We start from the raw sequence: 111894 nt of genomic DNA on the forward strand, positions 1-111894 counted from the left end.
GGTGACCCGCACCGGTGCGTCGGTCGCGGGCCCGGTGCCGCTGCCCACTGAGAAGAACGTGTACTGCGTCATCAAGTCGCCGCACAAGTACAAGGACTCGCGCGAGCACTTCGAGATGCGCACGCACAAGCGCCTGATCGACATCCTCGACCCCACCCCCAAGACCGTTGACTCTCTGATGCGACTCGACCTCCCGGCCGGTGTCGACATCGAGATCAAGCTCTGAGGGTCGGTGAGCTGAGAATGGCTAAGCAGATCAAGGGCATCCTGGGCGAGAAGCTCGGCATGACGCAGGTGTGGGACGAGAACAACCGTGTTGTTCCGGTCACCGTCGTCAAGGCCGGCCCCAACGTCGTCACCCAGGTCCGTACGAACGATGTCGACGGCTACGAGTCCGTCCAGATCGCTTTCGGCGAGATCGACCCGCGCAAGGTGAACAAGCCCCTCAAGGGCCACTTCGCCAAGGCCGACGTCACTCCCCGCCGCCACCTCGTCGAGATCCGTACCGCTGACGCCAGCGAGTACACCCTCGGCCAGGAGATCACCGCCGAGGTGTTCGAGGCCGGCATCAAGGTCGACGTGACCGGCAAGAGCAAGGGCAAGGGCTTCGCCGGTGTCATGAAGCGTCACAACTTCAAGGGCCTCGGCGCCGGACACGGCACCCAGCGCAAGCACCGCTCGCCCGGTTCCATCGGTGGCTGCGCCACCCCGGGCCGCGTGTTCAAGGGCCTCCGCATGGCGGGTCGCATGGGCAACGAGCGGGTCACCACCCAGAACCTGACCGTCCACGCCGTTGACGCGGAGAAGGGTCTGCTGCTCATCAAGGGCGCGGTTCCCGGTCCGAACGGCGGCCTCGTCCTGGTCCGCACCGCGGCCAAGGGGGCCTGAGGTAACCGATGAGCACTGTTGACATCCTTTCGCCTGCCGGCGAGAAGGCCGGTTCCGTCGAGCTCCCCGCGGAGATCTTCGACGTGGAGAAGATCAGCATCCCGCTGATCCACCAGGTCGTCGTCGCGCAGCTGGCCGCGGCCCGTCAGGGCACGCACAAGACCAAGACCCGTGGCGAAGTCCGTGGTGGTGGCAAGAAGCCGTACCGCCAGAAGGGCACCGGCCGCGCCCGTCAGGGCTCGACCCGCGCGCCGCAGTTCGCCGGTGGTGGCGTCGTGCACGGTCCCGTGCCGCGTGACTACTCGCAGCGCACCCCGAAGAAGATGAAGGCCGCGGCCCTGCGCCACGCCCTCACCGACCGGGCGCGTCACAACCGCATCCACGTCGTCTCCGGCGTGGTCGAGGGCGCGAACCCCAGCACCAAGGCCGCCAAGAGCCTGTTCGGCAAGATCAGCGAGCGCAAGAACCTGCTCCTGGTCGTCGACCGTGCCGACGAGGCCGCGTGGCTGTCCGCCCGCAACCTGCCCCAGGTCCACATCCTGGAGCCGGGCCAGCTGAACACGTACGACGTTCTCGTCTCGGACGACGTGGTCTTCACCCAGGCCGCTTTCGAGTCCTTCGTGTCTGGCCCCAAGGCCGCTGACACCGAAGGGAGCGAGGCCTGATGGCTACGCGTCACCCGAGCATTGCCTCGAAGGCCGCCAAGGCCGCCAAGGCCGCGCGCGTCGCCAAGGCGCGTCGCCACGCCACCGAGGGCAAGAACACCGTCGAGACCCCGCTGAGCAAGTCGTACACGGACCCCCGTGACGTCCTGCTGAAGCCGGTCGTCTCCGAGAAGAGCTACGCGCTCCTCGACGAGAACAAGTACACGTTCATCGTCGACCCGAACGCCAACAAGACCCAGATCAAGCAGGCCGTCCAGGCGGTCTTCTCGGTCAAGGTCACCGGGGTCAACACGATCAACCGCCAGGGCAAGCGCAAGCGCACGAAGACCGGCTTCGGTCAGCGTGCGGGCAGCAAGCGCGCGATCGTGACCCTCGCCGAGGGCGACCGTATCGACATCTTCGGCGGTCCGACCGCCTAAGGGCGGTCCGGATCGTCCGATATCGGACGAGGACTGAGAAATGGGAATCCGCAAGTACAAGCCGACTACGCCGGGCCGTCGTGGCGCCAGCGTCGCCGACTTCGTCGAGGTCACGCGGTCCACGCCGGAGAAGTCGCTGGTCCGTCCCCTGCACAGCAAGGGCGGCCGTAACAACGCCGGTCGTGTGACCGTTCGCCACCAGGGTGGCGGACACAAGCGCGCCTACCGTGTGATCGACTTCCGTCGTCACGACAAGGACGGCGTGCCGGCGAAGGTCGCGCACATCGAGTACGACCCCAACCGCACCGCGCGCATCGCGCTGCTGCACTACGCCGACGGCGAGAAGCGCTACATCCTCGCCCCGCGCAACCTGCAGCAGGGTGACCGCGTCGAGAACGGTCCCGGGGCCGACATCAAGCCGGGCAACAACCTGGCCCTCCGCAACATCCCGGTCGGTACCACGATCCACGCGATCGAGCTCCGTCCCGGTGGCGGTGCCAAGTTCGCCCGTTCCGCCGGTGCCTCCGTGCAGCTGCTCGCGAAGGAGGGCGCCTACGCCCACCTGCGCATGCCGTCCGGCGAGATCCGCCTGGTCGACGTCCGCTGCCGCGCCACCGTCGGTGAGGTCGGCAACGCCGAGCAGAGCAACATCAACTGGGGTAAGGCCGGCCGTAAGCGGTGGCTGGGCGTTCGCCCGACCGTCCGTGGTGTCGTGATGAACCCGGTCGACCACCCGCACGGTGGTGGTGAGGGCCGGACCTCCGGTGGTCGCCACCCTGTGTCCCCGTGGGGCAAGAAGGAAGGCCGTACTCGTTCGCCCAAGAAGGCGTCGAACAAGTACATCGTCCGCCGCCGCAAGACGAACAAGAAGCGCTAAGGACGGGTTGAGATGCCTCGTAGCTTGAAGAAGGGGCCCTTCGTCGACGACCACCTGATCAAGAAGGTGGACACGCAGAACGAAGCCGGCACCAAGAACGTCATCAAGACCTGGTCCCGTCGCTCGATGATCGTCCCGGCCATGCTCGGTCACACGATCGCGGTGCACAACGGCAAGACCCACATCCCGGTGTTCGTCACCGAGTCGATGGTCGGCCACAAGCTCGGCGAGTTCTCGCCGACCCGCACCTTCCGGGGCCACGTCAAGGACGACCGGAAGTCGAAGCGCCGCTAGTAGCGGATCGCATTCAGACACGTAAGTAACTGAGAGGGACAACCATGGAAGCCAGGGCCCAGGCGCGGTACATCCGCGTTACGCCCATGAAGGCCCGCCGCGTGGTGGACCTTATCCGTGGCATGGATGCCACGGAGGCTCAGGCTGTTCTGCGATTCGCTCCGCAGGCAGCCTCCGTGCCGGTCGGCAAGGTGCTCGACAGCGCCATTGCCAACGCCGCGCACAACTACGACCACACCGACGCCGACAGCCTCTACATCTCCGAGGCGTACGTCGACGAGGGCCCGACCCTGAAGCGGTTCCGGCCGCGCGCCCAGGGCCGTGCCTACCGGATCCGCAAGCGGACCAGCCACATCACCGTGGTCGTCAGCTCCAAGGAAGGAACCCGGTAATGGGCCAGAAGGTAAACCCGCACGGGTTCCGGCTCGGTGTCACGACCGACTTCAAGTCGCGTTGGTACGCCGACAAGCTGTACAAGGACTACGTCAAGGAAGACGTCGCCATCCGTCGGATGATGACGTCCGGCATGGAGCGCGCCGGCATCTCGAAGGTTGAGATCGAGCGCACCCGTGACCGCGTGCGGGTGGACATCCACACCGCTCGTCCGGGCATCGTCATCGGCCGCCGTGGCGCCGAGGCCGACCGCATCCGCGGTGACCTCGAGAAGCTCACGGGCAAGCAGGTCCAGCTGAACATCCTCGAGGTCAAGAACCCCGAGACCGACGCTCAGCTGGTTGCCCAGGCCGTTGCCGAGCAGCTCTCCTCCCGCGTCTCCTTCCGCCGCGCCATGCGTAAGAGCATGCAGTCGGCGATGAAGGCCGGCGCCAAGGGCATCAAGATCCAGTGCGGTGGCCGCCTCGGCGGCGCCGAGATGTCCCGCTCGGAGTTCTACCGCGAGGGCCGCGTGCCCCTGCACACGCTCCGTGCGAACGTGGACTACGGCTTCTTCGAGGCCAAGACGACCTTCGGCCGCATCGGCGTGAAGGTCTGGATCTACAAGGGCGACGTCAAGAACATCGCCGAGGTCCGCGCCGAGAACGCTGCGGCCCGTGCGGGTAACCGCCCGGCCCGTGGTGGTGCCGACCGCCCGGCCCGTGGTGGCCGTGGTGGCGAGCGGCGCGGTCGCAAGCCGCAGCAGGCTGCTGGCGCCGAGGCCCCCAAGGCCGAGGCTCCCGCGTCCGCTCCGGCTGAGAGCACCGGAACGGAGGCCTGACCGAAATGCTGATCCCCCGTAGGGTCAAGCACCGCAAGCAGCACCACCCGAAGCGCAACGGTATGTCCAAGGGTGGAACGCAGGTTGCGTTCGGCGAGTACGGCATCCAGGCGCTGACCCCGGCCTACGTCACGAACCGCCAGATCGAGGCGGCTCGTATCGCGATGACCCGTCACATCAAGCGTGGCGGCAAGGTCTGGATCAACATCTACCCGGACCGTCCCCTCACCAAGAAGCCGGCCGAGACCCGCATGGGTTCCGGTAAGGGTTCTCCGGAGTGGTGGATCGCCAACGTCAAGCCCGGACGTGTGATGTTCGAGCTGTCGTACCCCAACGAGAAGATCGCCCGTGAGGCGCTGACTCGTGCGGCCCACAAGCTGCCGATGAAGTGCCGGATCGTCAAGCGCGAGGCAGGTGAAGCGTGATGTCGGCCGGTACCAAGGCGTCCGAGCTGCGCGAGCTGGGCAACGAGGAGCTTCTGGCGAAGCTCCGCGAGGCCAAGGAAGAGCTGTTCAACCTCCGCTTCCAGGCGGCGACGGGCCAGCTCGAGAACCACGGCCGTCTGAAGGCGGTCCGCAAGGACATCGCCCGGATCTACACCCTCATGCGTGAGCGTGAGCTCGGCATCGAGACGGTGGAGAACGCCTGATGAGCGAGAAGAACGTGACTGAGAACACTGAGGCGCGCGGTTTCCGCAAGACCCGTGAGGGCCTCGTCGTCAGCGACAAGATGGACAAGACCGTCGTCGTCGCCGTCGAGGACCGCGTCAAGCACGCGCTGTACGGCAAGGTCATCCGCCGTACGAACAAGCTCAAGGCGCACGACGAGCAGAACGCCGCGGGTGTCGGCGACCGCGTCCTCCTCATGGAGACCCGGCCGCTGTCCGCGACGAAGCGCTGGCGCGTCGTCGAGATCCTCGAGAAGGCCAAGTAATTTCCTGCGGGGCTAACCCCGCAGGTCAGTTCCGCCAGGCTCGGCAGGGGCCCGCTACGTGAGGCCCCTGCCGGGAACCGGCAGACGATCAGGAGATAGACGTGATCCAGCAGGAGTCGCGACTGCGCGTCGCCGACAACACTGGTGCGAAGGAAATCCTTTGCATCCGTGTGCTCGGTGGCTCCGGTCGCCGCTACGCGGGCATCGGTGACGTCATCGTCGCCACCGTCAAGGACGCGATCCCCGGTGGCAACGTGAAGAAGGGTGACGTCGTCAAGGCGGTCATCGTTCGCACCGTCAAGGAGCGCCGTCGTCCGGACGGCTCGTACATCCGCTTCGACGAGAACGCCGCCGTCATTCTGAAGAACGACGGCGACCCTCGCGGCACCCGTATCTTCGGCCCGGTCGGCCGTGAGCTGCGCGAGAAGAAGTTCATGAAGATCATCTCGCTCGCGCCGGAGGTGCTGTAAGCATGAAGATCAAGAAGGGCGACCTGGTCCAGGTCATCACCGGCAAGGACAAGGGCAAGCAGGGCAAGGTCATTGCCGCTTACCCGCGCGAGGAGCGCGTCCTGGTCGAGGGTGTCAACCGGGTCAAGAAGCACACCAAGGCCGGCCCGACCGCCAGCGGTTCGCAGGCGGGCGGCATCGTCACGACCGAGGCGCCGATCCACGTCTCCAACGTCCAGCTGGTCGTTGAGAAGGATGGCAACAAGGTCGTCACGCGTGTCGGTTACCGCTTCGACGACGAAGGCAACAAGATCCGCGTTGCCAAGCGGACGGGTGAGGACATCTGATGGCTACCACCACCACTCCGCGTCTGAAGCAGAAGTACCGCGAGGAGATCGCGGGCAAGCTGCGTGACGAGTTCAAGTACGAGAACGTCATGCAGATCCCCGGCCTCGTCAAGATCGTGGTCAACATGGGTGTGGGCGACGCCGCCCGCGACTCCAAGCTGATCGAGGGCGCCATCCGCGACCTCACCACGATCACCGGCCAGAAGCCGCAGGTCACCAAGGCCCGCAAGTCCATCGCGCAGTTCAAGCTGCGTGAGGGCCAGCCGATCGGTGCCCACGTCACGCTCCGTGGCGACCGCATGTGGGAGTTCCTGGACCGCACCCTGTCGCTCGCGCTGCCGCGCATCCGCGACTTCCGCGGCCTGTCCCCCAAGCAGTTCGACGGCCGTGGCAACTACACCTTCGGTCTCACGGAGCAGGTCATGTTCCACGAGATCGACCAGGACAAGATCGACCGTACCCGGGGCATGGACATCACCGTGGTCACCACGGCGACCAACGACGCTGAGGGCCGCGCGCTCCTTCGTCACCTCGGCTTCCCGTTCAAGGAGGCGTGAGCGAGATGGCGAAGAAGGCTCTGATTGCCAAGGCTGCTCGCAAGCCCAAGTTCGGTGTGCGTGGCTACACGCGCTGCCAGCGCTGCGGCCGTCCGCACTCCGTGTACCGCAAGTTCGGCCTCTGCCGCGTGTGCCTTCGTGAGATGGCTCACCGTGGCGAGCTGCCGGGCGTGACCAAGAGCTCCTGGTAGTCCCCGTAATCAGGGATTTCCGGAGCTCTCGGTAAGCATCTGGGTCGGCAGGGGCCCTTCTCCACATGCCGTAGGCTTGTGGGGTTGGGCGCCTGCCGCGCCCGTACGACTTACTACGCCGTAGGTCCACCGCGCCGCACCCGTCCCGTCTCGGATCGGGGAGAGGGATGGCGCACCAGGAAACCCCGGCGAGAGAGGCCGAAGGCCAATTCATGACCATGACTGATCCGATCGCAGACATGCTTACGCGTCTGCGGAACGCGAACTCGGCATACCACGACTCCGTGACGATGCCGGCATCGAAGATCAAGTCGCACATCGCGGAGATCCTCCAGCAGGAGGGCTTCATCACGGGCTGGAAGGTCGAGGACGCCGAGGTCGGCAAGAACCTCGTTCTCGAGCTGAAGTTCGGCCCGAACCGTGAGCGCTCCATCGCGGGCATCAAGCGGATCTCCAAGCCCGGTCTCCGGGTGTACGCGAAGTCCACCAACCTGCCGAAGGTGCTGGGCGGCCTCGGCGTGGCGATCATCTCCACGTCGCACGGGCTCCTCACCGACAAGCAGGCCGGCAAGAAGGGCGTGGGTGGGGAAGTCCTCGCCTACGTCTGGTAACGGAAGGGAACGGAGGAAACAGCTATGTCGCGTATTGGCAAGCTCCCCATCACGGTTCCCGCCGGCGTGGACGTCACCATCGACGGCCGTACGGTCTCGGTCAAGGGCCCCAAGGGCTCGCTGACCCACACCGTTGTCGCGCCGATCGACATCGTCAAGGGTGAGGACGGCGTGCTCAACGTCACCCGTCCGAACGACGAGCGTCAGAACAAGGCCCTCCACGGCCTGTCCCGCACGCTGGTGGCGAACATGATCACCGGCGTGACCCAGGGTTACGTGAAGAAGCTCGAGATCAGCGGTGTCGGTTACCGCGTGACGGCCAAGGGCTCGAACCTCGAGTTCGCGCTCGGCTACAGCCACCCGATCGTCGTCGAGGCGCCCGAGGGCATCACCTTCAAGGTGGAGACCCCGACCCGCTTCCAGGTCGAGGGCATCGACAAGCAGAAGGTCGGCGAGGTTGCGGCCAACATCCGCAAGCTGCGCAAGCCCGACCCGTACAAGGCCAAGGGCGTCAAGTACGAGGGCGAAGTCATCCGCCGCAAGGTCGGAAAGGCGGGTAAGTAAGCCATGGCATACGGACAGAAGATCCTCAAGGGCGACGCCTACAAGCGCGCCGCGATCAAGCGCCGTCACATCCGGATTCGCAAGAACCTTTCCGGTACGGCGGAGCGTCCCCGTCTGGTCGTTACCCGCTCCAACCGCCACATCGTGGCGCAGGTGATCGACGACCTCAAGGGCCACACCCTGGCGTCCGCGTCCACCCTGGACGCGTCCGTCCGCGGTGGCGAGGGCGACAAGTCCTCGCAGGCCAAGCAGGTCGGCGCCCTGGTCGCCGAGCGTGCCAAGGCTGCCGGTGTCGAGGCTGTCGTGTTCGACCGTGGTGGCAACCAGTACGCCGGGCGCATCGCCGCCCTGGCGGACGCCGCCCGCGAAGCCGGGCTCAAGTTCTGAGCCTGCCGTAGCTAGCGGAAACAGAGAGAGGTAATTCCAATGGCTGGACCCCAGCGCCGCGGTGGCGGTGCCGGTGGCGGCGAGCGGCGGGACCGGAAGGGCCGTGACGGCGGCGCTGCTGCCGCCGAGAAGACCGCGTACGTCGAGCGCGTCGTCGCGATCAATCGTGTCGCCAAGGTTGTGAAGGGTGGTCGTCGCTTCAGCTTCACCGCGCTGGTCGTGGTGGGCGACGGTGACGGCACCGTGGGTGTCGGTTACGGCAAGGCCAAGGAGGTGCCGGCCGCCATCGCCAAGGGTGTTGAGGAGGCCAAGAAGCACTTCTTCAAGGTCCCCCGTATCCAGGGCACCATCCCGCACCCCATCCAGGGTGAGAAGGCTGCCGGCGTCGTCCTGCTCAAGCCCGCGTCCCCCGGTACCGGTGTTATCGCCGGTGGCCCGGTGCGTGCCGTGCTCGAGTGCGCCGGTATCCACGACGTGCTGTCGAAGTCGCTCGGCTCCGACAACGCGATCAACATCGTGCACGCGACCGTGGAGGCCCTGAAGGGTCTGCAGCGTCCCGAGGAGATCGCGGCCCGCCGTGGTCTGCCGCTCGAGGACGTCGCCCCCGCGGCCCTGCTGCGTGCGCGTGCCGGGGCGGGTGCGTAATCATGGCGCAGCTCAAGATCACGCAGGTCAAGTCCTACATCGGCAGCAAGCAGAACCACCGCGACACTCTGCGTTCCCTTGGTCTCAAGGGCATCAACACGCAGGTCGTCAAGGAGGACCGCCCCGAGTTCCGCGGCATGGTGCACACCGTCCGCCACCTCGTGACGGTCGAGGAGGTCGACTGATCATGGCGGAGCAGAACCCGCTCAAGATCCACAACCTCCGTCCCGCCCCGGGCGCCAAGACCGCCAAGACCCGTGTGGGTCGTGGTGAGGCGTCGAAGGGTAAGACGGCCGGTCGTGGTACCAAGGGCACGAAGGCCCGTTACCAGGTTCCGGAGCGCTTCGAGGGTGGCCAGATGCCGCTCCACATGCGCCTCCCGAAGCTGAAGGGCTTCAAGAACCCGTTCAAGACCGAGTTCCAGGTCGTGAACCTCGACAAGCTGGCCGCGCTCTACCCCGAGGGTGGCGAGGTCACGGTCGAGGGTCTGGTGGCCAAGGGTGCCGTTCGCAAGAACAGCCTCGTCAAGGTCCTCGGCCAGGGCGAGATCTCCGTGGCGCTGCAGGTGACGGTCGACGCCGTCTCCGGCTCCGCCAAGGAGAAGATCACCGCTGCCGGCGGTACGGTCACCGAGCTCGTCTGAGACGGTTCGTAGTCGCAAGCAGAGCCGCCCCCGCGATACCGCGGGGGCGGCTCTGCTTGTTCGCTCTCGGCACCGTCGGAATTCACGGCCGCGGTGCGGGATTCCGTCCAATGTCCCGTGCCGAGTACACGGAGCCAGACGGCTCCACTCATTTGGTCAAGGGGTACTTCCGGCCGTTCGACGTGTCACGCCCGCACCTGGAAACTCCTGTCGGGCAGCCGGCCGGCGCTGCGGTGAGGGCGAGAGTGCCCATGCCACACCGAGCGGAATTCCCCATTCCGTCTCTGGCCGGTCGCCTCCGGTGACCCTCGCCGAGGTCCGCCGCCCCCCGGCCGGGAAGCGCCTGAAGTGCCCTCGAAGGGGCGCGGGTGATTCTTAGACATGTGTACGAAAGCGCCCCGAGGCGCGGGAGAACCGGCGGCTCGCCTCCGACGGGCCGTCGATCAGCGTTCCGGCGGAGCCCTGATATAGGTAGGCTGTGGCGACTGGCATCCAGCGCTGTCTTGGCATGCCGTAACCTCGTTCCACAGGTAATCAACCCGAAATTAGTCGTCACCTCACGCGCATACGCGGGGGTCGCAGGAGGCACCGTGCTCACCGCGTTCGCCCGGGCGTTCAGGACGCCCGACCTGCGCAAGAAGCTGCTGTTCACGCTGGGCATCATCGTGGTGTACCGGGTCGGCACGCACATCCCGATCCCGGGCGTCAACTACAGGAACGTCCAGCAGTGTGTCCGCGAGGCCTCCGGTAACCAGGGTCTCTTCGGGCTCGTCAACATGTTCAGCGGTGGTGCGCTGCTGCAGATTACGATCTTCGCGCTCGGGATCATGCCGTACATCACGGCGAGCATCATCCTGCAGCTGCTGACGGTCGTGATCCCGCGCCTGGAAGCACTCAAGAAGGAAGGTCAGGCCGGCACTGCGAAGATCACGCAGTACACCCGCTACCTGACCGTGGCGCTGGCCATCCTTCAGGGCACCGGCCTGGTGGCCACCGCCCGCAGTGGTGCTCTGTTCGGTACCTGCTCGGTGGCGAACCAGATCGTTCCCGACCAGGCGATCTTCACCACCATCACCATGGTCATCTGCATGACCGCGGGTACGGCCGTCGTGATGTGGCTCGGTGAGCTGATCACCGACCGCGGTATCGGCAACGGCATGTCGATCCTGATGTTCATCTCGATCGCCGCGACCTTCCCGTCCGCGCTGTGGGCCATCAAGAAGCAGGGCACCCTGGCCGGCGGCTGGATCGAGTTCGGCACCGTCATCGCCGTGGGCCTGGTCATGGTCGCGCTCGTCGTCTTCGTCGAGCAGGCCCAGCGCCGTGTCCCGGTGCAGTACGCGAAGCGCATGATCGGTCGCCGGTCCTACGGCGGTACGTCCACGTACATCCCGCTGAAGGTGAACCAGGCGGGTGTGATTCCCGTCATCTTCGCCTCTTCGCTGCTCTACATTCCGGCACTCGTGGCGCAGTTCTCGGGGGGCAAGTCGGGCTGGAAGACCTGGGTCGAGCAGAACCTCACCAAGGGCGACCACCCGATTTACATCACTTCGTACTTCTTGCTCATCGTTTTCTTCGCGTTCTTCTACGTCGCTATCTCCTTCAACCCCGAGGAAGTAGCCGACAACATGAAGAAGTATGGTGGCTTCATCCCGGGCATCCGGGCTGGCCGACCGACCGCTGAGTACCTCAGCTACGTGCTCAACCGGATCACCTGGCCGGGTTCGCTGTATCTGGGTCTGATCGCTCTCGTACCGACAATGGCGTTGGTGGGCTTCGGGGCAAGCCAGAACTTCCCGTTCGGCGGGACCAGCATCCTCATCATCGTGGGTGTCGGTCTCGAGACGGTGAAGCAGATCGAGAGCCAGCTCCAGCAGCGCAATTACGAAGGGTTCCTCCGCTGATGCGTATCGTCCTCGTCGGGCCGCCCGGTGCCGGTAAGGGAACGCAGGCCGTCCGGCTCGCAGAGAAGCTGGCGATTCCGCACATCTCCACGGGCGACCTGTTCCGCGCCAACATCAGCCAGCAGACCGAGCTGGGCAAGCTCGCGAAGTCCTACATGGACGCCGGCAACCTCGTCCCGGACGAGGTGACCATCGCGATGGCCAAGGACCGCATGGAGCAGGCGGACGCGCAGAACGGCTTCCTGCTGGACGGCTTCCCGCGGAACGTCTCGCAGGCCGAGGCCCTGGACCAGCTGCTCCAGACCGAGGGCATCACGCTGGACGCCGTCCTCGACCTGGAGGTCCCCGAGGACGAGGTCGTCAAGCGCATCGCCGGTCGGCGCATCTGCCGCAACGACTCCTCGCACGTCTTCCACGTGTCGTACAACGCGCCGAAGAAGGAGGGCGTCTGCGACGTCTGCGGCGGCGAGCTGTACCAGCGTGACGACGACCGCGAGGAGACCGTCCGCACGCGGCTGGAGGTCTACCACACGCAGACCGAGCCGATCATCGACTACTACAAGGCGCAGGGCCTGGTCGTGACGATCTCCGCGCTGGGCCCGGTGGCCGAGATCACCGAGCGGGCGCTGGAAGCCCTCAAGCGCGAGAAGGCCGAGCAGTAGATCCCGGCCCTTCCGGCCGCGGTGCCCTCCCACGGATTCCGTCCGCGGGACCCCCAGGGCGCCGCGGCCGTACTGTTGTGTACGTATCCCAGTCGACGCGAGTGACGGAGAGCGCAGGCCCCTCATGGTGCAGATCAAGACCCCCGAGCAGATCGCGAAGATGCGGGCGGCGGGCCTGGTCGTAGCGGCCATCCACGCGGCCACGCGCGAAGCGGCCGTCCCCGGCGCGACCACCAAGGACCTGGACGAGGTGGCCCGCAAGGTCCTCGCCGAGCACGGCGCGAAGTCGAACTTCCTGGGCTACGGCGGCTTCCCGGCCACCATCTGCACGTCCGTGAACGACGTCGTCGTCCACGGCATCCCCTCCGACGACGTCGTCCTCAAGGACGGCGACATCATCTCCATCGACTGCGGCGCGATCGTCGACGGCTGGCACGGCGACGCCGCGTACACGGCCTTCGTGGGCTCGGGTCACGCTCCGGAGCTGGTCGAGCTCTCCCGGGTGACCGAGGAGTCGATGTGGGCCGGCATCGCGGCCATGAAGCCGGGCAACCGCCTGGTGGACGTCTCGCGGGCGATCGAGACGTACATCCGCCGTCAGCCGAAGCCGGGCGGCGGCAAGTACGGGATCGTCGAGGACTACGGCGGCCACGGCATCGGCACCGAGATGCACATGGACCCGCATCTGCTGAACTACGTCGACCGCCGCCGCGGCAAGGGCCCCAAGCTGGTCCCCGGCTTCTGCCTCGCCATCGAGCCCATGGTCTCCCTCGGCACCCCGCGCACCGAGGTCCTGGAAGACGACTGGACCGTCATCACCACGGACGGCACCTGGTCCTCCCACTGGGAGCACTCGGTCGCCCTGACCGAGCAGGGCCCTCTGGTCCTGACGGCTCCCGACGGCGGCAAGGCCAAGCTCGCCGAGTACGGCATCACGGCCGCTCCCGACCCGCTTGCATAGGGATCACCCCGATGGGGCAGACTCTCTCGATTCGCCTTTCCGGGTGCGCCGACGTAGACTGACTCGTCGGCTCTCGTGCACCCGCATGTCTGCATGCTCCCGCAAGGGAATCCCAGGGACTGCCTGAGAGTCGATCAAGGTAGTCGATTCGAAGGGCGAAGCGTGGCCAAGAAGCAAGGTGCCATCGAGATCGAGGGCACTGTCGTCGAGTCTCTGCCGAACGCCATGTTCAAGGTCGAGCTCCAGAACGGCCACCAGGTCCTGGCACACATCAGCGGCAAGATGCGGATGCACTACATCCGTATCCTCCCTGACGACCGGGTCGTGGTGGAGCTGTCTCCGTACGACCTGACGCGTGGCCGGATCGTCTACCGCTACAAGTAGATCTTGCCCGCGCCCCGGGCCCGCCCGGAGCGATGGCACTGACCCGGAGAACCTCACCCCATGAAGGTCAAGCCGAGCGTCAAGAAGATCTGCGACAAGTGCAGGGTGATCCGCCGTCACGGCCGGGTCATGGTCATCTGCGAGAACCCGCGCCACAAGCAGCGCCAGGGCTGACGCACGACCATCTCCCTCTGCACCTCTATCGCAGAGTTTCGCGCGACGCGAGCTGAATATGTTCATACGCAGAGCCCGAGCCCAACAGCTCGACACCCCCGGTCCGGAGGCCGGGGACCCGGTTCGTACCTAGTACGGCGGCCGGGAGCCGGTTCTGCGGAAGACCTCCGAAGATTCACCAGGAGCCATTGAATGGCACGCGTTTCCGGTGTTGACATCCCGCGCGACAAGCGCGTGGAGGTCGCCCTCACCTACGTGTTCGGCATCGGCCGGACCCTCTCGCAGGAGACGCTGGCTGCGACCGGCGTCGACCCGAACACCCGCGTTCGCGACCTCTCCGAGGAGCAGCTCGTCGCGATTCGTGAGTACGTCGACAACAACATCAAGACCGAGGGTGACCTCCGTCGCGAGATCCAGGCCGACATCCGCCGCAAGGTCGAGATCGGTTGCTACCAGGGTCTCCGTCACCGTCGCGGTCTGCCCGTCCGCGGTCAGCGCACCAGCACCAACGCCCGCACCCGCAAGGGCCCGCGTCGCGCCATCGCCGGCAAGAAGAAGCCGGGCAAGAAGTAGTCCGCAGCGGACACCTGTCCACGGTCTTCGCTGTAGGACCGACCACCTCCCGTAGGAGTTAGTAGATGCCCCCCAAGGGACGTCAGGGCGCTGCCAAGAAGGTGCGCCGCAAGGAAAAGAAGAACGTCGCTCACGGCCACGCGCACATCAAGAGCACGTTCAACAACACGATCGTCTCGATCACGGACCCGTCCGGCAACGTGATCTCCTGGGCCTCCGCCGGCCACGTCGGCTTCAAGGGCTCCCGGAAGTCCACGCCGTTCGCCGCGCAGATGGCCGCCGAGTCGGCTGCCCGCCGCGCCCAGGAGCACGGCATGCGCAAGGTCGACGTGTTCGTCAAGGGCCCGGGCTCCGGTCGTGAGACCGCGATCCGCTCCCTGCAGGCCACGGGCCTCGAGGTCGGCTCCATCCAGGACGTCACCCCGACCCCGCACAACGGCTGCCGTCCGCCGAAGCGCCGCCGCGTCTGACGCGTCGCGCTCCGCGCACTGTGGTTCCGGGCGGTACGGCTCTTTCGGGCCGTGCCGCCCGTACCCTTGCAGTACCCGCACTTCTCACGGGTGCGGTTTCCGTCGGGCGTCAAATAGCGGGCGTCCACGAAAGAAGGATCTGATCCACACATGCTGATCGCTCAGCGTCCCTCGTTGACCGAAGAGGTCGTCGACGAGTTCCGCTCCCGGTTCGTGATCGAGCCGCTGGAGCCGGGCTTCGGCTACACCCTCGGCAACTCCCTCCGCCGTACCCTCCTCTCCTCGATCCCCGGTGCCGCTGTCACCAGCATCCGGATCGACGGCGTGCTGCACGAGTTCACCACCGTGCCGGGCGTCAAGGAGGACGTCACCGACCTGATCCTCAACATCAAGCAGCTGGTCGTCTCCTCGGAGCACGACGAGCCGGTCGTGATGTACCTGCGCAAGCAGGGCCCGGGTCTGGTCACCGCCGCCGACATCGCGCCCCCGGCCGGTGTCGAGGTGCACAATCCCGACCTCGTCCTCGCCACGCTCAACGGCAAGGGCAAGCTGGAGATGGAGCTGACCGTCGAGCGCGGTCGCGGTTACGTCTCCGCCGTGCAGAACAAGCAGGTGGGCCAGGAGATCGGCCGTATCCCGGTCGACTCCATCTACTCGCCGGTTCTCAAGGTCACGTACAAGGTCGAGGCCACGCGTGTCGAGCAGCGCACCGACTTCGACAAGCTGATCGTCGACGTCGAGACCAAGCAGGCGATGCGTCCCCGTGACGCCATGGCCTCCGCCGGTAAGACGCTGGTCGAGCTGTTCGGTCTCGCCCGCGAGCTGAACATCGACGCCGAGGGCATCGACATGGGCCCGTCCCCGACGGACGCCGCCCTGGCCGCCGACCTCGCGCTGCCGATCGAGGAGCTGGAGCTCACCGTCCGCTCCTACAACTGCCTCAAGCGTGAGGGCATCCACTCCGTGGGTGAGCTCGTCGCCCGCTCCGAGGCCGACCTGCTGGACATCCGCAACTTCGGTGCGAAGTCCATCGACGAGGTCAAGGCGAAGCTGGCCGGCATGGGCCTGGCGCTCAAGGACAGCCCGCCCGGATTCGACCCGACCGCCGCCGCGGACGCCTTCGGCGCCGACGACGACGCGGACGCGGGCTTCGTCGAGACCGAGCAGTACTAAGAGCTCGGGCCATCCGGTCCGTACTCGGGCGCGGGTGCGCTGTGGCTTGTCGCGCCCACGCGACGGAGTCGCACATCGACACCGCCCCGCGCCCCTTCCGGGAGCGCCCTTCGGGGCTGCTCCCGGATCTCCGACAGGCGACCGCCTGCTCGGATACTGACCCCGGTACCTGATACGGCCGGGGCAGACACACAGGAGAAGAACAATGCCGAAGCCCACCAAGGGTGCCCGTCTGGGCGGCAGCGCCGCGCACGAGAAGCTCCTCCTCGCGAACCTCGCGAAGAGCCTCTTCGAGCACGGCCGCATCACCACCACCGAGGCGAAGGCCCGCCGCCTGCGCCCGTACGCCGAGCGTCTGGTCACCAAGGCGAAGAAGGGCGACCTTCACAACCGCCGTCAGGTGCTCCAGGTCATCACGGACAAGAGCGTCGTCCACACGCTCTTCACCGAGATCGGCCCGCGCTACGAGAACCGTCCGGGTGGCTACACCCGCATCACCAAGATCGGTAACCGCCGTGGCGACAACGCGCCCATGGCTGTCATCGAGCTGGTCGAGGCGCTGACGGTCGCGCAGCAGGCCACCGGTGAGGCCGAGGCCGCCACCAAGCGTGCGGTCAAGGAAGCCGACGAGGCCAAGGCCGCGGAGACCACCGAGGCTCCGGCCGCGGAGGCCACCGAGGCCGGCGCCGAGGAGTCGAAGGACGCGTAAGCGTTCTGCCGGGGGACTGCCGGCCGGCGGCGACGCCGTCGTGGCAGGTCGCGCAGTTCCCCGCGCCCCCTGTGGGCGTGGGCGGGTCCGTTCCTTTCCAAGGGCGGACCCGCTTTTTTGTGCACCTGAGAGGATCTCTGTGTGAGCGACGAAGTACATCCCGGGCACGTCCGTATCCGTCTCGACCTCTCCTACGACGGCACCGACTTCCATGGCTGGGCCAAGCAGGCCGGAGGGAGGCGGACCGTGCAGGGCGAGATCGAGGACGCCCTGCGCACGGTGACGCGGTCCAAGGAGACGTACGAGCTGACCGTGGCCGGCCGGACCGATGCCGGGGTGCACGCGCGTGGGCAGGTGGCCCATGTCGATCTGCCCGTCGAGCTGTGGGCGGAGCACCGCGAGAAGCTGCTCAAGCGGCTCGCCGGGCGGCTGCCGAAGGATGTGCGGGTGTGGCGGCTCACCGAGGCACCGGCCGGCTTCAACGCCCGGTTCTCAGCGATCTGGCGGCGCTACGCGTACCGGATCACCGACAACCCCGGCGGAGTCGACCCGCTGCTGCGCGGCCATGTGCTCTGGCACGACTGGCCGCTGGACGTGGACGCCATGAACGAGGCCGCCCGGGCGCTGCTCGGCGAGCACGACTTCGCCGCCTACTGCAAGAGGCGCGAGGGGGCGACCACGATCCGCACGCTGCAGGAGCTGAGCCTGGTCCGGGACGGCGACGGGGTCATCACCGCCACCGTCCGCGCCGACGCCTTCTGCCACAACATGGTGCGGTCGCTGATCGGCGCGCTGCTGTTCGTCGGAGACGGGCACCGGGGCCCGGAGTGGCCCGGGAAGGTGCTGGCCGCGCGGGTGCGGGACTCCGCCGTGCATGTCGTACGGCCGCACGGGCTGACCCTGGAGGAGGTCGGCTACCCCGCCGACGAACTGCTGGCGGCCCGGAACAAGGAGGCGCGGAACAAGCGCTCGCTCCCCCTGGCGTCGGGCTGCGCGACCTGTTAGCGGTGCCGCCTCTCCGTCACTGGGACGCCGCCTGGGCCTGGGCCTGGCCGCGGCGGTAGATCTGGTTGACGGTGAACTGGGCGAGGTCGTTGCCCACGTCGAAGACCTTGGTGTCCTTCTTGGTGACGTCCTTGCCGTTGGTGAAGCCGGCGACCGTGAAGTAGGCGTAGCGGCCGTAGGCGTTGCGCGTCGAGCGGCAGAAGGCCCCGTCGCAGAAGTTCTTGACGCCCTTGCCGAACAGGGAGCGCACGATGCTCCTGTCGTCGGTCTGGGCCTTGGCCTTGGTCGCCTGGGCCGCGGTGTCGAAGACGGCGACGCCGACGGTGACCGCGATGTCACCCTTGGTGTAGGTGGCGCGCATCATGCGGGTGCAGCCGTTGGCGGTGAGCACCTTGGGCAGAGTGCCGCCGGCGACGGTGGCACAGCTCGGGGTGTCGGCCGTCGGGCCCTTCTTGTACACCGCGTCGCCCACGGTCAGCTGCTTGCCCGGGAACAGGGTGTCCGGGCCGAGCGGGGCGGTGTCCTTCTGGGCGCTGGAGATGAAGTCCTTGGGATCCAGCGGCGGCGGGGCGCTGGTGGGCGCGAAGGACGGCGTCGCGGTGCCGGAGCCGGGCAGCGAGGCGCTGGCCGGGAGGTTGCTGGGGCCGGCCTGCGGATCACCGCCGTTCGCGGAGACGACGGCCATCGCGACCGCGGTGCCTATCGCGGCCGTGGCCAGCGCGCCGCCGGCTATGAACAGCACCTTGCGGCGTTTGTTGCGCGACTCCGAGGCCTCGGCGAGCGCGGCCCAGTCCGGAGTGCCGTCATCGGCCCCGCTGCTCCACGGTTGCTGGGAATTCGGTTTCCAGGGATCCCACTGAGACTGGGGTCCCCCCTGCCCGTAACTCATGGGGCGCATCTTAGACGTGGGTTCCGGGGTGCAGGAGTGCATCGGTCGTCATGCCGCGTTTGTCCGGCGACATGAGGGGGAAGGGCCTCGTTTTGACCCGTCCGGGCCCGTGCAGGTAACCTGCTTCTTCGTTGTGTATTGGCTTGCTCATTCTCACGGGACGGGCCCTTACACCGGTCCACCGGGCCGATGACCAGCGACCAGCACGCGGTTTGCGTCAACCGTGGTGCGGTCAGGGCTGTCGTGATCGTTTCGGTGACCTGTTCAGGACCATTCACTCGAAGCGAAGGCTACGAACCGTGCGTACGTACAGCCCCAAGCCCGGCGATGTGACGCGCCAGTGGCACGTCATCGACGCTCAGGACGTCGTCCTGGGTCGTCTCGCCACGACCGCCGCGTCCCTCCTGCGGGGCAAGCACAAGCCGATTTACGCCCCCCACGTCGACACCGGTGACTTCGTCATCATCATCAACGCCGACAAGGTGCACCTGTCCGGCAACAAGCGGACGCAGAAGATGGCGTACCGCCACTCCGGCTACCCGGGTGGTCTGCGCTCCGTCCGCTACGACGAGCTGCTCGACAAGAACCCCGAGAAGGCCATCGAGAAGGCCGTCAAGGGCATGCTCCCCAAGAACACGCTGGGCCGTCAGATGCTCTCGAAGCTGAAGGTCTACAAGGGTGACGTGCACCCGCACGCTGCGCAGCAGCCGGTGCCGTTCGAGATCACCCAGGTCGCGCAGTAAGTCCGGCCACCCCCTAAGACTGAAGAGAATCTGAGGAGAATCGTGGCCGAGACCACTGCCGAGCAGCCGCTCGAAGAGCTTGACATCGACAGCTACACCACCGAGTCCGAGGTCCCCGTCGAGGGTGAGTACACCTCGGAGTCCATGGCCTCCCGCTTCGGTGAGCCCCAGCCGGCCGCCGGCCTGGGCCGCCGCAAGAACGCCATCGCCCGTGTCCGGATCGTTCCGGGCACCGGCAAGTGGAAGATCAACGGCCGCACCCTCGAGGACTACTTCCCGAACAAGGTGCACCAGCAGGAAGTCAACGAGCCCTTCAAGGTGCTCGAGCTCGAGGGCCGTTACGACGTCATCGCCCGCATCGCGGGTGGCGGTGTCTCCGGTCAGGCCGGTGCCCTCCGTCTCGGTGTGGCCCGTGCGCTGAACGAGGCCGACGTCGACAACAACCGTGGCCCGCTGAAGAAGGCCGGCTTCCTCAAGCGCGACGACCGTGCGGTCGAGCGCAAGAAGGCCGGTCTGAAGAAGGCCCGCAAGGCTCCGCAGTACAGCAAGCGCTAAGCTTCGCTGCCTGCTCGTACGTATCACGGGCTTCGGCCCACACGTACTCCGAACGCCCCGGCGGCACGCCACATGTGCCTCCGGGGCGTTCGTTTATCCCAGCCAAGGGCGTATAACGACACAAGACGCTCAGAGGCTTGTGTGATCGGATGCCGGGGCGCCTGCCACCCGACGCGGCGCCTGTCCGCTTCCGACATCGATGCTTCCTCAGGAGGACAAGTGGGACGACTCTTCGGCACGGACGGCGTGCGCGGTGTCGCCAACGCGGATCTGACGGCCGAGATGGCGCTCGGCCTCTCCGTGGCCGCGGCGCACGTGCTGGCCGAGGCGGGCACCTTCGAGGGGCACAGGCCGACAGCGGTGGTCGGGCGGGACCCGCGCGCGTCCGGGGAGTTCCTGGAGGCGGCGGTGGTGGCCGGCCTCGCCAGCGCGGGCGTGGACGTCAGAAGCGTCGGCGTGCTGCCGACGCCCGCGGTGGCCCACCTGACCGGCGCGCTCGGCGCCGACCTCGGTGTGATGCTCTCCGCGAGCCACAACGCCATGCCGGACAACGGCATCAAGTTCTTCGCCCGCGGCGGTCACAAACTCGCCGACGAGCTGGAGGACAAGATCGAGGCGGTGTACGAGTCGCACCGGCACGGCGAGCCGTGGGAGCGGCCGACGGGCGCCGGGGTCGGGCGTGTCCGCTCGTACGACGAGGGCTTCGAGGCGTACGTCACCCATCTGCTGTCGGTGCTGCCCAACCGGCTCGACGGCCTGAAGATCGTGCTGGACGAAGCGCACGGCGCGGCCTCGGGGGTCTCGCCGGAGGCGTTCACCCGCGCGGGCGCCGAGATCGTCACGATCGGTGCCGAGCCGGACGGGCTCAACATCAACGACGGCTGCGGCTCGACGCACCTCGACAAGCTGAAGGCCGCGGTCGTCGAGCACGGCGCGGACCTCGGTATCGCGCACGACGGCGACGCCGACCGCTGCCTGGCCGTGGACCACACCGGCGAGGAGGTCGACGGCGACCAGATCCTCTCCGTGCTCGCGCTGGCGATGCGGGAGCACTCCATGCTGCGGTCCGACACGGTCGTCGCCACGGTGATGTCCAACCTGGGCTTCAAGCTGGCGATGGAGAAGGCCGGGATCCGGCTGGTGCAGACGGCCGTCGGTGACCGCTACGTGCTCGAGGAGATGAAGGAGCACGGGTACGCCCTCGGCGGCGAGCAGTCCGGGCACGTCATCATCCTCGACCACGCGACCACCGGTGACGGCACGCTGACCGGCCTGCTGCTGGCGGCGCGGGTCGCCGAGACCGGCCGCTCGCTCCGGGACCTGGCCTCCGTGATGGAGCGGCTGCCGCAGGTGCTGATCAACGTCCCGGACGTGGACAGGTCGCGCGTGCGCACGTCGGCCGATCTCGCCGCCGCCGTCGCCGAGGCGGAGCGGGAGCTGGGGGAGACCGGCCGGGTGCTGCTGCGGCCGTCGGGCACCGAGCCCCTGGTGCGGGTCATGGTCGAGGCCGCGGACATCGAGCAGGCACGCTCCGTCGCGGGGCGGCTGGCCGATGCCGTCAAGTCCGCCCTGGGATAGCCGCGCGTTCCCCGCGCCCCTGTCAGGGGCGCGGGGGAGAACCGGTCCGGGGTGCCGGCCGAGCCGGCGGCGACGGCCCGGTGCCCGGCGGCGGACCTACAGCTTGCGCAGGCGCAGGCGCTGGACCTTGTGGTCCGGGCCCTTGCGGACGATGAGGCCGGCCCGGCCCCGGGTGGGGGCGATGTTCTCGACCAGGTTCGGCTTGTTGATCGTCCGCCAGAGCGTGCGCGCGTAGTCCAGGGCCTCCTCCTCGGAGACCTGGGTGTACTTGCGGAAGTACGAGTCGGGGTCCTGGAAGGCCGTCTGGCGCAGCTTCTTGAAGCGGCTCAGGTACCAGCGCTCGATGTCCTCGGCGCTCGCGTCGACGTACACGCTGAAGTCGAAGTAGTCGGCGAGGCCGACCCGGGTGCGGCCGTCCTTGCCGGGCAGGGCGGGCTGGAGGACGTTCAGGCCCTCCACGATCAGGATGTCCGGGCGGCGCACGGTGAGCTTCTCGTCCGGCACGATGTCGTAGATGAGGTGGGAGTAGACGGGCGCCGACACCTCGTTCTTGCCGGCCTTGATGTCGGCGACGAATCGGGTGAGGGCCCGGCGGTCGTAGGACTCGGGGAAGCCCTTCCGCGACATCAGGCCGCGCTCCTCCAGCTCCCGGGTCGGCAGCAGGAAGCCGTCCGTCGTCACCAGCTCCACGCGCGGGTGTTCCGGCCAGCGGGAGAGCAGCGCCTGGAGCAGCCGGGCCACGGTCGACTTGCCGACGGCGACGGAGCCGGCGACTCCTATGACGAACGGGGTGCCGGACTGGGAGCCCTTCTCACCGAGGAAGGTGTTCAGAGCCCCTCTCAGCCCGTCCGTGGCGCCGACGTAGAGGTTGAGGAGCCGGGAGAGCGGGAGGTAGATGTCCCGCACCTCGTCCAGGTCGATGACGTCGCCGAGACCGCGGAGCTTCTCCACCTCCTCGGCGGTGAGCGGCAGCGGTGTCTTGTTGCGCAGCGCGCTCCACTCGGCGCGGGTGAGATCGACGTAGGGAGTCGCCTCCGGCCTGTGCCGGTGGGCGCTCCGGGGCATCGAGGAGACCTGAGAGATCACAGTCCATTGTTAACGGAGTTTGAACGGGGCAGTGGGGTGGGGTGCGTCACGTGGGGGCGGGAGCGGAGCCCTGTGTGCGCGCTAGTGGGCGCCGGCTGCGGGTGGCGTCCGCTCCACCACGCGGCGGGGCGTCGGGCGTACGGGACGCCGGCGCCACTCACAGGGGACGGACGTGCGGTGACACCTGGTCGATGTAGGCGTCGACGAGCCCGAGACGTGCTCCGATCTCGCGGTAGCGGTCGTACTGTGTCCTGCTGATCGTGACCTCGTACCTGTCGACGAGGTGCAGCAGGAGCCGGAAGCCGAGGTCCGGGCCGGCGGACGTCACCGTGTCCCGGAGGAGGGTGGTGACGGCGGGGCCGGGTGCGCCGGGAGCCTGCCGGGCCACGGCCTGGTCGAGTGCCGGACCGATGTCGCGGACCTCGTGCAGGACCGATTCCCTCAGGTCGTCGTGGTGAGCGGGCGGGCCGGGCACGTAGGAGGGCGCGACACCGGCCAGCCACGCCGTGCACACCTCGGCGATCTCCCGGAGCCAGGCCCTGCCGTCCGCGTCGAACGTCTCGTCCGCGCCGCTGCGCCTGGCGGCGATGCGCCACAGTGCCGTGACCGCGTCGTCGGACAGGGCCGAGCCCGACAGGAGCCGTACGTCCTGGAGGAGGACGGCGGCCTGGGTGCCGGGAGCGATGCCGCGGTCGCCGTGAGCGAGTCTGCCGATGTGCTCATGGGGGGTGCCCGAGCCTTCGTACCGCCAGGCGTCCCATTCGCCGTCGAACATCGCCGAGAGGAAGGGCAGGCCGGCACGGGGGCCGAGGTCCCGGCGGTTCGCGTCCAGCGGGCGCCACCGCACGGTCAGGTCCTCGAAGACCGCCGCGTGGGGGTATGCCAGCCGGTCCCCGATGCCCAGCAGCCGTTCGTACTGGTCCTCGCCCACCGAAGCCGCGTTGGCCTTGAGCACGCGCAGGAAGAGCCGGAAGCCGAGATCGGCGTCGGCCTCGTCGACGATCCGCCGCAGCATGTCCGCCACATCGGGCAGTGGCACACGACCGGCCAGCGCCGGTGCGGCCGCCCCGATCTCGGCCCGCACGGATTCGCGGAGTTCCTCCTCCGGCACGGCGGGCCCCGGCTCCGCGGTGTCCATACGCTCCGCATGGGCCTGGTCCGGGGTGCCCGCGGGACACACCTGGGCGATCATGCGCAGCCAGTCGCGCGCGCCGAGGCCGTGAGCACCCGGGTCGAACCGTCCGCCCGTCAGCGCCGACCAGAGGCCGCCGACGACGGCTTCCGGCACCGGTGACTCCAGCAGCAGCCGCACGTCACGGCCGAGTTGCCCGTCCTCCTCGGCCCGGGCCGTCTCGGCCGCCATCGCCAGCACGGCCGGGGGGTCGGCGAGCGGAATCCCACCGGGGCCCAGCCGGCCGCCGAAACCGCTCAGGCCGAAGTCCTCCTCGTATGCGAGGTAGTACACCTCACGGTGCCTGGTCACGCTTCTCCTCACGCGCGCATGGGCGCCCCGCACCGCGGGACGCCCGTGCTGTCCTGAGGCGGCCTCAGGAGGGCACTCGGCTGTAGGCGTTGACGTGCGCGGACGTCCGGCGCGCAGCCATGACGGTGTGACCCCTCCCCGTGTGCGACGCCGTTCCCCCGGTCGCCGGGCGTCGCGCGTGATGACGCAGAGGTCGGGCTGCGTCCACGCGCGGCGTCACTTTAGGCATGTACACGCTCTATCGAACAAGGGGCCGGTTCTGTGGCGAGGGTGTCTGGCCGAAAGGCATGCGATCCCCGGCCCCCGTGCGAACCGGACGAAGTTGCTCACCGTCCCTGCTCAAACATGTGCTTTCTGTGTGCCTCTTGTGTGCGGGAGGGGGGCGGGGGCGGGGTGGCCGGTCGAAGTTGGCTGAATGCCGCCCCCTCCGGTCACTGCGAAGGAGAGTATCGAGACTCTCGATATACCCCGGATAATTTCCGATTCCGGGCACGCGGCGCCCGTTTCCGGCGGCTCCCGGCCCGTAGGCTGCGCCACATGTGCGGAATCGTGGGATACGTAGGGTCACAGTCGGCGCTCGACGTGGTCATGGCCGGGCTGAAGCGACTGGAGTACCGGGGGTACGACTCGGGCGGTGTCGCCGTGCTGGCGGACGGCGGGCTGGCCGCCGCCAAGAAGGCCGGCAAGCTGGTCAACCTGGAGAAGGAACTGGTCGACCGGCCGCTTCCGACGGGCTCGACCGGTATCGGCCACACGCGCTGGGCCACGCACGGCGGCCCCACGGACGGCAACGCGCACCCGCACCTGGACAACGCGGGCCGGGTCGCGGTGGTCCACAACGGCATCATCGAGAACTTCGCCGTGCTGCGCGCCGAACTGGCCGAGCGGGGACACGAGCTGACCTCCGAGACGGACACCGAGGTGGTCGCCCACCTGCTGGCCGAGGAGTTCTCCTCCTGCGCGGACCTCGCCGAGGCGATGCGGCTGGTGTGCCGCCGGCTGGAGGGCGCGTTCACGCTCGTCGCCGTGCACGCCGACGCGCCGGACGTGGTGGTCGGCGCCCGCCGCAACTCGCCGCTGGTGGTGGGTGTCGGCGAGGGCGAGGCGTTCCTGGCCTCCGACGTCGCCGCGTTCATCGCCCACACGCGCTCCGCGATCGAGCTGGGCCAGGACCAGGTGGTGGAGCTGCGCCGCGACGGCGTCACGGTGACGGGCTTCGACGGCAGCCCGGCCGAGGTCCACTCGTACCACGTGGACTGGGACGCCTCGGCCGCCGAGAAGGGCGGCTACGACTACTTCATGCTCAAGGAGATCGCCGAACAGCCCAAGGCGGTCGCCGACACCCTGCTCGGCCGCATCGATCCGTCCGGCTCGCTGACCCTGGACGAGGTGCGGATCAGCCCCTCGGAGCTGCGGGAGATCGAGAAGGTCGTCATCGTCGCCTGCGGTACGGCCTTCCACGCCGGCCTGATCGCCAAGTACGCCATCGAGCACTGGACGCGCATCCCGTGCGAGGTGGAGCTGGCGAGCGAGTTCCGGTACCGGGACCCGATCCTGGACGGCCGCTCCCTGGTGATCGCCATCTCCCAGTCCGGCGAGACCATGGACACCCTGATGGCGCTCCGGCACGCCCGCGAACAGGGCTCCAAGGTGCTGGCGATCTGCAACACCAACGGTTCGACGATCCCGCGCGAGTCGGACGCGGTGCTGTACACGCACGCCGGCCCCGAGGTCGCCGTCGCCTCGACCAAGGCGTTCCTCACCCAGCTGGTCGCCTGCTACCTGGTCGCCCTGTACCTGGGCCAGGTGCGGGGCACCAAGTGGGGCGACGAGATCCAGGCGGTCATCAAGGACCTGTCCCGCATCTCGGAGGAGGTCGAGCGGGTCCTGGAGACCATGGAGCCGGTACGGGCGCTGGCGCGGACGCTGGCGACGAAGAACACGGTGCTGTTCCTCGGCCGGCACGTGGGCTACCCGGTGGCCCTGGAGGGCGCGCTCAAGCTGAAGGAACTGGCGTACATGCACGCCGAGGGCTTCGCCGCGGGCGAGCTGAAGCACGGCCCGATCGCGCTGATCGAGGAGGACCTGCCGGTGGTGGTGGTCGTACCGTCGCCGCGTGGCCGGTCCGTCCTGCACGACAAGATCGTGTCCAACATCCAGGAGATCCGGGCCCGGGGCGCGCGCACGATCGTGATCGCCGAGGAGGGCGACGAGGCGGTCGTCCCGTACGCCGACCACCTGATCCGGATCCCGGCCACGCCGACGCTCCTCCAGCCACTGGTGGCCACCGTGCCGCTGCAGGTCTTCGCCTGCGAGCTGGCGACGGCCCGCGGCAACGAGGTGGACCAGCCCCGGAACCTGGCGAAGTCGGTGACGGTGGAATGAGACGAAGGGGCGGACGGCCGTGTGCCGTCCGCCCCTCGATCGCCGGTCAGGCGGTCACCAGTTGATGCAGGTCTTCGGGACCCAGCCGTCCTTCTTGTCGCCGCCGTAGTACCACAGGTTGCTCTTCTTGCCGCAGGCCTTGTACGAGCCGCCCTTGTAGGCCTTGCCGTCGTTGCAGATCCCGCCCTTCTTGCCCTTGCCCCAGATGCCGACGGCCGTGGCGGTCGTCTTCGGCGAGGTGCGGACGTTGACGGTCTCCTTGGCCTTGACGTTGACGATCGCCCTGCTGCAGTCGTGCGGCAGGGTCGCCGCGGACGCGCTGCCGGCGGTGGCGACGGCGCCGGTGAACGCCGTACCGATGAGGGCCGCGGTGGTGAGCGCGGTGCCCAGAGACTTCAACTTCAAGGCTGTGTCCTCCCGTTGTGTGCGATGGCGTCCGCCGGGAAGCGGATCACCGGTCGCCGGGCAGCCTACGCGGCGCGGGGACCGGCCATGATCCCCGGGGTTGCCGGTCAGTGGACGGAGAAGCCGCCGTCCACGTGGACCGACTGGCCCGTGACGTAGGCGGAGGCGCGGCTCGCCAGGAACACCGCCGCGCCCGCGAAGTCCTCGGCGAGGCCGTTGCGGCCGGTCATCGTGCGCGCGGCCAGGGCCGCCACCCGCTCGGGGTCGGACGACAGCCGCGCGTTGAGCGGAGTCATCACGAAGCCCGGCACCAGGGTGTTGCAGGTGACGCCGTACGGCGACCAGGCCTCGGCCTGCGAGCGGGCCAGGGACTCCAGCGCCCCCTTGGAGACGCCGTAGGCGCCGCTCTGCACGAAGGCGCGGTGCGCCTGCTGGGAGGTGATGTGGATGATCCGCCCGAAGCCCCGCTCGGCCATGCCGGGGCCGAACCGCTGCCCCAGCAGGAAGGGTGCCTCCAGGTTCACCGCCATGGTGGTGTCCCAGACGTCCTCGCCCAGCTCGCCCATCGGCGGCCTGAGGTTGATCCCGGCGGAGTTGACGAGGATGTCGGGCTCCCCGAAGACGGCCGCGGCCTCCTCGGCCGCCGCGCGCACTCCCGTACGGGTGCTCAGATCCCCGCTCGCCCAGGCGGCCGCGCACCCGTCGGCCGTCAACTCCTCGGCGGCCGCGGCCAGCTCCGCCCGCTTGCGCGCCACGAGCACGGTCTTCGCGCCGGCCCGCGCCAGCGCCCCCGCGACGGCCCGCCCGATGCCGGAACTCCCTCCGGTCACCACGGCGACCCGGCCGTCCAGCGAGAAGAGGTCGGAGAGATAGGCACGGGACGAGGTCATGCCGGAAGCCTAGGTGACGTGTGTCGCCCGGACCTGGCCGCCCGGGGTCGTAGGGTGCTCGGCATGAGCATCATCGGGGTGGGCATCGATGTCGCCGAGATCGACCGGTTCCGGGCGTCCTTGGAGCGGACGCCGGGACTGGCCGACCGCCTGTTCGTGGAGCGGGAGTTGCTGGCGCCCAGCGGGGAACGCCGCGGGTACGCCTCGCTGGCGGCCCGGTTCGCCGCCAAGGAGGCGCTGGCGAAGGCGCTGGGCGCGCCGCCCGGGCTGCACTGGACCGACGCCGAGGTGTACGTGGAGGACACCGGGCAGCCACGGCTGCGGGTGAGCGGGACCGTGGCCGCGCGGGCCGCGGAGCTGGGCGTGCGGTCCTGGCACGTGTCGCTCAGTCATGATGCGGGCGTGGCCTCGGCCGTGGTGGTCGCCGAGGGCTGACCGGTCGGCGGTCCGGGTGTGGGCGGTGGGGGTTCCGGGGCAGACTCGGTGCCATGCGTACTGCGTACAGCGTGGAGACGGTAAGGGCGGCCGAACGGGCGCTGATGGCGCGGCTGCCGGAGGGCGCGCTGATGCAGCGGGCCGCCGCCGGGCTGGCCGCCGCCTGTGCCGACCTGCTCGGACGGGTGTACGGCAGCCGGGTGGTGCTGCTCGTCGGCAGCGGGGACAACGGCGGGGACGCCCTGTACGCGGGGGCCCGGCTGGCCCGGCGCGGCGCCGGGGTGACGGCCGTGCCGCTGGCGCCCGAACGGGCGCACGGCGGAGGACTGGGAGCCCTGCGGCGGGCGGGCGGCACGGTCGTCGCCCCGGATGCCGCCGAGGAGCTGGTCGCGCGGGCCGACCTGGTGGTGGACGGGATCACCGGGATCGGGGGCAAGGGCGGGTTGCGGCCGGACGCCGAGCGGCTCGCCGGCGTGGTGGCGCGGTCCGGCGCCGCCGTCGTCGCGGTGGACCTGCCGAGCGGGGTCGACGCGGACACCGGGGAGGTGCGGGGTGCCGCGCTGCGGGCCGACCTGACCGTCACCTTCGGCGCGTACAAGCCAGGACTGCTGGTGGATCCGGCGCGGGAGTACGCCGGGGTGGTGCGGTTCGTCGACATCGGGCTGGAACCGCCGGCCGCCGACGCCGAGCTGGAGGCCCTGCAGCACGCCGACGTGGCCCGGCTGTTGCCGGTGCCGGCGGCGGAGAGCGACAAGTACCGGCGGGGGGTCGTCGGCATCGCCGCGGGGTCGGCGCGGTATCCGGGGGCCGCCGTGCTGGCCGTGTCCGGGGCGCTGCGCGGCGGGGCCGGGGCCGTCCGGTACGTCGGGCCGGCCGGGGACGCGGTCCTCGCGCGCTTCCCGGAGACCCTGGTGTCCGACACCGGACCCGCCAAGGCCGGACGGGTGCAGGCGTGGGTGGTCGGACCAGGGGCCGGGGACGACGCGGCGACCGTGGCCGAGGTGCTGGAGGCGGACGTGCCGGTGCTGCTCGACGCGGACGGGCTGCGGCTGGCCGAGCGGGACGCGGTGCGGCGGCGGACGGCGCCGACGCTGATGACGCCGCACGCGGGGGAGGCCGCCGCGCTGCTGGGGGTGCGGCGGGAGGAGGTCGAGGCCGCCCGGCTGGCCGCGGCGCGGGAACTGGCGGCGGTGTACCGGGCGACCGTGCTGCTGAAGGGCTCGACGACGCTGGTCGCCGGCACCGGGAGCGGGCCCGTGCGGGTGAACGCCACGGGGACGCCGTGGCTGGCCACGGCGGGGAGCGGGGACGTGCTGTCCGGGCTGGCCGGGTCCCTGCTGGCGGCGGGGCTGGGGGCGGTGGACGCGGGGAGTGCGGCGGCGTATCTGCACGGGCTGGCGGGCCGGTTCGCGGCCGACGGCGCGCCGGCGGGCGCACATGACGTGGCCTCACTGATCCCGGAGGCATGGCGGGACGTGCGCGACTGAGTCCCCCGCCGCCGACGGCCACGGGTGCGCGGGAACCACGCGGGCGGTCGGGCCGGTGCCGCGGCCGGGAGTTGACCGTGGCGTACGCGGTGGGGCCGGGCCGCCTTGCGCCGGCGCGGGGCCGGTCCGCCTTGCCTCGGCGTGGGGCCGGTCCGCCTCGTGTCGGCGTGGGGTGAGGGGCTGATGGGGGGTGGGGGAAGGGTGCGGGTGGTCGGGGTGGTGCGTCGGCCGGGAGTTGGCCCTGGCTGCTCGGCGGGACCGGTTGGCCTCGTTCGTCCGCGGGGGTGACCGGTCGGCCGGGGCGTGGGGAACCGCGCGGGCGGTCGGGGGTGTGCCCTGGTCCGAGGGGGGGCGATCCGCGTGGCGGGACCGATCCACCCCCGGTAGCCGGGGGCTGCCCGGGGCCTCTGAGAGACTGGGGGCGCGATGAGTGAGACAGCAGCTGTGCCGACCACCGCCCTGCGCGCCCGCGCCGAGATCGATCTGGGCGCCCTGCGCGCCAATGTGCGGGCCCTGCGCGCCCGGGCGAAGGGCGCCGCCGTGATGGCCGTCGTCAAGTCCGACGCGTACGGCCACGGCGCGATCCCGTGTGCCCGCGCGGCACTCGAGGCCGGCGCGAGCTGGCTCGGCACGGCCACCGCCGAGGAGGCCCTCGCCCTGCGCGCGGCCGGGCTGACCGGGCCCGTGCTGTGCTGGCTGTGGGTGCCGGGCGGTCCCTGGCGGCAGGCGATCGAGGCCGACATCGACGTGTCGCTGAGCGGGATGTGGGCCCTGCGCGAGGTGACCGCCGCCGCCCGGGCGGCCGGCCGGGTCGCCCGCGTGCAGCTCAAGGCCGACACCGGGCTGGGCCGCAACGGCTGTCAGCCGGCGGACTGGGCCGAGCTGGTCGCCGCGGCGCTGCGCGCGGAGGACGAGGGGCTGGTCCGGGTCACCGGGCTGTGGTCGCACTTCGCGTGTGCCGACGAGCCGGGGCACCCGTCCATCACCGCCCAGCTCGACCGGTTCCGGGAGATGACGGCGTACGCCGAGGAGCGGGGCGTACGGCCCGAGGTGCGGCACATCGCCAACTCGCCGGCCACCCTCACCCTGCCCGAGACCCACTTCGACCTCGTCCGCCCGGGCATCGCCATGTACGGCGTCTCGCCCAGCCCCGAGATCGGCACCCCGGCCGACTTCGGCCTGCGCCCGGTGATGACGCTCAGCGCCTCGCTGGCCCTCGTCAAGCGCGTCCCGGCCGGTCACGGGGTCAGCTACAGCCACCACTACGTCACCCCGGGCGAGACCACGCTCGGCCTCGTCCCCGTCGGCTACGGCGACGGCATCCCGCGGCACGCCTCGGGCGCCGGCCCGGTGCTGCTCGACGGCAAGTGGCGGACGGTCGCCGGACGGGTCGCCATGGACCAGTTCGTGGTGGACCTCGGCGGCGACGAGCCCCCCGTGGGCACCGAGGCGGTGCTGTTCGGCCCGGGCGACCGGGGGGAGCCCACCGCCGAGGACTGGGCGCAGGCCTGCGGCACGATCGCGTACGAGATCGTCACACGCATCGGAACGCGCGTCCCGCGCGTCTATGTGAACGCGTCCATGTGAACGGGCAAGAAGCCGGGTAACCCGGCGCGGACCGGCTACCCGGAACACCCGTAACACCGGTCACAGGGCAGCACCAGCAGCACAGCAGCACCATCCGTTTCATCACCCAGGGCGAACTGCAGTACGGCGAAGAGGAGCGGTACGTGAGCGAGAGCAGCGCGGAGGCCGTGGCGGACCTCGTCGCCTCGGCGGCCGTCGCCTCCGCCGCGGAGGCGACGGCCGGGAGCTGGCGCAAGGCGACCGGCATCGCCGGTGCCGCGATAGGCGTGCTCGCCGCGGGCGCGGCGGCGGGCGTCGCCATCGAGCGGATGACGGTCGGCCGCGGGGTGCGCCGCAAGGCGCGGCTGGCGCTGGACTCGGCGGGACCGTACGGCACCCTGCGCGGCACCCCCGGCAAGGCGTACGCCGACGACGGCACCGAGCTGTACTACGAGGTCGACGAGGCCGAGCCCGACCCGGGCCCGAACGTCTCGCCCCGCCGGCGCCGGCTCTTCGGCCGCAAGGCGCCCGCGCCGGTCACGGTCGTCTTCTGCCACGGCTACTGCCTCAGCCAGGACTCCTGGCACTTCCAGCGGGCGGCCCTGCGCGGCGTCGTGCGGACCGTGCACTGGGACCAGCGCAGCCACGGGCGGTCCGGGCGGGGCGTGGCCCAGACCCGGGACCGGGCGCCGGTCACGATCGACCAGCTCGGCCGCGATCTGAAGGCCGTGCTCGACGCCGCCGCCCCGGACGGGCCGCTGGTGCTGGTGGGCCACTCGATGGGCGGGATGACGGTGATGGCCCTCGCCGCCCTGTACCCCGAGCTGATCCGGGACCGGGTCGTCGCCACCGCCCTCGTCGGCACGTCGTCCGGGCGGCTCGGCGAGGTCAACTTCGGGCTCCCGCTGGCCGGCGTCAACGCGGTGCGCCGGATCCTCCCCGGTGTGCTGAAGGCGCTCGGGCAGCAGGCGGAGCTGGTGGAGAAGGGGCGCCGGGCCACCGCCGAGCTGTTCGCCGGGATCATCAAGCGGTACTCGTTCGCGGGGCGGGACGTCGACCCGGCGGTGGAGCGGTTCGCGGAGCGGATGATCGAGTCCACGCCGATCGACGTGGTCGCCGAGTTCTACCCGGCCTTCACCGACCACGACAAGACCGAGGCGCTCGGCTGTTTCCAGGACATGCCGGTGCTGGTGCTGGCCGGCGTGCGGGACCTGGTGACGCCCAGCGAGCACAGCGAGGCCATCGCCGACCTGCTGCCCGACGCCGAGCTGGTGCTCGTGCCGGACGCCGGGCACCTGGTGATGCTGGAGCACCCGGAGGTGGTCACCGACCGCCTCGCCGACCTGCTCACCCGCGCGGGTGCGGTGCCCGCAGGGGCTACCGTAAGTGGCTATGGAACGACCAGCAGCACCAGCAGTGCACGAGGCCGCTGAGATCCGGCTGACGATCACCTCGCCCGAGCAGATGCGGGAGCTGGGCCGCCGGCTGGCCAAGCTGCTGCGCGCGGGCGACCTGGTGATGCTCAGCGGGGAGCTCGGCGCGGGCAAGACCACCCTGACCCGCGGGCTCGGCGAGGGGCTCGGCGTGCGCGGCGCGGTCACCTCACCGACGTTCGTCATCGCCCGGGTGCACCCCTCCCTCGGCGACGGCCCGCCCCTCGTCCACGTGGACGCCTACCGGCTCGGCGGCGGCCTGGACGAGATGGAGGACCTGGATCTCGACGTCTCGCTGCCCGACTCGGTGATCGTCGTGGAGTGGGGCGAGGGCAAGGTCGAGGAACTGACCGACGACCGGCTCCAGGTCGGCATCCACCGCGCCGTGGGGGACACGACCGACGAGGTGCGGCAGGTGACCCTGGCCGGGCTGGGGGAGCGCTGGGCCGAAGCCGGCCTGGAGACGCTGACCGGCTGAGACCTCGTACCGACAAGGCGTCGGCAACATATTGCGCAGGACGTACCGGGCGTGGTGACATGGTAGCCAGCCCGTAGTGAGGTGTGCCTGACTTCGCCCGCCCCCGCACGTCAGGAGGCGTCCATGACCGCAGGCCGGCCCCAGGAGCAGCCCCGGCCCGCCGTGCCCGCCGGGGTGTCCATGCACGATCTGCTGGCGTCGTGCGCGGCGGCGGAAGCGGTCTCCCGGCCACCGCGGACCCCGGAGCCGGAGGCCTGCGAACCGGTGGAGGACCGCCCCCGGGCGGCGTGAGCGCCTCCCGGGGCCGCGCGCTCCTCCCGCGGAGCGCTCAGCGGATCACGACCACCGGTACGCCGATCGTCGCGAACTGCCACATCGCGTCGCCGTCCGTGCGCGCCTCACGGATGCCGCCCGTCTTCACGCTCGGGTCGGCCATCGCGCCCGAGCCGTTGCCCACCACGGCGCTGAACCCGATCACCACCTCGTTCACGCTGGTGAACCGCACGACGTGCTCGACGGGAAGCCCGTCGGTGCCGGTCGCCGTGTTCGAGCGGGAGGTGACCCAGTAGATGCCCGGCGGCGGGTCCACGCTGCCCGGGCGTACCTCGAAGGTGTGCCGCACCCTGTTCCCGGGGGTGACCAGCCAGACCCGGTCGTCGTCCACCGAGTACACGACCCGTTCACCCGTTCCGGAGTTCCCCGGCAGCGCCGTCGGGTTGTGCCGGTCCCGGGGGGCCTTCCGCGCGGCCGCCGCGGACGCGCTCGCCGCCGGATCGCCGCGCAGGCTCGCCGGAACGGTCGCCTGGGCCTGGAGGGCAAGGAATCCGACCGTTCCCAGAGCCGCCGCGGCAAGGCCGGCCACGATCCCCGAGCTGGTCCCTGCCACCTGCGCCCACCTCTGTTTCGCGCCATATGTCGTACTTCGTACAGACCGTAGCAGCCGGTGACCCTCCGTCCGGGTCGGCCGTGCGCGAGCCGCGGGCGCCGTAGGCTGTTCGCGTGCTCTTGCTCGCTCTGGATACCGCCACACCCGCCGTCACCGTCGCGCTGCACGACGGCACGGACGTCATCGCCTCGTCCAGCCAGGTGGACGCGCGCCGGCACGGGGAGCTGCTGCTGCCGGCCGTCGACCGGGTCCTCACCGAGGCCGGGCTGAAGCTGGAGGCCGTCACCGGGATCGTCGTCGGCACCGGCCCCGGCCCCTACACCGGCCTGCGCGTCGGCCTCATGACCGCCGACACCTTCGGCCTCGCGCTCGGCGTCCCGGTGTACGGCGTGTGCACCCTGGACGGCCTCGCCTACGCCGCCGACATCGAGAAGGGCCCCTTCGTCGTGGCGACCGACGCCCGGCGCAAGGAGGTCTACTGGGCGACGTACGCCGACTCCAGCACCCGGCTCACCGACCCGGCCGTCGACCGCCCGGCCGACATCGCCGAGCGGGTCGCGGGGCTCCCGGCGGTCGGCGCGGGCGCCCTGCTCTACCCGGACACGTTCCCGAGCGCCTACGAGCCCGAGCACGTGTCCGCCGCCGCCCTCGCCTCGCTCGCCGCCGGGAAGCTGGCCGCGGGCGAGGAGCTCCCGGCGCCCCGGCCGCTGTACCTGCGCCGGCCGGACGCCCAGGTCCCCAAGAACTACAAGGTGGTCACCCCCAAGTGACGGCACCGGAAACCCCCCGACTGCGCGAGATGCGCTGGTGGGACATCGACCCGGTCCTGGAGCTGGAGAAGGACCTGTTCCCCGAGGACGCCTGGTCACGGGGCATGTTCTGGTCCGAGCTGGCCCACTCCCGGGGCCCCGAGGCCAACCGCCGCTATCTCGTGGCCGAGTCCGCCGGCCGCATCGTCGGCTACGCCGGCCTCGTCGCCTCCGGCGACCAGGCCGACATCCAGACGATCGCCGTGGCCCGCGACCACCAGGGCACCGGCCTCGGCGCCCGCCTGCTGGTCGAGCTGCTGCGCGCGGCGACCGCGTTCGAGTGCCACGAGGTGATGCTCGAGTGCCGGGTCGACAACGTCCGCGCCCAGAAGCTCTACGAGCGCTTCGGCTTCGTCCCCATCGGCTTCCGGCGCGGCTACTACCAGCCCGGCAACGTGGACGCCCTGGTGATGCGCCTGACCACAGGACCCGACAGCGGCCCGGCGGCCTCCGACGGCGGCCCCGCCGCGGGTTCTCCCTCCGTGCAAGGAACCGACAACAATGACTGACGAACCCCTCGTCCTCGGCATCGAGACCTCCTGCGACGAGACCGGCGTCGGCATCGTCCGCGGCACCACCCTGCTGGCGGACGCCATCGCGTCCAGCGTCGACGAGCACGCCCGCTTCGGCGGTGTCGTCCCGGAGGTGGCGTCCCGGGCACATCTGGAGGCGATGGTCCCCACCATCGACCGCGCGCTGAAGGAGGCGGGGGTCAGCGCCAAGGACCTGGACGGCATCGCGGTCACCGCCGGTCCCGGCCTCGCGGGCGCCCTGCTCGTCGGCGTCTCCGCCGCCAAGGCCTACGCCTACGCCCTCGGCAAGCCCCTGTACGGCGTCAACCACCTCGCCTCGCACATCTGCGTGGACCAGCTGGAGCACGGCCCGCTGCCCGAGCCGACGATGGCCCTGCTGGTGTCCGGCGGTCACTCCTCCCTGCTGCTGTCCGAGGACATCACCTCCGACGTCCGTCCGATGGGCGCGACCATCGACGACGCGGCCGGCGAGGCCTTCGACAAGATCGCCCGCGTGCTGAACCTGGGCTTCCCGGGCGGCCCGGTCATCGACCGGTACGCGAAGGAGGGCGACCCCGGGGCGATCGCCTTCCCGCGCGGTCTGACCGGCCCGCGCGACCCGGCGTACGACTTCTCCTTCTCCGGCCTGAAGACCGCCGTGGCCCGCTGGATCGAGGCCCGGCGCGCGGCCGGCGAGGAGGTCCCGGTCCGTGACGTCGCCGCCTCCTTCCAGGAGGCCGTGGTCGACGTGCTCACCCGCAAGGCCGTCCGCGCCTGCAAGGACGAGGGCGTGGACCATCTGATGATCGGCGGCGGTGTGGCGGCCAACTCCCGGCTGCGCGCCCTCGCCCAGGAGCGCTGCGAGGCGGCCGGCATCCGGCTGCGGGTGCCGCGCCCCAAGCTGTGCACGGACAACGGCGCGATGGTGGCCGCGCTGGGCGCCGAGATGGTCGCCCGCAACCGCGCCGCGTCCAGCTGGGACCTGTCGGCCGACTCCTCCCTGCCGGTGACGGATCCTCATGTCCCCGGCCACGACCATGTGCACGAGGTCAGCAAGGAGAACCTCTACTCGTGACCGTCGCCCTGATGTGGGAGGCCCGGGCCGTCGAGGGCCGCGGCGGGGAGCTGCTGGCCTGGGTGCGGGAGCAGCGGCTCGCCGCCGAGCCGCTGCGCCGCGAGACCCTGCGGGCGCCGCAGGACCGGGTGCTGGTCATCACCTGGTGGGACGCGCCGTACGACGCCGAGCTGCCCGAACTGCCCGAGCCGGACGGCACGCTGGTGACGCGGGCCGTGCACCGCTGGCGGTTCGAACCGGTGGCCGACGGCTGAGGTTGAAGCATCCGGCCGGACTGCGCTATGATCATCACACAGCGAACGGCCGGAACACCGGCCCGGACGCAGTGCGTTGGTGGTCCAAGGAAAGACGCCCCGCTTCCTGCGGGGAAATGCAGGTGCAAGGCCTGCCCGGCGCTCCACTCGAACATCCCGCCTCCGGGTTTCCGGAGGCGGGATGTTCGCGTTGCCGCCCCGCCGTCAGGGCAGCACGTCGCAGCGCAGCCGTCGTTCGGCCCCGACCACCCGTACCGGTCCCGTCAGCCGCAGCCGTGCCCGGTGCCGGACCTCGCCGCTCGACGGGCCCAGCCGCAGTTCCAGCTCGCCGGGTTCCACCACCCTGGCCCCCGTACAGTCCGTGAAGGACGACAGGTCGGCGTGGAAGCGGAAGGTCAGCCGGCGGGCGGCGCCCGGGGACAGGTCGAGCCGCCGGTAGCCGATCAGGCGGACGTCCGGGCGGGTCACCGAGGCCACCGGGTCGTGCAGATAGAGCTGGACGACCTCGGTGCCCGCCCGGTCGCCGGTGTTGCGGACGGTGAGGGAGAGGTCGTACGAGCCGTCGGTCGGGATGCCCGCCGCGGAACCCTCGAAGTCCTCCCAGGCGAACTCCGTGTACGTGCGGCCGTGGCCGAACGGGTACAGCGGGGTCGGGTCCAGGCTGCTGACCTCCCCGGCCAGCCCCAGCGGCGGCTGGAGATAGGTCCAGGGCTGCCCGCCGGGCTCCCGCGGCACGCTCACCGGGAGCCGGCCGGAGGGGCCGACCCGGCCGGACAGCACCCCGGCCACCGCCGGGCCGCCCTCCTCGCCCGGGAAGAACGCCTGCACCACCGCGCCGAGCCGGCCGTGCCAGCGCCCCAGGGCGTAGGGGCGGCCGGTGAGCAGCACGAGGACCACCGGCACGCCCGTCGCCACGAGCGCGTCCAGCAGCTCCGCCTGCACCCCGGGCAGCCGCAGGTCGGACACGTCACAGCCCTCGCCGGAGGTGCCGCGCCCGAACAGGCCCGCGCGGTCGCCCAGCACCGCCACGCACACGTCCGCCTCCGCCGCCCGGGCCACGGCCTCCGCGAAGCCGGCGGTGTCCGGGTCGGACACCCCGCAGCCCTCCGCCGACGTCACCTTGGCGTCCGGGAACTCCGCGCGCAGCGAGTCCAGCACGGTCGGGACGTCGATGCCGAGCGGTACCCCGGGGTGGTCGGCGAGGACATGCGAGGGGAAGGAGTAACAGCCCAGCATGGCGAGCGGGTCCGCCGCGCGGGGGCCGACGACCGCGATCCGGGTGCCGGGGGCCAGCGGCAGCAGGCCGCCGGGGTTGTCCAGCAGCACCACCGACTCCTCCGCCAGCCGCCGGGCGAGGGCCCGGTTGCGCGCCGGGTCCAGGTCGAGGGGGCCATCCGGCTCCGGGCGCCAGTCCTCGTCCAGCAGACCCAGCTCGCACTTCTGGAGCAGGACGCGCCGGGCCGCGCGGTCCACCAGGGCCTCCGGGACCCGGCCCTCGCGTACGGCGGCGACGAGCGGGGGGCCGTAGCAATCCGGGGCCGGCAGTTCGACGTCGACGCCCGCGGCCAGGGCCAGACGCGCCGCCTCCGCCTCGTCCGCCGCGACCCGATGCAGGGTCCGCAGGAAGCCGATGCCGAAGTAGTCGGCCACCACCGTGCCGGTGAACCCCCACTCCTGGCGCAGCAGCCCGGTCAGCAGCCGCGGGTCGGCGGAGGCGGGCACGCCGTCGGTCTCGGTGTAGGCCGCCATCACCGAGCGGGCCCCGCCCTCGCGCAGCGCCATCTCGAACGGCGGCAGGGTGACGTCCGCGAGCTCCCGTACGCCCGCCCGCACCGGGGCCAGGTTCCGGGCACCCGCCGAGGCCGCGTACCCGGCGAAGTGCTTGAGGGTGGCGACGACACCGGCCGACTCCAGGCCGCGTACGTAGGCCGTGCCCACGGTGCCGACCAGGTACGGGTCCTCGCCGATCGTCTCCTCGACCCGTCCCCAGCGCGGGTCTCGGACCACGTCCAGCACCGGCGCCAGGCCCTGGTGGACCCCGGCCGCGCGCAGGCCCCGGCCGATGCGGCGGCCCATCTCCTCCACCAGCTCCGGGTCGAAGGAGGCGCCCCAGGCGAGCGGGACCGGATAGGCGGTCGCCCGCCAGGCGGTGAAGCCGGCCAGGCACTCCTCGTGGGCGACGGCCGGGATGCCGAAGCGGTTCGCGGCGGCGATCCGGCGCTGCGCCCGGGCCAGGGATCGCGCCCCGGCGTCGGGCTCGACGGGGGCGGTGCCGAAGGACCGGGTCAGCTGGCCGAGGCCGTGGGCGATCAGCTCGTCCCAGTCGTGACCGGAGGCCATCTCCCGCTGGAGTGGGGCGACTCCGTCGCCGTCCGCGGCGGCGCCCACCCAGGCGCCGTACAGCTGGGCCGTCTTCTCCTCCAGGGTCATCCGTGACAGCAGGTCGGTCACCCGGGCGTCGGCGGGCAGGGCGGGGTCGCGCCAAGGAGCGGTGGTCATGGAACTCCCGTCGATGGTCCGGGATCGGACGCTGCTGGCCGAATGTTTCGAATGTCACCTCGAATGTTCCGGGAACCTAGGGCGCACGTGGGCCTTCGTCAAGAGGTGGGGCGGGGATACGATCGCGGGCATGAAGCCTCCGAAGCCCGCAGAGACGCAGACGGCGACCCTCGCCGAGATCGCCCGGGAGGCCGGGGTCTCCGCTCCGACTGTTTCGAAGGTCCTCAACGGCCGTGCCGACGTCGCCCCCGCGACCCGCGCCCGGGTCGAGGAACTGCTGCGCGCCTACGGCTACCGGCGCCGGCGCGCCGAGGCCTCCCGCTCACCACTGATCGACCTGGTCTTCCACGAGCTGGAGAGCGCCTGGGCGCTGGAGGTCATCCGGGGCGTGGAGAACGTGGCCCGGGACGCCGGGCTGAGCGTCGTCCTGTCCGAGTCGGCCGGCCGGCTCACCCCCGGCCGGACCTGGGCCGACCAGGTCGCGGCCCGCCGCCCGCACGGCGTGGTGCTGGTGCTGTCCGGGCTCGACGGGTCCCAGCGGGCGCTGCTGACCAGCAGATCCATCCCGTTCGTGGTGATGGACCCGGCCGGCGACCCGGGGCCGGACGTGCCGTCCATCGGCGCCACCAACTGGCAGGGCGGCCTCGCCGCCACCCGCCACCTGGTGGAACTCGGGCACACCCGGATCGGCGCGATCAGCGGACCGTCCCGGATGATGTGCAGCCGGGCCCGGGTCGACGGCTACCGCGCGGCCCTGGAGACGGCCGGGCTGCCCGCCGACCCCTCGCTCGTCGTGACCGGGGACTTCCACCACGACGCCGGCTACCGCCTGGGTCTGGAGCTGCTGCGCCGCCCGGACCGGCCCACCGCCGTCTTCGCGGGCAACGACCTGCAGGCGCTCGGGCTGTACGAGGCCGCCCGCGAACTCGGTCTGCGCATCCCGGGGGACGTCAGTGTCGTCGGCTTCGACGATCTGCCGGTGGCCCGCTGGGTGGGCCCGCCGCTGACGACCGTACGGCAGCCGCTGACCGAGATGGCCGAGGCTGCGGCCCGGCTGGTGCTGGAGCTGGGGCGGGCACGGCAGGAGCGGGCCGCGACCCGGGTGGAGCTGGCGACGAGCCTGGTGGTGCGGTCCAGCACGGCGGCGCCCGCCGTGGCCGGAAGGTGACGTATTGACGGGTGGGGGGTGTGCCCCCACACTCCTCCGAAGTCAATCGGTTGCACGACCGAAACTTTCGGAGGCGCCCGCCCTGAGACCTCCCGAACGTTCCCGCGGGCCGCCCTGGCCGCGGTGGCGACCGCCGTGGGCCTGTTCACCGCCCCCCCGGCACCGTCCATGCCGCCGGCACCCCGCTGCGCGACCATCACCCAGGCGTGGAACGCCACCTGCGCCCAGTCGGGCTCGGCCGTCTCCTGCGCCGACGCCTCGTACAACGGGTCGGTACCGGACGGAGGTTCGGTGACCTTCGGGTTCAACGCCTCCTGGAGCGGCGGCAATCCGGTACCGGCGGTGACGCCGGGATGAGCCGCGGGGCGGGCTGGTGCAGGAGAATCTCCCGGGAAAACCGGCTCGTGCCGCTTCCGCTAACAGTTTCCTCATCATTCGGACTTACGTTCCTGACGTGACGCGACACGAGGAGCAGGGCGGCACGGGCGGACGGGTGGGCCGGCGGCCGAAGGCGCTGAGGATCGCCGGCCTCACTCTGGCGGGCACCCTGGTGCTGGGCGCGGCGGCCGCCGGCTGGGTGTACTGGCACCTGAACGCCAACATCACCAGCGTCGACATCAACGGCGCGCTCGGCGACGACCGGCCCGCCCGGGCGGTGACCGGCCCGGCCGCGACCGCCCCGGCCGACGCCTCGCCCCTGCCCACCGGCTCCCTGAACATCCTGGTCCTCGGCTCGGACTCGCGCGACGGCACCGCCAACGCGGAACTGGGCGGTGGCGACGACACCTCCGGGGCCCGGTCCGACACCGCGATGGTCGTGCACGTCGACGCGGGCCGGACCACGGCCACCGTGGTCAGCATCCCGCGCGACACGCTCGTCACCCGCCCGTCCTGCCCGCTCGCCTCCGGCGGCACCGCGGCGCCGGCGCACGGCGCCATGTTCAACAGCGCCTACTCGGTGGGGGGTCCGGTGTGCGCGGTGAAGACCGCCGAGTCGCTCACCGGCGTCCGCATGGACCACTACCTGGAAATCGACTTCTCCGGCTTCGCGAGGCTCGTCGACGCGCTCGGCGGGGTCGACGTCACCACCGGCCAGGACATCGACGACGACAAGAGCCACCTCCACCTGGAGGCCGGCACCCACCATCTCGACGGCAAGCGGGCCCTGGCCCTCGCCCGCACCCGGCACGGCATAGGCGACGGCAGCGACCTGGGCCGCATAGGGCTGCAGCAGACGCTGGTCAAGGCCCTGCTGGAGCGGATCGGGGACGCCGGCCTGCTCACCGACCCGGCCAGGCTGTACCAGGCCGCCGACGCCGTCACCGCCGGCCTCACCACCGACACCGGCCTGGACTCCCTCGGCGAGCTGATCGGCCTCGGCCGGAGCCTGAGGGGCCTGACCGCCGACCGGATGAGGACGGTGACCATGCCGGTCGTCACGGCACCCTCCGACCCCAACCGGGTGATTCCCGAGCAGCCCGGGGCGGACCGGCTCTGGACTTCATTGCGCTGAGCGCCGGAAGAGGGCGGCCGGCGGGAGGGCACGGAGGGGCGGCGCACCGGGCGGCGGGCGGGGCGGCGAGCAGGGGCGGAAAAAAGTCCCGGAGATTTTCTCGCGAGCGTGTCGATCCGGGTGTCTCCCGTTCGACGCCTGGGTGAGCGGTGGGGAACGGCCCCGCCGCCCGGCCGAAGGAGCCACCATGCCCCGCTACCTGTCGCTCATCCGCATCGACGAGTCCGCCGCCCCCGCCGAGGGCCCCAGCGAGGAGCTCATGCGCCGGATGGGCGAGCTGATCGAGGAGGTCACCAAGGCGGGCGTCATGCTCGACACCGCCGGGCTCACCCCGTCCGCCCAGGGCACCCGGGTGCACTGGGAGGGCGGGAAGATCTCCGTCACCGACGGGCCGTTCACCGAGTCCAAGGAGGTCATCGGGGGGTACGCGCTCATGCAGTGCAAGGACCGGGCCGAGGCCCTGGAGTGGACCAAGCGGTTCCTTCAGGTCCACGAGGAGTTCTGGACCATCACCTGCGAGGTCCGGGAGATCGCGGAGGGCTGATCCTGGCCCTCGGCCGCCCGGGGGTGTTGCATGGTGGGCTGTGGAAGCACAGCCCACCGCGGCACACACGATCGAGACCGTCTTCCGGCTGGAGTCCCCGCGGGTCGTCGCCGCCGTCGCCCGCATCGTGCGGGACATCGGCATCGCCGAGGAACTGGCACAGGACGCCCTGGTCGCCGCCCTGGAGCGGTGGCCCCGGGAAGGGGTGCCCGACAACCCCGGCGCCTGGCTCACGGCCACGGCCCGGCACCGGGCCGTCGACCTGGTCCGGCGCCGCGAGACCTACGCCCGCAAACTCGCCGAGATCGGCCGGGACCTGGAGACCACCGCCCCGCCGGAGGAACCGGCCGACCCGGACGACATCGACGACGACCTGCTCCGGCTGGTCTTCACCACCTGCCACCCGGTGCTGTCCCCGCAGGCCCGCACCGCGCTCACCCTGCGCCTGCTCGGCGGCCTGACCACGGCCGAGATCGCCCGCTCCCACCTGGTCCCCGAGCCGACGATCGCCCAGCGGATCGTCCGCGCCAAACGCACGCTCGCCGCGAAGAACGTCGCCTTCGAGGTGCCGTACGGGCCCGACCGCGAGGCCCGCCTCGGCTCCGTCCTGGACGTCATCTACCTGATCTTCAACGAGGGCTACGCGGCCACCGCCGGCGACGACTGGCTGCGCCCCGGCCTGTGCGAGGACGCGCTGCGGCTGGCCCGCGTCCTGTCCGCGCTGATGCCCAAGGAGCCGGAGGTGCACGGCCTGACCGCGCTGCTGGAGTTCCAGGCGTCCCGCACCGCCGCCCGCACCGGCCCGGACGGCGAGCCGGTGCTGCTGAGGGACCAGAACCGCCGCCGCTGGAACCGCATGCTCATCGGGCGCGGGGTCCGCGCCCTGGAGCGCGCCGAGGCCACCGCCGACGGACCCCCGGGCCCGTACGCCCTGCAGGCGGCCATCGCCGCCTGCCACGCGCACGCGTACACCTACGAGGAGACCGACTGGCGTGCCATCGCCACCCTGTACGGCCTGCTGGCCGCTCGCGCGCCGTCCCCGGTGGTCGAGCTGAACCGGGCGGTCGCCGTGTCGATGGCCGACGGCCCGGCCGAGGGCCTGCGGCTGGTGGACGCCCTGGCCGCCGTCCCCGCGCTGCGCGACTACCACCTGCTGCCCAGCGTCCGCGGCGACCTGCTGGCCCGGCTCGGCCGTACCGCCGAGGCCCGCGAGGAGTTCACCCGGGCGGCGGGGCTGGCCCGCAACGAGAAGGAGCGGGACCTGCTGCTCAGCCGGGCGCGGACGCTCGGTCCCCCGCCCGCACCGGCGCCCCGATCAGCATCGTCGGCGCCCCCGCCACCCGGGTGAGGAAGACCGTGGCCGCGTTCGGGCCCTGTGGCCTGACCTTGCGGCGCAGTTCCTCCGGCTCGACCGCCGAGCCGCGCTTCTTCACGGTCAGCGTGCCGACCTCGCGCTCCCGCAGCAGGGCCTTCAGCTTCTTGACGTTGAACGGCATCCGGTCGGTGATCTCGTAGGCGGTGGCGTACGGAGTGGGCCGCGGCTCGTCGGCGGTGACGTACGCGATGGTCGCGTCGAGGAGGCCGCCGCCGACCTCCTCGGCCACCTCCGCGACCAGGTGCGCGCGGATCACGGCGCCGTCCGGCTCGTAGAGGTACCGCCCGACCGGCCGGACCGCGGGGTCGGGCAGTCCGCGGCCGAGCAGCGTGCGCGGGCCCGGCAGCAGTGTGGCCCGCACGGCGCCCGGCGCGCCGGTGCCGAACCACAGCACCGCCTCCTTCACGTCGCCGCCGTCGGAGATCCACTCCGCCTCGGCCGCGGCCGGGACCACCTCGTGCGGGATGCCGGGGGCGATCTTCAGGGCGGCGTGCGGCGCCCGGGCGGCGGTCTCGACGGCCCAGGACAGCGGCGGTGAGTACGCCTCCGGGTCGAACACCCTCCCGCGCCCGCCCCGGCGCGCCGGGTCCACGAACACCGCGTCGTACCCGGCGGTGTCCACCTCCGTGACGTCGGCCTCCCGCACCTCGATCAGCCCGGCCAGCCCCAGTGCCTCGGCGTTCGCCCGGGCCACGGCCGCCGTCAGCGGGTCCCGGTCCACGGCCAGCACCCGGATCCCGGCCCGGGCCAGCGCGACGGCGTCCCCGCCGATGCCGCAGCACAGGTCGGCGACGCAGGTCACGCCCAGTTCCTTCAGCCGCCGGGCCCGGTACGTCGCCACGCTGGTCCGTGTCGACTGCTCGACCCCGTTCGGGGTGAAGAACATCCGCCCGGCGTCCTCGGCCCCGAACTTCGCCACCGCCCGCTGCCGCAGCCGGGCCTGACCGAGCGCGGCCGAGACCAGCTCGGCCGGGTGGTCACGGCGCAGCCGGGTGGCCACGGCCAGCTCCTGCGCGGGCTCGGTGTCGCGCACCTCGTCGAGGAGGGCGCGGCCTTCGGGGGTGAGGAGCAGAGCGAGGTCGTTCACCGGGTCATTGTGGGCCAGTCGGTGGATGGTGCGCCTCCGGCGGCGGTGTCGGCCCGGGGCGCGGGCCGGGGCCTGGGAGGATCCGGGGCCATGCGAGCAGTAGTACAAAATGACAAAAGTCGGACGCGTCTCCGGCGGCTGGCCCTGGGCGGCGGAGCCGCCGCGCTCGCCACCGCCGCCCTGCTCTCCGGCTGCGCCGGACCCGACGCCGTGCGCTCGGCGCCCGTCAGGCGCGACCCCGCGCAGGCCCTGGGGCCCGAGGCCCGCCAGGCCGCCGAACACGCCCGGCTGGTCGCCGCCGCCCGGCGCTGGGGACTGGACCAGGCTCCGCTGGCGCCCCCGCCGCCGCCCGCGAGGAAGCCGAGGATCACCGCCCGCGACGGGTTCGAGGTGGACCACCAGGAGGACTGGGACCTGCCCCCCGTCTTCACCACCGTGCCCACCGACCGGAAGGTCGTCTTCCTCACGATCGACGACGGGGCCGAGAAGGACCCGCGGTTCCTCGCCATGATGCGGGAGCTGAACGTCCCGTACACCGCCTTCCTCAGCGACTACCTGGTGAAGGACGACTACGCGTACTTCCGCAGGATGCGCGCCGACGGCAACACGCTCAACAACCACACCCTGCACCACCCCTATCTGCCCGGCCTGTCCTACGAGGAGCAGCGGGACGAGATCTGCGGCATGCAGGACGTGATGAAGAAGCAGTTCGGCAAGGCGCCCACGGTCTTCCGCCCGCCCTACGGCAACTACAACCAGGACACCCTGGTCGCCGCCAAGTCCTGCGGCATCAAGTACGCGCCGATCTGGAACGAGGAGGTCTTCGTCGACCACTGGGAGTACCGCGAGGACGACCAGCGGATGCGCCGGGGCGACATCGTGCTCACCCACTTCCGCGGCCGGGACGACTGGAACGGCACGATGGTCGACGACATGCGCCGGTTCCTGAACAAGGTCACGCGCGAGGGCTTCGCCGTGGCCCGCCTGGAGGACTACCTGTGAGGCGCGTGCGGGGCCCCGCCGCGGTCCTCGCCTCGGCCCTGCTCCTCACGGGCTGCGCCCAGTCCGTGGACCCCATCGAACGCCTCGGCAAGAAGGCCGCCGAAGGGGTGCGTCCGCACCGCACCGCCGCCGACCTCGGCTACCGGCACTGGGGCCTCGCCCGGCCGCTCGCCCGCTCCCCGGTGCACCCGGCCCGGCCGCTCGCCGATCACCCGGGGACGCACGAGCTGCCCCCGGTGGCCGACCGCGTCCCCACCCGCGACCCGGTCGTCTTCCTCACCTACGACGACGGCGCCGAGCGGGACCCCCGGTTCGTCGACATGGTCCGCGAACTCCGGCTCCCCGTCACCCTCTTCCTCACCGACGGTCTCGCCGCCCCGGGCCACGGCCACTCCGCCCGCCTGCGCGACCTCGGCGCCGGCATCCAGAACCACACCGTCGGCCACCGCGCCCCGGCCGGGCTGCCCTACGCCGAGCAGCGCGCCGAGATCTGCGGGCAGCAGGACCGCCTCCGCACCCGCCTCGGCGTCCGTCCCCGCCTCTTCCGACCGTCCCACGGCTCCTACGACCCCGTCACCCTGCGCGCCGCGGCCGACTGCGGGATCTCCGCGCTCGTCCTGTGGCGCGTCACGCTCACCCCGGCCGGCCTCACCTGCACCCACGGCCCCCGCCGGCTCCGCCCCGGCGACATCGTCCTGGTCGCCCCCGACGGGCCGACGGACCTCTCCCTGCGCGAGCGCACGGTACGGGTACTGAGAGCGGCACAGCAGGAGGGCCTGACGGTGGGGCGCCTGGAGGACTACCTGTAGAGCCATTGGGAGCACGGCCCGACCGCGGAAATCCCGCCCGTCCGGCGTTCGAGGACGAGGGCCGCCGGGCCCGACAGCGGGGGTCCGGGGGCGGCAGCCCCCGGGAACGGCGGCCGGCGACACCCGCTCCAGGACACCCCGCCCCACACGGTTTCCGCCCGACGCGCCGCACGGCAATTGGCACTCCGCTTGACCGAGTGCTAACCCCGGTCATAGTCTCGGCTCTGGCACTCCGCAGGTGAGAGTGCCAACAAACGCGACGGGCAGGTCCGGCACCCGCGACGACGGATCGACCTGGTCGCCACCTCAGACAGTTAACCCCGTGAGATCTCCGAAGGGGGAGGTCGGATCGTGACGACCGCCAGCTCCAAGGTTGCCATCAAGCCGCTCGAGGACCGCATCGTGGTCCAGCCGCTGGACGCCGAGCAGACCACGGCCTCTGGCCTGGTCATCCCGGACACTGCGAAGGAGAAGCCCCAGGAGGGCGCCGTCCTCGCCGTGGGCCCGGGCCGGTTCGAGAACGGCGAGCGCCTGCCGCTCGACGTCAAGGTCGGCGACGTCGTCCTCTACAGCAAGTACGGCGGCACCGAGGTGAAGTACAACGGCGACGAGTACCTCGTCCTCTCGGCTCGCGACGTCCTCGCGATCATCGAGAAGTAGTCACCTCAAGCGACTCTCTGCTTGAAGCCGCGCCCCTGGCCCCCCGCGATCGATAAGAAGCCGGGCGCCCGGGGCGCGGCGTTTTTCACCCACAGATTTCCGAGAGGGCTCCCGCTGCCATGGCGAAGATCCTGAAGTTCGACGAGGACGCCCGTCGCGCCCTTGAGCGCGGCGTCAACAAGCTTGCCGACACCGTCAAGGTGACGATCGGCCCCAGGGGCCGCAACGTCGTCATCGACAAGAAGTTCGGTGCCCCCACCATCACCAACGACGGTGTCACGATCGCCCGCGAGGTCGAGATCGAGGACCCGTACGAGAACCTCGGTGCGCAGCTGGTGAAGGAGGTGGCGACCAAGACCAACGACATCGCGGGTGACGGCACCACCACCGCCACCGTGCTCGCCCAGGCGCTGGTGCGCGAGGGCCTGAAGAACGTCGCCGCCGGCGCCTCCCCGGCCGCCCTGAAGAAGGGCATCGACGCCGCCGTCAAGGCCGTCTCCGAGGACCTGCTCGCGTCGGCCCGCCCGATCGACGAGAAGTCCGACATCGCCGCCGTCGCCGCGCTGTCCGCCCAGGACCAGCAGGTCGGCGAGCTGATCGCCGAGGCGATGGACAAGGTCGGCAAGGACGGTGTCATCACCGTCGAGGAGTCCAACACCTTCGGTCTGGAGCTGGACTTCACCGAGGGCATGGCCTTCGACAAGGGCTACCTGTCGCCGTACTTCGTGACGGACCAGGAGCGCATGGAGGCCGTCCTCGAGGACCCGTACATCCTCATCAACCAGGGCAAGATCTCCTCCATCCAGGACCTGCTGCCGCTGCTGGAGAAGGTCATCCAGGCCGGCTCCTCCAAGCCGCTGCTGATCATCGCCGAGGACCTCGAGGGCGAGGCCCTGTCGACCCTGGTCGTCAACAAGATCCGCGGCACCTTCAACGCCGTCGCGGTGAAGGCCCCCGGCTTCGGCGACCGCCGCAAGGCGATGCTCCAGGACATGGCCGTCCTCACCGGCGCCACCGTCATCTCCGAGGAGGTCGGCCTCAAGCTCGACCAGGTCGGCGTCGACGTGCTCGGCTCCGCCCGCCGCGTCACCGTCACCAAGGACGACACCACGATCGTCGAGGGTGGCGGCAAGCAGGAGGACCTGACGGGCCGCGTCGCCCAGATCAAGGCCGAGATCGAGAACACCGACTCCGACTGGGACCGCGAGAAGCTCCAGGAGCGCCTCGCGAAGCTGGCCGGCGGCGTGTGCGTGATCAAGGTCGGCGCCGCCACCGAGGTGGAGCTGAAGGAGAAGAAGCACCGTCTGGAGGACGCCATCTCCGCGACCCGCGCCGCGGTCGAGGAGGGCATCGTCTCCGGTGGTGGCTCCGCCCTGGTCCACGCCTCCAAGGTGCTGGAGGGCAACCTCGACAAGACCGGCGACGAGGCCACCGGTGTCGCCGTGGTCCGCAACGCCGTGGTCGAGCCGCTGCGCTGGATCGGCGAGAACGCCGGCCAGGAGGGCTACGTCATCGTGTCCAAGGTCAAGGACCTGGACAAGGGCCAGGGCTACAACGCCGCCACCGGCGAGTACGGCGACCTGGTCAAGGCCGGCGTCATCGACCCGGTCAAGGTGACCCGCTCCGCCCTGGAGAACGCCGCCTCCATCGCCTCCCTGCTGCTCACGACCGAGACCCTGGTCGTCGAGAAGAAGGAAGAGGAGCCGGAGGCCGCCGGCCACGGCCACGGCCACGGCCACGCCCACTGAGGCGAACCGCCCGTGAGTGAAGGCCCGGTACCCCGCCGAGGGGGCCGGGCCTTCGCCCTGTCCGCCCGCCCGGTCTACTGCTCCAACTCGTCGAGGGCGCCCAGCTGCTGCATCAGGCCCAGCTGGTCGTGCTGCCACCACAGCTCGGCGATCTTGCCGTCGGCGCCGAACCGGAACAGCGTCATCCCGGTCATGCCGACCCGTCTGCCGGTCGGCGCGATCCCCAGGAAGTCACCGCGGTGCGTGGCCCGCCAGGTCCACCGCGCGCAGGCCCGGTCGCCCTGGGCGAACACGTCCTCGATCGTGAACGCGAAGTCGAAGGCGCCGCGCCACATCCGGAACTCGGCGCGGGTGTTGTCCAGACCGATGGTGTCCAGCGGGTTCATCGGGTCGTGGCTGTGGATGTCCTCGTCGAGCAGGTCGTTCAGCGGAGGCAGCTCGCCCGCCGCGCAGAGCGCCTCGAAGAACCCGCGCACGACGTGCTCGGACAGGCGTTCGTCCCGGACGACGTCCAGGTCGGTGAACGTCGGCATCTCGTCGCACAGCGCGACCAGCCCCCGGAAGATCCGGTCGGTCTCCGGGAGGTTCGAGTTCCGCATCGCCTCCTCGTACGAGGGGAACTCCACCACTTCGACGACGTGCGACGCGTCCGAGCGGTCCGTGCCGACCACCGCGTGCGTCGCCGTCCGCGTCCCCTTGGTCCGCTGGACCCAGTCGTCCATGAGCCGGTTCATCTCGTCCAGCCGGCTCGTCCTGCACTCGATGAGCTGTACGAAGGTCATGACGCCGCCTTAGGCCCCCCTTGGCCCGGTAACCGTCCCGCCCATCTTCCCACCGGGACGGCGGCGCCACCCGTCCGCTACTGCGGCCCGTACTTGCGCCCCGTGCGGGTGCTGATCCCGCCCAGCAGCCCACGCGGCGTCACCTTCACCAGACCCATCAGCGCCTTGTACCGCGGATCCGGGACGGACAGCGACTTGCCGCGCGCGAGGTCGGCCAGGGCCGCCGCGACCAGCTTGTCGGCGTCCAGCCACATCCAGCCGGGGATGTTGTCCGTGCCCATGCCGGCCCGCTGGTGGAACTCGGTGCGCACGAACCCCGGGCACAGCGCCATCAGCCGCACCCCGCTCCCGGCCAGGTCCTTCGCCGCGCCCTGGGTGAACTGCACGACCCACGCCTTGGACGCGCCGTACGTGCCGCGCGGGACGAAGGCGGCCACCGAGGCGACGTTCACCACCCCGCCCCGGCCGCGCTCGCGCATCGCCCCGGCCGCCGCGGACGTCAGCCGGAGCACCGCCTCGCAGTGCACCTTCAGCATCCTCAGCTCGTCCGCCATCGACACGTCCAGATAGCGGCCCTTGTTGCCGAAGCCGGCGTTGTTCACCAGCAGGTCGACCGGGTTCTTCCGGTCGCCGAGCCGGTCGGCCACCGTCTCGATCCCCTTGTCCTGCGCCAGGTCGGCGGTGAGCACCTCCACCTCGACGCCGTGCCGGTCGTGCAGTTCCGTCGCCTGTTCCCGCAGCCGTTTGGTGTCCCGCGCCACCAGGACGAGGTCATGGCCGTCAGCCGCGAGCCGCCGCGCGAACGCGGCACCGATTCCCGCGGTCGATCCCGTAATCAGAGCCGTTGTCATGGCCCAAGGGTAGTGACCCGGACCGACAGCCTCCGCTGCCCGCGCGCGGCACGCCCCGCACCGCCCTGACGGCCGGTCAGCCCCTGTGCTCCGCCGCGTACTTCCGGGCCTTCTCCAGGGCCTCCGGGTGCAGCGCGTCGCCCGCCGCGAGCAGCCGGGGCAGAAGTTCCCGCTCGGTGGTGACCGCGCGGAACTGCAGCGCCGCCGTCACACCGTGGTCCGGCCGGTGCACGATCTCGACCGGATCCCCCGCCCGGATCTCGCCCGGCTCGATCACCCGGAGGTAGGCACCCGTTGCGCCCTTCCGTGTGAACCTCTTGACCCAGCCGCGTTCGTCCAGATGGCCCTGGAACGTGTTGCACGGGATGCGGCCCGAGGTCACCTCCAGCACCACCCCGGAACCGATCAGCCAGCGCTCGCCGATCAGTGCCCCGGACACGTCCAGACCGGCCGTCGTCAGGTTCTCCCCGAAGCAACCGTTGGCCAACGATCGGCCGAGTTCGCGCTCCCACTCGTCGAGCTCCTCGCGGGCGAACGCGTACACCGCCTGGTCGTCCCCGCCGTGGTGGCGGGTCTCGCACACCGCGTCCCCGGCCAGCCCGCTCGCGCCGACCCCCTTGGGACCGGGCGCCGCCACCCGCACCGGCCCCTCGGCCGGGCGCTTGTCGATACCGGTCAGGCCGTCCGGCTGACTCGTGTAGGTCACCGGCCGGGGGCGGCCCAGGTTGACGGAGAGAAGCTTCATCCCTGCACGCTATGTGATCCTCGCCCAAAGCGCCTACGCGAGATCGGGTGCCTCACCCAAGGCTGCCTTATGCTCGACGGGTGATCGAGGCCCGTCACCTCCGCGTCCTGCGCGCCGTCGCCACCACCGGTTCCTTCTCGGCGGCGGGGCGCGAGCTGGGCTGCACCCAGCCCGCCGTCAGCCAGCAGATGAAGGCCCTGGAAGCCTCGGTCGGCACCCCGCTGCTGGTCCGCAACGGGCGCGAGATGCGCCTCACCCAGGCGGGCGAGGCCCTCGTCCGGCACGCCTCCGGCATCCTCGCCGGGCTCACCGCGGCCGAGGAGGAGGTCGCCGCCATCGCCGGCCTGCGCGCGGGCCGGGTCCGGCTGGTCTCCTTCCCCAGCGGCAGCTCCACCCTGGTCCCGACGGCCCTGGCCGCCCTGCGCGCCGCCCACCCCGGCACCCGCGTCTCCCTGGAGGAGGCCGAGCCCCCGAAGTCCGTCGGACTGCTGCGCGAAGGCGACTGCGACCTGGCCCTCGCCTTCCGGTACGAGGGGGCGGCGGTCGCCGAGGACTGGGACGATCTCGTCGTACGTCCCCTGCTGACGGACCGGCTGGTCGCCCTCGTGCCGGAACGGCACCGGCTCGCGCGCGCGGAGAGCGTCGCCATCGGCGAGCTGGCCCGCGAGCCCTGGATCGCCGGCTGCCCGCGCTGCCGGGGTCAGCTGATCGAGGTGTGCGAGGGGGCCGGCTTCACCCCGCGCATCGACTTCGCCACCGACGACTATCCGGCCGTGGTCGGCCTGGTCGGCGCGGGCCTCGGTGTCGCCGTGCTGCCCCAGCTGGCCGTGGAGTCGGTACGGCCGCGCGGCGCGCGCACGGTCCGGCTGGAGCCGGCGGTACGGCGCGAGATCGTCGCCCTCACCCTGCCCGACCTGGCACAGGTGCCGGCCGTGTCGGCGACGCTGGACCAACTGGCCAGGGCGGCCGGGCGCGCGTAGAGGCCCGACGGCGGACCGGCGGCCACGGCGAAGGGCCCGCGCGTCCGGCGGGCGCCCGTGGGTACGGCGACGAACCCGTGGGTACGGCGACGAACCCGCGGGTGCGGCCACAGGCCGGCGGTCACGCGGTGGACCGGCCGCGCGCCGCGAGGGACCGGCGGTCACGACGGCAGAGTCCTGGGCACGCGCACGCGTGCCCAGATGGGGATGAAATGAGCGCACCCGGTGGGCTGTGGGTGCAGAAACGTTCCTTCAGTGGTTGGAGGCGGTGTCCCCGCCGGTGGTCGAGGCCGCCACCAGACGGTTGCGCGCGCGCCCCATCAACTCCTCACGCTCGTCCTCGGTCAGGCCGCCCCAGACGCCGTACGGCTCGCGCACCGCCAGCGCGTGCGCCGCGCACTCCGCACGGACCGGGCACCTCATGCAGACCTCCTTGGCCGAGTTCTCGCGAGCGCTCCGAGCCGCCCCGCGCTCGCCCTCCGGGTGGAAGAAGAGCGAGCTGTCCACCCCGCGGCAGGCAGCCAGCAGCTGCCAGTCCCACAGGTCCGCGTTCGGTCCGGGAAGGCGGGAGAAATCTGCCATTACGTGACCCCTTGTCGCCGTTCTGGGCGGATACGGTGCCAACGACCGTACATCTCCGGTCTAAGGAGATGAAAATATGACTCATTGCGAATCTAGCCCCGGACACTACGAAACGGGAAGAAAAGGGGCCGAATGGGGCATAGGTTGTGATGAAAAGTTGAGGGTCCGTTGGGCATGTCTGCACCGTGTCGGTGCCCTCACGTAGAGTGCCGAAGACGGCACGCGGCCCCGTAACTCTTTCGAGTGACCGTCGTTGAGAGTGCGGATGCGGTTGAAAACACAAGAGCTCGGGCAGGCGTCCGAGACGGTCGACCGCACAGGTGACGATTCCGTACCAGCCTGGAGGCTCAAGGTGACGCGCATCAGCTGCGGAGGGCGGTCATGACATCCGTCCTCGTCTGCGACGACTCCCCGCTTGCCCGAGAAGCGCTCCGCCGCGCGGTCGCGACCGTGCCCGGTGTCGAGCGCGTGACGACGGCGGCCAACGGCGAGGAAGTCCTCCGCCGCTGGGGCGCCGACCGCTCCGACCTCATCCTGATGGACGTGCGCATGCCCGGCCTGGGCGGAGTGGAAACCGTGCGCCGTCTGCTCTCCGCGGACCCCGGCGCGCGCATCATCATGCTCACGGTCGCCGAGGACCTCGACGGTGTGGCCCTCGCGGTCGCCGCCGGCGCGCGTGGCTACCTGCACAAGGACGCCTCGCGCGCGGAGCTGCGCGCCACGGTGACGCAGGCGCTCGCCGACCCGACCTGGCGGCTCGCCCCGCGCCGGCTGCGCTCGGCGGAGATGGGCGCCGCGCCCACGCTCACCGCGCGTGAGATCCAGGTCCTGGAGGGCATGAGCCACGGCCGCTCGAACGCCGAGATCGGTCGTGAGCTGTTCCTCTCCGAGGACACCGTCAAGACGCACGCACGACGCCTGTTCAAGAAGCTCGGCGCCTCGGACCGGGCCCACGCGGTGGCCCTCGGCTTCCGCTGGGGACTGGTCCGGTAACGGTGCCAGGCCCCGCGGGCCGCGCGGCACCGGGCACCGCCCGGCCCCGCTCCCGGCCCCACGGGCGGTCGCGCTCCCGCCCGCGGAACGGGTACGCGGCTCCCGCGGAGGCGGCGGCCGGCCGAGACCGTACCGCCGGACCCGCCCAGTGGCGGTGCGGTGCGGTTGCCGAAGTCGCCGGGGTCGCGGGGAGCGGGCGGCCTGCCACCGCGCGGGGCGTGGTCGCTTCGTGCGTGCGGGTCGCGGTGGCTCCGTGCGCATGGATCGCGGTCTCTTCGTGTGTGCGGGTCGCGGTCGCTTCGGCCACATGGTTCGCGGTCTCCCCGTCCGCGCGGGCTCGTGCGCCCTTCGGTGATGCCGGGGCGGCCGCCCCGGCGCGCGCGGGAGGCCAAGTCGGCGGCATGCCGCGTGCGCCGGGGGAGTTCCGGGCGCGTCCTGACCGGACCGCGCCTTGACCGGGGCGCGTGCGGCCGTGCCGATGCCGATCCGGCGTGGTTCCACGCCGGCAGGCGACCAGCCCTCGGCCGGCCCCCGCGCCGTACGCGCCGGTGGGCGGGTCCGCGTGCCCGTGGGGCGTGCCGGAGGGCGACTTCTCCGGAGCACGACACCCCTCGTCACGGCGGGATTCCGCTCCGTCGCGCTCCCGTCGCCGAACCCCGCGGAGGGGCGGGTGCAAGGCGGCCCGCCGGACGCGCGCTGCTCGTTTCGGCGCGGATGCCGCATCCTTGAGGTGTGGAGTCTCTCGGGGACGAGTCGGTCGAGCGGAAGGGGAGGGCGCAGGGGATGAGTGCCGGCGCACCTGCTCATAACGCTTCGGTGCACAACCACGAACACGATGCGACGGACCGGACGGCCGCAAGGCACCATGGACCGATGCGCGACGACGAGGCGGGCACGGCCCACGGAGCGATCGGTGCGCTCGTGCATCGCGCGGTCGACGGGGACGAGCAGGCCACGCACGATCTGCTCGCGCATGTGCACCCGCTGGCGCTGCGCTACTGCCGCACCCGGCTGTCCCGCCTTCCCGGCGACGCGCGTCACTTCGTCGAGGACCTGGCGCAGGAGGTCTGCGTGGCGGTCCTCCTCGCCCTGCCGCGCTACCGCGACACCGGCCGCCCCTTCGAGGCATTCGTCTTCGCCATCGCCTCCCACAAGGTCGCCGACCTCCAGCGCGCCGCGATGCGCCACCCGGGGTCGACCGCGGTGCCCTCCGACGAGATGCCGGAACGGCCCGACGACTCCCTCGGCCCCGAGGAGCGCGCCCTGCTCAGCAGCGACGCCGAGTGGGCCAAGAAGCTGCTGGCCAACCTGCCCGAGAACCAGCGCGAGCTGCTCCTGCTGCGTATCGCCGTGGGCTTGACCGCGGAGGAGACGGGACAGATGTTGGGAATGTCACCCGGCGCGGTCCGCGTGGCCCAGCACCGGGCCCTGAGCCGCCTCAGGGCGCTCGCCGAACAGTAACCACCGGGCGGGGAGCCCCCGTAGCTCCTTCGCTGAACAGGTGCGCCGTGGTTTCCGTACGAACATACGAAGCCTGAAGCGAACCCGTACCGTGGAATTTGCTAGCGATGCTTCCCGTTAGCATGGACATCCGCACCGATCAAGGCCATTTGGGGAAGGTGTCATGACTGCCAACGTCGACGGAGTGCCCGGAAAATTCGCGACACTCGGGCTGACCTACGACGACGTGCTGCTGCTGCCGGGCGCGTCGGACATGGCGCCCGACGAGATCGACACCGCCTCGTACGTCTCCAGGAACGTGCGGGTCAACATCCCGCTGCTGTCCGCTGCCATGGACAAGGTGACCGAGTCCCGCATGGCGATCGCGATGGCCCGCCAGGGCGGCGTCGGCGTCCTGCACCGCAACCTCTCCATCGAGGACCAGGCCAACCAGGTCGACCTGGTGAAGCGCTCCGAGTCCGGCATGGTGACCGACCCCATCACCATCCACCCGGAGGCCACGCTCGCCGAGGCCGACGCGCTGTGCGCCAGGTTCCGCATCAGCGGCGTCCCGGTGACCGACGGCGACAAGAAGCTCCTCGGCATCGTCACCAACCGTGACATGGCCTTCGAGAGCGACCGCACCCGGCGCGTGCACGAGGTCATGACCCCGATGCCGCTGGTCACCGGCAAGGTCGGCATTTCCGGCCCGGAGGCCATGGAGCTGCTGCGCAAGCACAAGATCGAGAAGCTGCCGCTGGTCGACGACCAGGGTGTGCTCAAGGGCCTGATCACCGTCAAGGACTTCGTCAAGGCGGAGCAGTACCCGAACGCCGCCAAGGACGCCGAGGGCCGGCTGCTGGTCGGCGCGGCGGTCGGTGTGGCCGGTGACTCCTTCGAGCGCGCCCAGGCCCTGATCGAGGCCAGTGTCGACTTCATCGTCGTGGACACCGCGCACGGCCACTCCCGGCTGGTCGGCGACATGATCGCCAAGATCAAGTCGAACTCCTCCGGCGTCGACGTCATCGGCGGCAACGTCGCCACCCGCGACGGCGCCCAGGCCCTGGTCGACGCGGGTGCCGATGGCATCAAGGTCGGCGTCGGACCCGGCTCCATCTGCACGACCCGCGTGGTCGCCGGCGTCGGCGTCCCGCAGGTCACCGCGATCTACGAGGCCGCGCTCGCCGCCAAGGACGCGGGTGTCCCGGTGATCGGCGACGGCGGTCTGCAGTACTCCGGCGACATCGCCAAGGCGCTCGTCGCGGGTGCCGACACGGTGATGCTCGGCTCGCTGCTCGCCGGCTGCGAGGAGTCCCCGGGCGAGCTGCTGTTCATCAACGGCAAGCAGTTCAAGTCGTACCGCGGCATGGGCTCGCTCGGCGCCATGCAGACCCGCGGCGACCGCAAGTCGTTCTCCAAGGACCGCTACTTCCAGGAGGGCGTCGCCTCCGACGAGCAGCTGATCCCCGAGGGCATCGAGGGCCAGGTGCCCTACCGCGGCCCGCTGTCCTCCGTGGTCCACCAGCTGGTCGGCGGCCTGCGCCAGTCGATGTTCTACGTCGGCGGCAGGACGGTGCCCGACCTGCAGTCCAACGGCCGGTTCGTGCGGATCACCTCGGCGGGTCTGAAGGAGAGCCACCCGCACGACATCCAGATGACGGTCGAGGCGCCGAACTACAGCAGCAAGAGGTAGCTCTCGGGCGGCATACGTACGCCTCCACGCGCGCGTGCGGCATGACAGGGCGGTCCCGGAGCATCCGGGGCCGCTCTTGTCGTACCGGTCGGCGATACTGGAAGGCGCTGCAACGCATAGGGAAAGGCCACCAACGTGACTGAGATCGAGATCGGGCGCGGCAAGCGCGGCCGCCGGGCGTACGCCTTCGACGACATCGCCGTCGTCCCCAGCCGCCGTACGCGGGACCCGAAGGAGGTCTCGATCGCCTGGCAGATCGACGCCTACCGCTTCGAGCTGCCGTTCCTGGCCGCTCCCATGGACTCCGTGGTCTCCCCGGCCACCGCGATCCGCATCGGCGAGCTGGGCGGCCTCGGCGTGCTCAACCTCGAGGGTCTGTGGACGCGGTACGAGGACCCGCAGCCGCTGCTGGACGAGATCGCCGAGCTGCCGGCCGAGCGGGCGACCCGCCGCCTCCAGGAGGTCTACGCGGCTCCGATCAAGGAGGAGCTGATCGGCGCCCGCATCAAGGAGGTGCGTGACGCCGGCGTGGTCACCGCCGCCGCGCTCTCCCCGCAGCGCACCGCCCAGTTCTCCAAGGCGGTCGTGGACGCGGGCGTGGACATCTTCGTCATCCGCGGCACGACGGTCTCGGCGGAGCACGTCTCGTCCGCGGCCGAGCCGCTGAACCTGAAGCAGTTCATCTACGAGCTGGACGTCCCGGTGATCGTCGGTGGCTGTGCCACCTACACCGCCGCGCTGCACCTGATGCGCACCGGCGCGGCCGGCGTCCTGGTCGGCTTCGGCGGCGGCGCCGCGCACACCACGCGCAACGTCCTCGGCATCCAGGTCCCGATGGCCACCGCCGTCGCCGACGTGGCCGCGGCCCGCCGGGACTACATGGACGAGTCCGGCGGCCGGTACGTGCACGTGATCGCGGACGGCGGTGTCGGCTGGTCCGGCGACCTGCCCAAGGCGGTCGCCTGCGGCGCCGACGCGGTGATGATGGGCTCTCCGCTGGCCCGGGGCACGGACGCGCCCGGCAAGGGCCACCACTGGGGCATGGAGGCGGTCAACGAGGAGCTGCCCCGCGGCCAGAAGGTCGACCTGGGCACGGTCGGCACGGTCGAGGAGATCCTCACGGGGCCGTCCCACACCCCGGACGGCTCGATGAACTTCTTCGGCGCCCTGCGCCGCGCCATGGCCACCACCGGCTACAGCGAGCTCAAGGAGTTCCAGCGGGTCGAGGTGACGGTGGCGGACAGCCAGCACCGCCGCTGACCCGTACGACGCGCAGGGGCCCGGTCACCGCACGGTGACCGGGCCCCTGCGCGCGTGGGCGGCCCTTACGCGGCCGCCTTCTTGGCGCCGGAGAACGCGGCGAACGCCGCGATGCCGAAGAAGACGAAGGTGAGCGGGTCGGCGTCTTCCTTCCAGATCTTCTGGACCGAGTCGAGGTGCTCGAAGAAGACCTCGTTGAAGCCCACGTGGAAGTGGTCGGCGATGAGCATCGCCTCGCCGACCAGCTGACCGAGGTAGACCGAGCCGAGCGCCAGGACGGCGCCGATGACCGGGAGGGCGGGGTTGCGGCCGCCGGCCTTGCCGGCCACGAGGCCGACGACGAAGCCGACGCCGACGGCCGCCCAGCCGATCTCGTGCTCGGTGGCGCCGATGATGAGGCCGTAGAGGGAACCGACGACCACGGCGGCGGCGAGCGCGGCCACCAGGCCGAGCGCCAGGTTGTTGCGGACCGGCGCGGCCGGCGGCGCGGGCGGGGCGAAGGCGCCCGGCTGCGGCGGGTACGGCGCTCCCGGGGCGGGGGCCGGGCCCTGCTGGGCGTACGGGTTGCCGCCCGCAGGACCGTACTGCGGCGGCTGAGGCGGCGGCGTTGACTAGCTCATGACAGAAATCCCCCGATGTGGAATGCGATGGACGACGTGTACGGATGACCCGTACGCACGTGTGTGCGGTGAGTCCGGGGGACAGTAACAGCCGGGCACGACAACGCCCCGGCTGTTTTCCGCCCGTGACCGCTTTCCTGTGCGACCGTTTCCCGTTCGTGACCGTTTCCGGTCCGTGGCGCCCTCAGAGCCGGTGTGCCGCCCCCATCGGCGTGGCCCCGCGCGTGTCCAGCAGCAGCTGCGCCTTCACCGACAGGCCCTGCAGGTCGTACGTCCGGTGCTGCTGGAGCAGGATGGTCAGGTCGGCGTCGGCCGCGGCTTCGTAGAGGGAGTCCGCGCGCGGCACCGGGCGGTCCAGGACGTTCCAGGACGGCACGTACGGGTCGTGGTAGCTCACCGAGGCGCCGAACTCCATCAGCCGCACGGCGATCTCCCGCGCGGGCGTGCCCTGGAGGTCGGCGAGGTCGGGCTTGTAGGTGACGCCGAGGAGCAGGATGCGGGCCCCGCGCGCGGACTTGCCGTGCTCGTTGAGGAGGGTGGCGGCGCGCTGCACGACGTACCGGGGCATCCGGCTGTTGACCTGCTGGGCCAGCTCGACCATGCGCAGGGTGCGGGTCGCGTGCCCGGTCAGGTCCTGTGGGACACCGTGCCCGCCGACGCCCGGGCCGGGCCGGAACGCCTGGAAGCCGAACGGCCTCGTCTCCGCGCACCGGATGACGTCCCACAGGTCCACGCCCAGCTCGTGGCAGAGGACGGCCATCTCGTTGACGAGCGCGATGTTGACATGCCGGTAGTTGGTCTCCAGCAGTTGCACGGTCTCCGCCTCGCGCAGGCCGCGCGCGCGTACCACCTTGTCGGTGAGCCGGCCGTAGAACGCGGCGGCGGACTCGGTGCAGGCGGGGGTGAGGCCGCCGATGACCTTCGGGGTGCTGGCGGGCGTGTGGTCGCGGTTGCCGGGGTCCACCCGGCTGGGGGAGTAGGCGAGGTGGAAGTCGCGGCCGGCGCGCAGGCCCGATCCCTTCTCCAGAAGCGGGCGCAGGAACTCCTCCGTCGTGCCCGGCAGCACGGGCGACTCCAGGATGACCGTGGTGTGCGGGCGGAGTCTTCCGGCCAGGGTGCGGGCCGCCGCCTCGACCTGGCCGAGGTCGAGTCCGCCGTCGGCGCCGCGCGGGGTGGGCGCGCAGATCACTGCCGTACGGACGCGGCCGAGCTGGGCGGGCTCGGTGCCGAGCCGGAATCCCGCCACGTGCATCCGGCGCAGCTCGGCGGCGCTGAGCGGGCCAGCCTCCGGGCCCGTGGCAAAGCCGACGGTGGAGATGCCGGCGGCGACGGCAGCCTGGGCGAGCGGCAAACCGTAGGGGCCGAGTCCGATGACGGCGAGGTCTGCGGGCATGCGTGGGCCGTCCTTCCCAGTAGCCGAAGCGGGACAGGTGCGCAACCGCTGTGGACAGCATGAGCGAGTGCACTGTCAGACTAGGTACACATATGACCGTTCTGTGTGATTGTGTTTGTGTGTCTTCCGAGGGTTGTGCGCGAGTTGTCCACAGGTTGGGAGGCCGTGGTGGCTGGGGCCGGGCAACCCCGTCAGAATTTGGGCATGAGGAGGGGATGAACGGGGCTTCGCCCGCCGGGTGCGGCCGACGCGAGCGATTCTGCGACACAGCGGGAGGCAGCGGTGAGGACAGCGACTCTGGGACCGGTGCAGCGCGCCGAGGCCCTGGCGGCGATGGCGGAGCGCGAGCTGGACGTGCTGGTGGTCGGCGGCGGAGTGGTCGGGGCCGGCACCGCGCTGGACGCGGTCACCCGCGGACTGTCCACCGGCCTGGTCGAGGCCCGCGACTGGGCGTCCGGTACCTCCAGCCGGTCCAGCAAGCTCATCCACGGCGGCCTGCGCTACCTGGAGATGCTCGACTTCGCTCTGGTCCGTGAGGCCCTCAAGGAGCGCGGACTGCTGCTGGAGCGTCTCGCCCCGCACCTGGTCAAACCGGTGCCGTTCCTCTACCCGCTCCAGCACAAGGGCTGGGAGCGGCTGTACGCCGGCTCGGGCGTCGCGCTGTACGACGCGATGTCCATGGCCCGCGGCCACGGCCGGGGCCTGCCCGTACACCGCCACCTGAGCCGCCGTCACGCCCTGCGCGTGGCCCCCTGCCTGAAGAAGGACGCCCTGGTCGGCGCCCTGCAGTACTACGACGCCCAGATGGACGACGCCCGCTTCACGGCCACGCTGGTGCGCACGGCGGCGTCCTACGGCGCGAAGGTGGCCAACCGCGCGCGCGTGACCGGGTTCCTGCGCGAGGGCGAGCGGGTCGTCGGCGCCCGGGTGCGGGACGTGGAGGGCGGCGGGGAGTACGAGGTGCGCGCCAAGCAGGTCGTCAACGCCACCGGGGTGTGGACCGACGACACGCAGGCGATGGTCGGCGAGCGCGGTCAGTTCCACGTCCGCGCCTCCAAGGGCATCCACCTGGTCGTGCCCAAGGACCGCATCCACTCCACCACCGGTCTGATCCTGCGCACCGAGAAATCCGTCCTGTTCGTCATCCCGTGGGGCCGGCACTGGATCATCGGTACCACCGACACCGGCTGGGATCTCGACAAGGCCCATCCGGCCGCGTCCAGCGCCGACATCGACTATCTGCTGGAGCACGTGAACTCGGTGCTGTCCGTGCCGCTCGGCCGGGACGACGTCCAGGGGGTGTACGCCGGGCTGCGCCCGCTGCTGGCCGGCGAGTCCGACGCCACCAGCAAGCTGTCCCGCGAGCACACGGTCGCCCACCCGGCGCCGGGGCTGGTGGTGGTGGCGGGCGGCAAGTACACCACCTACCGGGTGATGGCCAAGGACGCCGTCGACGAGGCCGTGCACGGCCTGGACATGCGCGTCGCCGACTGCGTGACGGAGGAGACCCCGCTGCTCGGCGCGGAGGGCTACCAGGCGCTGTGGAACGCTCGGGCGCGGATCGCCGCGCGCACCGGGCTGCACGTGGTCCGCGTGGAGCACCTGCTGAACCGGTACGGCTCCCTGGCCGAGGAGGTCCTGGACCTCGTCGCCGCCGACCCCGCGCTCGGCGAGCCGCTGCACGCCGCCGACGACTACCTGCGCGCCGAGGTGGTGTACGCCGCCTCGCACGAGGGCGCCCGGCACCTGGACGACGTGCTCACCCGCCGCACCCGCATCTCCATCGAGACCTTCGACCGGGGCACCCGCAGCGCCCGGGAGGCGGCCGAGCTGATGGCACCGGTCCTCGGCTGGGACAAGGATCAGATCGAACGCGAGGTCGAGCACTACGAGAAGCGGGTGGAGGCCGAGCGCGAGTCCCAGCTCCAGCCGGACGACCAGACGGCGGACGCGGCCCGCCTGGGCGCACCGGACATCGTCCCCCTGTAACCCCCGCCCCGCCCCCTGACCGGCCCGGCGGTGCCGATCCCGGGCCCGGCGGTGCCGGTTCCGGGCCTCGGCCGCCGCTCTGGGGTTCACCCCAAAGAGTGACTCCGGGCGGGATCTCCCGTCGGGGCCCGGCCGTTCTACGGGGTGTGAGGGCAGAACCCGGCGGCGAGCAGGGCCGGTTCGAGGCGGGGGTCTGCGATCGCGTCCGTGTTCACCCGGAAGGTGAGGACATGGCGGCCGTCGGCGGTGGCTGCGCTGCGCACGTAGCTCCCGGGTATCCGGCCGTTGTGCCCCCACACCGTGGTGCCGCACGGCAGCTTCACCGGAAACAGCCCCATGCCGTACGAGCCGTGTGCGGCACGGGTGTCGAGCATCTCGCGCAGCCAGTGCGAGGGCAGCAGCCGGCCGCCCAGCAGCGCCGCGTAGAAGCGGTCCAGGTCGGCCAGTGTGGTCACCAGCTCACCCGCCGCGCCGGCCACGCGCGGGTCGAGCTCGGTGACGTCGGAACCGTCGGCGGCGTAGGCACGGCCGTGCGGCGCGGGCAGTGAGGTGCGGGACCCGGGGAAGGAGGTGCCCGTCAGACCCAGCGGAGCGATGACGCGGCGCTCGGCCTCGACGGCGTAGGAGTGACCGGTGACCTGGCGGACGACCAGGCCGAGCAGGACGTAGTTGGTGCTGGAGTAGGAGTAGCGGCCCGGGCGGCCCGGAGGGAGGGAGAGAGCGAGGCGCACCGCCTGAAGCGGGGTCAGGGGCACGACGCCCCGGGTGGCTTCGGTGAAGTCGGCCAGCCCGCTGGTGTGGGTGAGCAGAGCACGCAGGGTGATGCGCCGCCCGTCGGTGCCGCGCCCGCGGAGCAGCCCCGGCAGGTGCCGCTCCACGCTGTCGGACAGGGAGAGCCGGTGCTCGGCGGCCAGCTGGAGCACGACCGTCGCGACGAAGGTCTTGGTGATGCTGCCGGCGCGGAAGTGGTCGGCGCGGGCGATGCCCTGGCCGGCGGCCGCGTAGCGGAGGCGGTTCCCGTCCCCGTCGGTGTCCTGGGCCAGCAGGGCCGCGGCGGGGGCCCCGCCGTCGCCGGCCAGCAGCGGCAGGACGGCTTCCGTGGCCGCTGCCGGCGAGGTGTCCTGGGAGGCGGCCGGGGCGAGCAGCAGCGCCAGGGACACCGGTATGGACAGGAGTGTCCGAAGCGTCGGCATATCGGTTCCTCCCCTCTTGCGGCCCATCATCCCGGTAAGCGGAACGCATCATTCAAGGGGGTTCCCGGAGCGGGGAGGGCGGGTCCGGGCCTGGGGCACCCTGGGCGTCGGGCACTTGTCGGGTGAGAGACAATGGAGGCTCTGTCAGGGCGGGTTGTATGAGGGGACGCATGTCGGAGGCGGAGCGGGCGGGGACATCTCGTCAGGAGACTCGTCAGGACAAGAACGAGCGGCGTCTCCTCGCGGGGCGGTACCGACTGGGAGACGTGCTGGGCCGGGGCGGTATGGGCACGGTCTGGCGCGCCGAGGACGAGACCCTGGGCCGGACGGTCGCCGTCAAGGAGCTGCGGTTCCCGTCGAACATCGACGAGGAGGAGAAGCGGCGCCTGATCACGCGCACCCTGCGCGAGGCCAAGGCGATCGCCCGGATCCGCAACAACAGCGCGGTGACGGTCTTCGACGTGGTCGACGAGGACGACCGGCCCTGGATCGTCATGGAGTTGGTCGAGGGCAAGTCCCTGGCCGAGGTCATCCGCGAGGACGGCCTGCTGCAGCCGAGGCGCGCCGCCGAGGTGGGCCTCGCCGTCCTCGACGTGCTGCGCTCCGCGCACCGCGAGGGCATCCTGCACCGGGACGTGAAGCCGTCCAACGTGCTCATCGCCGAGGACGGCCGGGTCGTGCTCACCGACTTCGGCATCGCGCAGGTCGAGGGTGACCCGTCCATCACCTCCACCGGCATGCTCGTCGGCGCCCCCTCCTACATCTCCCCGGAGCGGGCCCGCGGCCACAAGCCGGGACCGGCGGCCGACCTGTGGTCGCTCGGCGGTCTGCTGTACGCGGCGGTCGAGGGCACGCCGCCGTACGACAAGGGCTCGGCGATCGCCACGCTCACCGCGGTGATGACCGAGCCCCTGGAGGAGCCCAAACACGCGGGACCGCTGCGGGACGTCATCTACGGTCTGCTGACCAAGGACCCGGCCGAGCGGCTCGACGACGCCGGGGCCCGGGCCCTGCTCGACAAGGTCATCAGGGCCCCCGAGCCGGAGGCGATGGACGCCACGCGGGTGGTTCCGCTGCCGGTGCAGCCCGGTGGGCCGGAAGGCAGGCGGGGCGAGGAGGCCGGCGACAAGCTGCGCGGCGCGCTCCGGTCCGTGCGCAAGGCGGCCGGCGCCGCCGCGGCCGGGGCGACGACGCGGGGCAAGAGCGGGAGCGAGCCGGCCGGGCGGGGCCCGGGCGGCGCGGCGGGTGCCGGGGGCACCGTCCCCGGCGCGGCGCGGACCGGTGCGGCCGGCGGGACGCGGCCGGGTGCCGCGGGCGGGCCCGGTGCCGGATCCGCCGCGCGGCCGGGGGGCACGGTGGCGGGTGCGGGCGGTGCGCAGAACTCCAGCGCGAACAAGCCGTCTTCCGGGTGGCCCCAGGTGCCGCCGCCGGACCTGGACCTGCCGCCGCGGCCGGTGCCGAGGGCGCCGCTGACCGACGTGGTCCCCAAGCGCACGCTGGTGATCATCGCCGTGGTGGTCGTCCTCGCGGTGCTCGGGACCGTGCTGGCCCTCACCCTGGGCGGCGGTGACGACAAGAACGGCGCGAACAGCGGGGCCAAGGCCGCGGCGAGTTCCAGCGCCTCCGCCAAGCAGGACAAGGGCAAGGGGGCCGGCACGGCCACCGGAACACGGACGGACGGGGCCGGCGCGGCATCCACCGCCACCGGTTCGGCGCCGGACACCGCGGCGGACGCCGACGCGAGCCCGACCTCCGGTGATGCCGACGCCTCCGACGACTCCGGCGCCTCCGACGGCTCGGGGCCGAAGGGCAGCGGGAGCGCGCCGGCCGAGAGCACCCGCAAGGGTGGTCAGGGCTACTCCATAGGTCTGCCCAAGGGGTGGAGGTTCAAGACCACCGTGTCCGCCGGCGACCGCTACACCGGACCCGACGGGCAGCGGCTGCTCGTCGCCTGGACCAGCACGCCGAAGGACGACCCGGTGGCGGACTGGAAGAACCAGGAGCGGGACATGGTGCGCGACCAGTACCGCAAGATCCGCATCGAGCAGGTGGACTACCGCGGCTGGAACACCGCCGACTGGGAGTTCACCTACACCGAGGACGGCACCGGGTACCGCACGATCGACCGGGGCTTCGTGGTGAACGACCACCTCGGTTACGCGCTGATGTACTCCGCGAAGGCCGCCCACTGGAACGGCGATCTGCGCAAGGACACGTGGAAGACGTTGACCGAGTCCTTCAAGCCGAAGTCGTAGGCCCTGTACGACGGTTTGGTACGTGAGAATCCGTCATCCTTTCAATGCGGGTTGCCTCCGGCACGTATCGTGAATCGCGGACCGTACGCAGCCGCATGCGTGTGCGAAACGGGCCGTGAGGCGATCGGGTGTGACCAACCGGGCGGCCGGGGGAGGCAAAGTGGACGACTACGCGGGTCGGGTGCTCGCCGACCGCTACCGCCTGCCACTGCCGCCGTCCGACGAGTACGAATTCACCGAGACCCGCGCCTTCGACACCTACAGCGGCCAGGAAGTCCTCGTCCGGCAGGTGCCGTTGCCGGAGGTCGTCGAGGCCGAGGTGCTCGACGCCGAGGGGCTGCCCGAGGGGTTCACCGCGCGCGAGCGCACGTCCCGCCGGGCACCGGAGGGCAGGACAGCCACCCGGCAGCCCGCCGATCCGGCGGTGCGGCGCGCCGTCGAGGCCGCGCAGGCGGCGGCCCGCATCCCCGACCACCCACGCCTGGACCAGGTCTTCGACGTGTTCGCCGAGGGCGGGTCCCTGTGGATCGTCAGCGAGCTGGTGGCCGCGCGTCCGCTGGCCGCCCTGCTCACCGGGAAGCCGCTGTCGCCGTACCGGGCGGCCGAGGTCGCCTCCGACGTGCTCATGGCGCTCCGGGTGCTGCACGCGCACGGCTGGGTGCACCGCAACATCACCGTCCGCACGATCCTGGTCTGCGACGACGGCCGGGTGATGCTGACCGGCCTCGCCGTCGGCGCGGCGGAGGAGGCGCTGTGCGGGTACGACCCGGTGCCGGCCCCCGACGGCCACGCGGAGGACACCGGAGAGGTGTCCGGCGGGCAGCCGCGGGCGGCGGGGGCCGCTGAGCGCGGCGGCCCCTCGGGGCCCGGTCCCGGCCCGGGAACAGGGGTGCCCACGGGTCCCGGCGGCCGCGCGGGAGGGATGCCGGGCGGGGCCGGCGGTCCGACCGCGGATGTGGACCCCGAGGCCGCGCGGCGCGCCGCCATCCGGGCACGGGCGGCCGGAGGACTGCCGGCTCCGGACGCGAACGGGAGGTCCGGACCGGCGGAGCAGCCGGCCCTGGAGAGCGGGGCCGACGTCCGCGCCGCCCGGGCGGGCGCCATCGCCGCGTACCGCGCGGGTGCCCGTGCCGCCGCCCGGGTGCACGAGGCCCAGCAGAGCGGGCGCCCCGCGCTGCCCGGCGCCCGTCCGCCCGCCGAGGACGACACCGGCGCCGGCCGGGGTGACGGCACGGGCCGGCCGTCGTACCCCGCGGAGGCGGGCGCCGTGCCGCCGCCCGGCCGGATCGCCGACCCGTACGGAGTGCGAGGCGCCTCCTGGCACGGCGCCGCACCGCGCACCGGAACCGGTGGCACGGTGCCCGCCCCGGTCGGCGGTGCGCCCCGGCCGGGCCTGCCCGGACAGGTGCCGGCCCAGGGGTACGGCCCGGCCCCGGAGGACGCGGGGAGCAGGCCGGTCCGGCCGGGCGGCGCCCCCGCCCGCCCCGAACTCGCCCCCGGCGCACTCCCCGCACAGCCGGGCGGCCGGTGGGACGAGCCGGGTGCCGTGCGCCGTGGCCCCGGTACCGCGCTCGCCGCCGAGCGGGCCCGGCAGGTGCGGATGACCGTGGTGGGACCGGTGACCGAACGGTGGGCGCCGGAGCAGGCCGGGCCCGTGCACGAGAACTGGCAGCTGGCGGCGCCGATCGGCCCCGCCACCGACCTGTGGGCGCTGGGCGCCCTGCTGTTCCGGGCCGTCCAGGGGCACGCCCCCTACCCGGAGGAGTCCACGGCCGAGCTGGTGCAACTGGTGTGCGCCGAACCGCCCGCCTTCGCCGAGGAGTGCGGCCCGCTGCGGCCGGTGGTGGAGTCGCTGCTGCGCCAGGACCCCCTCGAGCGGCCGGACGTCGAGGAGCTGAGCGGCTGGCTGCGGTCCCTGGTGCGGTCCGCGCCCGAGCCGGACGCCGGCACCCATGTCGTCCCCGTGCCGCCCGCCGACCCGAGCCGGCTGCCGATCGTCCGGCGCCGCGGCGAGCTGGTGCGCCGCCGGCGTGCCGGACTGCCCGCGACCCATCCGCACGGCCGGCACAAGCGGGCCCGGGAGGGCGGGCGTTCGCCGCGCAGCCTGGGTCGGACCCTGCTCCTGCTGATCCTGCTCCTGCTGGCCGGTGTGATCGCGTACGCGATGCTCTTCATGCCGAAGCAGGAGGGGAACGGCGCCGCGGGCGAGGACCGTACCGGCAGCGCCGGGCAGACCGGCCCCGTGCCCTCGCACACCCGGCAGCCCTCCGCCGGACAGAGCGCTCCGGACGGCGGTGCCTCCGCGCCCGCGACCGAGACCCAGACCGGCGGTGACCCTGCCGTCCCCGACGGGTTCACCCTGCGCAAGGAGCCCGACGGCTTCCAGGTCGCCGTGGCCAAGGGCTGGGACCACATCCCGAAGAACGGCAGCGGCCAGGTGGTCTACAGCCACGGGAACTTCGAGCTGATCGTCGTACCGGGCCGGGACGGCACGTCCGCCTACGGCAGCGATCCGATGGTCTACCAGCGGGACAAGGAGCGGGAACTGCAGCCGTACCGCGACTCCAGCTGGGCCACGGCGAGCGGCCTGCGGACCATCGAGGTGGGCGGACGGACCATGGCGGAAGGGCAGTTCACCTGGACCGACGGGCAGGGAAGAGATCTCTTCGTGCGGAACATGGCACTGCTCCTCGACGGCCGCTACCACATCGTCCAGGTGCGCGGCCCGGAGGCCGAGCGGGACGAGGTGACGCGGCTGTACGAGCAGGCTACGGCGACGTATCGCTACACCGGTTGAGCAGCGTGTATTCGGCGACGGGGCAGGGCAGGGCGGTTTCCGCTCTCGCGTGGAAATGACCATCGTCACAGTGCGGTTTCCTTCGCACCCCGCTGGTTCCCTGTGCGGGGGGCGGTCCTTAGTCTGACCCTGTCAAGAGCATTGCGGGGCAACGTGAATCAGATGCAGGGCCTGCTCATAGCAGGCCGCTACCGGCTCGCCGATTCCATCGGCAGCGGCGGCATGGGCCGGGTGTGGCGCGCCCACGACGAGGTGCTGCACCGAAAGGTCGCCATCAAGGAGTTGACCGCAGCGCTCTACGTGTCCGACAGCGACCAGGCCGTTCTGCTCGCCCGCACCCGCGCCGAGGCGCGGGCCGCCGCCCGCATCAACCACTCCGCCGTCGTCACCGTGCACGACGTCCTCGAACACGACGGCCGCCCGTGGATCGTGATGGAGCTGGTCGAGGGCAACTCGCTGGCCGACGCGGTCAAGGAGCGCGGTCGCGTCGAGCCCGAGGAAGCGGCGCGGATCGGACTGTGGGTGCTGCGGGCGCTGGGCGCCGCACACTCCGCCGGGGTGCTGCACCGGGACGTCAAGCCCGGCAACGTACTGCTCGGCACGGACCGCAGGGTGCTGCTCACGGACTTCGGCATCGCCCAGATCGAGGGCGACTCGACCATCACCCGCACCGGGGAGGTCGTCGGTTCCGTCGACTACCTGGCCCCCGAGCGGGTGCGCGGCCACGACCCCGGCCCGGCCTCCGACCTGTGGGCGCTGGGCGCCACGCTGTACACGGCGGTCGAGGGGCGCTCGCCGTTCCGGCGCACCTCGCCGCTGAGCACCATGCAGGCGATCGTCGAGGAGCACCTGGACGAGCCGCGTCACGCCGGGCCGCTCGCACCGGTCATCGCCGCCCTGCTGCGCAAGGACCCGGCCCAGCGGCCGGGCGCCGGGGAGGCGGAGCGGATGCTCGCCGAGGCGGCGGAGGGCCGCCGGCCGGGCACCGCGCAGCCGTTCGTACCCGCCCAGGGCTCGGGCGCGTACCCGCGGGGGACGGACAACTCCGGCTACGGCATGACCGGTTACCCGACCGGCGGCACCGCCCCCGGCATCCCGTCGGGCGCGGGCCGCCCCATGACCGGGCCGACGGCCGTGGCTCCCATGCCTGCCGGTGCGGCGGGCGGCCGGGCACCGGCCCGGCGCCGGCGCCGGCTGCGCACCTTCGCGCTCGTCGTCGTCGCCGCGGCCGTGCTCGGCGGCGGCTCGGCGGCGGCCTTCCAGCAGTGGGGCGCCTGGGAGCAGAGCGACGGGACGGGCGGGACGGCGGGCCCGGCCGGCACGTCACCCTCCGCGAGCGGCGCCGCGCCGCGCTCCGACGGCACGGTCCCCGCTTCGTGGCAGCGGTACGACGACGAGTGGGGCTTCAGCGTCTACCTGCCCAAGGGCTGGTCGCGAAGGGTCGTCGGCGTGGACGGCGCTCTCCGGCAGGTCGACTACACCCCGGACGGCGGCAAGCACTTCGTCCGCATCGCCATCGACACCTCGCCGGACTTCGCCGACGCCAAGTCGCACCAGGAGGATCTGGAGAAGCAGATCCAGGGGCTGGTCGACTACCAGCAGGTGACCATGGAAGAGAACACCTACCGCGACTGCAAGGGCTCGCTGTGGGAGTACACCTGGACGGCTCTGGCCAAGGACCCGCCCCATGTCGCCGGTCCACGCCACGCCATCGAGGAGACGTATTTCTCGCGGGACGGCGCCGAGTACGCGATCTACATGTCGACCCCGGAGAAGGACTGGGCGAAGACCAGCAAGCAGTTCAAGTGGGTCCTGCAGAGCTGGCAGCAGCCGCAGTAGGAAGGCAAGCCGGCCGCTGCCGGCCGTTCGGCGGCAAGGGCCGCACGGACGGCACCGCCGACCGGCCCCGGACGGACGGCGCACCGCCCGGAACGTCCTCGCGTCCGGCGCCGTCCCCGCCGTCCCCGCTGCCGGGGGCGGTGCCCGTCGGCCAGAGTGCGGTCCGGGTTGGCCGATCGGTGCCCCGGAGCGGACAGGTCCGGTGCGGCATGATGGGGCGCATGGGGACCGAGGGAGCCGGGTTCCGGCTGATCGCGGGCCGTTACCGCCTGGAGGAACGCGTCGGGCGCGGCGGCATGGGCGTCGTGTGGCGGGCGAGCGACCAGGTGCTGGGCCGTCAGGTGGCGGTCAAGGAGCTCCTTCCGGACGACTCGCTCCCGGACGACGACGCGCGGCGCCGCCGTGAGCGTACGTTCCGCGAGGCCCGCGCGGTCTGCCAGCTGCGGCATCCGCACATCATCGTCGTGCACGACGTGGTGGAGCAGGACGAACGGCCGTATCTGGTGATGGAGTTGATCGACGGTGGTTCGCTCGCCGACCGGATCTCCCGGCACGGCCCGGTCGACGCCGCCGAGGCCGCGCGGATCGGCATCGCCCTGCTGAGCGCGCTGCACACCGCCCACGAGGCGGGCGTGCTGCACCGGGACATCAAACCCGCGAACGTCCTGATCGAGTCCGGCACCGACCGGGTCGTCCTCACCGACTTCGGTATCGCCCAGGTCGCGGGCGCCACCACGCTCACCGAGACCGGCTCCTTCGTCGGCTCGCCCGAATACACCGCGCCCGAGCGGATGTCCGGGCTGCGCACCGGACCGGAGTCCGACCTGTGGTCGCTGGGCGCGCTGCTGTGCACCGTGCTCAGCGGCGAGTCACCGTTCCGCCGTGACTCGCTCGGCGGCATCCTGCACGCCGTCGTCGCCGACGACATCCGCCCCCCGGTGCAGGCCGAGCCGCTGCTGCCCGTCGTCCGGGGCCTGTTGGACCGCGACCCCGACCGGCGGCTGGGCGCGGCGGACGCCGAGTGGATGCTGCGGACGTATCTGGAGACCGGCCGGACGCCCGCCGCTCCGGCCGTCCCGGCCACGGGGGGACCGCACGCCGGCGGGCGCGTCCACCGGATCGGTGGGAGCCGTACGCCGAAGACTCCCGAGCCGTACGCGCCGACCCAGCCGGATCTGCCCCGCGGACCGGTGCCGTCCGCTCCGGTGCAGCCGCTCCCGAAGCGGTCCTCCCCGCGCGGGGTGCTGGTGGCGGCGCTGCTCGTGGCCGCGCTGGCCGGGGCGGGCGTGTCGGCCGCGGCGCTGCTGCTGCACCGGCACGGGGACGGGGGCGGCGGCACCCCGGGCGGCACGGCGACGTCCCCGGCCACCCGGACCGGCACCGGCCCCGCCGGCTCCCCGGGTGCCTCGGCGGGCACGACTCCCTCCCCGGCACCGTCCGGAGCACGCCCGGCGCCCGCGCCCACCTCCGGTGCACCCCGGCCGAGTTCCGGCGGGCACACCGCGCCCTCCGGCTACCGCACGGCCCAGGACCCGGCCGGCTTCTCCCTCGCCGTGCCCGAGGACTTCACCCGCACTCCGCAGGGCGAGCGCGTCTTCTACTTCTCGCCGGGCCGGACCTTCCGCCTGGGCATCAGAATCACCGCGCCTCAGCCGGGCGGCCCGCAGGGGGTGATGGAACGCTCGGCCGCCGGCGGCCCCTCCAGCAACCCGGGTTACCACGACGGCCGGGTCACCCGGACCACGCACGGCGGACACCCGGCCGCGTTCTGGGAGTTCACCTGGAACGGCTTCAGCGCGGCGGAGGGGCCCCGCCACACCTACGACCTGTGCTGGGAGGAGGGCGGGCTGCTGTACGACGTCTGGGTGTCGGCGCCGGTGGGGAAGGTGCGGGAGGCGCGGGAGTACTTCGACGTGGCGGCCGACACGTTCTCGGTCACGGGTGTGTGACCGGTTCGCCCTCGCTGTTGGACCGGGCGCCGGGGCGAGGTAGAGATGACGCATGAGCAGTGACGGGGGAGTCGGCCACGGGGCCGACGACACGACGAGTTTTGTTCTGCAACCGCCGAGACCGCGGCCGGCCCCGGGCATCGAGCCGCACGCGACACCGGGCCCGGCAGCGCCGGCCGGGGTCCCCGGCCCCGCCGGGCCGGCCGCGCTCCCGGCCCGGACGGCCTCCGCTCCGGCCCCGGCCGCCCCCGCCGGGGAACCGGGCGCCGGGCGGCTCGTCGCGGGCCGCTACCGGCTGCTCGCCAAGCTGGGGCACGGCGGCATGGGCACCGTCTGGCGGGCCGAGGATGAGACGGTGGACCGTGAGGTCGCCGTCAAGGAACCCCGCCTGCCGGACCACCTTCCCGAGCGGGAACGGGCCAACGCCTTCGAGCGCATGCGCCGCGAGGCCCGCGCCGCGGCCCGGCTCGACCACCCCGCGGTGGTGAACGTGCACGACGTCGCGGTCGTCGACGGCCGGCCGTGGATCGTGATGGAGCTGGTGCACGGCCGCACCCTCGGCAGCACGCTGCGGGACGGCACGCTGGACGCGCGGGAGGCGGCCCGGATCGGTCTGCAGGTACTTGGCGCGCTGGAGGCGGCGCACGCCGCGGGTGTGCTGCACCGGGACGTCAAGCCCGACAACATCCTGCTGGGCCGGCACGACCGGGTGGTCCTCACGGACTTCGGGATCGCTCAGATCGAGGGCGACACCCGGCTCACGGACACCGGCGGCTTCGTCGGCTCGCCCGAGTTCATCGCGCCGGAGCGGGTGCTCGGGCAGCGGCCCGGACCGGCGAGCGACCTGTGGTCGCTGGGCGTGGTGCTGTACCTGGCCACGGAGGGCGTGTCGCCGTTCCGGCGCAGCAACACGCCGGCCACCCTCCAGTCCGTCCTCAACGCCACCCCGGCCCCGCCCGCGTCCGCGTCCGGCCCGCTCGCCGAGGTCATCAACGGGCTGCTCCACAAGGATCCCGCGCACCGCCCGTCGGCGGACCGGGTCCGCACCCTGCTGCGGGCGGCGGCGAGCCCCCCGCCGCCGCCCCCCGCACCCACGGCGCCCCTGCCGTCCGGGCCCGCCCCGGCCGTCGCCCGCTCCCGCCGCCCGCGCCGTCTCGCCTGGACCGGTGCCGGCGCGGCGGTGGTCGCGGCGGCCGTCACCGCCTGCCTCGTCCTCGCCGGTCCCTCCGCCGGCCCGCTGCCCGACGGCTGGGCGAAGCGGCCGGAGAGCGGGATCGGCGCCACCCTCGCCGTCCCCGAGGGCTACCAGGTCACCCGGCCGGACAAGGAGGACAGCGACCGGAACTGGGTGACGTACGCGGACTGGAGCGGCGGCATCTGGATCCGCCTGCACCTGGAGCGCCGGTCCGCGGACTACCCGGACCGGATCAAGTCCAGTGCGCGGGCCCAGATGTACGACGACAACGAGAAGTTCAAGACCCAGGGCGACTACGACCTGGGCATGGCCAAGGCCACGAGGACGGTCCCGGACGCGGACGCCACCTACCACGGCCGGCAGGCCGCCGGGAACACGGTCGTCCATCCGTCGGACGACTCACCCGCGCGCCCCCGCGAACTGCGGATCTTCTACTACCGCACCACGTCCGGGGACATGTACGAACTGGCGGTCGGCTACCCGGCCAAGGGCGACTTCACCGCCCGCGGCCGGGAGGTGGCGAAGGCGGCCGTCGCGAACCTGGAGATCACGAAGCCCTGAGGCTCCGGTACCGGCCGGGGGTGGTCCCGAACTCCCGGTTGAAGGCGTGCGAGAGGGCGTACGGGCTGCCGTACCCCGTCTCCCGCGCCACCGCCGCGAGCGGCGCGTCCGTCGCGCGCAGCCGGGTCGCCGCGAGCATCAGCCGCCACCAGGTCAGGTACGCCATCGGCGGACGGCCGACCAGAGCCGTGAACCGCCGGGCCAGCGTGGCCCGGGACACGCCCGCCTCGGCGGCCAGGCGGGCCGCCGTCCAGGGGGCCGCCGGATCGGAGTGCAGGGCGCGCAGCGCGGCCGCCGTCACCGGGTCGCTCAGCGCCGCCGGCCAGGCGCCCGTCCCGGCCTCGGCCGTCCAGGCCCGGACCAGGTAGACCAGCAGCAGGTCCAGCAGGCTCGGCAGGGCGAGGCAGCCGCCCGCCCGGCGCTCCGCCAGCTCATGCGCCAGCAGGCCGACGGCCGCCTGCAGTTCCGGATGCCCGCCGGCCCGGTGGGGCAGATGCACCACCTGCGGCAGCTCCGCCAGCAGCGGGTGCGTACGGCTGCGGTCCAGCCGGTACTTGCCGCACAGCAGCTCCACCTCGGGGCCGGGCCCGGGACGCCGTACGTCCGTGTCCCGCACCTCCTCGAACGGCACCGCCCGGCGCAGCTCCGCCGCCCCGGCCGCCGCGTGCGCCAGTACGTGCCCGGCGCCGTGCGGAAGCAGCACCACGTCCCCCGGCCCCAGAGGCACCGGCGCGCCGCCCCCGTCCGTCACGAGCAGACAGGAGCCGCTCAGTACGACGTGGAAACCCGCGCCCTCGTACGGCGCCAGCCGGACGCACCAGGCGCCGGCGACGCGGAGCCGGCTGGAGGAGGGGCTGCCCACCCGGACCGTGGAGATCGCATCGCTGACCACATCCATGAGACGGCAGCGTATCGAAGAGAGCCGGTCGAGCATTGGAACGCTCAACCGGGGCTTCTAGCGTCCTCGGTATGACCGATGACCACGTACAGAGTTTCCTGATCGGTGACGTCGAGGTGCTCCGCATCGTCGAGTGGCGGGGCCCGTACGCGCCGGCCGCCGATCTGGTGCCGGACTGCGGCCCCGACGTGTGGCGGGCCCACGCGGACGCGCTGGTGCCCGAGCACCTGGAGCCCGGCGGGGGCCGGGCCGTGGTGGCGCTCCAGACCTGGGTGCTGCGCAGCGGCGGACGGACCGTGCTGGTCGACACCGGGGTCGGCAACGGGCGGGAGCGGCCCGGCAATCCGCTCTTCCACCGGCGCGAGGGCGACTTCCTGGGCCGGCTGGAGCGGGCGGGGATCCGGCCGCGGGACGTCGACGTCGTGATCAACACCCATCTGCACGCCGACCACGTCGGCTGGAACACCGTGGACGCCGACGGCGAGTGGGTGCCGGCCTTCCCGCGCGCCCGGTACCTCCTCCCGGCCGCCGACGACCGCCACTTCGGCCCGGCGGGCGGTTACGGAGGCGGCACCCGCCCGGTGGACCGGCTCGTCTACGAGGACAGCGTCGCGCCCGTGCACCGGGCAGGACAGACGGTGCTCTGGGAGGACACGCACCGGATCGACGAGCACCTCGTGCTGGAGGCGGCGCCCGGCCACACCCCCGGCTCCGGCCTCCTGCGCGTCGAGTCCGGCGGCGAGCGGGCGGTGTTCGTCGGCGACCTGCTGCACAGCCCGGTGCAGATCCTGCGTCCGGAGTGCAGCAGCTGCTTCTGCCTCGACCCGGGGCAGGCGGCGCGGACCCGGGAACGGGTGCTGGAACGGGCGGCGGAGGAACGGGCGTTGGTGGTGCCCGCCCACTTCGGCGGGGCCGGGGCGGTGGAGGTGCGCAGGGCGTCGCACGGTTTCCGCCCGCACCGGTGGGCCGCCTGACCGCCCCGCTTCGACAACGGCGTGGAGCGCACGGTACTCATGTGACATGACCGAAGACGGCGAACTCCCGCCCGACGCACGTCTGATCGGCGGCCGTTACCGGCTGGCCGGGCGCCTCGGGGCCGGGCCGACCGGGACCGTGTGGCGGGCCCGGGACGAGCAGGGGCAGGGGCGGCCGGTCGCCGTCAAGGAGCCGCTGCTGCCCGGGGATCCGGCCACCGACGAGGAGAGCCGGCGGATCGCGCACCGGCTCCACCACGAGGCCCGGGCCGCCACCCGGGTGCGGCACCCCTCGGCCGTGACGGTGTACGACGTCGTCACCGAGGCCGGAACCCCGTGGATCGTGATGGAGCTGGTGGCGGGCGAGTCCCTGCGCGAGGTGCTGCGGCGCGGGCCGCTCCCGGCCGCCGAGGCCGCGCGCATCGGACTCGCCGTGCTCGGTGCGCTGCGCGCCGCCCACGCCGTCGGGATCGTGCACCGGGACGTCCACCCGGCCAACGTCCTGCTGGAGTCGGGCACCGGACGCGTCGTCCTCACCGACTTCGGCATCGGCGACGGGCACGCGGAGGACGCCCCCGCCGGCTTCGTCGCCCCGGAGCGGGCGGCGGGCCCCGGCGCCGGTCCGGCCTCCGACCTGTGGTCCCTGGGTGCGCTGCTGCGCGCCGCCGTGGGGGACGCGGACCCCGGCTCGCTGGGCCCGCTGGGCCCGCTGCTGGACCGGCTGCGCGCCGACGAGCCCGCGGCCCGGCCCGGTCCGCACGAGGTCGCCGCCGTACTCGGTGACTACCTGGGCCTCGGCACCGTGGAGGACACGGATCCGGCGGACGCCGCCGAGCCGAAGGAGCCGGAGCCGACCGAGCGGGCGGGAGCGCGGCAGGCGGGGGAGACGATGGGGCCGAGGCGGGCGGGGGAGACGGTCGGGCCGGTGGGAGCGGGGGAGACGGTCGGATCGGGGCGGGCGGGGGAAGCGGTCGGACCGGCGGAAGGAAGCGAGCCGGCCGGACCGGCAGAGCCCGCCGAGCCGTCGTCGCGTCCGGCGGCGGCCCCCTTCCCCGCCCCCGGCGCCCGCCGCCGCACCCCTCTCGCCGCTCTCGGCCTGCTGCTCGCGAAAAAACCCGGAACCGACTGATCGCCACCCGGCCAACGCCCTGATCAGCGCATTCTCTGCCAGTGATCACTGGCAGTATGTGAGCACTCGGTGAATCCGCGTTACCGACGGGTACACAAAGCCTGCGCTCCGGCATACCCTGCGCGTCATGACGGACACGCAGGCCCCGGACATCGCCGGTACCAACCCGCTCGCGCCCGCGCCCCAAGGCGCCCGCACCGCCGCCGACGTGGTCACCCCCGAGTTGGTGGCCCAGCTCACCAAGGGGGTCGTCGGCTCCGGCCGTACCGCCAACCACACCCCGTTCACCGGCGAGAAACTGGCCGACCTGCCCGAGTCCACCCCGGAGGACGTCCGCAAGGCGTTCGAGGCGGCCCGCGCCGCCCAGGCCGTCTGGGCGAGGACCCCGGTACGGCAGCGGGCCGCCGTCCTGCTCCGCTTCCACGACCTGGTGCTGGAGCGGCAGGCCGAGATCCTCGACCTGATCCAGCTGGAGACCGGCAAGGCCCGCCTGCACGCGCACGAGGAGGTGCAGGCCGTCGCCGTCGCGGCCCGCCACTACGGCCGCCGGGCCGCGACGTATCTGAGGCCCAAGCGGCACACGGGCGCCGTGCCGGCCCTGACGAAGGTCACCGAACTCCGGCACCCGCGCGGCGTCGTGGGCCAGATCGCCCCCTGGAACTACCCGCTGGAACTGTCCGTCGGCGACGCCCTGCCCGCCTTCGTCGCGGGCAACGCCGTGGTGATGAAGCCGGACACCGAGACCTGCCTCACCGCGCTGTGGGCGCGTGACCTGCTGATCGAGGCCGGACTGCCCGACGGCGTCTTCCAGGTCGTCCTCGGCGAGGGCCCGGTCGTCGGCCCGGAACTGGTCAAGCACGCCGACTACGTCTCCTTCACCGGCTCCACCCGTACCGGCCGCGAGGTCGCCGTCGGCGCCGCCTCCCGCCTGGTCGGCGTCTCCCTCGAACTCGGCGGCAAGAACGCCATGCTGGTGCTGGACGACGCCGACATCGAGAAGGCCGCCGCCGGAGCCGTACGCGCCTGCTTCTCCTCGGCCGGCCAGCTCTGCATCTCCATCGAGCGGCTGTACGTCCACGAGTCCGTCGCCGACGCGTTCCTGGAGCGGTTCGCCGCCCGTACCCGGGCCATGCGGCTCGGCAACTCCCTCGCCTACGGCGCCGACATGGGCTCGCTGGTCGGCGAACGCCAGCTCAAGACCGTCGAACGGCATGTGCAGGAGGCCGTCGCCAAGGGCGCGAAGGTGATCGCGGGCGGAGTGGCCCGCCCCGACATCGGCCCCTACTTCTTCGAGCCCACCGTCCTGGACGGCGTCGAGACGTCCATGGCCGTGTGCGAGGAGGAGACCTTCGGCCCGGTCGTCTCGGTCTACCGCTTCAAGAGCGACGACGAAGCCGTCGAGCGGGCCAACGCCACGCCGTACGGCCTGAACGCGTCCGTGTGGACGAAGAGCGCCCGCCGCGGCCAGGACGTCGCCGCCGCCCTGCGCACCGGCACGGTCAACGTCAACGAGGGTTACGCACCCGCCTACGGCAGCGTCCAGTCCCCGATGGGCGGCATGAAGGACTCCGGCCTCGGCCGCCGGCACGGCTCCGAGGGCATCCTCAAGTACACGGAGGCCCAGACGGTGGCCCGGCAGCGGCTGCTGCCGATGGCCCCGTCGCTGGGCATGGACGACGAGAAGTACGCCCGGTTCATGAGCACGAGCCTCCGGGTCATGAAGGCATTCCGGTTCCGCTAGAAACACCCGTTCTCGACGAGGAGAGCACGTGTCGCAGGAGAAGTCTGTCCAGACCCGGGACGAGGACGGGTACGACTACGACGTCATCGTGGTCGGATCGGGGTTCGGCGGCTCGGTCACGGCCCTGCGCCTGACCGAGAAGGGGTACAGGGTGGGCGTCCTGGAGGCCGGCCGCCGCTTCACCCGTGACGCCCTGCCGAAGAACTCCTGGGACCTCCGGAACTACCTCTGGGCCCCGAAGCTCGGCATGTACGGCATCCAGCGCATCCACCTGCTGGGCAATGTGATGGTGCTGGCCGGCGCGGGAGTCGGCGGCGGCTCGCTGAACTACGCCAACACCCTCTACGTACCGCCCAAGGCCTTCTTCGACGACCCCCAGTGGCGGCACATCACCGACTGGCAGGAGGAGCTGAAGCCGTACTACGACCAGGCCCGGCGCATGCTCGGGGTACGGCTCAACCCCACCATGACCCCGTCCGACGTCCACCTGAAGGCGGCGGCCGGGCGGATGGGCGTCGGCGACACCTTCCACCTCGCCCCGGTGGGCGTCTTCTTCGGCGACGGCAAGGACGCCGACGGCACGGTGAAGGTCCGGCCCGGCGAGCAGGTGGACGACCCGTACTTCGGCGGGGCGGGGCCCGACCGGAAGGCCTGCACCGAGTGCGGCGAGTGCATGACCGGCTGCCGGCACGGCGCGAAGAACACCCTCAACGAGAACTACCTCTACCTGGCGGAGAAGGCGGGCGCGGTCGTCCACCCCATGACGACGGTCGTGTCCGTCACGGACGACTCGCGGGGCGGCTTCGCGGTGGCGACCCTGCCGACCGACCGGAAGAAGAAGGGCGCGGGCCGGCTCTTCACCGCCCGCAGGATCGTCCTCGCGGCCGGCACCTACGGCACCCAGACCCTGTTGCACCGCATGAAGGCGAGCGGCCGGCTGCCGTACCTGTCCGGCCGGCTGGGCGATCTGACCCGCACCAACTCCGAGGCGCTGGTCGGCGCGCAGACCGACAACCGCCGCTACCGCAGGGCGACCGGCGAGCCGAGGGCCGACTTCACGCGGGGCGTCGCCATCACGTCCTCGATCCACCCCGACGAGAGCACCCACATCGAGCCGGTCCGCTACGGCAAGGGCTCCAACGCCATGGGTGGCCTGTCGATCCTCCAGGTGCCGTACGCGGAGGGCTCCTCGCGGGTGCTCGCCTGGCTGGCGAACGCGGCCCGGCACCCCGTGCTGGTCGCCCGCTCGCTGTCCAACCGGCGCTGGTCGGAGCGGACCATCATCGGCCTGGTCATGCAGTCCCTGGACAACTCGCTGACGACGTACCTGAAGCCCGGCGGCGTCGGCAAGGGCCTGCTCACCGCCCGGCAGGGACACGGCTCGCCGAACCCGAAGCAGATCAAGGCCGCGACCGAGGCCGCCTCGGCGCTCGCCGCCGAGATCAACGGCTTCGCCGGCAGCAACGTCGGAGAGCTGATGGGCACCCCGCTCACCGCGCACTTCCTGGGCGGCTGCCCCATCGGCGACACCCCGGAGACGGGCGTCATCGACCCGTACCACCGGCTCTACGGCCACCCCGGCATCTCGGTCGTGGACGGCGCCGCGGTCTCGGCGAACCTGGGCGTCAATCCCTCGCTCACGATCACCGCGCAGGCCGAGCGGGCGATGTCGTTCTGGCCGAACAAGGGCGAGGAGGACCCGCGCCCGGCACCGGAAGCGGTGTACGAGCGGCTGAAGCCGGTGGAGCCGCAGGCCCCGGTGGTCCCGGCGGACGCGTTCGGCGCGCTGCGGCTGCCGTTCCTGGGGATGCCGGCGGTACCGCCGAAGAAGTGACCGGAACGGCACGGAAGCAGTGACCGGAACGGCACGGAAGCAGTGTCCGGAACGGCACAGAGGGACCTGCATCCCCCTCCGAAGGCAGGTCCCTCTCGCCGTTTCTTGATCCGGCAGGTTTGATCGGCGAAAAGCGAGAAGGGTTGCTCCGGATACCCGGGAATTTTGCTGTGACGTGAGTCACGTCACGGGGTGCCTGTCCGGCCCAGGGCATGACGAAGGGCCCCGCGGGACGGAGAGACCGCGGGGCCCTTCTTCCGGTCAGCACCGGCGTCAGGGCAGCGCCGGTGCCGGGGAGCGGCGCCGGGGGGTTGCGCCGCTTGTTCCTGTGCCCTGTGGCCTGTCTGCAGTTTTCCGCCGGCCGGCCCCGGGCGTCCCCGGAGCCGGCCGTTCTCTTGAAATGACCGGGCTGCTGTCCCCTGCCGTCCGGTCACTTTTCTGGAGCGAGGTCCCACGGCGCACGGCACGACCCGTACGCCTCATCGCCCCAGCGAGCCACGCGTGGTTCTGTCGGGCCCGCCCCTGGCTGGCACGGACACCCCCCTCAACGAAGCGGTGCGCGGGCCGGTCACGCGCCGTACGGGTGAGAGCGGGACCGAACTCAGATGCGACCCCGGCACAGCTCCAGCAGGGTCATGGCGAGGCCGGTGCCGGGCTTGCCGAGCGCGTCCCGGTAGCGGCCGAGGATCTCCATCTCGCGGGAGAGGTGCACCCGCCGGCCGCCGGAGGCGATACGGGTCTGCTGGACGACGGCGGAGACCGCCATCCGCTCCTGGATGAGACCGATGATCCGGTCGTCGAGCGTGTCGATGCGTTCCCGGGCGTCGGCGATGGTCGCTTCCGGGGTGGCGGTCGTATCCGCGGTGGTGGTGGTCACGTCGGGCTCCTCGGTCGGGAAGGCGGAGGCCCTGGACCGACAGAACCCGGAAAACGACAGGCGCCCCGGGCCTTGTCGGCCCGGGGCGCCTGGGAAGTCGCTTGGCGTTCGCTCAAGCAGCACGACCATGGCAGCCGGCGGGCCGGATGCCATAGGTAAAGACGAAGGTCGTGTGCTGAAGCATGCGGCCAGTATGCCACGGCCCGCACAGGGGAAGGCCTGCCTCCCGCCCGTTAGACTCGGTAGCACAGACCCCCGCCCGACCACCAGAAGGCACCCCGTGTCATCAGCGACTCCCACTGGCGCCAGCACCGACACCGTCCTGGTCGTCGACTTCGGCGCGCAGTACGCCCAGCTCATCGCCCGTCGCGTCCGCGAGGCGCGGGTCTACAGCGAGATCGTGCCGAGCACCATGCCGGTGGAGGAGATGCTCGCCAAGAACCCCGCGGCGATCATCCTCTCCGGCGGCCCCTCGTCCGTGTACGAGGAGGGCGCCCCCCGCCTGGACGGCGCGCTGTTCGAGGCGGGCGTCCCCGTCTTCGGCATGTGCTACGGCTTCCAGCTGATGGCGCAGGTCCTCGGCGGCACCGTCGACAACACCGGGGCGCGCGAGTACGGCCGCACCGACCTGCACGTCTCCCGGAACTCCTCCACCCTCTTCGAGGGCACCCCGGACGAGCAGCACGTGTGGATGTCCCACGGTGACGCCTGCTCCGCCGCCCCCGAGGGTTTCACGGTCACCGCGTCCACGGACGTCGTCCCGGTCGCCGCGTTCGAGAACGACGACAAGAAGCTCTACGGCGTCCAGTACCACCCCGAGGTCATGCACTCCACGCACGGCCAGCAGGTGCTGGAGCACTTCCTGTACCGCGGTGCCGGCCTGCAGCCCGACTGGACCACGGGCAACGTGATCGAGGAGCAGGTCGAGGCCATCCGCGAGCTGGTCGGCGACAAGCGCGCGATCTGCGGTCTGTCCGGCGGCGTGGACTCCGCCGTCGCCGCCGCCCTCGTCCAGAAGGCCATCGGCTCGCAGCTGACCTGCGTGTACGTCGACCACGGCCTGATGCGCAAGGGCGAGACCGAGCAGGTCGAGAAGGACTTCGTCGCGGCCACCGGCGTGCAGCTGAAGGTCGTCGACGCCGAGCAGCGCTTCCTCGACGCCCTCAAGGGCGTCTCGGACCCCGAGGAGAAGCGCAAGATCATCGGCCGTGAGTTCATCCGCGTCTTCGAGCAGGCGCAGGCCGAGATCATCGCCGACGAGGGCCCGGCCGTGGAGTTCCTGGTCCAGGGCACCCTCTACCCGGACGTCGTCGAGTCCGGCGGCGGCACCGGCACCGCGAACATCAAGTCGCACCACAACGTCGGCGGCCTGCCCGAGGACCTCGAGTTCAAGCTGATCGAGCCGCTGCGCAAGCTGTTCAAGGACGAGGTCCGCATGGTCGGCCAGGAGCTGGGCCTGCCGGAGGAGATCGTCCAGCGCCAGCCGTTCCCCGGCCCGGGTCTGGGCATCCGGATCGTCGGCGAGGTGACGAAGGAGCGTCTCGACCTCCTCCGCGAGGCCGACGCCATCGCCCGCGAGGAGCTGACCGCGGCCGGCCTGGACCGCGACATCTGGCAGTGCCCGGTGGTCCTGCTCGCCGACGTCCGCTCCGTGGGCGTCCAGGGCGACGGCCGCACCTACGGTCACCCGATCGTGCTGCGCCCCGTGTCCTCCGAGGACGCCATGACCGCCGACTGGTCCCGGCTGCCGTACGACGTCCTCGCCCGCATCTCGACCCGGATCACCAACGAGGTCCGGGACGTCAACCGGGTCGTGCTCGACGTGACGTCGAAGCCGCCGGGCACCATCGAGTGGGAGTAGTCCTCCCCACGGACGCAGGTCACGTCCGCCTGAGAGTGCGCACCGGCTCTCCGGGCTTCCAGACCTGGACGACCAGATACCGGTCGTCCTCGACGTAGGTCCGCACGACCTCCGTCAGCTCGGTGCGAAAGAGGTGGAACGGCTGCGGCGGTTCCACCTCTTTCACGTACGCGGCCTTGGCCGTGCCCTCCCCGACCTCGCACGCCCGCCCGCTGATCCGGATGTCACCACCGCCCATGTCCGTCCCGTCACCGGGATTGACCTGGAGCGTGAAGCGCGGGTCGCGGCGCAGGTCGAGCGCCTTGAGGGAGCCCGGCATCATGCCGAGCCACAGCTCCCCGCCCTGGAAGCGCACCTCCAGGCCGGAGGTGCGGGGCGAGCCGTCCGCGCGCAGGGTCGCGAGGACATGGTGCCGGTGGGTACCGAAGCGCTCCTCGGCGGTCCTCGCCAGCTCGGGCTCGGCGCTGCTGAATGCTGTCCAGTTCATTCGGCCAGCATCCCCTGGAAACCCGACACCTTCTGTCGGGTATGCGCTGCGTACGGCATCTTTACAAACCGGCTCTGCCTTTTTGCGCCGCCCGGAGGTACCTTCCGGCGCGTACCTCAATCCCAGGACGGGAGGATCTATGCACGGGCCCACCCCGCCCCTGCCGCTGCCCACCGACCGGCTGAAGTTCGCCATGCCGCCGATGCACGAGTCGGCCGAGGACGAGCGCCGGCACCGCAAGGAGCGGCTCGCCGGCGCCCTGCGGATCTTCGGGCGGGCGGGATTCGAGGACGGGGTGTCCGGGCACATCACGGCCCGGGACCCGGAGTTCACCGACTGCTTCTGGGTCAATCCGTTCGGGATGCCCTTCAAGCGCGTCACCGTCGACGACCTCGTCCTCGTCAACCAGGACGGGCAGGTCGTCGAGGGCCGCTACCACGTCAACCAGGCCGCCTTCACCGTGCACGCCCAGGTGCACGCCGCCCGCCCCGACGTCGTCGCCGTCGCCCACTGCCACTCCGTGCACGGCCGCGCCCTCGCCGCCCTCGGTGACCTCATCGACCCCATCACCCAGGAGAGCTGCGCCTTCTACGAGGACCTCGCCCTCTACGACGCCTACACCGGTGTCACCGTCGACGCCGAGGAGGGCCGCCGGATAGCCGCCGCGCTGGGCTCTTGCAAGGCACTCGTGCTGCGCAACCACGGCCTGCTCACCGTCGGGGACTCGGTGGACGCGGCCGCCTGGTGGTTCCTGTCCCTGGACCGCTCCTGCCAGGTGCAGCTGCTGGCGAAGGCGGCGGGCCGGCCGGTGCTCATCGACCACAAGGCGGCCGTCGCCACCCGCGAACAGCTCGGCGGCGACCTCGTGGCCTGGATCAACTACCAGCCGCTCTGGACGGACATCAGCCACAGCGAACCGGACCTGCTGAGCTGAGACCGCCACCGGCCACCTCCCCGGCCGGCCGGAGCCGCAGCTGCCGGCCGGAGCCGCCGTCCGGACCACGACCCTGGCGTGAGCCGGAGCCGCCGTCCGGACCACGCCGCCGGTCAGGCGAAGCCCCGGAGTATGACCGTCTTGGTCATGGTGAACTCCTCGTCCGTGAGCACCCCGTCCCGGTGCAGCTCGCCCAACTCCCGCAAGCGGCGCAGCAGCACGTCGTGGTGGCCGTCCTGTGCCGGGAAGGCGGCGGTCGCCGGACGCCGGCCGGCGGACGCGTCCTCCGTACGGGTGGAGGGGTGCGGCAGCCGGGCGGTGACGGCCGCCGCGACCAGCGCGGTCAGCAGATCCCGCCGCACACTGCCCCACAAGTCCAGGGCGTACGGGTCCCGCTCGGGCGGCAGCTTGGAGAACCCCGTCTCCCGGGTCACGAACCGCAGGAAGCCGTCCTCGTACCCGGAATTGGGCAGCCACTCCACCTGCACCAGATCCCCGAGGGCGATGACCCGCGGGCCGGTCGCGCGCTTGACCCGGTCGGCGGTGTCGGCCCAGTCGATGCGCACCTGGCCGCCGTCGAAGGAGACCGTGCCGTCGGAGGACCGCACCGACACCGGCACCGGCGGTCCCGGGAGCAGATAGCCGGCCGTCGGCTCCCGGGGCACCTGGTCGAGCAGCAGTGCGTGCCGGATCTCCTCGGCGATGTACTCCGCGACCCCCGAACGGTCCGCGTCCACCGCCAGCCGGTAGGGGTCCGCCGACTCCGGCAGCCGGCCGCCGGTGGCCTGGAGCAGCGGATCGGCGCCCTCGCGCAGCCGCATCCGCAGCCGCCCGCGCCTGCGTTCCGGCTCGTAGACGACACCCGCGACCGCCTCCAGAGGTACGGCGATCTCCCCGTACGTCTGCCGGAACAGCGGCACGGAGCGGTGCGGTCCCGGAGCGATCCGGACCGTGCTGCCGTCGAAGGCCCAGGTCCCGTCCCGCTGGATGATCTCGGCCATACCGAGATTCTCGCAGCCGGGTCAACACGGCGGATCCGGCTTCACCCGCAGTGACCCCTGCCGACCGCCCCCAAGGGCCCGAGGTAGGGCACAATTCGCTCCCAGCACATGGGAGTTGCCGGGCCGTCGCGAACGCCGCGAGTGCCTGAGTCAGGGTCGGCAGGGTCGGCAGGTCGTGGGGAAGGCGGGCGTCGGGCGTGGCGGTGCAGGAGGCGAGAGGGGACACGGGTGCCGACGGCGTCCACGACGGTGGCTGCACCTGCGGGGACTGTCCGCACGGCGCCCGGGAGGGACACCGGCGTGCCGTCGCCGCGTTCCTGCGCCGGCGCGACGAGTTCGCCGCCGGACGCGGGCTGCCGACGGCCGTGGCGCACTCGGCCTCGGCGTCCCGCCAGTGGGTGTCCGAGGAACTGACCCAGCGGGCCGAGGCCGTCGCCGAACAGGGCCGGGCCGAGGGCGCGGTCCGGCTCGCCCGGCTGTGGCTGCGGACGGTCTGCGCGGTGTGGGGCGCCGTCACCGTGCTGCTGCTGGCCGAGGCGCTCACCGCGATCGGCGCGGGCTGGACCGGCGCCCGCACCGCGGCCCTGCTCGCCGCGCTCGCCGTCGCCGGTGCGCTGACCGCCGCCTGTTTCCTCCACCGGGCGCGCGGCGGAGCGCTCGCGCCGGTGATCGGCGAGGACAACCGCATCTCCACCTCCCGTACCGTTGCCGCCTGCTGGGTGCTGTTCGTCGGTTACGCGGTCCTGCTGCTGGCCGCCCGCCTGGCCGCCGCCTCCGACCACGCCGAGCGCGACGCCCTGATCTCCGGCCTCGATCTGGCGCGCGGCGCGGGAGTGGTGACCGTCCTCGCCGTGGTGTGCGGCATCGCCGTCCTGGTCCGCCGGGTGGTGGGCGTGCGCATCCTCGCCCAGCGGCTGCAGAAGGTGCCGGCGCACCGCCCGCGCGCCGCCGACCTCCTCACCGACGACTCCGGCCGAGGCGCCTTCGCCGACATCCAGTACGTCGCCATCAGCGCCGTGGCCCTGCTGTTCGCCGCCGTACGGCTGGCCCGCCGCCCCGACCGGCTGCCCGACCTGCCCTGGGGCCTGGGCGTGGTCGTGCTGATCTCGGCGGCGACCTATCTGGCCGGCAAGTACACCGAGGGCGGCCGGCCGGTGATCCTCTCGGTGGTCCGCGCCCGCGAGCCCGGCGACCTCGACGGGCCGGTCCGCACCGGCGACGACATCGAGATCCGCGGCACCGGATTCGTCCCACCGGGCGCGCAGACCGCCGACCGGCTCTCCCGGACGGTCGTCCGCATCGGCACGGTCGACGTCCACGTCCCCCTGGTCCCCGTCACGGGCGGCTTCCGCAACCCCACCGACAACGCCCTGACCGTGCCCGTACCCGCGGACGTGGAGCCCGGTGCGGTGGACGTCCAGGTGGTGACCGCGGCCGGCGTGGCGACCAACCGCTACCCGCTCCATGTGACGGAGTGACCTCCGGGGAGGCGGACTCGGACGCCCGAAATCCGGAAAATCATCCGGGACAGGATTGAACCGGCTCCCTTCGTCATACGTATCGTCAGAGGAGGGGTGGCACGCGGGCGAAAGGCGGCTGACAGCGATGACTCACGGCATGCGGACGGACACGCACACGATGCGGCTGGACAGCCCGCGCGGCTGGCGGGACACCGCCGCCCACTACGCCCTGCTGCCGCTGCGCGTCTTCCTGGGCGTCACCTTCGTCTACGCCGGCCTGGACAAGCTCACCGACAGCGCCTTCATGCAGGCCGGCGGCGCCGGATCGATCGGCGACACCATGCGCGCCGCCCGCGACTCCGCCGCGATCCCGGCCCTGGTCGACCTGGCCCTGAAGAGCCCGGTCGGCTTCGGCTACGCCATCGCCCTCGGCGAGCTGGCCGTCGGGCTCGGCATCCTGGTCGGTCTGCTCGGCCGGCTGGCCGCGCTCGGCGGCGCGCTGATCTCGCTCAGCCTCTGGCTGACGGTGAGCTGGGCGACCACGCCCTACTACTACGGCAACGACCTCGCCTACCTGATGGCCTGGCTCCCCCTGGTCCTCGCCGGCACCCCCTATCTCTCGCTGGACGCGGCCTGGCGGGCCCGCCGACGGCCCGGCGGCTACCGCTGACCGCCCTCGGCGCCGCCCCGTCTGCGTATCCCCCGGGTGAGCGCGGCCGTGGCGCCGGCGAGGCAGAGGCCGCCCACGACCAGCGGGACGACCACGAACCAGGGGGTGTCCCACAGACCGGCCGCGTCCCCCGCGAACGCCGCGGCGGTGACGGTGAGGAAGAGCCCGGCGACCAGCTTCCCGGGCTGGAACTCATGACGCAGCACGGCTGACCTCCACCTGTCCCACACCGACGCCGAGCGTGAGGTCCAGCGTGCCGGCCCTCCGGGCCCCCTCGGCCGGCGCCAGCGTCACGTCCTTGTGCTGGGCGGGCTTCACGTCCACGTCCTTTCCACGGTCCCCGGGCAACCGGATGTCGCCCACCCCCACCTCGATGTCCATCCGTACGGTGACGTCCGCCGGCACGATCACCTTCAGCTGCCCCGCACCGATCCGCGCGTCCGTGGCGACCGTCCGGCCCCGGGCCGGCCGCACCCGGCTCAGGTCCAGGGTGCCCCGCCCCGTGCCGAGCTCGTACCCGGGCCGCACCTGGGCCGCCGCGGCCGGTCTCCAGGACGCCTTCCGCCAGTCGGTGGTGATGTCCCGGGGCAGGGCCGCCGCCCCGGCGAGCAGGCCGGCGGTGACCACCGCCAGGAACACCGTCCCGGCGCCGGTCCGGCCCAGGAACGCGCTGAGCGCGATACCCAGCCCGAACACCGCCAGCGCGCACGCGAGACCGGTCTGCAGGCTGGTGCCCAGCGGGTGGGTGTGCCAGCCGAGCCCGGTGCCCAGGCCGCCCGCCAGCAGGGCGAGCAGGAACACCCAGCCGCCGATCCAGCGCGGGCCGCGCGGTCTCGGGGGCGCGGCCCGCGGCGGCTGTATCGCCCCCTGGTGCGTCCAGGGGGCGGGGATGCCGACGTCCACGACCGAGGCGAGGTCCCGGTCACGGGCGTCGCCGGGCCCCCACAGGTAGCCGGTGCCGCCGACATGGGTGCCGTCCTTGACGATCGGGTCCCGCCACCAGGAGGGGTAGACGGTGACGACCGGGGGGGCCTGGGCCTCCGGCGGCGCGTCGGCGGCGGCCTGCGCGGCCAGCGGGTCGGGGTCGGGGGCGCCACGGCGCCGCGACCAGTACCCCGCGCCCGCGAGCAGCAGCGAGAGCACCGTGGCGAAGGCCAGCACCCCGCCGTTTCTCAGCATCGTCAGGAAGATTCCGCAGCCGACCAGCGCGAACAGCACGGCGGCCAGTGCCTGGCCGTCGACCCGGCCCGTGAAGAGCTTGCGGACCTCGTTCTCCTCCTCGTCCTCGTAGGGCACCAGGAGCCAGGCGAAGCCGTAGAAGATCAGGCCCAGGCCGCCGGTCGCGGACAGCACGGCCAGCGTGATCCGGAAGATCACCGGGTCCATCTCGGTATGCCGCCCGAGTCCCGCGCACACGCCCGCGATCATCTTGTGCCGCCGGTCGCGCCGGAACCGGTCGGGATGCCCGGCGTCCTCCCGCTGCTCCGGACCGTCCGCCGAGGAGCGGACGCCGGCCCGGGAGCCGGGGCGCGGGCCGGCCTCGGCGTGGGGTCCCCGGTCGCCGTGGCCTGTGCCGCTGCCGGCGGGGGCGCTGTCGTCGGTGTGTGTGCCTGTGGTGCCGTCGGTGTGGGCGCCGGTGCCGGTCCCGGCCGCTCCTGGATTCCCCGTCGCGGCGGGCGCGGCATCCGTCGGCCCGGTGCCCGGGGCCGGGCGCGGGCCGGGGCCGGGTCCCGGACCCGTCGCGGCGTGCTCGTGATCCGTCATGCGTCCATGGTGACGGCCCGTCCGCCGCCGCGGCAGTCGGGACGACCCTGGCCCGACCCTGAAATCGGCCCCGAGACGGGGCGGGGAGGCGTTCGACCGGCCCGGACCGCCGCGGCGGACCGCATCCGCCGTCCACCCGGACCGGCCCCGGCGGAAGATCAGGGGCGTCTCCGGGGCCTACCCTGATGCTCCGCCCCGCCGCCCGTGTGACCATCGTTGGCATGCCGGAAGCCGCAAGCCTGCCACTCGACGACCCGCGGCCACCGCGCAAGCTCTACCGCAGCAGCGACGGACGCTGGCTCGGCGGAGTGGCGCGGGGCCTCGCCGGGCATCTCGGGCTGCCCGTCGTCTGGGTGCGGCTCGTCTTCGTCGGCCTGTTCATGGCCGACGGGCTCGGAGCGCTGCTGTACGCCGCGTTCTGGTTCTTCGTCCCGCTCGGCGTCGGCGGCGTCGGCGACCAGAAGCCGGCGCTGGTGGGCACGGAGACCTCGCCGGACGGCCGCCGCAGACTGGTGGCCCGCAAGCCGGACCGGGGGCAGATCGTCGCCCTGCTCCTCATGGTCGTCGTCTCCATGGTCTTCGTGGGCAGCGTCAACCTGGGCAGCGCGGCCAAGGCGTATCTGGTGCCCGCCGTGCTCGTCGCGGCCGGTGTCGCCCTCGTCTGGCGTCAGGCGGACAACGCCCGCCGGGCCCGCTGGGTCGAGGCCGGCCGCCAGCGCCGCACCCTCACCCTGCTCCGCGCGGCCGGCGGCGTCCTGCTCGTCACGGCCGGAGTCTCGGCCATCTTCGTCCTGCAGGGCTCGGCCGCCCACCTGGGGGCGGTTCTGCAGGCAGCGCTCGTCGTCATCGTCGGCATCACCCTGCTCGCGGGCCCCTACCTGGTCCGCATGACCCAGGACCTGTCCGAGGAGCGCCTGATGCGCATCCGCGCCCAGGAGCGCGCCGAGGTCGCCGCCCACGTCCACGACTCCGTGCTGCACACCCTCACCCTGATCCAGCGCAATGCCGACAACGCCGGCGAGGTGCGCCGCCTCGCCCGCGCCCAGGAGCGCGACCTGCGCACCTGGCTGTACAAGCCGGAGGGCACGGGCAAGGACGAGGCCGACGAGCCGGACACGGTCGCCGAGGCGGTGCGGCGCAACGCCGCCGAGGTGGAGGACAAGCACGGTGTGCCCATCGAGGTCGTGATCGTCGGCGACTGCCCGCTGGACGAGAAGACCGCGGCGCAGATGCAGGCCGCGCGCGAGGCGATGGTGAACGCCGCCAAGTACGGTGGCGAGGGCGGTGCCGTACAGGTCTACGCCGAAGTCGAGGGAAAGACGGTCTTCGTGTCCGTCAGGGACCGCGGCCCCGGCTTCGACCTCGACGCGATACCCGCCGACCGCATGGGCGTTAGAGAATCGATCATCGGCCGCATGGAGCGCAACGGCGGTACGGCCCGGCTGCGGGCGGTGCCGGGCGGCGGCACGGAGGTCGAGCTGGAGATGGAGAGGGCGGAGAAGACGTCATGAGCGACGCGACCGAGGCGAACGGCACGGCGGAGGCGGCCGAGTCCGGCCGGCCCGACGCCGGCGCGGGCGGGCGGCACGTGCGGGTGGTGCTGGTCGACGACCACCGGATGTTCCGCACCGGCGTCCAGGCCGAGATCGGCCAGACCGCCGAGACCGGGGTCGAGGTGGTCGGCGAGGCCGCGGACGTCGACCAGGCGGTCTCGGTCATCACCGCCACGCGGCCGGAGGTGGTCCTGCTCGACGTCCACCTGCCGGGCGGCGGCGGGGTCGAAGTGCTGCGCCGGTGCGCGGCGTTGACGGCGGACGCCGAGCGGCCCGTCCGCTTCCTCGCGCTGTCCGTGTCGGACGCGGCGGAGGACGTGATCGGGGTGATCCGCGGCGGTGCCCGCGGCTATGTCACCAAGACCATCACCGGCACCGACCTGGTCGACTCGATCTTCCGCGTCCAGGAGGGCGACGCCGTCTTCTCCCCGCGGCTGGCCGGGTTCGTCCTGGACGCCTTCGCCTCCACCGACGCCCCGCCGGTGGACGAGGACCTGGACCGCCTCACCCAGCGGGAACGCGAGGTGCTGCGGCTGATCGCCCGCGGCTACGCCTACAAGGAGATCGCCAAGCAGCTGTTCATCTCGGTGAAGACGGTCGAGTCCCATGTCTCGGCGGTCCTGCGCAAGCTCCAGCTGTCCAACCGGCACGAGCTGACCCGCTGGGCGACCGCACGCCGGCTGGTCTGACCACCGCGGGCTCTCGCCGGTCCGCCGGCGCCCCGGCGCCCACCGGCCTCCGCCCGCCGCCCCGGCCCCACGCCACCCCCGGCCCCACGCCCCCCTCCGGCCCCCGGCCTCCGGCCTCACGGCCCTCACGCCACCCGCGTCGCTCCCGCGAACGGCATCTGGTCGATCGGGGCCAGGCGGACCGGAGCCGACGGGTTCGGGGCGTGGATCATCTGGCCGCCGCCCACGTAGATGCCGACGTGGCTGATCCCGGAGTAGAAGAACACCAGGTCACCGGGCTGGAGTTCGGAGCGCGAGACCCGTCGGCCCGCGTTGATCTGGGCGTATGTGGTGCGGGGCAGGGAGATGCCGGCGGCGCGGTAGGCGGCCTGGGCCAGACCCGAGCAGTCGAAGGCGTTCGGGCCGGTGGCGCCCCATACATAGGGGCTGCCGAGCTTGCCGTAGGCGTAGGCGACGGCAGCCGCCGCCCGCCCGGTGGGAGCCGGGACGGACCCGGCCCGCTCCAGCGGCTCCCGCGGATCCCCCGCCGACCGGGAGGCGCGGGTGCTCGTGCCGCCGGCGCCGGTGACTTCGGTGCGCTGCCGCGGGGTCAGCCGTGCCAGCAGCCGCCGGGCCTCGTCGAGCTTGCCGGTGACGGCCCTCTTCTGCCGTCTCAGCTCGGCCTGCCGGGAGCGCAGCGACTTCAGCTCGATGCGTGCGGCGCCGCGCAACTGCTCGATCTCCCGCAGTTGCCGGCGCACCCCTGACACCGCGGCGGCCTGGCGGTCGCCGGCCCGCTCGGCGAACGCGGCGCCGTCCAGGTACCGGTCGGGGTCGCTGGAGAGGGCCAGTTGCCAGGCCGGGTCGATGCCGCCGTCCCGGTACTGCGCCGCCGCCATCGAACCCAGGGCGTCCCGGGCGGAGTTGAGCCTCTCCTGTCTGCGGGCGGCCTCGTCCTGAAGCCCGGTGAGCCGCCGCTGGGACGTGTCCGCCTTCTCCTTCGCGCCGTTGTAGTGCTCGGTGGCGGCCTCGGCCTCCCGGTACAAGGTGTCCACCTTGGCCTGCACCTGCGCCGGCGTCAGCTGGGGCTCGGCCTGTGCCGTCCCGTCGAGGCCGGTCGCGGCGGCCGCGCCCGCCAGGGCGAGCGTGGCGGCCGTCCGGGCCGTATGGCCGCTGAGCGGGCGTTGCGGGGGCTTGCGGTGCGCTGCCACCTGGACCGTCACGTCCTTCCGAACGACTCGTACGACCGAGCGGTCAGTACGCCCCGCGGCGGCCCGCACAGGGGAAGCGGGCCGCCGCCGGGCCTTTCTCGGCGGAGGTGGCCGGTTGCCGCCTCCGGTCCGGGCGGCGGTGGGGAGCCGGTCACCTGGGGGAGGACGCTAGGCCGGACGGTGACGAGTGGGTAACGCGGTGTGCGGAACTGGCTTCGACGGATCGGGTTGTGACCGTATGTGACCGAGTTGACTGGCCGGAGTCGTCGCCTTTACGGAGCGTGGTGACCGAAGCGCGGAAAGAGGGACGGGCGGGAGTCGTGGAGTGCTATGGGACGCATATATGCAAGATCCTCCCCATGCCGTCCAGGGCACGGCGCCACACCGTCACGGTCCGCTGTCGCGCGTGGAGCACCCGCCGAGCCTCTCGGCGGGGCCCGGTGGCAGGACGTCCGGCGGCTCCTGGTTAGGCTCCGGCTCCATGGACGTACTCATCCATCTCTTCGTCGGCCTGCACATCATCGGTATCGCCGCGCTGCTCGGCGGTTTCCTCACCCAGATGAAGGCGATGGGCCGGGGCACGGCCCGGTTCGTGCCCGGGATGCTGCACGGCGCGATCACCATGCTGGTCACCGGCGTGGCCCTGGTCGGTCTCAACCAGGCCGACGACCATCACGTCAACAGCGTCAAGATCGGCGTGAAGCTGGCCCTGCTGATCGTGATCCTCGGCCTGGTCTACGTGAAGCGCGACGAGGAGCGGATCGACAAGGGCCTCTTCGGACTGGTCGGCCTGCTGACCACGGCCAACATCTTCATCGCCGTCCTGTGGACCTGATCCCCGGCGCGCCGCTCCGGGATCAGCCCGGCCGTACGACGCTGTGGACGGCCGCCTCGCCGACGCCGGCGAGCGATTCCTCGCGGACGTAAGCGCCCGGCCGCGGGGCGTGGATCATCATCCCGTCACCGGTGCAGATCCCGACGTGGCTGACGTCGTCGTGGAAGAACACCAGGTCGCCGGGGCGGGTCTGGTCCGGCGGGACCGGAGTGCCGGCGGCGGCCTGCTCGCGTGCGGTGCGCGGGAGCACGACCCCGGCGGACTTCCAGGCGGCCTGTGTGAGGCCCGAGCAGTCGTAGGAACCGGGACCGGCGGTGCCCGACAGGCACGGCTTGCCGACCTGGGCACGGGCGAAGGCGATGGCCTTCCCGGCCTTGCTCGCGTACGTGCCGGACGGCGCGCCTGCGCCCTGAGCGGGCCGCTGAGCCAGCAGCACGCGCGCGTGGGCCAGCTTTATCCGCATCCTGGCCTTGGCCGCCTTCGGGCCGCTCGCGGCGGTCTCCGGCAGGCCGTGGGCCGACGTCTCGGCGGCGCTGCCGGGCGCGGCCGGGGCGTTGCCCGCCGCCGGGACCGGGGGAGTGACCGTCGTGTCCCGGAGGGACGGCGTGAACGCCGTGTCCTGTACCCCTGGGGTGACCGCCGTGCCCTGGCCCCCTGAGGTGACCGTCGCGTCCCGAAGGGACGGCGCCGGGCGCGCGTCCGGTGCCGACGAAGTCGCGGTCCGGTCCCGTACCGGCTGAGTGATCCCGGTGTCCCGTGCGTATGGAGTGATGTCCCGGTCCCGCACGGGCGAGGCGGGGGCCGCATCCCGCACGGGCGGCATGGGAGAAGCGGACGGCACCGACGGAGTGACGCCCGTGTCGCTCACGGGTGCCGCCGGGGCGGTGACCGGCGCCGAGCCGGGGCCGGCCGGGCCGGGGCCGCGCTGGGCCGGGATCGCCGCCCGCTGGGTGGGCAGGCGGCCCTGGGCGCGCCGGGCGACCTCGTCGCGGAGCCGCTGGAGGCTGTCCGCGCGGCGACGTGAATCCTCGGCCCGCTCGGCCTCCCGAGCGCGCTCGGCCCGCTGGGCCTGCCGCGCCCGCTCGGCCTCCTGAGCCCATTCGCTCCGCTCCCGGCCGGTGACGGACGTCTCGCCCGCCGAGTCCGCCCGGCGGTAGAGGTCGTCGATCTTGCGCTCGACCTCCTCGAGGCTCGGTCTGCTGTGACCGGTCGCCGCCGTGGCGTCGGCGGTCTGGGAGAGCACGGCCACGGAGGTGAGGGCGGCGGTGGCGAGGGCGGGGGTGCGAATGCCCGCCGCCTGGGTTCCGCCGGGGCGCGGCTTGCGGTGCGACGCCAAGGGAGGCGACTCCTTCCGTACTCCGCCTACCGGGTTAGCTGTCGGGTTCGGGCGGGTGCTTGGAAGGGTTGCCCTACGGCGTCGTCCCGGGCGGGAGTCGGCCGATTCACCCCAGGATCGGTGGGTCCCCGGCTCCGGGCACCGTGCGGGGCGCGCCGGACTCGGCGGAGGCCGCATGGCCCGGCGACGTTCGCCGGAGTGGGGTCGTGCGGCCTGACGGCAACCTAGCCAACTCGTGTGTCTTCTGTGAAGGTTGGTGCGAGGTATGTCCGATACATTTCCGTGACCTGAGGGCAGGTTCACGCGCGCGTGACCAGGCGCTTCCTTTGGGTGAGCGGTTTTCGGGCCGGGCCGGGGCGGAGACCGGCTGTCCGGGAAACGGGCCATGTTCCGGGGACGGCGACCGGTTGTCGGTGGGGCGCCCTAGACTCGGAGAGCGATGAGCAGCCTCTTTGACGACAGCTTCCTGGCGGACCTCCAGGCCCCTCGCGGGCGCGAGGAGGAGCACCCGCCGCCGCCCGAGGACGATCACGCTCCGGAGCCGCTTCCGGACGACCTGTTCGGCGGGAAGTTCGACGTGCCGCCGGACCGGGACGCCTACTACCGTGACGGTGCCCCCCGCCCCGTGCTCGACCCCGCGGCCCTCCTGCAGGGGCTGAACGAGAACCAGCGCGCCGCTGTCGTGCACGCCGGCTCCCCGCTGCTCATCGTCGCCGGCGCCGGTTCCGGCAAGACCCGCGTGCTCACCCACCGCATCGCGCACCTGCTCGGCGCGCGGGACGTGCACCCGGGCCAGATCCTCGCGATCACCTTCACCAACAAGGCCGCGGGCGAGATGAAGGAGCGCGTCGAACAGCTCGTCGGCCCGCGCGCGAACGCGATGTGGGTGATGACCTTCCACAGCGCGTGCGTGCGTATCCTGCGCCGGGAGAGCAAGAAGCTCGGCTTCACGTCGTCGTTCTCGATCTACGACGCCGCCGACAGCAAGCGTCTGATGGCCCTGGTCTGCCGCGACCTGGACCTCGACCCCAAGCGCTTCCCGCCCAAGTCCTTCAGCGCCAAGATCAGCAACCTGAAGAACGAGCTGATCGACGAGGAGGACTTCGCCGCCCAGGCCGCCGACGGCTTCGAGAAGACCCTCGCCCAGGCCTACGCGCTCTACCAGTCGCGGCTGCGCGAGGCGAACGCGCTGGACTTCGACGACCTGATCATGACGACGGTCAATCTGCTGCGGGCCTTCCCGGACGTCGCCGAGCACTACCGCCGCCGCTTCCGGCACGTCCTCGTCGACGAGTACCAGGACACGAACCACGCCCAGTACGCCCTCGTCCGCGAGCTGGTCGGGACGGGCGGCCACGACGAGGACGTACCGCCCGGCGAGTACGACATCCCGCCCGCCGAACTGTGCGTCGTGGGTGACGCGGACCAGTCGATCTACGCCTTCCGGGGCGCGACGATCCGCAACATCCTCCAGTTCGAGGAGGACTACCCGAACGCGACGACGATCCTGCTGGAGCAGAACTACCGCTCCACGCAGACCATCCTGTCCGCCGCCAACGCGGTCATCGAGCGCAACGAGTCCCGCCGCCCGAAGAACCTGTGGACCAACGCCGGCCAGGGCGCCCGGATCACCGGCTACGTCGCCGACACGGAGCACGACGAGGCCCAGTTCGTCGCCGACGAGATAGACCGCCTCACGGACGCGGGCCACGCGAAGGCCGGTGACGTCGCCGTCTTCTACCGCACCAACGCCCAGTCCCGTGTCTTCGAAGAGATCTTCATCCGCGTCGGCCTGCCCTACAAGGTCGTCGGCGGTGTCCGCTTCTACGAGCGCAAGGAGGTCCGGGACGTCCTCGCCTACCTGCGGGTTCTCGCCAACCCCGAGGACTCCGTGCCGCTGCGCCGCATCCTCAACGTGCCCAAGCGGGGCATCGGCGAGCGCGCGGAGGCGATGATCGACGCGCTCGCCCAGCGCGAGAAGATCAGCTTCCCGCAGGCCCTGAAGCGGGTGGACGAGGCGTACGGCATGGCCGCGCGCTCCACCAACGCGGTCAAGCGGTTCAACACACTGATGGAGGACCTGCGCACGATCGTGGAGTCCGGCGCCGGACCGGCCACGGTGCTGGAGGCCATACTCGAACGCACCGGCTACCTGGCCGAGTTGCAGGCCTCCACCGACCCGCAGGACGAGACCCGCATCGAGAACCTCCAAGAACTCGCGGCCGTGGCCCTGGAGTTCGAGCAGGAGCGCGGCGAGGGCGAGCCGGTGGGGCTGTCCGACTTCCTGGAGCAGGTCGCCCTGGTCGCCGACTCCGACCAGATCCCGGACGAGGCGGACGGCGACGGCGTCATCACGCTGATGACCCTGCACACCGCCAAGGGCCTGGAGTTCCCGGTCGTGTTCCTGACCGGCATGGAGGACGGCGTCTTCCCGCACATGCGTGCCCTCGGCCAGGCCAAGGAGCTGGAGGAGGAGCGGCGCCTGGCGTACGTCGGCATCACGCGCGCGCGGGAGCGGCTCTACCTCACGCGGTCGGCGATGCGCAGCGCCTGGGGCCAGCCGTCGTACAACCCGCCCTCCCGCTTCCTGGAGGAGATCCCGCCCACCCATGTGGAGTGGAAGCGGACGGGAGCCGCGGCGCCGCACTCCTCCGGGCCGGCGTCCGGGATCGCGGCCTCGCTGTCCTCGACCCGCTCGCGCTCCTCGGCGTCGGGCGCGTCCGGGTTCGCCACGCGGCGTACGGCGGAGAAGCCCGTGGTCGGGCTGGCCGTCGGGGACCGGGTCACCCACGACCAGTTCGGGCTCGGCACGGTCGTCGCGGTCAAGGGCACGGGCGCGAACGCCGAGGCGACGATCGACTTCGGCGACACCAAGCCGAAGCGGCTGCTGCTGCGGTATGCGCCGGTGGAGAAGCTGTAGCCCGTGGGCGAAGGGCCCCGCGCAGGAGCGGGGCCCCGAGGGTCCAGGACCTGTCTTCCGGATCTTGCCGGGGGCGCCCGGTCTAGGTCGGGTCCAGTCCGTGACTGCGGAGCCACGGCAGGGGGTCTATCGCCGCCCCGCCCGCCGGCCGTACCTCGAAATGCAGGTGCGGGCCGGTGGAGTTGCCGGAGTTGCCGGAGTAGGCGATGGGGTCGCCGGCCTTGACGGTCGTCCCGTAGCCGACCTGGTAGCTGGACAGGTGGCAGTACCAGGTCTCCGTGCCGTCCATCGCCGTCACGATCATCATGTTGCCGTAGGCGCTGTTCCACTTGGTGGTGACGGTGCCGTCGGTGGCGGCCATCACCGGGGTGCCGTAGGAGACCGGGAAGTCGATGCCGGTGTGCACCGACATCCAGTTGATGCCCGCCTGGCCGAAGTAGGCGCTGAGCCCGTGCTGCCCGACCGGCAGCGCGAACTTGGGGCGCAGCCGCTCCTTGAGCGCGGCCTCCGCGGCGGCCTTCTTCTTCTCCAGTTCCTGCTGCGCCTTGAGGTCGATGCGCTCCTGGGTGCGGCTCGCCCGGTCGGCGAAGTCGTCGGCGCCGGCGGAGAGGGTCGTGAGCTGGCTGTCCAGCTTGCTGTTGGCGACCGACGGCTTGACCGGCTGCGCGTCCGAGGCGGTGGTGTTGGTGTCCTGGGAGTCGTCGTTGAGCGCGCCGACCGAGGCCGCGGCGATCCCCGCGACCCCCATCACACAGGCCGAGGGCACCGCGACCGTCAGCAGCGCCGAGCGCTTGGCGGGCGTACGGCGCCGGGAGCGTGCCGCGCCGCGCGAGCCCGCGCGGGTCGCCGGTGCCGGGGTGATCTCCTCCTGGTCGTCCAGCAGACCGGTCACGACGGGCAGTTCACCGGTGGCGTCCGGCTCGCCCTCGTCGGCGGGGCGGTCGTCGAAGGCGGTGTCCTCGTACGGCACCTGCGCGAAGGCCCCGGTCGCCTGGGGGTCGTCGGTCTGCTCGAACGTGGTCTGCGAGGCGCCGACGGCCTCGAACGTCGCGGTGCCCTGGAGGTCGCCGGCCACCTCGAAGGTCCCCGTGGTCTGCTGGTCGAACGGTTCGCCAACCTGCCCGGGGTCCGCCGGCACGGTCTGTCCGGCGGTGTTCCACTGCGTGGCGTCGTACGCGCCCGTGTCGAAGGTCTGGGTGCCCCACTCCCAGTGCTGGGTGGGGTCGGCGGTGCCGGTCTGATCGGGCTGCAGCCAGGCGCCCGCGTCCCACTGGCCGCTGACGTCGTTGCCGGTGGCCTGCGCGGGCACGGTCCAGGCGGTGCTGTCGTAGACACCGGAGTCGTAGGCGGTGAGGTGCTGGGCCGCGTACGGGTCGTAGGCCGTGTTCTGGCCGGTGCCGGTCTGCCACTGCGTGGTGTCGTACGCGCCGGTGGTCTGCTCGCCGCCCGGGAGGCTGCCGAAGAGCGGGTCGGTGTGGAAGGCCGTGGCGCTGCCGGAACCGTCCGTAAAACCCGTGGCGTCGTAACTGCCGTACGTGGTGAGGTCGTCGTAGTGGGCTTCCTGTGCCCCGTACGGCGCGTAGTGCGTGGTGGAGGCGTCGGAAGCCGGGGCCGGGGTGGTCATGATCCCCGACGGGTGACGGTCGTTCACCAACTTCTCTTTCGCCTCGACAACAGGGGCTGCCAGAGCAGTGCGGCGACTGTACCCGGCGGTACCTGGGCGCGACAATCTTCGGCCTGTTTCGCGCGGGCCGGAAACGGGCATTCGGCCGTGTTTGGGGGGACGCCGGACGCGACTTTGGCCTGGCGTTCGAAGAATGTTCGATGTCGAGTCGTGATGTGTCCGCTGTGCGCGGGCTGTGCGCTCCCTCGGACCTGCCCCTTCGCCGGCCCCGGTCCCGCGCTCGGTCTCGGCCCGCGCCGGGGCTCGGCCGGCCTCAGGCCACCGTCAGCCCGTCGGCGGACCGGTTCCCGGGGCGCGGATCGTCGAGGGCCTCACGTATCCCTGCCGCCACGGCGGGATGCACCGGCAGGGCGAGGTGACCGATGCCCGTCACCCGGACGTTCCGGGCGTCGAGGTCGGGGTGCTCCAGGCAGGCCGTCTCCAGCGGGTCCATCAGGGAGTCCAGGTCGCTCCAGAAGCTGACGAAGCGGGTCCGGCAGCCGGGCGCGGGCCGGGCCAGCTCCTCGATCACCGCCGAGCCGGGCCGCATCTGCCGCACGATCGGGTGCGCGTCCGCCAGCGGGGCCACCCGGGTGCCGGAGTGCGGCGTACCGAGCGTGACCAGCGTGCGAACCCGGAGGTCGCCGCCGAGGCACTGGACGTAGTAGCGCGCGATCAGGCCGCCGAGGCTGTGGCCCACGATGTCGACCTGGGCGCTGCCGGTGCGCTCGCGGATCTCCTCGATGTGCCGGCCGAGCAGTTCGGCCGCGGTGCGTATGTCACACGTCAACGGAGAGTAGTTGAGCGACTCGACGCGCTGATTGCCGTGCTGGGCCAGGGCGCGGCGGAGCAGGACGAACACCGAGCGGTTGTCGATGAAGCCGTGCAGCAGCACGACCGGCGGGCCGGGGTGGACGGGCAGCCGGGCGACTCCGTCCCCGTCGGGCAGGGCGGCGGAGCGCCGTTCCTGGATCAGGCCGGTCGGATAGAGCAGGAGGTGACCTGCCAGGATCGCCGCCTCCAGGGCGGTCGCCCGCAGCAGCGTCATGGACAGTCCGGCCAGTCTGCCAGGCCACAGGCGACGGCAGAGCGGGAGAAAGAGCGGCGGCAAAACCCCGGTGACCTTCATGGCCGACCTCCTGTCGGCACGCCGGAGGATGACTCGGCCCCCGTGTGCCCTCATGTCCCACCATGTGATTTCCCCCTCGCCGCGCACCGTAAAACTGCCGGTTGCGGGATGCTGGAGATAACGTTCGTTCACTTCGCGACGGTGGCGGAACGCGCCAAAAGTGCGGTACTTGTCGGTATGAACGGAAGCGATCGCTTCCGTGGTCGCTTGATGGAGGCAGTGATGGGTGTGGCAGCCGGTCCGATCCGCGTGGTGGTCGCCAAGCCGGGGCTCGACGGCCACGATCGCGGGGCCAAGGTCATCGCGCGCGCCCTGCGCGACGCCGGCATGGAGGTCATCTACACCGGCCTCCACCAGACGCCGGAGCAGGTCGTCGACACCGCCATTCAGGAGGACGCCGACGCGATCGGCCTGTCCATCCTCTCCGGTGCCCACAACACGCTCTTCGCCGCGGTCATCGACCTGCTCAAGGAGCGGGAGGCCGAGGACATCCTCGTCTTCGGCGGCGGCATCATCCCGGAGGAGGACATCCCGCCGCTGAAGGAGAAGGGCGTCGCGGAGATCTTCACCCCGGGGGCGACGACCACGTCGATCGTGGAGTGGGTCCGCGAGAACGTGCGTCAGCCGGCCGCGTCCGGAGGCTGAGCGGCTGCCCGCGGTGGCTCGGCGGGTGGTGTGGCTGCCTGCGGTGACTCGGTGGGCGGTGCGGGCGGTGCCAGTTCCCGCGTCATCGCCGCCCGCAGCCGCAGCGTGGTGACCAGTCGCTGGAACGCCTCCGCCCAGTACCCCCCGGCGCCCGGTGCGAAGTCCTCCCGCTCGTCGGGTATCGCCAGCAGCGCCTCCAGGCGCACGGCCTCCGCCGGGTCCAGGCAGCGCTCCGCCAGCCCCATCACCCCGCTGAAGCTCCACGGGTAACTGCCCGCGTCCCGGGCGATGTTGAGGGCGTCCACCACGGCCTGGCCGAGCGGCGGAGCCCACGGCACCGCGCACACCCCGAGCAGCTGGAACGCCTCGGACAGGCCGTGCGTGGCGATGAACCCCGCCACCCACGCTGCCCGTTCGGCCGGCTCCAGCGAGGCCAGCAGCTTCGCCCGCTCCGCCAGGGACACCGCGCCCGGGCCGCCCGCCTCCGGCGCCGACGGCGGGCCGAGGAGCGCCCGCGACCACGCGGCGTCCCGCTGCCGTACCGCCGCCCGGCACCAGGCCGCGTGCAGTTCGCCCTGCCAGTCGTCCGCCACCGGCAGCGCCACGATCTCCTCGGCCGTACGCCCGCCGAGCCGCCCCCGCCAGCCGGCGAGCGGTGCCGCCTCCACCAACTGCGCCAGCCACCAGGACCGTTCTCCCCGGCCCGCCGGCGGTGTGGCCACGACACCGTCCCGCTCCATGCCGGTGTCGCACTCCGGCGGCGCCTCCACCGTGATCGCCGGCGCGTTCCCCGTCCGGTCCAGCGCCACACACGCCGTGGCCCGCACGGCCATGCGTGCGGCGAGCGCCGAACCCGGCAGCGCCGACAGCAGTTCCGCCGCCGTCGCCCGGACGTTGCGGCTGCGGTCGCCCAGCGCCTGCTCCAGGAAGGACTCGTCCGCGTCCGACAGGCCCGTGCGCAGCGTGTCGAGGAACATCAGCCGGTCCTCCGCCCGCTCCGTCGCCCACGTCGACGCCAGCAACTCGCGCCCCAGCGCGGGCGTACGGGCGCGCAGCGCGCCCAGCAGCGCCGCCCGCTCGGCGAATAGCCCCTCCTGCCAGAGCCGGCGCACCGCCTCCGGCTCCTCCGCGTCGGGCAGTGCCGCGCCGCCGCCGGGGGCCGCGCGCAGGGCGAACCGCCAGTCCGCGTTCAGCCGGGCCAGCCACAGTGCGCGCGGGCCCGCGAACGCCAGCGCCGCCGGGCGCAGGTCCGTCCGTCCCCGGGCCGCGTCCAGCAGGGCGGGCAGTGCCTGCGGGGGTGCCGCATATCCGTGCGCGTTGGCCGTCGCGAGCCACTGCGGGAGCAGCTCCATGAGATCCGGGGAGCTGCCCCGCCGGCCGCTGCCGGCGCCGCCGGAGCGGTCGGCGAGCAGGGTGGTGAGCCGGTGTGCCGCCGGTGCGGGGAGGGCCGGGCGGGGATCGCCGGGCGCGGGTTCGGGCCGCTGTGCCGCCCGCGCGGGCCGCAGCCCGGCCCGCCGCCGTACGGTCATCACGGCGGCCGCGTCGAGCAGCGCGGCCGGGGCCGTGCGGCCGGGCGTGAGGCGCGCGGGGGCGCGCCGGTCGGTGCCGAGGAGCGCGGCGGTGACCAGCTCCTCCCAGGCGCTGTCCGGTGCCGTGCTGTCCCCGCCGCTCGGAGCCCCGTTCATCGCGTTCCCTTCCTTTCGCCCGCACTGCGCGTGGGTGTCCGCTCGCCTGCCCGGCGCGTAGCCGTCCGTCGGCCTGCGCCGTACGTGGGTGTCCGTCGGCCTGCGCCGCGCGTGGATGTCCGTTCGCCTGCCCGCGCGCGGCTGTCCGTCCGGCTGCCCCGCGCGTGTGTGCCCGTACGGTCGGTCAGCACAGCGGCACCGCCTCGCCGGGCCCCTCCGGCCAGGCCGTGAGCGGGGTGAAGCCGTGGTGGCCGCACTCGCCGAAGACCGTGACGGGGGCGCCGCCGGACAGCGCGACCAGCCGCCACAGTCCGGGCCGGGAGCGGGCGGCCCGGGTGAGCGGCAGGGCCGTGTCGGTGCCGGCGTCGGCCAGCTGCCAGCGGTCACCGTCCGGGACCGGTATCACCTCGCCCAGGGTCACCGGGACCGACTCCAGCCAGGGATCGTCGCGCAGGGCCTCGCCGTACCGGGCCGACGCCTCGGCGGTGGTCACACCCGGCGGGCGGAACCCGGCCGGAGCCGGCGCGGCGAACCGCTCGCCCAGGGCGGCCCGGGACTGACCGGCGCCCGGGTACCCGGTCAGCTCGGCATCCAGGGCCAGGCCGACCGGGAAGGACAGCTCCGGTGCCCGGCCCGCCGCGCCGTAGGACAGCAGCAGCGGCGTGCGGCCGGACTCGGCGCCGTGCAGCCATATCCGGCGCGTCGTCAGTTTCGGGTCCACCCTGTCGTACTGGGCGAGGACCAGCCAGTGGTCGCGCACCGGGGGGCCTTCCGGTGAGGCGGGCAGGCCGAGCCGGGAGCGGACCGTGGCCGCGAGGGCGTCCGGCAGCCGGTCGCGGCGCAGCCAGCCCTGGTCGAGCAGATGCAGCAGCGCGCACTCCTCCAGCAGCCGCGCCGGCCAGCCGGCGCCGGACGCCGGTATCGCCCCCAGCTCCCGCACCCGCGCGGCGAGTCCGGGCGCCTGTGCGTCGACCATGCGGGCCGCCGTCTCGTCCCACAGTCCGTAACCCGCCTGTTCGGCCGCGGCCAGGCCGCCGCGCAGCAGGTCCACCAGGCGCTGCTCCAGCTCGGTCGCGCCCGCGGTGACCCGCTCCGCCCGGCGTTCGGCCCGCCGCCGGGCCGCCTCCGGATCGGCGGGGCCCCCGCCCGGACCCCCCTCGGCCCGCGCTCTCCCGGTCCCGGCGCGGTCGCGGCGGCCCCCGAGCCACTCACCGGCCCAGTCCGGCGGCTGCGCGGAGGCCGGCACCAGACCGTCCTCGCCCGCCCACAGCAGGAGCAGCCCGAGCGCGTGCTTGCACGGGAACTTACGGCTCGGACAACCGCACTTGTACGCCGGGCCGGCCGGGCCGGTCAGGTCCACCACCGTCTGGTAAGGCCTGCTGCCGCTGCCCTTGCACAGTCCCCACACCGTCCCCTCTGCACACCCCGTCCCGGACCACGGCCCGGCCGCGCCGAGTTTGCTCCCCGCCTTGCGTGACGCGGCGTCAGGCGCCAGTGCCAGCACCTGTTCCGCGGTCCAGCGCACCCCCTGCTCAGTCATGCCACCGACGGTAGGTCCCACCACTGACAATCGGCCCTGCGAGCGCGTTTGCCCAGGTCGGAGCGATTGTCAGTGGTGTGGTGCACGGTGGATGCCAGATCCGAACCGGCCGAGCTGGAGGGGGCCTCAGCCATGACTGTGTCCGTGCGACCGACCACCGCCGAGACCGACCGCGCGCAGAATGCCCAGGCGTTGCGACCGCATGCCGAGCACGCCTTCGCGGCCGAACTCGCCGCGCTCGCCGCGCACGACGACCGCCCGCGCCCGGCCCGCTGGAAACTGTCGCCGTGGGCGGTGGCGACGTACCTGCTCGGCGGCACCCTGCCGGACGGCACGGTGATCACACCCAAGTACGTGGGCCCGCGCCGCCTCGTCGAGGTCGCCGTCACCACGCTCGCCACCGACCGCGCCCTGCTCCTGCTCGGCGTGCCCGGCACCGCCAAGACCTGGGTGTCGGAGCACCTGGCCGCGGCCGTCAGCGGCGATTCGACGCTGCTGGTGCAGGGCACGGCCGGCACACCGGAGGAGGCGATCCGGTACGGCTGGAACTACGCGCGGCTCCTCGCCCACGGCCCGAGCAGGGACGCCCTCGTGCCCAGCCCCGTCATGCGCGCCATGGCCGAGGGCATGACGGCCCGTGTGGAGGAGCTGACCCGTATCCCGGCCGACGTGCAGGACACGCTGATCACGATCCTGTCCGAGAAGACCCTGCCCGTCCCCGAACTGGGCGAGGAGGTCCAGGCGGTCCGCGGGTTCAATCTCATCGCGACCGCCAACGACCGCGACCGCGGGGTCAACGACCTCTCCAGCGCCCTGCGCCGCCGCTTCAACACCGTCGTGCTGCCGCTGCCGGAGAGCGCCGACGCCGAGGTCGACATCGTCACCCGGCGGGTCGAGCAGCTCGGCCGCTCCCTCGACCTGCCGGCCGCGCCCGACGGCATCGAGGAGATCCGCCGGGTCGTCACCGTCTTCCGTGAGCTGCGCGACGGCGTCACCGCGGACGGCCGTACGAAGCTGAAGTCACCGAGCGGCACCCTGTCCACGGCTGAGGCGATCTCCGTCGTCACCAACGGCCTCGCGCTCGCCGCCCACTTCGGCGACGGCGTGCTGCGCCCGGGAGACGTCGCCGCGGGCATCCTCGGCGCGGTCGTCCGTGATCCGGCGGCCGACCGCGTCGTCTGGCGGGAGTACCTGGAGACGGTCGTCCGCGAGCGCGAGGGCTGGACCGACTTCTACCGCGCCTGCCGAGAGGTGAGCGCATGACCGGCGCCGACGGAGGCACGGCCTGCGACACCTGGCCGCTGCTGCTCGGCGTACGGCACCACGGGCCCGGTTCCGCGCGCGCGGTACGGGCCGCGCTGGACGCCGCACGCCCCGCCGCCGTCCTGATCGAGGGCCCGCCGGAGGCCGACGCGCTGATCCCGCTGGCCGCCGGTCCCGGCCTGCGGCCCCCGGTCGCCCTGCTCGCGCACGCCGTGGACGAGCCCGGCCGCTCGGCCTTCTGGCCGTTCGCCGAGTTCAGCCCCGAGTGGGTGGCCATCCGGTGGGCGCTGGAGCAGGGCGTCCCGGCCCGCTTCTTCGACCTGCCGGCCACGCACACGCTCGCGTGGGAGGACGGGGAACCGCCCGCGTGGGAGGACGGGGAACCGCCCGCGTCCGGACCCGGCGTCGCGGACGACCGCCAGGGGCCCGGGCTCGGCCCCGCCTCCGACGGCGACCGGATGCGCGTCGATCCGCTGGCCGTGCTCGCCGAGGCGGCCGGACACGACGACCCGGAGCGCTGGTGGGAGGACGTCGTCGAGCACCGGGGACCGGGCGCGCGCGACCCGTTCGCACCGTTCGCCGCGGTGGCGGAGGCCATGGGCGCGCTGCGCGAGCGGTACGGCGCGGGCGGGCGCCGCCGGGACCTCGTCCGCGAGGCGCACATGCGGCTGCGGCTGCGGGAGGCGCGCAAGGAGTTCGGAAGCGCCCTGGCCGTGGTGTGCGGGGCCTGGCACGTGCCCGCGCTGCGCGAGAAGACCACCGTCACCGCCGACCGGGCGCTGCTCAAGGGGCTGCCCAAGGTCAAGACGGACCTGACCTGGGTGCCGTGGACACACCGTCGGCTGGCCCGGGCCGGTGGATACGGCGCGGGCATCGACTCGCCCGGCTGGTACGGACATCTCTTCCGCGCCCCCGACCGGCCGGTCGAGCGATGGCTGACCAAGGTGGCCGGGCTGCTGCGCGAGGAGGACCGGATCGTCTCCTCTGCACACGTCATCGAGGCGGTACGGCTCGCGGAGACCCTGGCGGCGCTGCGCGGCCGTCCGCTGCCCGGCCTCGCCGAGACCACCGACGCCGTGCGCGCGGTGCTGTGCGACGGCTCGGACGTGCCGCTGGCGCTGGTGCACGACCGGCTGGTGGTCGGGGACGTCCTGGGCGAGGTCCCGGAGTCGGCGCCCGCGGTGCCGTTGCAGCGCGACCTGGCCCGGCGGCAGCGCTCGCTGCGGCTCAAGCCCGAGGCGCAGGAGCGCGAGCTGGAACTGGACCTGCGCGGTGAAACCGACGCCGGGCGGAGCCGGCTGCTGCACCGGCTGCGGCTGCTCGGGGTCGGCTGGGGCGAGCCGGCCCGGTCCCGGGGGAGCACGGGCACCTTCCGGGAGACCTGGCTGCTGCGCTGGGAGCCCGAGCTGTCGGTGCGGGTCGCCGAGGCGGGCGTGTGGGGGACGACCGTCCACGCGGCGGCCCGCGCCAAGGCCGAGGCGGACGCGACGGCTGCGCGTGCCCTCGCCGACGTGACCGCGCTCGCCGAGCAGTGCCTGCTGGCCGGGCTGCCGGACGCGCTGCCCGTGGTCATGCGGGTGCTCGCCGACCGGGCGGCCCTGGACACCGACGTCGGGCACCTCGCCCAGGCACTGCCCGCCCTGGTCCGCTCGCTGCGCTACGGCGACGTCCGCGGCACCGACACCGGCGCGCTGGCGGAGGTCGCGGCGGGCCTCGCCGAGCGCGTCTTCGTCGGCCTCCCCCCGGCCTGCGCCGCGCTCGACGCGGACGCGGCGGACGAGATGCGCGGCCATGTGGACGACGTGCACACGGCGGTCGGCCTGTTGACGGAAACCCTGGCCGGCACAGCGACGGGAGGCGCCGACGGCGCCAGCGGGGAGGAGGCCGGCGGCCGGGACCAAGCCGGCGCGGAGGGGGACGGCGGTCGTCACGAGGACGGCCGGGACCACGGCGACGGCGGAGGCGGTCGGGAGCAGGGAGGTGGCTGGGCGGAACGCGACGGCCGGGTCCACGACGGCCGGAGCCGTGGTGGTGGGCTGCGGGAGCGTTGGCGGGCCGTGTTGCGGGTGCTGTCGTCGCGGGACACCGCGCCCGGTGTCATCCGGGGGCGGGCCGTGCGGCTGCTGCTGGACGAGGGTGCGCTGCGGCCGGAGGAGGCGGCCCGGCTGATGGGGCTGGCGCTGTCGCCGGGAACCCCGCCCGCCGCTGCCGCCGCCTGGATCGAGGGTTTCGCCGGAGGCGGGGGCGGACTGCTGCTGGTCCACGACGAGCGGCTGCTCGGCCTGCTCGACACCTGGCTGACCGGGGTGCCGGCGGAGTCCTTCACGGACGTCCTGCCCTTGCTGCGGCGCACCTTCGCGGCGTACGAGCCGGGGGTGCGCAGAACGCTCGGCGAACTGGTCCGGCGCGGCCCCGGCGAAGGGCCGGGCGGAGCCGCCGCCCGGGGAGCCGGGATCCCCGGCTTCGCCGCCGAACCGGACACCGCACGCGCCGACGCCGTGCTGCCGGTGCTGCGACTGCTGCTCGGCCTCGACGCGGACCGGGACACGGCGCACGCCACCCCGAAGGTCACACCGCACGGCCGGACCCCGGACGACAAGCGGGACGGAAAGCAGGACCGAAAGCAGGACGGCAAGCGGGACGGAAAGCAGGACGACAAGAGGGACGGAGAGCAGGACGACAAGCGGGACGGAGAGCAGGACGACCACCGGACCGGCGGACGGGCCGGAACGTCCGGTGCGACGCACGGCGGCGCGGACGACCACTACGGCCTCACGGGGGTGGGCACATGACGCACACGACGACAGGACCGGCATCGGCGCCGGACCAGGCGCTCGACCCGGCGCGGGAGCGTCTGCGGCGCTGGCGGCTGGTGCTCGGCGGAGACCAGGCCGACGGCACCGGATGCACGCTGTCCGGCCGGGACGCGGCGATGGACGGCACGCTCGCCGCGCTCTACGGCAGGAGCGACAGAGCGCAGTCGGGCCGGGACCGGTCGGCGGGGCTCGGTGCCTCGGCGCCGTCCGTCGCGCGCTGGCTCGGGGACATCCGCGGCTACTTCCCGTCCTCCGTCGTCCAGGTCATGCAGCGCGACGCCATCGACCGGCTGGGCCTGGCCTCGCTGCTGCTGGAACCGGAGATGCTGGAGGCGGTGGAGGCCGACGTGCACCTGGTCGGCACGCTGCTCTCGCTGCACAAGGCGATGCCGGACACCACGAAGGAGACGGCGCGCGCGGTCGTGCGCAAGGTGGTCGAGGACCTGGAGAAGCGGCTCGCGACCCGTACCCGGGCGACCCTCACCGGCGCCCTGGACCGCAGCGCGCGCGTGCAGCGACCCCGCCACCACGACATCGACTGGAACCGGACCATCGCGGCCAACCTGAAGCACTATCTGCCCGAGTACCGCACGGTCGTACCGGAACGGCTCATCGGTCACGGGCGGGCCGCGCGGTCGGTGAAGAAGGAGGTCGTGCTCTGCGTCGACCAGTCCGGGTCGATGGCCGCGTCGGTGGTGTACGCGTCGGTGTTCGGGGCGGTCCTGGCCTCCATGCGGTCGATCAGCACCCGGCTGGTCGTCTTCGACACGGCGGTCGTCGATCTCGCCGACCAGCTGGACGACCCCGTGGACGTGCTCTTCGGCACCCAGCTCGGCGGCGGCACGGACATCAACCGGGCGCTGGCCTACTGCCAGGGGCAGATCACCCGGCCGGCCGAGACCGTCGTGGTGCTGATCAGCGATCTCTACGAGGGCGGCATCCGCGACGAGATGCTGAAGCGGGTCGCGGCGATGAAGGCGTCCGGCGTGCGGTTCGTGACGCTGCTCGCGTTGTCGGACGAGGGGGCGCCCGCGTACGACCGGGAGCACGCGGCGGCGCTCGCCGCCCTCGGCGCACCGGCCTTCGCCTGCACACCCGACCTGTTCCCCGAGGTGATGGCCGCGGCGCTGGAGAGGCGGCCACTGCCGATGCCGGACGCGGCGTGACGGCGGACCGGCGTGACAGGGGGCCGACGGGGGCACCCGGTACCGGAGTGGGCGGCGACGCAAGCTCCGCGGGGTCGCCGCACCCGGACGACCGAACGCCATCGGGGCGCCCGGGCGGAGCCCCGCGGAAGGGGTGGGTGGTCCCCATTGGGGTGGGGATCAAGCGCCCCGGCCCCGGGACGACCCGGAGCCGTCGGGGGTCTCACCGGGTCCACCCCAGCCCGGTGAGGCCTCGCACCTCACCCGGGGGTACGCGGCGTGACCCATACGACGGCACGCTGTGCCAGGAATGAGGGCATCATGTGACAGGTATCACCGCTCAGGTGTGACCCTCGATTTAGGGTGCCCCCGCAAGCGGCGATAACCTGCGAGACGGACATGCCGCGCGCTCGGACACCGTGTGCGCTCCCCTAGTGACAAGCGGACGTCACGTTGCCCTTCGCGGCACGCCCACGCATCCAACGAACCGCGAGATCACTGATAGGGACGGAAGCGCGTGGACCTGTTCGAGTACCAGGCGAGGGACCTCTTCGCCAAGCACGATGTACCGGTGCTGGCCGGTGAAGTCATCGATACGCCTGAGGCGGCGCGCGAGATCACCGAGCGGCTGGGCGGCAAGTCCGTCGTCAAGGCGCAGGTGAAGGTCGGTGGTCGCGGCAAGGCCGGTGGCGTCAAGCTGGCCGCCTCCGCGGACGAGGCCGTCGCCCGCGCGACGGACATCCTCGGCATGGACATCAAGGGCCACACGGTCCACAAGGTGATGATCGCCGAGACCGCCCCGGAGATCCTCGAGGAGTACTACGTCTCCTTCCTCCTCGACCGTGCCAACCGCACCTTCCTCTCCATCGCCTCCGTCGAGGGCGGCATGGAGATCGAGGAGGTGGCGGCCACCCGTCCGGAGGCCGTCGCCAAGATCGCGATCGACGCCATCGACGGCGTGGACGAGGCCAAGGCCCGCGAGATCGTCGAGGCCGCCAAGTTCCCGGCCGAGGTCGCGGACAAGGTCGTCAACGTCCTGATCAAGCTGTGGGACACCTTCATCAAGTCGGACGCCCTCCTCGTCGAGGTCAACCCGCTCGCGAAGGTCGCCTCCGGTGACGTCATCGCCCTCGACGGCAAGGTGTCGCTCGACGAGAACGCCGAGTTCCGCCACCCCGAGTACGAGGAGCTCCACGACAAGGACGCGGCCAACCCGCTCGAGGCCGCGGCCAAGGCGAAGGGTCTCAACTACGTCAAGCTCGAGGGCGAGGTCGGCATCATCGGCAACGGCGCCGGTCTCGTCATGAGCACCCTGGACGTCGTCGCGTACGCCGGTGAGAACCACGGCGGCGTCAAGCCCGCCAACTTCCTGGACATCGGCGGTGGCGCCTCTGCCCAGGTCATGGCGAACGGCCTGGAGATCATCCTGGGCGACCCGGACGTCAAGTCCGTGTTCGTGAACGTCTTCGGCGGCATCACCGCCTGTGACGAGGTCGCCAACGGCATCGTCCAGGCCCTGAAGCTCCTGGAGGACCGCGGCGAGAACGTCTCCAAGCCGCTCGTCGTCCGTCTCGACGGCAACAACGCCGAGCTGGGCCGGCAGATCCTCACCGACGCGAACCACCCGCTGGTGCAGCGCGTCGACACCATGGACGGCGCGGCCGACAAGGCCGCCGAGCTGGCCCA

Annotated in this window: 107 protein-coding genes, 2 pseudogenes and 1 riboswitch (2 of these 110 only partly in view); of the genes and pseudogenes, 82 read left to right on the forward strand and 27 right to left on the reverse strand. The window is 72.2% G+C overall.

Annotation, left to right across the window (positions count from 1 at the left end):
- The 31 genes from rpsJ to truA all read left to right on the forward strand — a co-directional run.
- On the forward strand, positions 1 to 226 hold the 3' portion of the coding sequence (rpsJ, locus tag FHS34_RS13545) for a 30S ribosomal protein S10 (RefSeq protein ID WP_003948644.1). The gene continues 83 nt to the left of window position 1, outside the view; the window shows 226 of its 309 coding nt (coding positions 84-309); its start codon lies off the left edge, out of view; it ends in the stop codon at positions 224 to 226.
- Between the two features lie 17 nt (positions 227 to 243).
- Positions 244 to 888, forward strand: coding sequence for a 50S ribosomal protein L3 (rplC, locus tag FHS34_RS13550; RefSeq protein ID WP_020135811.1), 645 nt, complete (start codon positions 244 to 246; stop codon positions 886 to 888).
- Positions 889 to 896: 8 nt separating this feature from the next.
- Positions 897 to 1553 carry a 50S ribosomal protein L4 gene (rplD, locus tag FHS34_RS13555; RefSeq protein ID WP_031167072.1) on the forward strand — a complete coding sequence of 219 codons (657 nt, stop codon included), beginning with the start codon at positions 897 to 899 and terminating at the stop codon, positions 1551 to 1553.
- Positions 1553 to 1972 (forward strand): 50S ribosomal protein L23, encoded by a 420-nt coding sequence (gene rplW / locus FHS34_RS13560; protein ID WP_145886671.1) that lies wholly within the window; start codon positions 1553 to 1555, stop codon positions 1970 to 1972. Before rplD ends, rplW begins: the two co-directional genes overlap by 1 nt.
- Before the next feature lie 40 nt (positions 1973 to 2012).
- The gene (gene rplB / locus FHS34_RS13565) at positions 2013 to 2849 is read left to right on the forward strand and encodes a 50S ribosomal protein L2 (protein WP_018543909.1); all 837 of its coding nucleotides are present in this window, start codon (positions 2013 to 2015) and stop codon (positions 2847 to 2849) included.
- Between the two features lie 12 nt (positions 2850 to 2861).
- On the forward strand, positions 2862 to 3143 hold the full coding sequence (gene rpsS, locus FHS34_RS13570; RefSeq protein WP_003974263.1) for a 30S ribosomal protein S19: 282 nt from the start codon (positions 2862 to 2864) through the stop codon (positions 3141 to 3143).
- Positions 3144 to 3187: 44 nt separating this feature from the next.
- The gene (gene rplV, locus FHS34_RS13575) at positions 3188 to 3535 is read left to right on the forward strand and encodes a 50S ribosomal protein L22 (RefSeq protein ID WP_019329637.1); all 348 of its coding nucleotides are present in this window, start codon (positions 3188 to 3190) and stop codon (positions 3533 to 3535) included.
- Positions 3535 to 4356, forward strand: a complete 822-nt coding sequence (rpsC, locus tag FHS34_RS13580; RefSeq protein WP_003998826.1) for a 30S ribosomal protein S3 — start codon at positions 3535 to 3537, stop codon at positions 4354 to 4356. Before rplV ends, rpsC begins: the two co-directional genes overlap by 1 nt.
- A gap of 5 nt (positions 4357 to 4361) precedes the next feature.
- Entirely contained in the window at positions 4362 to 4781 is a 420-nt protein-coding gene (gene rplP / locus FHS34_RS13585; protein WP_009190136.1) for a 50S ribosomal protein L16, read from the forward strand.
- Positions 4781 to 5005: a 50S ribosomal protein L29 gene (gene rpmC, locus FHS34_RS13590; protein ID WP_007494763.1), complete on the forward strand. Its 225-nt coding sequence runs from the start codon at positions 4781 to 4783 to the stop codon at positions 5003 to 5005. The genes rplP and rpmC overlap by 1 nt, the downstream gene beginning before the upstream one ends.
- A complete protein-coding gene (gene rpsQ, locus FHS34_RS13595; RefSeq protein WP_153539280.1) occupies positions 5005 to 5289 on the forward strand; it encodes a 30S ribosomal protein S17 in 285 nt (94 codons plus the stop codon). The genes rpmC and rpsQ overlap by 1 nt, the downstream gene beginning before the upstream one ends.
- A gap of 101 nt (positions 5290 to 5390) precedes the next feature.
- Positions 5391 to 5759: a 50S ribosomal protein L14 gene (gene rplN, locus FHS34_RS13600; protein ID WP_003998823.1), complete on the forward strand. Its 369-nt coding sequence runs from the start codon at positions 5391 to 5393 to the stop codon at positions 5757 to 5759.
- Between the two features lie 2 nt (positions 5760 to 5761).
- Positions 5762 to 6085, forward strand: a complete 324-nt coding sequence (gene rplX, locus FHS34_RS13605) for a 50S ribosomal protein L24 (RefSeq protein ID WP_030930498.1) — start codon at positions 5762 to 5764, stop codon at positions 6083 to 6085.
- A complete protein-coding gene (gene rplE / locus FHS34_RS13610; protein ID WP_067119440.1) occupies positions 6085 to 6642 on the forward strand; it encodes a 50S ribosomal protein L5 in 558 nt (185 codons plus the stop codon). The genes rplX and rplE overlap by 1 nt, the downstream gene beginning before the upstream one ends.
- Before the next feature lie 5 nt (positions 6643 to 6647).
- On the forward strand, positions 6648 to 6833 hold the full coding sequence (locus tag FHS34_RS13615; RefSeq protein WP_003948630.1) for a type Z 30S ribosomal protein S14: 186 nt from the start codon (positions 6648 to 6650) through the stop codon (positions 6831 to 6833).
- 212 nt (positions 6834 to 7045) lie between these two features.
- Positions 7046 to 7444, forward strand: a complete 399-nt coding sequence (gene rpsH, locus FHS34_RS13620) for a 30S ribosomal protein S8 (RefSeq protein ID WP_007384075.1) — start codon at positions 7046 to 7048, stop codon at positions 7442 to 7444.
- Between the two features lie 24 nt (positions 7445 to 7468).
- Positions 7469 to 8008, forward strand: a complete 540-nt coding sequence (gene rplF / locus FHS34_RS13625; RefSeq protein ID WP_071373346.1) for a 50S ribosomal protein L6 — start codon at positions 7469 to 7471, stop codon at positions 8006 to 8008.
- Between the two features lie 3 nt (positions 8009 to 8011).
- A complete protein-coding gene (gene rplR, locus FHS34_RS13630; RefSeq protein WP_073901437.1) occupies positions 8012 to 8395 on the forward strand; it encodes a 50S ribosomal protein L18 in 384 nt (127 codons plus the stop codon).
- Positions 8396 to 8434: 39 nt separating this feature from the next.
- Positions 8435 to 9040 carry a 30S ribosomal protein S5 gene (rpsE, locus tag FHS34_RS13635; RefSeq protein WP_009190144.1) on the forward strand — a complete coding sequence of 202 codons (606 nt, stop codon included), beginning with the start codon at positions 8435 to 8437 and terminating at the stop codon, positions 9038 to 9040.
- A gap of 2 nt (positions 9041 to 9042) precedes the next feature.
- The gene (gene rpmD / locus FHS34_RS13640) at positions 9043 to 9225 is read left to right on the forward strand and encodes a 50S ribosomal protein L30 (protein WP_003974250.1); all 183 of its coding nucleotides are present in this window, start codon (positions 9043 to 9045) and stop codon (positions 9223 to 9225) included.
- Between the two features lie 2 nt (positions 9226 to 9227).
- Complete coding sequence (gene rplO / locus FHS34_RS13645) at positions 9228 to 9683, forward strand: 50S ribosomal protein L15 (protein ID WP_023547373.1); 456 nt, start codon at positions 9228 to 9230, stop codon at positions 9681 to 9683.
- A gap of 590 nt (positions 9684 to 10273) precedes the next feature.
- Entirely contained in the window at positions 10274 to 11587 is a 1314-nt protein-coding gene (gene secY / locus FHS34_RS13650; protein ID WP_184964744.1) for a preprotein translocase subunit SecY, read from the forward strand.
- The gene (locus FHS34_RS13655; RefSeq protein WP_184964746.1) at positions 11587 to 12249 is read left to right on the forward strand and encodes an adenylate kinase; all 663 of its coding nucleotides are present in this window, start codon (positions 11587 to 11589) and stop codon (positions 12247 to 12249) included. The genes secY and FHS34_RS13655 overlap by 1 nt, the downstream gene beginning before the upstream one ends.
- A gap of 124 nt (positions 12250 to 12373) precedes the next feature.
- The gene (map, locus tag FHS34_RS13660) at positions 12374 to 13210 is read left to right on the forward strand and encodes a type I methionyl aminopeptidase (RefSeq protein ID WP_184964748.1); all 837 of its coding nucleotides are present in this window, start codon (positions 12374 to 12376) and stop codon (positions 13208 to 13210) included.
- 162 nt (positions 13211 to 13372) lie between these two features.
- On the forward strand, positions 13373 to 13594 hold the full coding sequence (gene infA, locus FHS34_RS13665; protein ID WP_003948620.1) for a translation initiation factor IF-1: 222 nt from the start codon (positions 13373 to 13375) through the stop codon (positions 13592 to 13594).
- Positions 13595 to 13654: 60 nt separating this feature from the next.
- Positions 13655 to 13768 (forward strand): 50S ribosomal protein L36, encoded by a 114-nt coding sequence (gene rpmJ / locus FHS34_RS13670; RefSeq protein WP_003998809.1) that lies wholly within the window; start codon positions 13655 to 13657, stop codon positions 13766 to 13768.
- A gap of 192 nt (positions 13769 to 13960) precedes the next feature.
- On the forward strand, positions 13961 to 14341 hold the full coding sequence (gene rpsM, locus FHS34_RS13675) for a 30S ribosomal protein S13 (RefSeq protein ID WP_030788235.1): 381 nt from the start codon (positions 13961 to 13963) through the stop codon (positions 14339 to 14341).
- A gap of 65 nt (positions 14342 to 14406) precedes the next feature.
- Positions 14407 to 14811 carry a 30S ribosomal protein S11 gene (gene rpsK / locus FHS34_RS13680; RefSeq protein WP_003956432.1) on the forward strand — a complete coding sequence of 135 codons (405 nt, stop codon included), beginning with the start codon at positions 14407 to 14409 and terminating at the stop codon, positions 14809 to 14811.
- A 150-nt stretch (positions 14812 to 14961) separates the two neighbouring features.
- Positions 14962 to 15984, forward strand: a complete 1023-nt coding sequence (locus tag FHS34_RS13685; protein WP_003966937.1) for a DNA-directed RNA polymerase subunit alpha — start codon at positions 14962 to 14964, stop codon at positions 15982 to 15984.
- A 205-nt stretch (positions 15985 to 16189) separates the two neighbouring features.
- On the forward strand, positions 16190 to 16693 hold the full coding sequence (gene rplQ, locus FHS34_RS13690; RefSeq protein ID WP_184964750.1) for a 50S ribosomal protein L17: 504 nt from the start codon (positions 16190 to 16192) through the stop codon (positions 16691 to 16693).
- Between the two features lie 141 nt (positions 16694 to 16834).
- Entirely contained in the window at positions 16835 to 17698 is an 864-nt protein-coding gene (gene truA / locus FHS34_RS13695) for a tRNA pseudouridine(38-40) synthase TruA (RefSeq protein WP_184964752.1), read from the forward strand.
- A 16-nt stretch (positions 17699 to 17714) separates the two neighbouring features.
- On the opposite strand, the gene FHS34_RS13700 is transcribed toward truA, so the two are convergent.
- Positions 17715 to 18587 (reverse strand): hypothetical protein, encoded by an 873-nt coding sequence (locus tag FHS34_RS13700; RefSeq protein WP_184964754.1) that lies wholly within the window; start codon positions 18585 to 18587, stop codon positions 17715 to 17717.
- 299 nt (positions 18588 to 18886) lie between these two features.
- On the opposite strand from FHS34_RS13700, the gene rplM reads away from it, so the two are divergent.
- The 3 genes from rplM (at position 18887) to glmM (ending at position 21463) form a co-directional block, all read left to right on the forward strand.
- Complete coding sequence (gene rplM / locus FHS34_RS13705; RefSeq protein ID WP_020941688.1) at positions 18887 to 19330, forward strand: 50S ribosomal protein L13; 444 nt, start codon at positions 18887 to 18889, stop codon at positions 19328 to 19330.
- 42 nt (positions 19331 to 19372) lie between these two features.
- Complete coding sequence (rpsI, locus tag FHS34_RS13710) at positions 19373 to 19885, forward strand: 30S ribosomal protein S9 (RefSeq protein WP_004927169.1); 513 nt, start codon at positions 19373 to 19375, stop codon at positions 19883 to 19885.
- Positions 19886 to 20104: 219 nt separating this feature from the next.
- Positions 20105 to 21463 carry a phosphoglucosamine mutase gene (gene glmM, locus FHS34_RS13715; RefSeq protein WP_184964755.1) on the forward strand — a complete coding sequence of 453 codons (1359 nt, stop codon included), beginning with the start codon at positions 20105 to 20107 and terminating at the stop codon, positions 21461 to 21463.
- A 96-nt stretch (positions 21464 to 21559) separates the two neighbouring features.
- Here the strand turns inward: glmM and coaA are convergent, their stop codons facing one another.
- Both coaA and FHS34_RS13725 read right to left on the reverse strand, forming a co-directional pair.
- Positions 21560 to 22528 carry a type I pantothenate kinase gene (gene coaA, locus FHS34_RS13720; RefSeq protein ID WP_184965302.1) on the reverse strand — a complete coding sequence of 323 codons (969 nt, stop codon included), beginning with the start codon at positions 22526 to 22528 and terminating at the stop codon, positions 21560 to 21562.
- Between the two features lie 178 nt (positions 22529 to 22706).
- Positions 22707 to 24032, reverse strand: coding sequence for a hypothetical protein (locus FHS34_RS13725; RefSeq protein WP_184964757.1), 1326 nt, complete (start codon positions 24030 to 24032; stop codon positions 22707 to 22709).
- A gap of 537 nt (positions 24033 to 24569) precedes the next feature.
- Here FHS34_RS13725 and glmS point away from each other — a divergent pair.
- The gene (glmS, locus tag FHS34_RS13730) at positions 24570 to 26417 is read left to right on the forward strand and encodes a glutamine--fructose-6-phosphate transaminase (isomerizing) (RefSeq protein WP_184964759.1); all 1848 of its coding nucleotides are present in this window, start codon (positions 24570 to 24572) and stop codon (positions 26415 to 26417) included.
- A gap of 54 nt (positions 26418 to 26471) precedes the next feature.
- Here the strand turns inward: glmS and FHS34_RS13735 are convergent, their stop codons facing one another.
- Together FHS34_RS13735 and FHS34_RS13740 are read right to left on the reverse strand one after the other, a co-directional pair.
- Positions 26472 to 26822, reverse strand: coding sequence for a hypothetical protein (locus tag FHS34_RS13735; RefSeq protein ID WP_184964761.1), 351 nt, complete (start codon positions 26820 to 26822; stop codon positions 26472 to 26474).
- Positions 26823 to 26929: 107 nt separating this feature from the next.
- Positions 26930 to 27712 (reverse strand): SDR family NAD(P)-dependent oxidoreductase, encoded by a 783-nt coding sequence (locus tag FHS34_RS13740; RefSeq protein ID WP_184964763.1) that lies wholly within the window; start codon positions 27710 to 27712, stop codon positions 26930 to 26932.
- Positions 27713 to 27775: 63 nt separating this feature from the next.
- Between FHS34_RS13740 and FHS34_RS13745 the strand changes: the two genes are divergently transcribed.
- From FHS34_RS13745 to FHS34_RS13770, 6 genes are all read left to right on the forward strand, one after another.
- The gene (locus tag FHS34_RS13745) at positions 27776 to 28147 is read left to right on the forward strand and encodes a holo-ACP synthase (protein WP_184964765.1); all 372 of its coding nucleotides are present in this window, start codon (positions 27776 to 27778) and stop codon (positions 28145 to 28147) included.
- A 53-nt stretch (positions 28148 to 28200) separates the two neighbouring features.
- Positions 28201 to 29634, forward strand: coding sequence for an NAD(P)H-hydrate dehydratase (locus tag FHS34_RS13750; RefSeq protein WP_184964767.1), 1434 nt, complete (start codon positions 28201 to 28203; stop codon positions 29632 to 29634).
- Between the two features lie 426 nt (positions 29635 to 30060).
- Positions 30061 to 31221: an alanine racemase gene (gene alr, locus FHS34_RS13755; RefSeq protein WP_184964769.1), complete on the forward strand. Its 1161-nt coding sequence runs from the start codon at positions 30061 to 30063 to the stop codon at positions 31219 to 31221.
- Positions 31222 to 31364: 143 nt separating this feature from the next.
- Positions 31365 to 32633, forward strand: a complete 1269-nt coding sequence (locus FHS34_RS13760) for an alpha/beta fold hydrolase (protein WP_184964770.1) — start codon at positions 31365 to 31367, stop codon at positions 32631 to 32633.
- A complete protein-coding gene (tsaE, locus tag FHS34_RS13765) occupies positions 32593 to 33111 on the forward strand; it encodes a tRNA (adenosine(37)-N6)-threonylcarbamoyltransferase complex ATPase subunit type 1 TsaE (protein ID WP_184964781.1) in 519 nt (172 codons plus the stop codon). The genes FHS34_RS13760 and tsaE overlap by 41 nt, the downstream gene beginning before the upstream one ends.
- Before the next feature lie 123 nt (positions 33112 to 33234).
- Positions 33235 to 33402, forward strand: a complete 168-nt coding sequence (locus FHS34_RS13770) for a hypothetical protein (RefSeq protein WP_184964783.1) — start codon at positions 33235 to 33237, stop codon at positions 33400 to 33402.
- A 37-nt stretch (positions 33403 to 33439) separates the two neighbouring features.
- On the opposite strand, the gene FHS34_RS13775 is transcribed toward FHS34_RS13770, so the two are convergent.
- A complete protein-coding gene (locus tag FHS34_RS13775; RefSeq protein ID WP_184964785.1) occupies positions 33440 to 33997 on the reverse strand; it encodes a hypothetical protein in 558 nt (185 codons plus the stop codon).
- Positions 33998 to 34110: 113 nt separating this feature from the next.
- On the opposite strand from FHS34_RS13775, the gene tsaB reads away from it, so the two are divergent.
- Genes tsaB through FHS34_RS13795 form a run of 4 tightly spaced genes read left to right on the forward strand, consistent with a single transcriptional unit; the run spans position 34111 to position 36647 of the window.
- On the forward strand, positions 34111 to 34767 hold the full coding sequence (gene tsaB, locus FHS34_RS13780) for a tRNA (adenosine(37)-N6)-threonylcarbamoyltransferase complex dimerization subunit type 1 TsaB (protein ID WP_184964787.1): 657 nt from the start codon (positions 34111 to 34113) through the stop codon (positions 34765 to 34767).
- Between the two features lie 29 nt (positions 34768 to 34796).
- Positions 34797 to 35315 carry a ribosomal protein S18-alanine N-acetyltransferase gene (rimI, locus tag FHS34_RS13785; protein WP_184965304.1) on the forward strand — a complete coding sequence of 173 codons (519 nt, stop codon included), beginning with the start codon at positions 34797 to 34799 and terminating at the stop codon, positions 35313 to 35315.
- Positions 35308 to 36393, forward strand: a complete 1086-nt coding sequence (gene tsaD / locus FHS34_RS13790) for a tRNA (adenosine(37)-N6)-threonylcarbamoyltransferase complex transferase subunit TsaD (RefSeq protein WP_184964789.1) — start codon at positions 35308 to 35310, stop codon at positions 36391 to 36393. Before rimI ends, tsaD begins: the two co-directional genes overlap by 8 nt.
- The gene (locus FHS34_RS13795; protein WP_184964791.1) at positions 36390 to 36647 is read left to right on the forward strand and encodes a hypothetical protein; all 258 of its coding nucleotides are present in this window, start codon (positions 36390 to 36392) and stop codon (positions 36645 to 36647) included. Before tsaD ends, FHS34_RS13795 begins: the two co-directional genes overlap by 4 nt.
- Positions 36648 to 36851: 204 nt before the next feature.
- On the opposite strand, the gene FHS34_RS13800 is transcribed toward FHS34_RS13795, so the two are convergent.
- Complete coding sequence (locus FHS34_RS13800) at positions 36852 to 39146, reverse strand: beta-xylosidase/alpha-l-arabinosidase (protein WP_184964794.1); 2295 nt, start codon at positions 39144 to 39146, stop codon at positions 36852 to 36854.
- Positions 39147 to 39276: 130 nt separating this feature from the next.
- Here FHS34_RS13800 and FHS34_RS13805 point away from each other — a divergent pair, with 130 nt between their 5' ends.
- The 5 genes and pseudogenes from FHS34_RS13805 (at position 39277) to FHS34_RS13825 (ending at position 43719) form a co-directional block, all read left to right on the forward strand.
- Positions 39277 to 40314, forward strand: a complete 1038-nt coding sequence (locus tag FHS34_RS13805) for a LacI family DNA-binding transcriptional regulator (RefSeq protein ID WP_184964796.1) — start codon at positions 39277 to 39279, stop codon at positions 40312 to 40314.
- A gap of 195 nt (positions 40315 to 40509) precedes the next feature.
- Positions 40510 to 40671 (forward strand): annotated as a pseudogene (locus FHS34_RS13810) (cellulose binding domain-containing protein); the annotation flags it as partial.
- A gap of 97 nt (positions 40672 to 40768) precedes the next feature.
- Positions 40769 to 41827 (forward strand): LCP family protein, encoded by a 1059-nt coding sequence (locus FHS34_RS13815; RefSeq protein ID WP_184964798.1) that lies wholly within the window; start codon positions 40769 to 40771, stop codon positions 41825 to 41827.
- 187 nt (positions 41828 to 42014) lie between these two features.
- Entirely contained in the window at positions 42015 to 42371 is a 357-nt protein-coding gene (locus FHS34_RS13820) for a YciI family protein (protein WP_184964800.1), read from the forward strand.
- A 40-nt stretch (positions 42372 to 42411) separates the two neighbouring features.
- Positions 42412 to 43719: an RNA polymerase sigma factor gene (locus FHS34_RS13825; RefSeq protein WP_184964802.1), complete on the forward strand. Its 1308-nt coding sequence runs from the start codon at positions 42412 to 42414 to the stop codon at positions 43717 to 43719.
- Here the strand turns inward: FHS34_RS13825 and FHS34_RS13830 are convergent.
- On the reverse strand, positions 43640 to 44833 hold the full coding sequence (locus FHS34_RS13830) for a class I SAM-dependent methyltransferase (RefSeq protein WP_225817593.1): 1194 nt from the start codon (positions 44831 to 44833) through the stop codon (positions 43640 to 43642). The two genes, FHS34_RS13825 and FHS34_RS13830, sit on opposite strands and share 80 nt — an antisense overlap.
- A gap of 90 nt (positions 44834 to 44923) precedes the next feature.
- Between FHS34_RS13830 and FHS34_RS13835 the strand changes: the two genes are divergently transcribed.
- From FHS34_RS13835 to groL, 4 genes are all read left to right on the forward strand, one after another.
- Positions 44924 to 45835 (forward strand): polysaccharide deacetylase family protein, encoded by a 912-nt coding sequence (locus tag FHS34_RS13835; protein WP_184964806.1) that lies wholly within the window; start codon positions 44924 to 44926, stop codon positions 45833 to 45835.
- A complete protein-coding gene (locus FHS34_RS13840) occupies positions 45832 to 46644 on the forward strand; it encodes a polysaccharide deacetylase family protein (RefSeq protein ID WP_184964808.1) in 813 nt (270 codons plus the stop codon). The genes FHS34_RS13835 and FHS34_RS13840 overlap by 4 nt, the downstream gene beginning before the upstream one ends.
- A 351-nt stretch (positions 46645 to 46995) precedes the next feature.
- A complete protein-coding gene (gene groES / locus FHS34_RS13845; protein ID WP_004955293.1) occupies positions 46996 to 47304 on the forward strand; it encodes a co-chaperone GroES in 309 nt (102 codons plus the stop codon).
- A 119-nt stretch (positions 47305 to 47423) separates the two neighbouring features.
- A complete protein-coding gene (groL, locus tag FHS34_RS13850) occupies positions 47424 to 49052 on the forward strand; it encodes a chaperonin GroEL (RefSeq protein ID WP_184964810.1) in 1629 nt (542 codons plus the stop codon).
- A 74-nt stretch (positions 49053 to 49126) separates the two neighbouring features.
- Here the strand turns inward: groL and FHS34_RS13855 are convergent, their stop codons facing one another.
- The 3 genes from FHS34_RS13855 to FHS34_RS13865 form a co-directional block, all read right to left on the reverse strand.
- Positions 49127 to 49834 carry an ester cyclase gene (locus FHS34_RS13855; protein ID WP_184964812.1) on the reverse strand — a complete coding sequence of 236 codons (708 nt, stop codon included), beginning with the start codon at positions 49832 to 49834 and terminating at the stop codon, positions 49127 to 49129.
- A 77-nt stretch (positions 49835 to 49911) separates the two neighbouring features.
- Positions 49912 to 50685 (reverse strand): SDR family NAD(P)-dependent oxidoreductase, encoded by a 774-nt coding sequence (locus tag FHS34_RS13860; RefSeq protein WP_184964814.1) that lies wholly within the window; start codon positions 50683 to 50685, stop codon positions 49912 to 49914.
- 76 nt (positions 50686 to 50761) lie between these two features.
- Positions 50762 to 51430: an MOSC domain-containing protein gene (locus FHS34_RS13865; protein WP_184964816.1), complete on the reverse strand. Its 669-nt coding sequence runs from the start codon at positions 51428 to 51430 to the stop codon at positions 50762 to 50764.
- A gap of 80 nt (positions 51431 to 51510) precedes the next feature.
- On the opposite strand from FHS34_RS13865, the gene FHS34_RS13870 reads away from it, so the two are divergent.
- Entirely contained in the window at positions 51511 to 52410 is a 900-nt protein-coding gene (locus tag FHS34_RS13870) for a LysR family transcriptional regulator (RefSeq protein WP_184964818.1), read from the forward strand.
- 252 nt (positions 52411 to 52662) lie between these two features.
- Here FHS34_RS13870 and FHS34_RS13875 read toward each other — a convergent pair whose 3' ends face one another.
- Complete coding sequence (locus FHS34_RS13875) at positions 52663 to 52992, reverse strand: WhiB family transcriptional regulator (protein ID WP_030345524.1); 330 nt, start codon at positions 52990 to 52992, stop codon at positions 52663 to 52665.
- Positions 52993 to 53373: 381 nt separating this feature from the next.
- Between FHS34_RS13875 and FHS34_RS13880 the strand changes: the two genes are divergently transcribed.
- The 4 genes from FHS34_RS13880 to FHS34_RS13895 all read left to right on the forward strand — a co-directional run bounded on the left by FHS34_RS13880 (position 53374) and on the right by FHS34_RS13895 (position 58378).
- Positions 53374 to 53985 carry a response regulator transcription factor gene (locus FHS34_RS13880; protein ID WP_003948568.1) on the forward strand — a complete coding sequence of 204 codons (612 nt, stop codon included), beginning with the start codon at positions 53374 to 53376 and terminating at the stop codon, positions 53983 to 53985.
- An 873-nt stretch (positions 53986 to 54858) separates the two neighbouring features.
- A complete protein-coding gene (locus FHS34_RS13885) occupies positions 54859 to 55446 on the forward strand; it encodes a sigma-70 family RNA polymerase sigma factor (RefSeq protein ID WP_030641278.1) in 588 nt (195 codons plus the stop codon).
- A 163-nt stretch (positions 55447 to 55609) separates the two neighbouring features.
- On the forward strand, positions 55610 to 57118 hold the full coding sequence (gene guaB, locus FHS34_RS13890) for an IMP dehydrogenase (protein WP_184964820.1): 1509 nt from the start codon (positions 55610 to 55612) through the stop codon (positions 57116 to 57118).
- A 135-nt stretch (positions 57119 to 57253) separates the two neighbouring features.
- Positions 57254 to 58378 (forward strand): GuaB3 family IMP dehydrogenase-related protein, encoded by a 1125-nt coding sequence (locus FHS34_RS13895; RefSeq protein WP_184964822.1) that lies wholly within the window; start codon positions 57254 to 57256, stop codon positions 58376 to 58378.
- A 65-nt stretch (positions 58379 to 58443) separates the two neighbouring features.
- On the opposite strand, the gene FHS34_RS13900 is transcribed toward FHS34_RS13895, so the two are convergent.
- The gene (locus tag FHS34_RS13900) at positions 58444 to 58821 is read right to left on the reverse strand and encodes a hypothetical protein (protein ID WP_308288310.1); all 378 of its coding nucleotides are present in this window, start codon (positions 58819 to 58821) and stop codon (positions 58444 to 58446) included.
- 361 nt (positions 58822 to 59182) lie between these two features.
- The gene (locus FHS34_RS13905; protein WP_184964834.1) at positions 59183 to 60391 is read right to left on the reverse strand and encodes a nucleotide sugar dehydrogenase; all 1209 of its coding nucleotides are present in this window, start codon (positions 60389 to 60391) and stop codon (positions 59183 to 59185) included.
- 282 nt (positions 60392 to 60673) lie between these two features.
- Here FHS34_RS13905 and FHS34_RS13910 point away from each other — a divergent pair, with 282 nt between their 5' ends.
- Positions 60674 to 62380 carry a glycerol-3-phosphate dehydrogenase/oxidase gene (locus FHS34_RS13910; RefSeq protein ID WP_184964836.1) on the forward strand — a complete coding sequence of 569 codons (1707 nt, stop codon included), beginning with the start codon at positions 60674 to 60676 and terminating at the stop codon, positions 62378 to 62380.
- 137 nt (positions 62381 to 62517) lie between these two features.
- Here the strand turns inward: FHS34_RS13910 and FHS34_RS13915 are convergent, their stop codons facing one another.
- Complete coding sequence (locus FHS34_RS13915; protein ID WP_184964838.1) at positions 62518 to 63573, reverse strand: serine hydrolase domain-containing protein; 1056 nt, start codon at positions 63571 to 63573, stop codon at positions 62518 to 62520.
- 170 nt (positions 63574 to 63743) lie between these two features.
- Between FHS34_RS13915 and FHS34_RS13920 the strand changes: the two genes are divergently transcribed.
- The 5 genes from FHS34_RS13920 to FHS34_RS13940 all read left to right on the forward strand — a co-directional run bounded on the left by FHS34_RS13920 (position 63744) and on the right by FHS34_RS13940 (position 74169).
- Entirely contained in the window at positions 63744 to 65828 is a 2085-nt protein-coding gene (locus FHS34_RS13920; RefSeq protein WP_184964840.1) for a serine/threonine-protein kinase, read from the forward strand.
- A 160-nt stretch (positions 65829 to 65988) separates the two neighbouring features.
- Complete coding sequence (locus FHS34_RS13925) at positions 65989 to 68625, forward strand: serine/threonine kinase C-terminal domain-containing protein (RefSeq protein WP_184964842.1); 2637 nt, start codon at positions 65989 to 65991, stop codon at positions 68623 to 68625.
- Between the two features lie 162 nt (positions 68626 to 68787).
- Positions 68788 to 70464, forward strand: a complete 1677-nt coding sequence (locus FHS34_RS13930; protein ID WP_184964844.1) for a serine/threonine-protein kinase — start codon at positions 68788 to 68790, stop codon at positions 70462 to 70464.
- A 221-nt stretch (positions 70465 to 70685) separates the two neighbouring features.
- Positions 70686 to 72413: a serine/threonine-protein kinase gene (locus FHS34_RS13935; RefSeq protein ID WP_184964846.1), complete on the forward strand. Its 1728-nt coding sequence runs from the start codon at positions 70686 to 70688 to the stop codon at positions 72411 to 72413.
- 52 nt (positions 72414 to 72465) lie between these two features.
- A complete protein-coding gene (locus FHS34_RS13940) occupies positions 72466 to 74169 on the forward strand; it encodes a serine/threonine-protein kinase (RefSeq protein ID WP_184964848.1) in 1704 nt (567 codons plus the stop codon).
- Here the strand turns inward: FHS34_RS13940 and FHS34_RS13945 are convergent.
- On the reverse strand, positions 74156 to 75067 hold the full coding sequence (locus tag FHS34_RS13945) for an AraC family transcriptional regulator (protein ID WP_184964850.1): 912 nt from the start codon (positions 75065 to 75067) through the stop codon (positions 74156 to 74158). The two genes, FHS34_RS13940 and FHS34_RS13945, sit on opposite strands and share 14 nt — an antisense overlap.
- A 71-nt stretch (positions 75068 to 75138) precedes the next feature.
- On the opposite strand from FHS34_RS13945, the gene FHS34_RS13950 reads away from it, so the two are divergent.
- The 4 genes from FHS34_RS13950 (at position 75139) to FHS34_RS13965 (ending at position 80745) form a co-directional block, all read left to right on the forward strand.
- Entirely contained in the window at positions 75139 to 76041 is a 903-nt protein-coding gene (locus tag FHS34_RS13950; protein WP_184964852.1) for an MBL fold metallo-hydrolase, read from the forward strand.
- A 46-nt stretch (positions 76042 to 76087) separates the two neighbouring features.
- On the forward strand, positions 76088 to 77170 hold the full coding sequence (locus FHS34_RS13955; protein WP_184964854.1) for a serine/threonine-protein kinase: 1083 nt from the start codon (positions 76088 to 76090) through the stop codon (positions 77168 to 77170).
- Between the two features lie 127 nt (positions 77171 to 77297).
- On the forward strand, positions 77298 to 78911 hold the full coding sequence (locus FHS34_RS13960) for a succinic semialdehyde dehydrogenase (protein WP_184964856.1): 1614 nt from the start codon (positions 77298 to 77300) through the stop codon (positions 78909 to 78911).
- A 28-nt stretch (positions 78912 to 78939) separates the two neighbouring features.
- Positions 78940 to 80745: a GMC oxidoreductase gene (locus tag FHS34_RS13965; RefSeq protein ID WP_184964857.1), complete on the forward strand. Its 1806-nt coding sequence runs from the start codon at positions 78940 to 78942 to the stop codon at positions 80743 to 80745.
- Positions 80746 to 81346: 601 nt separating this feature from the next.
- Here FHS34_RS13965 and FHS34_RS13970 read toward each other — a convergent pair.
- Positions 81347 to 81622 (reverse strand): chorismate mutase, encoded by a 276-nt coding sequence (locus FHS34_RS13970; RefSeq protein WP_184964859.1) that lies wholly within the window; start codon positions 81620 to 81622, stop codon positions 81347 to 81349.
- Between the two features lie 280 nt (positions 81623 to 81902).
- Here FHS34_RS13970 and guaA point away from each other — a divergent pair, with 280 nt between their 5' ends.
- Positions 81903 to 83483, forward strand: coding sequence for a glutamine-hydrolyzing GMP synthase (gene guaA / locus FHS34_RS13975; RefSeq protein WP_184964862.1), 1581 nt, complete (start codon positions 81903 to 81905; stop codon positions 83481 to 83483).
- A 19-nt stretch (positions 83484 to 83502) separates the two neighbouring features.
- Here the strand turns inward: guaA and FHS34_RS13980 are convergent, their stop codons facing one another.
- Positions 83503 to 83970, reverse strand: coding sequence for a pyridoxamine 5'-phosphate oxidase family protein (locus FHS34_RS13980; protein WP_184964864.1), 468 nt, complete (start codon positions 83968 to 83970; stop codon positions 83503 to 83505).
- A gap of 139 nt (positions 83971 to 84109) precedes the next feature.
- Here FHS34_RS13980 and FHS34_RS13985 point away from each other — a divergent pair, with 139 nt between their 5' ends.
- On the forward strand, positions 84110 to 84904 hold the full coding sequence (locus tag FHS34_RS13985) for a class II aldolase/adducin family protein (protein ID WP_184964866.1): 795 nt from the start codon (positions 84110 to 84112) through the stop codon (positions 84902 to 84904).
- Between the two features lie 113 nt (positions 84905 to 85017).
- On the opposite strand, the gene FHS34_RS13990 is transcribed toward FHS34_RS13985, so the two are convergent.
- The gene (locus FHS34_RS13990) at positions 85018 to 85905 is read right to left on the reverse strand and encodes a DUF4429 domain-containing protein (RefSeq protein WP_184964868.1); all 888 of its coding nucleotides are present in this window, start codon (positions 85903 to 85905) and stop codon (positions 85018 to 85020) included.
- 197 nt (positions 85906 to 86102) lie between these two features.
- On the opposite strand from FHS34_RS13990, the gene FHS34_RS13995 reads away from it, so the two are divergent.
- Together FHS34_RS13995 and FHS34_RS14000 are read left to right on the forward strand one after the other, a co-directional pair.
- Entirely contained in the window at positions 86103 to 87383 is a 1281-nt protein-coding gene (locus FHS34_RS13995; protein ID WP_184964870.1) for a hypothetical protein, read from the forward strand.
- Positions 87384 to 87510: 127 nt separating this feature from the next.
- Positions 87511 to 88035, forward strand: coding sequence for a DoxX family protein (locus FHS34_RS14000; RefSeq protein WP_184964872.1), 525 nt, complete (start codon positions 87511 to 87513; stop codon positions 88033 to 88035).
- On the opposite strand, the gene FHS34_RS14005 is transcribed toward FHS34_RS14000, so the two are convergent.
- Together FHS34_RS14005 and FHS34_RS14010 are read right to left on the reverse strand one after the other, a co-directional pair.
- Positions 88026 to 88241, reverse strand: a complete 216-nt coding sequence (locus FHS34_RS14005) for a hypothetical protein (RefSeq protein WP_184964874.1) — start codon at positions 88239 to 88241, stop codon at positions 88026 to 88028. The genes FHS34_RS14000 and FHS34_RS14005 overlap by 10 nt on opposite strands.
- Positions 88228 to 89799: a PspC domain-containing protein gene (locus FHS34_RS14010; protein ID WP_184964876.1), complete on the reverse strand. Its 1572-nt coding sequence runs from the start codon at positions 89797 to 89799 to the stop codon at positions 88228 to 88230. The genes FHS34_RS14005 and FHS34_RS14010 overlap by 14 nt, the downstream gene beginning before the upstream one ends.
- 221 nt (positions 89800 to 90020) lie before the next feature.
- Between FHS34_RS14010 and FHS34_RS14015 the strand changes: the two genes are divergently transcribed.
- Both FHS34_RS14015 and FHS34_RS14020 read left to right on the forward strand, forming a co-directional pair.
- Entirely contained in the window at positions 90021 to 91310 is a 1290-nt protein-coding gene (locus FHS34_RS14015) for an ATP-binding protein (protein WP_184964878.1), read from the forward strand.
- Positions 91307 to 92041, forward strand: a complete 735-nt coding sequence (locus tag FHS34_RS14020) for a LuxR C-terminal-related transcriptional regulator (RefSeq protein ID WP_184964880.1) — start codon at positions 91307 to 91309, stop codon at positions 92039 to 92041. The genes FHS34_RS14015 and FHS34_RS14020 overlap by 4 nt, the downstream gene beginning before the upstream one ends.
- A gap of 125 nt (positions 92042 to 92166) precedes the next feature.
- Here the strand turns inward: FHS34_RS14020 and FHS34_RS14025 are convergent, their stop codons facing one another.
- On the reverse strand, positions 92167 to 93231 hold the full coding sequence (locus tag FHS34_RS14025; RefSeq protein WP_313149106.1) for a C40 family peptidase: 1065 nt from the start codon (positions 93229 to 93231) through the stop codon (positions 92167 to 92169).
- Positions 93232 to 93712: 481 nt separating this feature from the next.
- On the opposite strand from FHS34_RS14025, the gene FHS34_RS14030 reads away from it, so the two are divergent.
- A complete protein-coding gene (locus tag FHS34_RS14030) occupies positions 93713 to 94066 on the forward strand; it encodes a hypothetical protein (RefSeq protein WP_184964884.1) in 354 nt (117 codons plus the stop codon).
- A gap of 22 nt (positions 94067 to 94088) precedes the next feature.
- Here FHS34_RS14030 and FHS34_RS42545 read toward each other — a convergent pair whose 3' ends face one another.
- Complete coding sequence (locus FHS34_RS42545) at positions 94089 to 95402, reverse strand: C40 family peptidase (protein WP_225817591.1); 1314 nt, start codon at positions 95400 to 95402, stop codon at positions 94089 to 94091.
- An 8-nt stretch (positions 95403 to 95410) separates the two neighbouring features.
- Positions 95411 to 95579, reverse strand: a riboswitch (cyclic di-AMP (ydaO/yuaA leader).
- 262 nt (positions 95580 to 95841) lie between these two features.
- Here FHS34_RS42545 and pcrA point away from each other — a divergent pair.
- A complete protein-coding gene (gene pcrA, locus FHS34_RS14045; RefSeq protein ID WP_184964886.1) occupies positions 95842 to 98322 on the forward strand; it encodes a DNA helicase PcrA in 2481 nt (826 codons plus the stop codon).
- 82 nt (positions 98323 to 98404) lie between these two features.
- On the opposite strand, the gene FHS34_RS14050 is transcribed toward pcrA, so the two are convergent.
- Positions 98405 to 99973 carry a M23 family metallopeptidase gene (locus tag FHS34_RS14050; RefSeq protein ID WP_225817590.1) on the reverse strand — a complete coding sequence of 523 codons (1569 nt, stop codon included), beginning with the start codon at positions 99971 to 99973 and terminating at the stop codon, positions 98405 to 98407.
- 286 nt (positions 99974 to 100259) lie between these two features.
- Complete coding sequence (locus FHS34_RS14055; protein ID WP_184964890.1) at positions 100260 to 101114, reverse strand: esterase/lipase family protein; 855 nt, start codon at positions 101112 to 101114, stop codon at positions 100260 to 100262.
- Between the two features lie 222 nt (positions 101115 to 101336).
- Between FHS34_RS14055 and icmB the strand changes: the two genes are divergently transcribed.
- Complete coding sequence (gene icmB / locus FHS34_RS14060) at positions 101337 to 101759, forward strand: coenzyme B12-dependent isobutyryl CoA mutase small subunit (protein ID WP_184964892.1); 423 nt, start codon at positions 101337 to 101339, stop codon at positions 101757 to 101759.
- Here the strand turns inward: icmB and FHS34_RS14065 are convergent.
- Together FHS34_RS14065 and FHS34_RS14070 are read right to left on the reverse strand one after the other, a co-directional pair.
- A complete protein-coding gene (locus tag FHS34_RS14065; RefSeq protein ID WP_225817589.1) occupies positions 101735 to 103444 on the reverse strand; it encodes a DUF5691 domain-containing protein in 1710 nt (569 codons plus the stop codon). The genes icmB and FHS34_RS14065 overlap by 25 nt on opposite strands.
- A 184-nt stretch (positions 103445 to 103628) precedes the next feature.
- On the reverse strand, positions 103629 to 104984 hold the full coding sequence (locus FHS34_RS14070) for an SWIM zinc finger family protein (protein ID WP_184964894.1): 1356 nt from the start codon (positions 104982 to 104984) through the stop codon (positions 103629 to 103631).
- Between the two features lie 132 nt (positions 104985 to 105116).
- On the opposite strand from FHS34_RS14070, the gene FHS34_RS14075 reads away from it, so the two are divergent.
- From FHS34_RS14075 to sucC, 4 genes and pseudogenes are all read left to right on the forward strand, one after another.
- Complete coding sequence (locus FHS34_RS14075; RefSeq protein WP_184964896.1) at positions 105117 to 106247, forward strand: ATP-binding protein; 1131 nt, start codon at positions 105117 to 105119, stop codon at positions 106245 to 106247.
- A pseudogene (locus FHS34_RS14080) lies at positions 106244 to 108775 on the forward strand (DUF5682 family protein); the annotation flags it as partial. The gene FHS34_RS14075 and the pseudogene FHS34_RS14080, both read left to right, overlap by 4 nt.
- A 260-nt stretch (positions 108776 to 109035) precedes the next feature.
- Positions 109036 to 110229, forward strand: a complete 1194-nt coding sequence (locus FHS34_RS14085; protein ID WP_184964897.1) for a VWA domain-containing protein — start codon at positions 109036 to 109038, stop codon at positions 110227 to 110229.
- Positions 110230 to 110725: 496 nt separating this feature from the next.
- On the forward strand, positions 110726 to 111894 hold the 5' portion of the coding sequence (gene sucC / locus FHS34_RS14090) for an ADP-forming succinate--CoA ligase subunit beta (RefSeq protein ID WP_184964899.1). The gene runs 13 nt beyond the window's last position; 1169 of the gene's 1182 nt are visible here — the first part of the coding sequence; the start codon lies at positions 110726 to 110728; its stop codon lies off the right edge, out of view.

This window comes from Streptomyces echinatus (assembly GCF_014203595.1).
Lineage (GTDB): Bacteria > Actinomycetota > Actinomycetes > Streptomycetales > Streptomycetaceae > Streptomyces > Streptomyces echinatus.

Excerpts from the sequence above, each read along its gene's own strand:
- rpsE (WP_009190144.1), top strand. The coding sequence starts at position 8,435 with ATGGCTGGACCCCAGCGCCGCGGTGGCGGTGCCGGTGGCGGCGAGCGG.
- FHS34_RS13950 (WP_184964852.1), top strand. The coding sequence starts at position 75,139 with ATGACCGATGACCACGTACAGAGTTTCCTGATCGGTGACGTCGAGGTG.
- rpmD (WP_003974250.1), top strand. The coding sequence starts at position 9,043 with ATGGCGCAGCTCAAGATCACGCAGGTCAAGTCCTACATCGGCAGCAAG.
- FHS34_RS13980 (WP_184964864.1), bottom strand. The coding sequence starts at position 83,970 with ATGAACTGGACAGCATTCAGCAGCGCCGAGCCCGAGCTGGCGAGGACC.
- FHS34_RS14030 (WP_184964884.1), top strand. The coding sequence starts at position 93,713 with ATGGACGTACTCATCCATCTCTTCGTCGGCCTGCACATCATCGGTATC.
- rplF (WP_071373346.1), top strand. The coding sequence starts at position 7,469 with ATGTCGCGTATTGGCAAGCTCCCCATCACGGTTCCCGCCGGCGTGGAC.
- rimI (WP_184965304.1), top strand. The coding sequence starts at position 34,797 with ATGCGCTGGTGGGACATCGACCCGGTCCTGGAGCTGGAGAAGGACCTG.
- FHS34_RS13820 (WP_184964800.1), top strand. The coding sequence starts at position 42,015 with ATGCCCCGCTACCTGTCGCTCATCCGCATCGACGAGTCCGCCGCCCCC.
- rplO (WP_023547373.1), top strand. The coding sequence starts at position 9,228 with ATGGCGGAGCAGAACCCGCTCAAGATCCACAACCTCCGTCCCGCCCCG.
- FHS34_RS13750 (WP_184964767.1), top strand. The coding sequence starts at position 28,201 with ATGCGTACTGCGTACAGCGTGGAGACGGTAAGGGCGGCCGAACGGGCG.
- FHS34_RS14010 (WP_184964876.1), bottom strand. The coding sequence starts at position 89,799 with ATGACGGATCACGAGCACGCCGCGACGGGTCCGGGACCCGGCCCCGGC.
- FHS34_RS14055 (WP_184964890.1), bottom strand. The coding sequence starts at position 101,114 with ATGAAGGTCACCGGGGTTTTGCCGCCGCTCTTTCTCCCGCTCTGCCGT.
- FHS34_RS14000 (WP_184964872.1), top strand. The coding sequence starts at position 87,511 with ATGACTCACGGCATGCGGACGGACACGCACACGATGCGGCTGGACAGC.
- FHS34_RS13860 (WP_184964814.1), bottom strand. The coding sequence starts at position 50,685 with ATGACAACGGCTCTGATTACGGGATCGACCGCGGGAATCGGTGCCGCG.
- rplP (WP_009190136.1), top strand. The coding sequence starts at position 4,362 with ATGCTGATCCCCCGTAGGGTCAAGCACCGCAAGCAGCACCACCCGAAG.
- tsaE (WP_184964781.1), top strand. The coding sequence starts at position 32,593 with ATGGAACGACCAGCAGCACCAGCAGTGCACGAGGCCGCTGAGATCCGG.
- FHS34_RS13685 (WP_003966937.1), top strand. The coding sequence starts at position 14,962 with ATGCTGATCGCTCAGCGTCCCTCGTTGACCGAAGAGGTCGTCGACGAG.
- FHS34_RS13915 (WP_184964838.1), bottom strand. The coding sequence starts at position 63,573 with ATGCCGACGCTTCGGACACTCCTGTCCATACCGGTGTCCCTGGCGCTG.
- FHS34_RS14085 (WP_184964897.1), top strand. The coding sequence starts at position 109,036 with ATGACGCACACGACGACAGGACCGGCATCGGCGCCGGACCAGGCGCTC.
- pcrA (WP_184964886.1), top strand. The coding sequence starts at position 95,842 with ATGAGCAGCCTCTTTGACGACAGCTTCCTGGCGGACCTCCAGGCCCCT.
- glmS (WP_184964759.1), top strand. The coding sequence starts at position 24,570 with ATGTGCGGAATCGTGGGATACGTAGGGTCACAGTCGGCGCTCGACGTG.
- rplQ (WP_184964750.1), top strand. The coding sequence starts at position 16,190 with ATGCCGAAGCCCACCAAGGGTGCCCGTCTGGGCGGCAGCGCCGCGCAC.
- FHS34_RS13865 (WP_184964816.1), bottom strand. The coding sequence starts at position 51,430 with ATGAAGCTTCTCTCCGTCAACCTGGGCCGCCCCCGGCCGGTGACCTAC.
- FHS34_RS13985 (WP_184964866.1), top strand. The coding sequence starts at position 84,110 with ATGCACGGGCCCACCCCGCCCCTGCCGCTGCCCACCGACCGGCTGAAG.
- FHS34_RS13770 (WP_184964783.1), top strand. The coding sequence starts at position 33,235 with ATGACCGCAGGCCGGCCCCAGGAGCAGCCCCGGCCCGCCGTGCCCGCC.
- rpmC (WP_007494763.1), top strand. The coding sequence starts at position 4,781 with ATGTCGGCCGGTACCAAGGCGTCCGAGCTGCGCGAGCTGGGCAACGAG.
- FHS34_RS14020 (WP_184964880.1), top strand. The coding sequence starts at position 91,307 with ATGAGCGACGCGACCGAGGCGAACGGCACGGCGGAGGCGGCCGAGTCC.
- rplW (WP_145886671.1), top strand. The coding sequence starts at position 1,553 with ATGGCTACGCGTCACCCGAGCATTGCCTCGAAGGCCGCCAAGGCCGCC.
- FHS34_RS14070 (WP_184964894.1), bottom strand. The coding sequence starts at position 104,984 with ATGACTGAGCAGGGGGTGCGCTGGACCGCGGAACAGGTGCTGGCACTG.
- FHS34_RS13955 (WP_184964854.1), top strand. The coding sequence starts at position 76,088 with ATGACCGAAGACGGCGAACTCCCGCCCGACGCACGTCTGATCGGCGGC.
- FHS34_RS13990 (WP_184964868.1), bottom strand. The coding sequence starts at position 85,905 with ATGGCCGAGATCATCCAGCGGGACGGGACCTGGGCCTTCGACGGCAGC.
- rplC (WP_020135811.1), top strand. The coding sequence starts at position 244 with ATGGCTAAGCAGATCAAGGGCATCCTGGGCGAGAAGCTCGGCATGACG.
- FHS34_RS13655 (WP_184964746.1), top strand. The coding sequence starts at position 11,587 with ATGCGTATCGTCCTCGTCGGGCCGCCCGGTGCCGGTAAGGGAACGCAG.
- FHS34_RS13945 (WP_184964850.1), bottom strand. The coding sequence starts at position 75,067 with ATGGATGTGGTCAGCGATGCGATCTCCACGGTCCGGGTGGGCAGCCCC.
- FHS34_RS13885 (WP_030641278.1), top strand. The coding sequence starts at position 54,859 with ATGCGCGACGACGAGGCGGGCACGGCCCACGGAGCGATCGGTGCGCTC.
- FHS34_RS13875 (WP_030345524.1), bottom strand. The coding sequence starts at position 52,992 with ATGGCAGATTTCTCCCGCCTTCCCGGACCGAACGCGGACCTGTGGGAC.
- FHS34_RS13935 (WP_184964846.1), top strand. The coding sequence starts at position 70,686 with ATGGGGACCGAGGGAGCCGGGTTCCGGCTGATCGCGGGCCGTTACCGC.
- FHS34_RS13745 (WP_184964765.1), top strand. The coding sequence starts at position 27,776 with ATGAGCATCATCGGGGTGGGCATCGATGTCGCCGAGATCGACCGGTTC.
- FHS34_RS13700 (WP_184964754.1), bottom strand. The coding sequence starts at position 18,587 with ATGAGTTACGGGCAGGGGGGACCCCAGTCTCAGTGGGATCCCTGGAAA.
- FHS34_RS13615 (WP_003948630.1), top strand. The coding sequence starts at position 6,648 with ATGGCGAAGAAGGCTCTGATTGCCAAGGCTGCTCGCAAGCCCAAGTTC.
- FHS34_RS13920 (WP_184964840.1), top strand. The coding sequence starts at position 63,744 with ATGTCGGAGGCGGAGCGGGCGGGGACATCTCGTCAGGAGACTCGTCAG.
- FHS34_RS13930 (WP_184964844.1), top strand. The coding sequence starts at position 68,788 with ATGCAGGGCCTGCTCATAGCAGGCCGCTACCGGCTCGCCGATTCCATC.
- FHS34_RS13905 (WP_184964834.1), bottom strand. The coding sequence starts at position 60,391 with ATGCCCGCAGACCTCGCCGTCATCGGACTCGGCCCCTACGGTTTGCCG.
- map (WP_184964748.1), top strand. The coding sequence starts at position 12,374 with ATGGTGCAGATCAAGACCCCCGAGCAGATCGCGAAGATGCGGGCGGCG.
- groL (WP_184964810.1), top strand. The coding sequence starts at position 47,424 with ATGGCGAAGATCCTGAAGTTCGACGAGGACGCCCGTCGCGCCCTTGAG.
- rpsQ (WP_153539280.1), top strand. The coding sequence starts at position 5,005 with ATGAGCGAGAAGAACGTGACTGAGAACACTGAGGCGCGCGGTTTCCGC.
- FHS34_RS13835 (WP_184964806.1), top strand. The coding sequence starts at position 44,924 with ATGCGAGCAGTAGTACAAAATGACAAAAGTCGGACGCGTCTCCGGCGG.
- icmB (WP_184964892.1), top strand. The coding sequence starts at position 101,337 with ATGGGTGTGGCAGCCGGTCCGATCCGCGTGGTGGTCGCCAAGCCGGGG.
- rplR (WP_073901437.1), top strand. The coding sequence starts at position 8,012 with ATGGCATACGGACAGAAGATCCTCAAGGGCGACGCCTACAAGCGCGCC.
- FHS34_RS14065 (WP_225817589.1), bottom strand. The coding sequence starts at position 103,444 with ATGAACGGGGCTCCGAGCGGCGGGGACAGCACGGCACCGGACAGCGCC.
- FHS34_RS13805 (WP_184964796.1), top strand. The coding sequence starts at position 39,277 with ATGAAGCCTCCGAAGCCCGCAGAGACGCAGACGGCGACCCTCGCCGAG.
- FHS34_RS13855 (WP_184964812.1), bottom strand. The coding sequence starts at position 49,834 with ATGACCTTCGTACAGCTCATCGAGTGCAGGACGAGCCGGCTGGACGAG.
- rplD (WP_031167072.1), top strand. The coding sequence starts at position 897 with ATGAGCACTGTTGACATCCTTTCGCCTGCCGGCGAGAAGGCCGGTTCC.
- FHS34_RS14075 (WP_184964896.1), top strand. The coding sequence starts at position 105,117 with ATGACTGTGTCCGTGCGACCGACCACCGCCGAGACCGACCGCGCGCAG.
- rplB (WP_018543909.1), top strand. The coding sequence starts at position 2,013 with ATGGGAATCCGCAAGTACAAGCCGACTACGCCGGGCCGTCGTGGCGCC.
- rplX (WP_030930498.1), top strand. The coding sequence starts at position 5,762 with ATGAAGATCAAGAAGGGCGACCTGGTCCAGGTCATCACCGGCAAGGAC.
- FHS34_RS13800 (WP_184964794.1), bottom strand. The coding sequence starts at position 39,146 with ATGACCACCGCTCCTTGGCGCGACCCCGCCCTGCCCGCCGACGCCCGG.
- rpsM (WP_030788235.1), top strand. The coding sequence starts at position 13,961 with ATGGCACGCGTTTCCGGTGTTGACATCCCGCGCGACAAGCGCGTGGAG.
- alr (WP_184964769.1), top strand. The coding sequence starts at position 30,061 with ATGAGTGAGACAGCAGCTGTGCCGACCACCGCCCTGCGCGCCCGCGCC.
- rpsK (WP_003956432.1), top strand. The coding sequence starts at position 14,407 with ATGCCCCCCAAGGGACGTCAGGGCGCTGCCAAGAAGGTGCGCCGCAAG.
- FHS34_RS14015 (WP_184964878.1), top strand. The coding sequence starts at position 90,021 with ATGCCGGAAGCCGCAAGCCTGCCACTCGACGACCCGCGGCCACCGCGC.
- FHS34_RS13960 (WP_184964856.1), top strand. The coding sequence starts at position 77,298 with ATGACGGACACGCAGGCCCCGGACATCGCCGGTACCAACCCGCTCGCG.
- rpsH (WP_007384075.1), top strand. The coding sequence starts at position 7,046 with ATGACCATGACTGATCCGATCGCAGACATGCTTACGCGTCTGCGGAAC.
- rpmJ (WP_003998809.1), top strand. The coding sequence starts at position 13,655 with ATGAAGGTCAAGCCGAGCGTCAAGAAGATCTGCGACAAGTGCAGGGTG.
- FHS34_RS13740 (WP_184964763.1), bottom strand. The coding sequence starts at position 27,712 with ATGACCTCGTCCCGTGCCTATCTCTCCGACCTCTTCTCGCTGGACGGC.
- rplE (WP_067119440.1), top strand. The coding sequence starts at position 6,085 with ATGGCTACCACCACCACTCCGCGTCTGAAGCAGAAGTACCGCGAGGAG.
- guaB (WP_184964820.1), top strand. The coding sequence starts at position 55,610 with ATGACTGCCAACGTCGACGGAGTGCCCGGAAAATTCGCGACACTCGGG.
- tsaD (WP_184964789.1), top strand. The coding sequence starts at position 35,308 with ATGACTGACGAACCCCTCGTCCTCGGCATCGAGACCTCCTGCGACGAG.
- rpsC (WP_003998826.1), top strand. The coding sequence starts at position 3,535 with ATGGGCCAGAAGGTAAACCCGCACGGGTTCCGGCTCGGTGTCACGACC.
- FHS34_RS13880 (WP_003948568.1), top strand. The coding sequence starts at position 53,374 with ATGACATCCGTCCTCGTCTGCGACGACTCCCCGCTTGCCCGAGAAGCG.
- FHS34_RS13940 (WP_184964848.1), top strand. The coding sequence starts at position 72,466 with ATGAGCAGTGACGGGGGAGTCGGCCACGGGGCCGACGACACGACGAGT.
- coaA (WP_184965302.1), bottom strand. The coding sequence starts at position 22,528 with ATGCCCCGGAGCGCCCACCGGCACAGGCCGGAGGCGACTCCCTACGTC.
- rplV (WP_019329637.1), top strand. The coding sequence starts at position 3,188 with ATGGAAGCCAGGGCCCAGGCGCGGTACATCCGCGTTACGCCCATGAAG.
- rpsS (WP_003974263.1), top strand. The coding sequence starts at position 2,862 with ATGCCTCGTAGCTTGAAGAAGGGGCCCTTCGTCGACGACCACCTGATC.